Below are 115041 nucleotides of genomic sequence, written 5' to 3'. Positions count from 1 at the left end.
CCGGTAAAATCGGGTGACACATTGATCTCTAACAACAATGGTCCACGATTTGAGCGAACAAAATCAACGCCAGCAATGTTAACGCCGATGCTTCGTGTGGCACTTAAAATAATTTCTTTTTCTTGTTCTGTTAATGTCACTTCGGATGAATGAGCGCCAAGGGAGACATTAGCGCGAAAATCGGTATCCTGCGATTGTCGCTTCATGGCAGCTACAATTTTATCACCAACAACGAAAGCTCTTAGATCGGCACCAGCGGCTTCTTTTACAAACTCTTGAACAATAAAAGATGCACCCAGCAAACCAAATGTTTTAATGATGTTTTGTGCCTCTTTAATATCTCGCGCTAAAAAGACACCTGTACCTTCGGTGCTTTCAATAAGTTTAACCACTAACGGCAGTTTTAAATCGGAGATAATGGGTTCAAAATATTCACTGGAAAAAGCAATGCCAGTTGCAGGAAATGGTAACCCTTTATCCATAAGGTACTGTAAGCACTTTAACTTATCTCGTCCGAGCCTTAATGCCTCTGGCGATTCGCTGATGTAGGTGTGCAAACAGATGAACTGTTGCAAAATATTGATGCCGTAATCTGTAAAGCTGACATTAAGTCTTGGAATAATAGCGTCAAATTCTGATGAAATATTTTCGTTTTTAAAGTAGATGGTGGGTCGATCAGAAGAAAGCTCGACACTAATATAGCGTAAGTCCAGTAATCGGGCAGCATGCCCTTTGTTTTCTGCTTCGTTTAATAGACGTTGATCGTCCCGAATTTGGTTGGTGGTTAAAATTCCTATATTCATAAGTTATAAAGTGTTTTGTTGTGAAACTGTTTTAATCATTTGTATTAAGTGCAGTGACAGTTAAAGTGTAGCAGTGTTCGGCTTTTATTCTAGCGTAACGACAGGGTAACTGGAGAGTAATAACGCATTGAGTTTTTACGCATCGGTGTAAACGTGAGATCTTGCGTTCCGCAATGGCTTTGCTATTACTTGTTAAGGAAGCCTTGAACGCTGTCGATAATAAACGGAGGAACTATGTGCGGTCTGGCTGGTGAAATAACGTTTAAAGAGAAGCCTGATAGCGCTACTGTCAAGCGTATGTTAAATACTCTTTCAAGCAGAGGACCGGATGCTGAAGGGCTTTTTCTACAGGATAATATTTGTTTAGGCCACAGACGTTTAAAAATAATTGATCTCAGTAATCATGCCAGCCAGCCGATGATTGACTCATCATTAGGCCTAACCATTATATTTAATGGTTGTATTTATAACTATAAATTATTGAAAAAAACATTAACGGACGTTGGCTATCAGTTTTTTTCCAACAGTGATACGGAAGTGATTTTAAAATCCTATCATTACTGGAGAGAAGCTTGCGTTGAACAATTTAATGGCATGTTTTCATTTGTTATTGTCGAGCGGGATACTGGTGAAGTGTTTATCGCTCGGGATCGGCTGGGTATCAAGCCTTTATATTATTTTCATAATCATCAGCGATTTTGTTTTGCTTCCAGTTTGCCAGCATTATTAAACCACCCGGAAGTACCTACTGATATAGATCCTGTGTCGTTAAATCATTACTTTGGAATACGCGCGATTGTTCAGGACAGAACATTATTCAATGGCATTAAAAAACTGGCGCCGGGATGCTGGATAAAACTCTCCACTAATGGAGAGTTGAAGCACCATCGATACTGGCAATTGCAGCCAACTACCGAGTCGGAAAGGCATGATTTTAATCAGCGCCAGAAACAATTTAAGGACTTTTCCGAACAGCAGTGGATTGATGCATTACAAAAGGCGTTAATGGATAGCGCCAGACGAAGACTGGAAGCCGATGTGCCGGTGGGCGTATTGTTATCCGGGGGACTGGACTCTTCATTGATCGTAGCTCTACTGGATAAGTTGGGGCAAAAAAGTATTCATACCTTTTCCATTGGCTTTGAGCAGGTGGGTGAAGAAGAGGGTAATGAATTTCGTTACTCCGATATTATTGCGGATAAATTTAACACCCGCCATAACAAGATATTTGCCAAACACGATACCTTGCTTGAGTCGTTACCGGATTGTGTTTCTGCCATGTCAGAGCCTATGGTGTCCCATGACGTTATTGGTTTTTATTTGCTGTCGCAAAAAGTAAGTGAACACGTCAAAGTCGTACAAAGTGGTCAGGGCGCTGATGAAGTATTTGGCGGTTATCATTGGTACCCTCCGATGGTCGATGTTTCGCCGAAACAAGCGGCAGAAACCTATGCCGATGCGTATTTTTCCTATGATTTTAATGACTACAAAAAACTGGTGCAAAAGCAATGGAGCGATGAAGATCATTCTCTATTGTTAGTGGACAATTATTTTAAAAAAGGCTTTGCACAAAACCCTGACATTGGTGCGATCGATCATACTTTAATGATGGATACCGAAATAATGCTGGTGGATGATCCGGTAAAGCGCGTTGACAATATGACCATGGCTTTTGGTCTGGAAGCGCGTGTTCCTTTTCTTGATCATGAACTGGTTGAGCTGGCCAGTCATATTCCTTATCCATTAAAACTGAAAGATGGCGGAAAGTATTTATTAAAACAGGTCGCCCGCCGAATGATCCCCCATGAAGTCATTGATCGACCAAAAGGCTATTTTCCGGTACCTGCATTACGCAATATGCAAGGCCCGTACCTTGATATGGCAAAGCAGGTATTTAGTCAACAGGTAGCGAGAGAACGTGGTTTGTTTAATTTTGAAACCATTGAACAAATGTTGCAAACCCCCGGCGATTTTCGTGGGCCGTTTGGTTCAAAGTTATGGCAGGTAACACTGTTGGAGTTATGGTTACAGCAACAGCTGAATGTCCGTTGAAACCGAATGTCCTTTAAAGCCGTGTGTCGATCTAGTTAAGCGCACTAATCAATTGCTTAAGCTTGGCTCTATTTTGTGGTTCGCTGGCATCATGGGCGGCTAACGGTGACTCATGCATTGTTGCCTGTTGCATCGATTGTGCGACTAGCCAGGCAGATCGTGTGGGACAAATGGTGTCGTAACGGCCGTGCACAATATCCAGTGGAATATGGCTAATACTGTCGATATGTTTCAGTATAAAATTGTCTTCAGCCAAAAACGCCAGATTAGAAAAATAACGGGTTTCCAGAATCACCATGGGTAAACTTGTTTCAGGATCGGAAAACTGTTGTAACGTCGACTCGTCGGGTTGAATAAATGAATTGATCGCTTCCCATCTTGCCCATTGAGCAGCGTATTGCCGGCGTTGTTTAATGGAGCCATGAGTCACCAGTTGATGGTACTCCTCAATCACCGAGTCGAGATTGTTGATGGGTTCAATAAATCGCTGGTATTCTTCTGGAAATATCCAGTTGGCACCTTCGCGGTAAAACCAGTTTAATTCTGCAGAATTGCATAAAAAAATTCCCCAAAGAATCATACGCTCAACATGCTTCGGGTAATGGATCGCATAACTTAAGGCCAGTGTACTGCCCCAGCTACCGCCCAGCAGAATAAATTGTTGCACATTAAGTTGCTGCCGCAGCCGTTCGATATCCTTCAACAATGCATGGGTTGTGTTGGCGGTGAGAAGATCATCGGACAGACTTTTACCACAGCCTCGCTGATCGAGAAAAATAACCGGACGGGAACAGTCTTTGAGTAACTCATGATCGCTCTTCTGACAGGCCGCACCGGGACCTCCATGCAGAAAAAGAATCGGCGTGTCGCCATTCAATGTGCCTTGCAGATGGTAATAAACTTGGTGACCATCCTGTTCCGCTAGATGTGGCAAGAATCCCCCTTTGGCTTGAAAACTTAATTAAACTTTAGTTATCAAATTAGTTGAGGAATCGAATTTTTTCGAGTGGTATCAGGCAGGTAAGGCCACTTATCCTAAGGATTTATTCAGGATAATATTAGAAGGGGTAACGATGCTGGAATGAAGTTGTTGAAAATAAAAAGTATCGAAATTAATGGCCATCAGTTTTTTTTGGTTTCTGGCTCGGTGACTTCTTCTTCCGTTTCTGCAGAATCCTTTGTATTCGCATGGCCTGTATAAAAGTTTTCCTGCATGGATTTCCACATGCTCATATTCTGCTCGGCAATGTTCTGCATCATGGTCATTGGATTGGTACCCAGAAAGGTATTTAGCGGGCTCTTGAAACCGGCCTGTTGTTCCATAAACAATTTCATGGAATGTTCCAGGAAGCGACTCATCATGGCCTGCATGGAATCGCCGTAGAAACGGATAACGTTTTGCAGAATATCGGCGGTAAAAATTGGGCTTTCTTTGTCTTCCTGCTCCGAGATGATTTGCAACAGGGTGGCACGAGTTAAGTCATCGTTGGATTTTGCGTCCAGTACTTTAAAGGGAACGTAAGTTAACACCAGCTCTTTCACATCGTTCAATGTGATGTAGCTGCTAATGGCTGTGTCGTACAGCCGACGATTAGGGTACTTTTTTATAATACGTACATCTGACATGGCTCACTCATCCCAACAACATGTTACTTTTTAAGAATCGGGTCCTGCCGGTAGTCGCTGTTATGTCTGGTTGATTGCGTACTATGGCTTGTTATAATTTTTTGTACTCCTTGCAGTGTATCAGGATATGGTGTTCTGCACCATCCTCAGCGCCAAGTTGTACTCAGGCAGGAAATATCTTTCAAATTCAAAAGGTTAGGTCGCTCATTCAAGTGTTGAGATTGAGAGGGCGGCCTAACTGTACTTTAGTATTAGCGGTTCGCCCGGTTTTCTATTAAGTCGTCAACCACCGAAGGATCGGCAAGTGTTGAGGTATCTCCCAAGTTATCCAGTTCGTTCGATGCGATTTTTCGTAATATGCGGCGCATGATTTTACCGGAGCGGGTTTTCGGTAAACCGGGCGCCCACTGGATCACATCCGGTTTGGCTATCGCTCCTATTTCCTGACTGACCAGTTTGGTCAGGGTTTGTTTCAGCTCATCAGAGGGGGATTGACCGGACATTAATGTGACATAGGCATAAACGCCCTGACCTTTAATATCGTGGGGATAGCCAACCACGGCCGCTTCGGCAACATCTTCATGCAATACCAGTGCGCTTTCAATTTCGGCGGTGCCCAGCCTATGACCAGAAACATTCAAGACATCATCCATACGGCCGGTGATCCAGTAATAACCATCGGCATCCCGGCGGGCACCGTCTCCGCTGAAGTAATAGCCTTTGTATTGTGAAAAGTAGGTATCAATAAAGCGTTGGTGATCGCCATAAACGGTTCGCATTTGACCGGGCCAGGATTGTGACATGACTAGCGCACCTGAGGCTTCTCCTTCAAGTTCATTGCCATCGGCATCCATCAAAGCCGGTTTTATACCAAAAAAGGGCCGAGTAGCAGAGCCAGGCTTCAGGTCGGTGGCTCCGGGTAATGGGGTCAGTAAAATGCCGCCCGTTTCTGTTTGCCACCAGGTGTCAACAATAGGACATCGTTCGTCGCCAACGGTATGGTAATACCATTCCCAGGCTTCCGGATTAATGGGCTCTCCGACAGTACCTAATAGACGCAAACTACTGCGTGATGCCTGTTTAACAAATTGTTCGCCTTGTCCCATTAAGGCGCGAATCGCTGTTGGCGCGGTATAAAAGGTATTCACCTTATGTTTATCGATGACCTGCCAGAAGCGGCCAGCATCGGGATAAGTTGGTACACCTTCAAATACCAGTGTCGTGGCACCGTTCGCCAGTGGGCCGTAGAAAATATAGGAGTGCCCCGTGATCCAGCCTGCGTCGGCGGTACACCAGTAAACATCATTATCGTGATGATCAAATACGTATTTGTGCGTAATAGCAGCGTATAAAATGTAACCCCCGCAGGTATGAAGAACGCCCTTAGGTTTGCCAGTGGAGCCTGATGTATAAAGAATAAAGAGCGGATCTTCGGCATCCATTATTTCAACCGGACACTCGCTGGATAAAGTTGCTGCCTGCTGTTGATAATCGACATCGCGCTCAGGCGTCCAGTTTATTTTTGCATGGGTGTATTTAACGACAATCACGGTGTGAACATCGGGGCAGTGTTTTAACGCAGTATCGGTATTGTCTTTTAACGGGACTTTTTTGCCACCACGTAAACCTTCATCAGCGGTAATCACAACTTTACAGTCGGAATCGAGAATACGGCTTTTTAAAGATTCTGGTGAGAAGCCACCAAATACCACAGAATGAACCGCACCAATGCGGGCACAGGCCAACATGGCGTAACCCACTTCCGGGATCATCGGCATATAAATACACACACGATCGCCTTTTTTGACGCCACGGGCCTTTAACAGGTTGGCGAAGCGACATACTTTTTCATGTAATTCGCGGTAGGTGATAGATTCGCTAATCTCCGGGTCATCCCCTTCCCAGATTATGGCCGTTTTATCGGCATTATTTTCCAGATGTCGATCAACACAGTTGTAACAGACGTTGAGTTTGGCGCCGTTAAACCAGCTGATTTTTGCCTCTCTGTAATCAACATCCATTACAGATTGCCATTTCTGATCCCAATGGATGAGTTTTTCGGCCTGTTCCGCCCAGAACTGCTCCGGGTTGTCGATAGACGCCTGATACATTGTCTGATAGGTCTTATTATCTATCAGAGCCTGCGATTGAAACTCTGTTTTTACCGGGTAGGTTTTTACATCGGACATGATTGATTCTCTCCTGCTCTGCAATTCATCCATAATCAACGGCGACAAAGATGATTCAAGCTGATGTTTTGGTTGTTTTTTTAGTGGTTCCACCTGCCTATACCTTAATCGAAATTGCATAAGGCTTAAAGTGATTCAGTGGTTAGGATTTGTAACTTACTATGCCGATAATTGACAGCGCTGTCAATTATCGCTTGGCATTGCTAATAACCCCTTATCTTGAACAGTGTCGTTTTTTGTTAATAACACAGTGAGGAGGAGGATAACGCTATGAAGCGGATTGCTACACAACAACAAACCAGCGATATTGATATGACGCCTATGCTGGATATAGTCTTTATCATGCTGATCTTTTTTATTGTGATTAGAGCGTGTTTATCTTTGGTTCTTCGAGATGTTGAGAGCTAAAACTAAGCCAGTCGCGGCGTGAATTTTGAGGTTTAGTTATTCTAAATAAGAAATTCGCAACAAAGAATGGCTTAGTTTTAGCCTCAACCCTTCGGGCAGGGGTTATTTTATGGCACAACCGCGTTATCGGTCATTCAAATAGAATAACTATTCATCACTCCCTCTGTCTTGTTGTGCCATAAAATAAACGCCTGCATCGCAAAGAACCAAAGATAAACACGCTCTTACTCCTTTATAAAAGAATCCGGCGTGGATATGTCGCCATTAACCAAAAGCTCAAAACCTTCAGGAGAATCCAAGTCACTGGTGATACGAATTTCTACTGGCGACTTGGTAAGCTTGGATGGTAGAGACGTTGCCATTAGCGCCATTGCCGCTAATGTCCAAACTTGGCGCGTTAAAAACCCGGAGTCTTCGGTGGTTTTGCTGACGGATCCCGGTGCCAGCACCTCTTCGCTGGTTAAAGTTGCCGATGGTGTGCGTCAGGCGGGTGTTTTCGATATAAAAATATCGCCAATGCAATAAAATTACATTGTTTTTAAAGCTGTTATTTTAAGCGAAGCAAAAATGACGCTATAATGCGCGCTGAATTTTGATTGTATGATGTGGCCCGACAGGGTAGCGACTGAGGATGCTTAGCATGAATTCCTTTAAAAACAAATGGTTACTAATTTTTATGTCGGCTGTTTTAGCTCTAGGAACAGCCATTGCTGCGGATGAAAAAGAGCAGCAGGAGAACAGCAAGGGCTATAAAGCACTAAAAAGCAAAATGTTGTTCAGCAAGCAAAACATTGATAAGCGTACCAAACCGGTTGGCAATATCTATGTTGAAGGCGATGATGTTCCTGCGGCAGCTCCGCCTCCGGTAGCTGAATCAACTGGTCCTCGTGGTGGTGCTGATGTTTACACGGCTAACTGCAGTGCGTGTCATGCTTCAGGTGTTGGTGGTGCTCCCAAGCTTGGTGATGCAATCTGGAAAGAGCTAGCACAACAAGGTGTGGATACTTTAGTTCAGACCGTGATTAACGGAAAAGGCATTATGCCGCCAAAAGGTGGGTGTGCGTCTTGTTCCGATGATGAGTTAAAGCAAGCCGTTGAACATATGATGGCAAGTGCAAACTAAAGTATCGCCATCTACTGTTTCGTAAAAAAGCGCTCTTTGAGCGCTTTTTTTATGATTTCAGAAAATATGTTGTACGATTATTGGGATTTATTATGAAGATGGCTGGCGGTTATGGACGAGTTTATAACTTAGTTTTTACCGAGCTGTTAGCAAAGATTGATGAATCGACGAGTCGTTTTTGATATGGGAATTAAGTGATGAATAATTGTCTCAAGTATTCGCAATATTGAAACCTGATAAAAACCCGTTATGCTTAAAAGTGTCAACATTATCTATTAACATTCGTTTATACATAGAGATTGTGTCAATGAGGTGGCTATGAAAATATTAATATCAATATTAACGGTTCTGGTGTTGGTTGGCTGTGCGAGTCAATCGGTTGCTGATAAAAATGATCGCTACGCACAATTTATAGGTGACAACAATTTAAAGTCGACCGATCGTATTACAACGTTTCGATTTCACGGTTGGAGTGCACTCAACAGCGATTATCTGATTATTTCAACCAACTTTAAAAGTCCTTATTTAATTAAGTTAAAGTCGCCCTGCAATGATTTGAAGTTTAGCCAGACTATTTCGGTGAATAACACAGGTTCAAGTTTAAGCAGTAAGTTTGACTCGATTGATGTACCAGGCCCTATTAAACAGACTTGTTACATCGATGAAATCTATCCAATGACGGAAGAGCAGGCAAAGGCAATACGCTCACTTGAAAAGAGTTAGAATGTAGTTGGCTGTAAATGTAAAAAGCTGCGAATGTTAATTACATTCGCAGCTTTTTTTATTAGAAGTGCTGGTTATTCTGAACTCGATTAACCGTTAACCGGACTTAGCTTTTTGTGCTTCCCGTTGCGCGGCAATGCGTTCACGTTTACGCTTTTGTTTTTGCGCCAACATGGTAGCGGCTTCATTTCCTATGTGGGTTTCACCCCGCTTTTTGGCGAGTTGTATTTGCAGTTCTCTCTGAGCGTAACGTTCTTTTTGTTCTGGGGAGGTTTTATCAAAGCAGTGCGGACAACTGACGCCTTTTTCAAACAGTTCACTTTGTTTGTCTTGCTCGGTTATCGGTAAACGACAAGCATTACACTGATCATAACCGCCTTTTTCCAATTTATGATTAACGGTTACACGATCGTCAAATACAAAGCACTCACCTTGCCAGCGTGTTTGTTGCTCTGGCACTTGTTCAAGATACTTTAAGATCCCGCCTTTTAAATGGTAGACCTCATCAAACCCTTGCTGTTTTAAATAGGCGGTGGATTTTTCACAGCGGATCCCACCGGTACAAAACATGGCTACTTTTTTATGTTTTTCAGGATCAAGGTGCTCTTTTACGTATTGGGGAAATTCTCGAAAAGTTTCGGTGTGTGGGTTTACGGCGTTTTCAAAAGTTCCAACTTCCACTTCGTATTCGTTTCGAGTATCAATTAACAAAACTTCAGGATCACTGATTAAATCATTCCAGTCCTTTGCGTCAACATAGGTTCCCACTGTTTTCGCGGGATCGACGGTTTCGACTCCCATGGTGACGATTTCTTTTTTTAATTTTACTTTGGTGCGCTTAAAAGGGCTTATATCGGTATAAGATTCTTTAACTTCAATTGGATTAAGTCGGTCATCCAGTTGCAGCCAGTTGATAAAATTATCGATGCCTTCTCTTGAACTTGCGACGGTACCGTTAATGCCTTCATGGGCCAACAACAAAGTGCCAACAACATTATGCTTTAACATTTGATCGAGGATGGGTTGTTTTAAACGCTCAAAATCTTCCAGAGCAACAAATTTATAAAGTGCACAAACCACATACTGCATGGTGTTTTTCTCCTGCTTGCCGAATCGTAAGTCCGGTGCTTGGTTAATCTGTATTTTAAGGCGCGTATTATAGTTGATTAAATAATGTTCGCAATGGTTCGACTGTTATTTATCCCAAGCTCAGTTTGTCACTGATATTCTAAACCATGCCCAGTATTAACAACCATAAAGGTATGGTTAACATGGATAAGCTAGTGGTTATCAAAATGGCGGACGCCAGATACGGAGATGCTTCGGGATCTTGCGAGGCAAACATAAAGACATTGATACCTACCGGGGACGCTGACATCACAACGGCAATGGCGGTTTGTGTTGAACTTAATTCAAACCAGTAATGGCAACTGAACCAGATCATGGCTGGTAGCAGGAGCAGTTTAAAGCTACTGACCAATAGTGTCAGAGTAAACTGACCAGATACTTTATACCGAGCCAGTGTTGCACCCAATACCATAAGTGCGCATGGCAATGCAGCGTATTTTAAATAGGACATGGGTTTTATTAGCAGCTCAGGCAGTTCTAACGATAATAACTTTAAACTCAAGCCTGCGATTAAACTGATCACTATGGGACTGCGAGAGGTAATCCATAAACTGGTGGCAACCGATCGATACCAACGGCGATTACTGTTGTTCTGTGTGCTATCTGGCGCAGCGCAAAGTGTGGTTAAGGTAAACAAGAGTAAGCTATGGAACGACACAATAAAAAAAGCCGGTAATAATATTTGCTCACCAATTAAGCTCAATAAGATGGGAATACCAATAAGCACATTGTTGGAAAAAGTAGTGGCCAGACAAAGCAGTTCTGTCTTGGGGTATTGAGCTTTGAAAAAACGTCGAAAGAACAGATAACTGATAAAAAATAAACTAATAACAGGTAGGTAAAATGCCGCCAGTAAGTCAAATGAAAGTCCTGTAAGGCTGTCACTCTGGTAGATACTCAAAAATAACAGGCAGGGAATAAACACCACAAATGTCAGTTTCGATAAACCTTTAAACTGATCATCGGTGACAAAGTTTATTTTACCCAATGCAAAGCCCAGTGCGATGAGTATGAGTATTGGGCCTATTGCCAGAATAATCGTATTCATGAGTTTTATTTACCCCAAAAAAAACCCCGCAAGGCTAAGCCCGACGGGGTTATTTCAAACATTTGGAAAAGAATTATTTCTTTTCTTTACGTTCTTTAGCTTCTGCAATGACTTGCTCTGCAACAGCGTTAGGGCATGGTGCATAGTGAGCAAATTCCATTGAGAACTGACCACGGCCAGAAGTCATGGTACGTAAGTGACCGATATAACCGAACATTTCTGATAAAGGTACGTCACCTTTAATGCGAACGCCAGTTGGGCCTGCTTCCTGACCACTGATCATGCCTCGACGTCGGTTAAGATCACCGATAACATCACCAACGTGATCTTCTGGTGTAAATACGTCAACCTTCATGATTGGCTCAAGTAACTGAGGACCTGCTTTCGGGATAGACTGACGGAAAGCACCTTTAGCGGCAATTTCAAACGCAACCGCTGATGAGTCAACCGCGTGGTAAGAACCGTCAAACAAGGTTACTTTAACATCAAGTACCTGGTAACCGGCCAGAACACCTTCACCCATCATGCCTTTAAAGCCTTTTTCAATGGCTGGCCAGAATTCTTTCGGCACATTACCACCAACAACGGTAGATTCGAATTCGAAACCACTGTTTTGTTCGCCTGGCTCGATGATGTAATCGATTTTACCAAACTGACCTGAACCACCGGACTGTTTCTTGTGCGTGTAGCTGTCTTCGATGCGCTGAGTGATGGTTTCACGATAAGCTACCTGAGGTTTACCCACATCCAGTTCAACACCGTGAGTACGCTTCAAGATATCAACTTTGATATCAAGGTGAAGCTCACCCATACCTTTAAGAATAGTCTCACCAGAATCTTCATCGGTTTCAACCTGGAACGAAGGATCTTCGGCAATCATTTTGCCCAGTGCAACGCCCAGTTTTTCTGACGCAGTTTTATCACGTGGTGCAACAGCGATCGAGATAACAGGATCAGGGAATACCATCGGCTCTAGTGTACAAGGATGCGCTGGATCACAAAGTGTGTGACCGGTTTGAACATTTTTCATACCAACTATCGCAAGGATGTCACCGGCATGAGCCATGTCTAATTCAGTACGCTCATCCGCATGCATTTCTACCATACGGCCAACACGCTCGGTTTTTCCGGTAAAGCTGTTAAGAATCGTTGTGCCTTTCTTAAGAACACCAGAATAAATTCGGACAAAGGTAAGCGCGCCAAATCGGTCGTCCATTATTTTAAACGCTAACGCACGAAGAGGCTCTTCTTTAGAAACAATCGCGTGCTCACCGGTTTCGTTACCTTCTTCATCGGTTAATGGCTGTGGATCAACTTCCGTTGGAGACGGTAAGTAATCAACAACTGCGTCCAGTACATTTTGTACGCCTTTGTTTTTAAACGCCGAACCACAGAAAGTTGGGAAGAAAGTAAGATCACGGGTTCCTTTACGGATACAACGCTTGATATCTTCGATGCTTGGCTCTTCGCCTTCAAGGTATTTTTCCATTAAGTCATCGTCTTGCTCAACGGCTGTTTCGATAAGCATTTCGCGATATTCAGCGGCTTTATCAACCAGGTCCGCAGGGATGTCTGTAACTTCAAAGTTTTCTGGTAAACCTGTGTCGTCCCATATGTAAGCTTTTTGCTCAAGTACATCTACAACACCTGAAAAATCGTCTTCGATACCGATTGGCAGTGTCATGACCAGTGGGTTAGCGCCTAATACATCTTTTACCTGCTTAACAACACGGTAAAAATCAGCACCCATACGGTCTAATTTGTTTACGAAAATAATACGAGCAACTTCTGACTCATTGGCATATCGCCAGTTGGTTTCTGACTGAGGCTCAACACCACCAGAACCACAGAATACACCCACACCACCGTCAAGAACTTTCAATGAACGATATACTTCTACGGTGAAGTCAACGTGTCCAGGAGTATCGATGATGTTAAGACGGTGATCTTTCCAGAAACAGGTGGTCGCCGCAGACTGGATAGTAATACCACGCTCAGCTTCCTGTTCCATGAAATCCGTTGTGGATTCCCCGTCATGTACTTCACCGGTTTTGTGGATTTTTCCGGTCAGTTTCAATATACGCTCAGTAGTGGTGGTTTTACCCGCGTCTACGTGAGCGAAAATGCCTATGTTTCTGTAATGAGATAAATCAGCCATTGTTCTACTCTATAGTCGTTAAAAATTTTCGTTAAAATTATGTCGTCAAAAATAATTCTGAATTCGGGGCGCTTGTCGCGAAAGGCGCGCATTATACACTAGTTGAATAAGAATGTAGATTGTAATTTGCTTGAAAAGTGAACAAATTAAGAAATCCTTTGGAATCGACAGGGCTACCCTGCTACAAGAGTGCTTTAAGTTGCTTTTGAAAATATATAATAGTGATAATTATCAATAAGATAGTTATCTTCGTTATGAAATGTTCTATGATAAAGTGAAGGCGCGGATCAGAAGAAATAAATTGTAACTTTTTCAATGAGTAACCAATGAATTGATAGCGGTAAACTGAACTGTCGAAACAAGGCGTTTTTACTCTGGGCGTTGTGCACACCGACACCGGCTGCTCTTTATCCATTACCATTTTAAAATATTAACTTAAATGTTGGCTTTGAAGGTCCCTTCTAATCGCTTATAGCAAGAGGCCAGGCTAAATTAGATAACGTACAAGGACTCTCATTTTGCGATTAACACGAACCAGTTTGCAACATCCGGCAGTGGTTGCTGTATTAACAGTGTTGCTGGTATTGCTTGGCGTGATTTCAATCATTCGTTTACCCGCACAGCTTCTGCCAAACATACAAAAGCCAGTGATCACCATTATCAATGCCTGGCCCGGCGCCAGCCCAGCGGAAGTTGAATCTGAAATTACCGTTGAAGTCGAAGAGGTGTTACAGGGCACGCCCGGCATGACCGAACTGGTTGCCTGGAACTTATCTAATTTTGGTTTTATGCAGCTTGAGTTTTCCATCGAAACCGATATGACTCGTGCCATGATCGATGTGATCAGCCGGTTAAATCGGCTTAAACCGTTACCTGCCAACGCAGAAAAACCGCAAATTATGATGGGCGAATGGGGGGATGCCAACGATTCGCTGATTGAGTATTTTATTCAGCAATTACCCAATAGCCCCTACACCCGATTGGAAAACGCGGCTTACATTCGAGATGAAATAGTCCCTCAGCTGCAATCGCTCTACGGAGTGTCAAAAATAGAGTTTGATGATGGTGCTGGCGGCTTAGGAGAGCAGTTACAAATAGTCTTTGATCCCTACAAGGTAGCTGAGTTTGGTATTGATCTGGCCGAGGCGTCACAGCGCATCGGTCAGTCGGCGGATATTTCCGGTGGTTTTGTTGATGTTGGTCGACGTCAGTTTACGCTGCGTTATAAAGGGCGCTACGAAGCGGAACAATTAAACCAGCTTATTCTGGCCTGGCGAGAAGGTCAGCCACTGCGCCTGGGTGATGTGGCCAGGGTTCAAATATCGGCACCACGTGAAGACGGTTTTATTTACCAGAATGGTCATCCGGCTTTTCGATTGTCGGTTAAGAAAACCAACGACGCCAACGTGTTGAAATCCTTAGACACTATTAAACAAACAGTCACCGAACTGAACCAAAGTGTGCTTGCCGAGCGTGGCTTAAAAGCTCAGTTTTCGTTTGATCCAAGTCGTTACATCAAACGTTCCATGACATTGCTGGGTAGCAATTTGATCATTGGTATGTTGCTGGCCGTTGGTGTGCTGTGGTTATTTTTACGACAGTGGCGTGCAACCCTGCTTATTTCCATGGCTATCCCGGTGTCTCTTCTCACAACTTTTATCGTGCTTGGGCTTGCAGGCCGATCACTTAATGTGATTTCTCTGGCAGGTCTTGCATTTGCTACCGGCATGGTACTCGACGCGGCAATTGTTGTATTAGAGAACATTGTCCGGTTAAGAGAGAAAGGTGAGCAACCCATGTTCGCCAGTGAAAAAGGCTCTGAGCAGGTATGGGGCGCGCTATTGGCCTCTACGGCTACCACGGTGGCGATATTTATTCCCATTATGTTTCTGGAAGATACCGAAGGACAAATGTTTGCCGATCTGGCGCTAACTATCGCCATTGGTGTCAGCGTTTCTTTGTTGGTGGCAGTGACCCTGCTGCCAACCGGGGCGCGATTCTTGATGCGAGAGCTTCCTTCAATACCGGAGCAAAATGAAACGGTTTGGGAACGCGGCGCTAATCAGTTAATGAAATTAACCAACACCGGTGCGAAACGATGGTTCTGGATTTTGGGATTATCGCTGGGCTCAGTTACTCTTACTGTTGGGTTGTGGCCTAGTAGTAATTACTTACCACCCGTTAAACGTGACACCATTGATAGCTTTTTATTCTTTCCGCCCGGAACCAATATTCAAACCGCCAAAAAAGAAATTGCCGAAGTGATTGATGCGCGTATCCAGCCGTATATGGACGGCGAGAAATCGCCCGAAGTAAGGGATTATTTTTTCTGGTCATTTCCGGGGGGCAGTGGCGGCTGGCTGGCATTAAATGGCGCGGATGATATTGATTTGACGAAACTGCAGCAGGAAGTACAAACCAATATTATTAGCGGCATTCCGGATCTGTTCGGTTTTTCCATGCGGCGCAGTTTGTTTGGTGGCTTCAGTGACAGTAACAGTGTTGAGATGCGTTTAACCTCGTCGGATCTGGAGGCGGCAAAAAACGCAGCGATGCAGGGCATGGGCATGGTGATGTCACAAATACCGGGAGCGACAGCGAATCCAATGCCAGATCCTTTTGCGGAAGCAAGTGAGTTGCGTTTTAAACCAAACGATAAGCGACTGGCTGAAGTGGGGTGGACGCGTCAACAATTGGCCGCTGTAGTGATGTCCTTAGGACAGGGTGTTTGGCTGGGTGAATACTTTGATGGCAAGAAGCAGCTGGATATCTTTTTGAAATCAAAACGATTCGATTCGCCGCAACAAATGGCAGATATACCGGTCAAAACCCCTATGGGCGGCATAGTCCCTTTATCCGAGCTGACGACAATAGAGTCGGCTGTTGCGCCAAGTGCCATTGTCCGGTTTGACCGAAAACGAGGATACGGACTGGCCGTCAATCCCCCGGAGGGCATGTCGCTGGAAGATTTGATTAAACAACTGAAAGAGAAAATTGAGCCTGCATTAGTACAGTCGCTGCCGGAAGATGGTGCGGTTTATTACTCTGGCAGTGCAGAAGATTTGGAGCGTGCGGTTACCACACTTGGTAGCAACTTCATTATGGCCTTCGTGTTACTGGTGATGATCCTGGCGGCTTTGTTCCGCTCACTGAAAGATGCATTGATCATTGTGATTGCACTGCCTCTGGCCGCTGTCGGTGGTGTACTGGCCATTGCTATTATGAATGAAATTAATTTTCAACCTCTCGATTTACTGGGGATGATAGGGTTTATTATATTGCTGGGACTGGTGGTGAATAATGCGATTTTACTTGTGGCACAAACCCGTACTGCGCAACAGCGCGGCATGTCGGTTCACAAGGCGGTTCATCAGGCGCTTAAACTGCGGCTCAGACCCATTTTTATGAGTACCCTGACCAGCTTATTTGGCATGTTGCCATTACTATTGTTTCCCGGGGCGGGCAGTGAAATTTACCGCGGTATGGCGGCCGCGATAGTGGGCGGTATGAGTGTTTCGACAGTATTTACTCTTATTTTATTGCCTTGCTTGCTGCAATTGTTTGATGGGGCCAGTCATGCTGAAAATCCGGTACAGAGGGTGTGATGATCACTCGGATATTTGTTTAAGACTATCAGGTAATGCACCATTCGCTTTTACAACATGGTTTAATCGCAGCGCGCTAAACCATTGATACAACTTTGGAATTGATTATTTATGAAATCATCAGCACACCCTCGGTCATCGGCTGTTCGAGCTAGCTACAGCATTAAGTCAATCAAGTCGTCGTCAAAGGTTTTGGCAACCTTGTTTACACTAATGATTACTCCTGCAATGGTTAAGGCCCAAGAGCAGTCAATGCCGCCTGCACAAGTGAAAGTAGTCGCTCTGGAAAAGCGTCAGCTGGCCCCGGTATCGGAAGCAACCGGTAGCGTCATTAGTGATAAAAACAGCAAAATATCCACAGAAATTCAGGCCGCTGTGCAGTGGCTTGCGCCTGTGGGAAAAGCGGTGGCTGAGCAGGAAGTTATAGCAAAACTGGATCCTCGACTTTACGCCATTGCAGAGAAACAGGCTGAGGCGCAAGTGAAGCGTCTGAAAGCTGAATTGGCGTTTCAACAACAGGAACTAGAGCGATTAAAATCACTGATTGCTCGCGACAATGCTGCCAAGTCACTGTATCAGAAAGAGCAGGCCACCTTTAGAATGTTGCTGCAAGATTTAAAAAGTGCCGAGCTGCAACTGAGTAAAGCCAGTGGTGATCTGGCATTAACGGAAGTGAAAGCGCCTTTTGCAGGGGTTATCGTGAGTCGACTGGCACAGGTTGGTGAGTATCTGGGGGTTGGTATGCCACTGCTACAGCTGGTTGATCATAGCAATAAGGTGGTTACTATTGCGGCGCCAGTAAAGCTGTTGTCTTATTTAGCGGATGGCCTTGAGATTGAAGTGGCAGTGTACGGCGAAACAAAAAAGTTACCATTATTAACAAGGGTGCCTGTGGCTGATCCTGTCTCCAGAATGATGGAGTTGCGTCTTGATGCCAGTCATACTGATTGGCTTGTTGGTTCGCCCGCTACGGCAATGTTGCCAAAAGCAAAGCCGGAACTGTCAATCGCTGTCGATCGAGACACTCTGGTGATGAAAAATGGTCAGTGGGTGTTGTACCGGGTTACCAAGGAGAATACCGCCGAACAAATTACAGCGGATATTAAGAGCTGGTCTGGTCGATGGGCAATATTAAATAACCAACTTAATGAAGGCGATAAAGTGATTATTCGTGGTGCCGAGCGTCTTCAGCCCGGGCAATCAGTTGCGCCAGAAGCCTTTTAAGTTGCTAGTATTTGACTGCAAAAAGACAACACCGAAACAGAGTACGCAGCGTTATTCTGCCATTATCATTAATTATATTGAATTGGGTGTTGCTTAAACAAAGCACATTCCCTATAATAGCGCGCCCTCTTAGTAGGGACAGGGATGAAACGTCGATGAACACGCTGTCGCAAAGCGATAGACGCTTTAATCGATGCGCAACAGCCAAAAGCGCTGTTGCCGATGGAAAATCGAGCCTGATATGGGGTTCGAACTGGTAAAGCTGCCGTTTCTCAACAATAGGTTTGAGAGGGCGGTTTTTGACTTTTATAAATTGACTAATTGGAGTGTCTTTGCGATGGCAAAGCAGCGTATTCGAATTCGACTCAAAGCTTTCGACCACAAGTTGATTGATCAGTCTACTGCAGAAATCGTGAACACTGCGAAACGTACTGGTGCTCAGGTATGTGGACCGATTCCACTACCTACTCGAAAAGAGCGTTACACCATACTGATTTCTCCTCACGTGAATAAAGATGCACGTGACCAGTACGAAATTCGTACTCACAAACGACTGGTAGATATAGTAGAACCAACTGATAAAACCGTTGACGCATTAATGAAGCTTGATTTAGCTGCTGGTGTTGACGTTCAAATCAGCTTGTCATAACCGAAAGCCAGATATAACTGTATACCCGTTATAACTGAAAGAATCATGACTAGAGATGTTGGTTTAGCCAACATCATTTAGAGGGCCGTAACATGACAATCGGAATCGTAGGCCGCAAATGCGGAATGACCCGAGTTTTTACAGAAGGTGGAGAATCCATACCTGTAACTGTGATTGAAGTCGAAGCCAATCGCATTACTCAGGTTAAAACACAAGACTCAGATGGCTATATAGCTGTTCAGGTCACCACGGGAAGCCGAAAAGCATCGCGTGTAACAAAAGCAGCTGCTGGCCACTTTAAGAAAGCAGGCGTAGAAGCTGGACGTGGATTATGGGAATTCCGCGTAGAGTCTATTGAAGGTTTTGAGCTGGGCGGAGAAATCAAAGTTGATATCTTCGAAGAAGGCCAAAAAGTAGACGTTACCGGAACTTCAAAAGGTAAAGGCTATGCAGGTACCATCAAACGATGGAACTTCCGTGGTCAAGATGCTACTCACGGTAACTCGATCTCTCACCGTGTACCAGGATCCATTGGTCAGAACCAATCACCAGGGCGTGTTTTTAAAGGTAAAAAGATGTCAGGGCATATGGGTGCTGAGCAAGTGACAACACAAACACTAGAAGTGGTTCGTGTTGATGCAGATCGCAACATTATTTTAATCAAAGGTGCCGTACCTGGTGCCACTGGCGGCGACGTAGTTGTTCGTCCAGCAGTTAAGTTAGGCTAAGGGGAAGACGAATGGAAATTAATTTATCTGTTCCCGGCAATAACGCTAGTGGAGCTTTACAAGTTTCCGAAACTGCTTTTGGCCGCGAATTTAATGAAGCATTAGTTCATCAGGTTGTAGTCGCTTATATGGCAGCTACTCGTTCTGGTACTCGTGCTCAGAAAACTCGTAGTGAAGTAAGCGGTGGCGGTAAGAAACCTTGGCGTCAAAAAGGTACTGGCCGAGCGCGTGCTGGTACAATTCGTAGTCCTATTTGGCGTGCGGGTGGTGTTACCTTCGCAGCTAAGCCTCAGGACTACACGCAAAAAGTAAACAAGAAGATGTACCGCGGAGCAATGCAGGCCATCTTATCTGAGTTGGTTCGTCAAGAGCGCTTAGTGGTTGTTGAAGATTTTGCGGTATCTGCGCCAAAAACCAAAGAATTGGTTGGAAAGTTAAAAGAATTCGAACTGAAAGACGTACTTATCGTAACTGAAAACGTTGAAGAGAATTTATATCTTGCTTCTCGCAATGTCCATAAAGTGGATGTTCTGGATGCTCAAGGTGTGGATCCTGTCAGTCTGATTGCTTATGACAAAGTATTGATGACTGTGGCGGCAGTTAAGAAATTCGAGGAGATGCTGGGATGAACCAAGAACGTTTAGCAAAAGTGCTTTTGGCACCTCACATTTCTGAAAAAGCGACTATCAATGCCGAAAACGGTCAGTTCGTTTTTAAAGTTGCAAAAGATGCGAAGAAGCTGGAAATCAAAAAAGCTGTTGAAGCCATGTTTGAAGTAGAGGTTGAAACAGTTCGAACGCTTAACGTGAAGGGTAAAACCAAACGTGTTGGCGCGATGACTGGCCGTCGTAAGAATTGGAAAAAAGCCTACGTGTCTCTGAAAGAAGGTCAGGACATCGACTTTGTAGGCGCCGAATAAGCGAAGAGGTGAATTAAGATGGCTATTGTAAAAGCTAAACCAACTTCTGCAGGGCGTCGCTTTGTCGTTAAAGTGGTTAACCCTGATTTACACAAAGGCAAGCCACACGCCGCACTTCTGGATAAGAAGAGCAAGAAAGGTGGTCGTAACAACAACGGTCGTATTACTGTACGTCACATTGGTGGCGGACACCGTCAACACTACCGTTTAGTTGATTTTAAACGAAATAAAGATGGTATTCCGGCAACTGTTGAACGCCTGGAATACGATCCTAATCGCAGTGCAAACATCGCTCTGGTTCTTTATACCGATGGTGAGCGACGTTACATCATTGCACCTAAAGGCTTAAAAGCAGGTGATCAAGTCCAATCGGGTGATCACGCGCCTATTAAAGCCGGTAACACTTTACCAATGCGCAACATTCCTGTGGGTTCTGTTGTTCACTGTATCGAAATGAAGCCTGGTAAAGGCGCTCAAATCGCTCGCAGTGCTGGCACATACGCACAAATCGTTGCTCGTGGCACTTCATACGTAACATTACGTCTTCGCTCTGGCGAAACACGTCGTGTGTTAGGTGATTGTCGTGCAACCGTTGGTGAAGTTGGTAACGCCGAACATATGCTTCGTTCACTGGGTAAAGCCGGTGCACAACGGTGGCGTGGAGTTCGTCCTACTGTTCGAGGCGTTGCTATGAACCCAGTCGACCATCCACACGGTGGTGGTGAGGGACGTACCTCAGGTGGCCGTCATCCCGTATCTCCATGGGGTACGCCAACTAAGGGCAAGAAGACTCGTAGTAACAAACGTACCGACAGACTAATCGTCCGTCGTCGCAATAAGAAATAACAGAGGGTAGAACTGTGCCACGTTCACTTAAGAAAGGCCCATTTATCGACCTTCACTTAATGAAGAAAGTCGAAGCGGCTCTGGAATCAAATAGCAAGAAACCAATTAAGACTTGGTCTCGCCGCTCTATGGTTTCGCCAGAAATGGTCGGATTAACCATTGCGGTTCATAACGGTCGTCAGCATGTACCTGTTTTCGTTACAGAAGACATGGTAGGTCACAAGTTGGGTGAGTTTGCACCAACGCGTACCTACAAAGGTCATGTTGCTGATAAATCATCTAAGCGATAGGCGGAGGTCATCATGGAAACTCAAGCAGTTTTAAAGCATGCTCGCATCTCCCCTCAAAAAGCTCGTTTGGTCGCTGACCAAATTCGTGGTTTGCCTGTGGAAAGAGCATTACAACTTCTACAATTCAGCCCGAAAAAAGCAGCCGGTTTGATGAAGAAAATTTTGGAATCTGCCATTGCTAATGCTGAGCATAACGACGGTGCTGATATTGATGAATTAACAGTTTCAACCGTGTTCGTTGATGAAGGCCCAACACTTAAGCGTATTAAACCACGCGCCAAGGGTAGAGCTGATCGCATCTTTAAGCGTTCATGCCACATCACCGTCAAAGTCGCGGAAAAGTAGGAGATAGGTAATGGGTCAGAAAGTACATCCAACCGGCATCCGTTTAGGGATTGTGAAGCAACACAATGCAACTTGGTATGCTGAGCGTGGAGATTACGCCGACAACCTGGAAAGCGATATCGAAATTCGCAAATGGTTGAATAAAGAGCTGTCTTCGGCGTCTGTTTCTCGCATTGAAATTGAGCGACCAGCAAAAGCATTGCGCATCACTATTCATACGGCTCGACCAGGTATTGTTATTGGTAAAAAAGGTGAAGATATAGAGAAGCTTCGTAAGAAGTTATCAAATCTAACCGGTTTACCTACCCAGGTTAATATTGAGCAAGTGCGTAAACCAGAGTTAGACGGTCAGTTGGTTGCCGACAGCGTATCACAACAGCTAGAGCGTCGTGTTATGTTCCGTCGAGCAATGAAACGTGCGGTTCAAAACTCCATGCGTTTAGGTGCTGGTGGTATCAAAATTCAGGTTTCCGGCCGTTTAGGCGGAGCTGAAATTGCACGAACTGAATGGTATCGAGAAGGTCGAGTGCCTCTTCATACACTTCGTGCGAATATCGACTACGCAACATCCGAAGCTCACACTACTTACGGTGTAATTGGTGTGAAAGTATGGATCTTCAAGGGCGAAGTTTTAGGTGGTGAAGATCAGCAGACAGAAGCTGAAGCTCCGGCACCTAAAAAGAAAGGCCCCCGAGCTAAGAAGAAGTAGGGGTAGCGACCATGTTATTACCAAAAAGAACGAAGTTCCGAAAGGTTCAAAAAGGTCGCAACCGTGGTGTTGCGATCGCAGGCGGGAAAGTTAGCTTTGGTGAGTTCGGCTTAAAAGCCACTACTCGCGGACGCTTAACGTCTCGTCAAATCGAAGCAGCCCGTCGTGCTATGACTCGTCATATGAAACGTGCGGGTAAAGTATACATTAGAGTATTTCCAGACAAACCCATTACTCAGAAGCCTCTTGAAGTGCGAATGGGTAAAGGTAAAGGTAGTGTGGAATATTGGGTAGCCCAAATTCAACCCGGCCGTGTTTTGTACGAAGTTGAAGGGATATCCGAGGATCTGGCGCGTGAAGCATTCCAGTTAGCGGCTGCTAAGTTGCCAGTAAGAACCACCTTTGTAACTCGGACGGTAATGTAATGAATGCAAATGACTTACGTGAAAAAAGCGTTGATGAGCTGAATGCAGAGCTAATCGAGCTATCCAAAGAGCAGTTTAATCTGCGCATGCAGCACGCAACTGGTCAGTTGAATCAAACTCATCAACTGAAGCAAGTGCGCCGCAATATCGCGCGCGTGAAGACTGTACTTAACCAGAAGGCAGATTCGTAATGAGCGAGCAAGCAACTGTAAAGCGCACTCTTACTGGTAAAGTAGTGAGTGACAAGATGGATAAAACCATCACTGTGCTAATCGAGCGCTATGTAAAACATCCTTTATATGGGAAGTTTATGAAGCGTTCTACTAAGGTACATGCTCATGATGAGAACAATGAGTGCCAAATGGGTGATCGAGTGAGAGTGGCAGAAAGTCGTCCTATCTCAAAGTCGAAAACCTGGCAACTTGTTGAGATTGTCGAAAAAGCAAACTAATTAATGAAGTCTCAGCTAAATGCTGTGACTTGAGAATAATTTTAATGTATACTCCCGCGTCCTTTTTGCCGGACTATCGGTAATAAATGCGGGTTGAATGCGGAGATAACCGATGATCCAGATGCAATCTATGCTTGATGTTGCTGATAACAGTGGCGCTCGTCAAGTAATGTGTATAAAGGTCTTGGGAGGATCGCACCGACGTTACGCCAATATTGGTGACGTAATTAAGGTGAGCGTGAAAGAAGCGATTCCACGCGGAAAAGTTAAGAAAGGTGAAATTGTGAACGCAGTTGTCGTTCGTACCCGCAAGGGTGTTCGCCGTCCTGACGGTTCCATTATTCGTTTCGATGGTAATGCAGCGGTTCTTCTTAACACTAACTTGCAGCCGATTGGTACGCGTATTTTTGGACCAGTGACCCGTGAATTACGTGGTGACAAGTTCATGAAAATCGTATCACTGGCTCCTGAAGTTCTATAAAGGAGACTTGAGGCATGCGTAAGATCAAAAGCGGCGATGAAGTAATTGTCATCGCAGGCAAAAGTAAAGGTCAGCGAGGCAAAGTAACCAAGATTATGGCTGAAAACGATAAAGTTATCGTTGAAGGCGCAAATCTGGTGAAAAAGCATCAGCGCGCTAATCCACAAGCAGGTGTTGAAGGTGGTATCGTAGAAAAAGAAGCTCCGCTTCATATTTCTAACGTTGCAATCTTTAACTCGGCGACGGGTAAAGCTGATCGTGTTGGTATCAAGTCAGCAGAAGATGGAAAGAAAGAACGTATTTTCAAGTCTTCTGGTGAGAAGGTTGATATTTAATCTAACTTGGTGAATTAAAGATGGCGAAACTGCACGACTTATACAAAGACAATGTAGTTAAACAACTTCAAGAGAAGTTTGACTATAAATCTGTCATGCAAGTCCCACGCATTACAAAGATCACATTAAATATGGGTCTGGGTGAAGCGGTTGGTGACAAGAAAGTTATCGAACATGCAATGAGCGATATGACCGCAATCTCAGGCCAAAAGCCGGTAGTAACCCGTGCTCGAAAGTCTGTAGCAGGTTTTAAAATCCGTGAAGGATATCCCATTGGATGTAAAGTAACTTTGCGTGGCGAAAAAATGTGGGAATTTTTCGAGCGATTGATTTCTATTGCTGTTCCTCGTATTCGTGATTTCCGTGGCTTAAGCCCAAAATCATTCGACGGACGTGGTAATTACTCTCTAGGAATTAAAGAGCAAATCGTATTCCCTGAAATCGACTACGATAAAGTCGACAAGGTGCGTGGTTTAGATGTAACTATTACAACCACTGCGGAATCCAACGAAGAAGCTCGAGCGTTGTTAGACGCCTTTAACTTCCCAATTAAGAGTTAAGGACCGAGGTTATGGCTAAAGTATCAATGGTAGAGCGCGAGAAAAAACGCGCTCGCACTGTCGCGAAATATGCAAAAAAGCGCGCAGAATTGAAAGAAATTATCCGTGATCCCAAAACCAGCGATGATGAAAAGTGGGAAGCGCAGATGCAACTGCAAAAGTTGCCTCGTAATGCAAGCCCCGTTCGTCAACACAATCGTTGCCGAGTCACAGGACGTCCACATGGTTATTTACGTAAATTCGGTTTATGCCGAAACAAATTACGTGAGCATGCTATGAGCGGTGATGTTCCTGGCTTGGTTAAAGCTAGCTGGTAATCTTTGGGAGAACCGTCATGAGTTTACAAGATCCTATTGCCGATTTCTTGACCCGTTTACGTAACGGTCAAATGGCTGGCAAGAAATCAGTTTCCATGCCTTCTTCTAAGCAAAAAGTTAACGTGTGTAACGTGCTTAAAAATGAAGGTTATATTAATGACTACGCTGTATCTGAAGAAGAAGGTAACAAGCGCACTCTTTCTGTAGTATTACGTTACTACGAAGGACGCCCTGTTATCGACGAAATCAAACGCGTCAGTCGTCCGGGTTTACGCATTTATAAGAAGGTTGACGATTTACCGAAAGTTCTTGATGGCTTAGGTATTGCGATTGTGTCAACATCTAAAGGCGTAATGACCGATAGAGCTGCACGTGCTGCCGGTTTCGGCGGTGAAGTGATTTGCACCGTAAGTTAAGGAGTTGAATCATGTCACGAGTAGCTAATTATCCAGTTTCTATCCCTTCAGGTGTTAATATCACCCTGAGCGGACAAGAGATTACTGTTAAAGGCAGTAAAGGCGAGTTAAAAAGAACAGTACATGACGCTGTTGAAATAAAGCAGCAAGATGAAGTACTTACTTTTGCTCCACGTGAAGGCATTGCTGATGCACGAGCATTCGCAGGCACCATGCGTTCTTTAGTGAATAACATGGTTGTCGGCGTGAGTGATGGCTTCGAAAAGAAATTGCAACTGGTTGGTGTTGGATATCGAGCCCAGGCTAAAGGTAAAGTTTTAAGCTTGACGTTAGGTTTCTCTCATCCAGTCGATTACGAAGTACCTGAAGGTATCACTATTGAAACACCTTCAAATACAGATGTTATCGTTAAAGGTGCCGACAAGCAGTTAGTCGGTCAGGTTGCAGCCAACATTCGCGCATATCGTCCGCCAGAGCCATACAAAGGTAAAGGTGTTCGATACGTAGACGAGTATATTCGTCGTAAAGAAGCGAAGAAAAAGTAGGGCGTCGTCATGAGTAAGAAGCAAGCAAGAATTCGTCGCGCCGCTTCTGGGCGCTATCACATGAAAAATTTGGGTGTTAATCGTCTTGTGGTCAATCGTACCCCTCGACACATTTACGCTCAGGTTATTTCTGCTGAAAACGGTCGTGTATTAGCGTCAGCTTCCTCGGTTGAGAAAGCGGTTAAGAGCGAACTTAAAAGTACCGGTAATGTTGATAGCGCTACCAAAGTCGGTAACCTGGTTGCCGAGCGTGCATTAGAAGCAGGCGTATTGAACGTAGCATTTGATCGTTCCGGTTTTAAATACCATGGTCGAGTTAAAGCATTGGCGGATGCGGCTCGAGAGAAAGGTCTCCAGTTTTAAGGGTTGAATGATGGCTAGACAAGAAGTGAACAACACCGAAGGTCTGGTGGAAAAATTAGTCAACGTTAACCGTGTCGCTAAAGTGGTTAAAGGTGGTCGTATTTTCTCTTTCACCGCTTTAACTGTTGTCGGCGATGGTAAAGGTAAAGTTGGCTTTGGTCGCGGTAAGGCCCGCGAAGTTCCAGCAGCAATTCAAAAAGCGATGGAGCAAGCTCGTCGCAATATGGTTCAAGTAGAACTTAAAGATGGACACACATTACAGCATCCAATGAATGCTGTTCACGGTGCCTCTAAAGTTTTCATGCAGCCAGCATCTGAAGGTACCGGTATCATTGCCGGTGGTGCGATGCGCGCTGTATTTGAAGTACTTGGTGTGCAAAATGTATTGGCTAAGAGTAACGGTTCGACCAATCCTATTAATATCGTTCGTGCAACGATTAAAGGTTTGGCGAATATGGCGACTCCTGAGTCAGTGGCTGCCAAGCGTGGCAAAACTGTAGAAGATATTCTGGAGTAATTGTCATGGCGAATAAAACATTTAAAGTTACGCAAATACGTTCAAGTATCGGTCGACTTAAAAGCCATAAGGCTTGTCTGGCGGGTCTAGGGCTGCGAAAAATTGGGCACACTGTCGAAGTAATCGATACCCCAGAGAACCGTGGTATGGCTAATCAAGTCTACTACATGGTAAGCGTGGAGGACTAAAATGCGATTAAATACATTAAGCCCAGCCGAAGGATCGAAAAAAGATCGTAAGCGTGTTGGTCGAGGTATTGGTAGTACTTTAGGCAAAACGGCAGGTCGTGGTCATAAAGGTTTGAAATCACGTTCTGGCGGTAAAGTAAAAGCAGGTTTCGAAGGTGGTCAAATGCCTTTGAAACAGCGTTTGCCTAAATTTGGTTTCAAATCAAGAAAGTCATTAACAACTGCTGAAGTTCGCTTGTCTGAGCTGAATAAAGTAGAAGGTGAGATGATTGATTTGTTAAGCCTTAAGTCTGCCGGCATTATTAATAACAGAATTGAAAGTGTGAAAGTTATGCTTTCAGGTGAAGTTAATAAAGCCGTTACTGTTGCAGCCGGTGTGCGAGTATCAAAAGGCGCGAAAGCGGCTATTGAAACCGCAGGCGGTAAGGTAGAAAGCTAATGGCTAAAGGACCTGCATCAACAAATAACAGCGGAATGTCCGAGCTGAAACAACGTTTGTTGTTTTTGCTCGGTGCACTTATTGTTTTTCGTATCGGGTCTTTCGTGCCGGTTCCTGGCATTGATTCAACCGTGCTTCAGCAAATGTTGGATCAACAATCAGGAAACTTGTTAGCCATGTTTAACATGTTTTCTGGTGGAGCATTAGAACGTGCCAGTGTATTTGCATTAGGAATCATGCCTTATATCTCGGCATCGATCATAATTCAAATAATGGGATTTGTTGATGACCGCCTTAAGCAGTTGAAAAAAGAAGGTGAGTCTGGTCGCCAAAAGCTAAATCAGTACACGCGTTATTTAACATTAGCGTTAGCAACTGTACAGGCGATTGGCATCTCAATGAACCTACCCGCTATGTTACCTGGTATTGTGCCAAATCCGAATTTCGCATTCTATTTTGGTGCTGTTGTTTCATTGGTAACCGGGACAATGTTCTTAATGTGGTTAGGCGAGCAAATTAATGAGCGCGGTATCGGTAACGGTATTTCAATGCTTATATTTGCGGGTATTGTCGCAGGTCTTCCGGGAGCTATCGGCGGTACAGTCGAACAGGCGCGAACAGGCGAGTTGCATGTTCTTGCATTAATGGGAATTGCAGCGTTAATTATTGTTGTTACATTCTTTGTTGTATGGGTTGAGCGCGGTCAACGACGAATCGTTGTTAATTACGCCAAGCGTCAACAAGGACGAAAAGTATTTGCGGCACAAAGTAGCCACCTACCATTAAAGGTGAATATGGCGGGTGTTATTCCAGCTATTTTTGCGACTGCAATCATTATGTTTCCTGGCTCCATTATGCAATGGATCGGTCAAGGAAACGAAGACTTGGGTTGGTTGCGAGACATCACCGTACAATTGCAGCCTGGTAATCCCTTGTACATTATTCTCTACGCGATAGGCATTATATTTTTCTGCTTCTTTTATACTGCATTGACCATGAACCCTCGTGAGACAGCAGATAACCTGAAGAAGTCTGGTGCGTTCATTCCAGGTATTCGACCTGGTGAGCAAACCTCAAAATATATTGACAAGGTTATGACGCGGCTAACTCTGGCAGGTGCATTATATGTAACATTTGTATGTTTAATGCCAGAATTTCTAATCTTGTTCACCCAAGTGCCTTTCTACTTCGGTGGTACTTCATTGCTGATCATTGTTGTAGTTGTGATGGATTTTATGGCTCAAGTTCAAAGCCATTTAATGTCTCGTAATTATGATTCGGTATTGAAGAAGGCTAATTTTAAGAATTATGGCGCTGCTGGTCAGATTCGATAATTGAATCTATAACAGTCAGCGAGAGACTTTTGGAGTAGGTTATGAAAGTTCGTGCTTCGGTAAAAAAGATTTGCCGTAATTGCAAAGTCATTCGTCGCAACGGCGCGGTTCGAGTGATTTGTGTAGACCCACGACACAAGCAGCGTCAGGGTTAATTAGTAGATTAATATAAACAGGTTGAAATTTACCCGTTTAGCGGCTATCCTGTTGCGCCTTTTTGGCCAGGTAGCCAAAACAATAGAGTGGAGTTTGATTAAATGGCCCGTATAGCTGGCATTAACATTCCTGTACATAAGCATGCTGAAGTCGCATTGACTGCGATTTACGGTGTCGGCCGCCCTCGCGCTTTAGATATTTGTGAAGCAGCGGGAATCGAGCCTAGTGTAAAAATCAAAGATCTTGATGAAGGTCAGATCGAAAAGCTGCGAGCTGAAGTGGCGAAAGTAACTGTAGAAGGTGACTTACGTCGTGAAGTGAGTATGAACATTAAGCGTTTGATGGATCTTGGATGTTTCCGTGGTATTCGTCATCGTCGTGGTTTGCCAGTACGTGGTCAACGTACCAAAACCAATGCTCGTACTCGTAAAGGCCCTCGCAAGCCTATTAAGAATTAACGCTAGGATTTGAATTATGGCTAAAACACCTACAAAAACCCGTAAAAAGGTTAAAAAGCATGTAGTTGATGGCATGGCTCACGTCCATGCCTCATTTAATAACACCATTGTCACCGTCACCGATCGTCAGGGTAATGCTCTTGCATGGGCTACTGCCGGTGGATCGGGTTTCCGTGGTTCACGTAAAAGCACACCATTTGCGGCACAAGTTGCAGCGGATCGTGTTGCGACCATGGTAAAAGATATGGGTATGAAAAATATTGAAGTATTCGTAAAGGGTCCTGGACCTGGTCGCGAATCTGCCGTACGTGCTTTTGGCGCAGCGGGCTTCAAAATTACTAACATCACTGATGTTACCCCTATCCCGCACAATGGCTGTCGCCCGCCTAAAAAGCGACGCGTGTAATATAACGGAGACGAAAAATGGCTAAATATCGTGGTCCAAAGTTAAAACTTGCACGTCGCGAAGGCACAGATTTGATGCTGAAAAGCGGCGTTCGAGCAATCGAAAGCAAATGTAAGATCGATCAAACACCTGGTCAGCACGGCGCAAAGCGTCCTCGCTTATCCGATTACGGTGTTCAGTTACGGGAAAAGCAAAAAGTTCGTCGTATCTACGGTGTTCTTGAAAAGCAATTCCGTAATTACTATAAAAAAGCGGCTCGCCTATCTGGCGCAACTGGCGAAAACTTGCTTCAGCTATTAGAATCTCGTCTTGATAACGTTGTTTATCGTATGGGATTTGGAGCAACTCGTGCAGAAGCGCGTCAATTGGTCAGTCACAAATCATTAATGGTTAACGGTGTGGTGGTTAACATTCCATCTTACCAGGTGAAACCAGACGATGTTGTCACTATTCGTGAAAAGTCTAAAGGTCAAGCGCGCATTAAAGCGGCACTTGAGCTTTCTGCGCAACGTGATAAACCGACCTGGGTTGAAGTTGATGAAAAGAAAATGGAAGGTACCTTCAAAAGCGTTCCAGAACGCAGTGACCTACCATCTGAAATCAATGAAAACCTGATTGTGGAGCTGTACTCCAAGTAAAGCCTAATTCTTTAAAGAGGACAGGACTTGTATGGGCAATGTCAACGAATTTTTGACACCGCGACAAATTAAAGTTGAGCAAATAAACGAACATCGTGCAAAGGTTGTTTTAGAACCTTTTGAGCGTGGTTTCGGACACACTTTGGGCAACTCATTGCGTCGTATTTTGCTTTCGTCGATGCCAGGCGCAGCAGTGGTTGAAGTAGAAATGGACGGCGTTTTACATGAGTACACTACTATTGAAGGTGTGCAGGAAGACGTCATCGAAATTCTACTAAACCTTAAAGGTTTAGCGGTGAGCCTGGAAGATAAAGACGAAGCGATTTTAACACTGCAAAAAAGCGGAGAAGGTGATGTAACCGCCGCTGACATTGCAGGGTTATCAGGTGTTGAAATCATCAATCCTGAGCATAAAATTGCAACTCTGACAAAGAATGGCTCACTAGCAATGAATATTAAAGTTGCTAAAGGTCGTGGTTATGAAGCTGCAACAGCTCGTCAAACAGGGGACGAAGATGCTCCTATTGGCCGGCTACAAGTTGATGCTTCTTTTAGCCCGGTACGACGAGTCTCTTATGTGGTTGAAGCCGCTCGTGTTGAACAACGAACGAATTTAGATAAATTGGTTCTTGAAATCGAGACTAACGGTACTATCGACCCAGAGGAAGCCATTCGTCGCAGTGCAACTATATTGCAAGAACAGCTTGCTGCTTTCGTTGATTTAAAAGACGAAAAAGAATCAGAGCCAGAAAATCGTGAGCCAGAAATCGATCCTATCTTGTTACGTCCGGTCGATGACTTAGAGTTAACGGTTCGTTCTGCAAACTGTTTGAAAACTGAAAACATTCACTACATTGGTGATTTGATTCAGCGTACCGAAGTTGAGTTATTGAAAACACCTAATTTAGGTAAAAAATCACTCACTGAAATTAAAGACGTATTGGCTTCACGCGGATTGTCTTTAGGTATGCGTCTAGAAAACTGGCCTCCAGCTAGTTTGATGGATGACAAATAAGCTAAAGTAATTTTCGGATCGAAAGATTTGATTAAAAAATTCACCGGCAGCATTGCCGGTGAATTTGTATTAAATAATAGAAACTAAATAAGGGCAGTACTATAGCAGGCTGCTTATCTGTAAGAGGTATTTATCATGCGTCATCGTAAGAGTGGTCGTAAACTGAATCGAAACAGCTCTCATCGTCAAGCGATGTTTCGTAACATGTCAGTGTCTTTAATCAAGCATCAGGTCATTAAAACTACTTTGCCAAAAGCAAAAGAACTTCGACGTGTTGCTGAGCCATTAATCACTTTGGCTAAAACAGATTCTGTAGCGAATCGACGTTTAGCATTTTCTCGAACGCGTTCAAAAGAAGCCGTTGGTATTTTGTTTAATGAGCTTGGTCCTCGTTATCAAGATCGTCCAGGCGGCTACTTAAGAATTATTAAAGCGGGCTTCCGTACAGGCGATAATGCACCTATGGCGGTTGTAGAGCTTGTTGATCGTCCTGAGATCGAAGAAGACGATATCGTTGAAGAAGTGGATGAAACAGAAGAGTAATTATTCTGTTTTAAGTAACATAAAAAAACCGGCTTTTTGCCGGTTTTTTTATGTTTAGAAAATGGTTATTGAGGTTTTAAATGGGCTCGATAAGCTTAGCTGTTTTATGTAGCTTTATTTAATTGTAACAGCAGCTATTGTAAATTTTTAAGTCTTAAGTTTAATTCAGTTGCTCGGGAGCGATAGATTTTTGCTGACTCATGTTCAGGATCTATCTTTAGAATTTTATCCCATAGATGTATTGCTCTTTCCAAATCCTGATCCCGAAAATAAAGCACCGCTGTTCGATGAAAAGCCTCTGTAATAGAGTTGATGATAGTTTTTGCCAAAGCAGTTTGTTTCTGTTTAAGGCCTTTAGCCTTAATGATCAATTGATATGCACTGTCATAATCTTTTTGCAGTGTAGAAGCGTGACTTTGGGATAATAGTAGCCGATAGCTTATGGCTTTGATGGTGCGCTTTATAGCAGTGTTATAAGGGTTACTTGGGTGTATATAGGATGACAAAGTACTTTCTGCATTAACAAGTTGTTCTGGCGTAGTGAGACTTTCCATATACTGCTGTAAAGTGCGATTGATCAGTTGTCGGTTTTTCGCAGTATTTTGAAGAATTGGCGTACCTTGAAAAGCGAGTGTTAGTGCTGCCGTATGCTGATGACTATCAAGTAGTTTTTTTAACGTCTGTATTTTTTGTGTAATGGAGTTTGGTGCTGGATACTGCTTTGACTTGGGTATTCGAACTATTTGCCCGGCGTAAATGCTTGAAGGATTATTGATATTGTTATAACGAGAGAGCCCGTAAAATTCTAATGAATGCCCAAGATAACGTTTTGCCAAAAGAGCAAAGGACTCACCGGACTTTACTGTATAGTTAAAGTAATCAGAGCCGTATCGTTTAACTGGATCTTCAATGATTTGCGAGAGCAACCGTTTGGCCGTTTTATCGTCTGGATCGGTGCTGAGTAAATATAATAAGGACTGCTTTGCGGTTTTATCGTCGCCTTGTTCCAATAGAGCGATAGTGTCGCCGATTGAGCGCTTTGAAACCGTTGTTTTCGCGCTGGTAACCTCGGCTTCTGTGTGCGATGTCTTTAGTCCGCTACAACCCGCTAATAGTGTTAAAAACACCAAAATAAACAGCGAGTTAGGTCTCTTGTTGCCATTGGCAGCTTTTACAGGCATTTGGATGTTCCACTCCGCGGTGATCGCAGTTTTAATTATAGCGCAAATACAGTTTTGATAGATTATCGACACAGATTATTGCACATCGACTGATGTATTAAATCAATGATGGGCATTGTTTAACTGTGTTTCAAAACCCGCTGTTTCGTTCGGTTCCATTCACGTTCTTTCTGTGTTGCACGCTTGTCGTGCAGTTTTTTGCCTTTAGCTAACCCAATCTCGAGCTTGACCTTGTTATTTTTCCAGTAGAGCTTTAAGGCAACTATGGTATAGCCTTCTTTTTGTTGTGCACCAAATATTTTGCCAAGTTCACGGTTATGCAGCAATAACTTACGATAGCGGATAGGGTTAGGATTTATGTGAGTTGATGCGGTTTGTAACGGTGATATATGGCAGCTTAAAAGCCAGGCCTCTCCATCTTTTAGGAAAATATAGCCTTCCGTCAGGTTTGCTTTTCCGTCTCGAAGACTTTTTACTTCCCAGCCTTCGAGCACCAGCCCTGCTTCGAGCGTGTCTTCAATAAAATAGTCGTGACGCGCTTTTTTGTTTTGTGCAATAACGTTGCCGGGTACTTTTTTCTTTTTTGCCATAATCTCATCTCTTGTTTAGCGCTTTATTATACGGTGATGCAGATGAAGCTTAAAGTTATTCGTTGATGCATCTGCTGTATTATTGTTTGAGTGTTACAATAGGTGTTGTTAAGTTGTAATGATTGAGGATCTTTCAGTGTCACAGGTTGAAAAGTCAGCATTGGTACCTTTCTCTGTTGAGCAGATGTATGCTCTGGTTAATGATGTCGAGGCTTATCCTGAATATATAGATGGATGCAGTGGTTCTAAAATTATTGAATCATCAGAATCAAAAATGATAGCTTCACTTAATATTGAAAAAGCCGGTTTTTCCAGCTCTTTTACGACGGAAAACACCCTAAAATTAAACGAAGAAATCAACATGCGCCTGTTAGATGGGCCATTTGAATATTTATTAGGCATCTGGCGTTTTAAACGATTGGAGCAGAACGCTTGTCGTGTGACTTTTTCTCTGGATTTTAAGTTTAAAAACCGACTGATGGGAATGGCGTTTAGCAAGGCGTTTGAGACCATTACAGCAAATATGATGCAAGCGTTTATTGAGCAGGCAAAAAAGCAGTACGGATAATCATTATGAAAGTTGAAGTTGTTTATGCGTTACCTGAATCACAAATGCTTGTTCCGCTCGATGTGGCAGAAGGAACGACGGCTGAGCAGGCCATAAGGCTTTCGGGTATATTAACAGATTATCCTGAAATTGACCTGAACGACTGTAAAATAGGGATATTCAGTAAGTTGTGTGAACTCAATACTGAGTTAAGAGAACTTGATAGAGTAGAAATTTACCGGCCATTGTTGGTGGATCCTAAAGAAGTCAGGCGGAAAAAAGCGGAACAAAAAAGAGCTCAAAAGAAACTTTGATAAAGTATTAATGGCAAGGCTTAATATGCACGGCTAGCTTCTTACTTCATGGTAAGTCTAGTTCATTGACATATCACTCATGGTTTATTGAAAACTTTACGGATCAGTAAGCCACTGGTTGAAACGTACAATTGAAACTGAGCCGGTTGATTGGCCGAAATAAAACTGGCCGAGCCATATTCTGCATCGAGTAGGTAGCCAAAAGAATCATACTGTTTGCGTAATGAGACAAGATTTATCAATTGTTGATCGCCCAAATCGTACGCAGAGATCGGTTTGCGTCTGGCATCTGATAAATGGTGATAGCGTCCAGAGATGCGGCTCAGCTCATAATGAGTATGTAAACCTAATATATTCGCGATGGGCTTCCATTTGATGATATTGGCGTCTATTTGTATTTCATCGCCTTCAAGCACAAAATGAGACTGACGCCCATCTGTAAAGGTAAGCTGAGCCTGAAATGATTGCTCACTTATGGGACTGACCTGTATGGATGCCACAAGTTCTTCATGGGTCAAGCGGTTATAGCCGTGTATTCCGGTTAAAATGGTCATAGCAATCAGTGCAATAGGCAAAAATATTACTGCCAGCAATAATCGAAACCCTGATTTCACTAACCTCGCTTGTTTTAAGGCTTTTAGGGCAGTGATAAAGTAACTTAATCCTATTAAGCTAAATACAATAGCAATGGCAAACAGTATTTCTGTGCTGTAAGGTGCTGTAACTTCCATCGCAATTGCTCCAATAATGTAAGCGGTTGTATTTGTATACATTTAAGCCAGACTAAGGCTAGCGAAGTTTGTGGCATAGAGCAAACTCGGTCTACTATAGTGGCAGGCTATGTTAAAATTACGTTAAAAACGATGATGGATTTTCCGTGTTCAGGTTTATTTACTCTTTAATCTTTTTAATGGCATTGCCTATGGCGTTGCTAAACTTGTATATCAAAGGACGTCAGTATCCTGCCTATCGTAAACGCTGGAAAGAGCACTTTAGCCTGTTTAAAAGTCCCAGAGTAAATAAAACCATCTGGATACACGCGGTATCTGTTGGCGAGTCTCTGGTTGCTGTGCCCATTATCAAACGATTATTAAGTGAATACCCAGATTACGCCATTGTGGTGACCACCACCACACCAACAGGTGCCGAACGGATCCAGAGTCTACTGGGTGAGTCGATAATTCATTTGTATTCACCTTATGATTTACCCTGGGTGGTAAACCGCTTTATTGAGAAAATAAATCCCAAGCTAACCATAATTATGGAAACAGAGTTATGGCCTAACTTCATTCATTACAGTAAAAAACGAAAAGTGCCGGTTGTCGTAGTTAATGCTCGACTGTCAGCTCGTTCAGCTGATAATTACTCTCGCTTACCTATTCCAACCAATCGGCTGTTAATCAAGCCGATAACGCATTTAGCCTGTCAGAATAAAGGCGATGCAGAAAGATTCATCAAACTTGGTGCCCACGAAGATAAAGTGAGTGTAACTGGCAGTATTAAGTTCGATTTACGCCTGCCTGATAATCTCGATGCTAAAACGCAGGCGATTTTTAAACCCTGGCTTGATGCACGCCCATTCATCTGGGTTGCTGGAAGTACTCACGTTGGCGAAGATGAAATTGTATTAAGCGCTCATAGACTTATGCTGGATGCCGGCATTAACTCAAAGTTGATCATAGTGCCCCGACATCCCGAGCGATTTGATTCAGTTTCGGAGCTGATTGAACAAAGAGGTTTTAAGTTAGCAAAACGATCTGAGTCACAGTCTTTGTCCATGTCTGATGAAGTATTTTTATGCGATAGTATGGGTGAGTTAATGTACTGTTACCATGCATCTGATGTTGCCTTTGTCGGCGGCAGTTTAATTGAAAGAGGTGGGCATAATCCTTTGGAGCCTGCAGCATTGCGCAAGCCTGTTTTGTCCGGGAAAAATATTTTTAATTTTGATGATGTATTTAAAACCATGGTTGAATCAGGCGGTGCAAAACTGATCAATGAAGATAACTTACATCGTGTACTGATTGATTTGTCGAAAGATGAGACTCTGCGAAAAAAGATGGGAAAAGCCGGCGCAAACGTTGTCGAATCCAATCGGGGCGCTTTAAGCAAAACGATTAAGTTGCTGGATAAGTTTTTAACAAAATAGTGTTGTGTGTATCTTTGTCATCGATAGGGATTCGATGTTAATTTATCATATAAAAAAGGGCTTTTGAAAAGCCCTTTTTTATTGGTCTTGAATTCAGGTTTTATAACTTTAATTTTTAAGTAGTTGATCAACCTGCTTTAAGTCTTGAACAGATAAAGTACCCGCTGCTTGTTTTAATCTTAATGTATTTAAGATGTAATCATACCGGGCGCGCGCCAGATTTTGTTTCGCATTGTAGAGTGTACGAGTGGCGTTTAATACATCAACGATGGTTCGTGTGCCTACTTCAAAACCTGCTTGAGTTGCTTCAAGTGCCGCTTGACTTGAAACCGTTGATTGTTCCAATGCCTTAACTGAGCTTATGGATGCCTGAATGCCTAAAAACGCGCTTCGTGTTTGCCGGGCGGCTGCTCGATAAGCACTGTCCATGTTATGCACGGCTTGTTGAAACATGTGTTGCGCTTCTCTAACTTTAGATTGTGTTTCGCCACCAGAGTAAATAGGTACATTTAATGTTAGAGAGACACTGCTTCTTTCATTAATGGTTGTACGCTCAGTTGTTATGAAATTAGGATTCCCATCTGGACCAGGCTCAATAACTCCATTATCATCCACTTCAGCTTGTGTGGACGTACTGTCAGAATCGCTATCCGAGTATGAAGCCGATAAGTTAAGGAAAGGATAATGCCCTGCAAAATTAAGCTTGATGGTTTCCCGGGCAATATCTTTATCAATTTTTCGAGCGCTGAGATTTAAGTTTGATTGCTCTGCCTGAGTTAACCAGTCGTCAATGTTATTAGGTTGTGGTGACTTTAGTTTAAACTGTGTTTGCAAGGGATTTAAACTTTGGTAATAACGGTTGGATATCTCTCGCAATGCTTCGGATGCGTTATCAAGCGTATTTTGAGCTTGAATATTATTCGCAACCGCCTGATCGTAACGCGCCTGTGCTTCATGCACATCCGTAATAGCAATAAGTCCTACTTCAAACTTTTGATTGGTTTGCTCAAGCTCTTGTTTAATCGCTTTCATTTCTGCAGTAGAAAAGTCGACACCATCTTGAGCGGCAAGAACATTAAAGTAAGCTTCAGACACACGAAGAATTAAGTTCTGTTTCACCGATTCATGATCAACCCCTGCTTTGAGAGCTTGTTTTTTACGAATATCAAGCCCTGTCCATGCACGGTGATCATAGATTACCTGGCTCAAGGTTAATGATTTTGATGTACTGGTTGTATCGGTCGTTGCCGGTGGAAAGAAAATGTTTTGCTGACCTTCACTGTCTGAACGACTACGAGTAATGCTGCCCGATATTGTCGGTAACAGAGCAGAGAAGCTTTGATCAACTCTTTCTTCCGTTGCTTTTAACCCCATTTCACTGGCGAGTAATTGTGGATCTTGTTGTGTTGCTTGCTGATAGACCTCCAACAAACCCGTTTGTGAAAATGCTGGCTGCAAACTAGCTGATAAAATGATTCCGGTGGCCGCAAGCCATTTGTATTGCTTTTTCAAAATATATCTCCGTTTTGGGATCCCAATGAAAATAAGTCATTAAAGTCACAGATTGTTTGTCTCTATGACAGGTTTATCGGTATCAGTCACTATAATGCTCAATAACTTACCGGATATTTTGTCATAGAGTCTTGTCGAATTGTAAACGAATGTTGTTGTGTCCGTTTAGGCTGAATCGGTTAGAACACGAAGCTTTCTTTTGCGGATTCATTTATCAGGTTTGGCGTACTCATTTCAAACAGGCTTTGAATGCTGTATTTGCCTTTTGTTTGACAGGTATATAGCTTAGCGTATTGATTATTCAGTTTGCCTTCGACACAAAAAAGCCTGCCACCCGGATTAAGCAAATTGAGATAATCGTTGGGTGGGCTGCTAAGTGCTGCGGTAATGGATATTGCATCGTACAAGTTATTAGGTTGCCAATCTTGAGTAATATCGGCCACTTCGGTTTGAATGTTATGTAAGTTGAGGCTCTTAAAGCGTGTTTCAGCAGCTGTGATAAATTCTGGATAAATGTCGATAGTGAGTAATTCATTGACTTGTGAAGCAATAAGAGCTGAACAAAAGCCGCTACCGGTGCCAATTTCCAGAGCCTTGTCGCTGTGCTTAAGCGCCAGTGCCTGCAACATGCGAGCTTCTTCACGAGGAGTGAACATTTGCTGATTATGCGCCAGCTGGATATTCAGATCGGCAAACGCCAGGCTCTTTTGATCGTCCGGTACAAACACTTCTCTGGGAAGGCTACTCATTAAATCAAGAACATTGGCCTGGTGGATACCCCATGGCCTGATTTGTTGCTCAATCATATTAAAGCGTGCTTTTTCTTTATTCATTTTGGCACTCTTTGTTTTATCCGCACTTTAGAATTGAGTTAATAACACATCGATGGTGTGATCTAGCCCATTAATACGCTATTTGCAATCAGATTACTGGCTAGTCCATTATAGTCAAGGATATTAGCTTAAAAAACAACAATATCAGTGATGAAGACAAGCGATTCTGTCTCGCTTGTCGAATGGATTGGTTAGATTAATGAGTGAGAAGCGGTGAAATACGTCATAAAAGACAACAAATCAGTGTTTAAAGGTTTTTTCAAAGTGGATGCGCTGACCCTTGATTATGATTGTTTTGAGGGTGGGCAACTAAATAATGTAGTTCGAGAAGTATTTATGCGCGGCGAAGCGGTTGGCGTTTTATTGGTGGACATTCGCCGCCAGCAAATCATTCTGGTTGAGCAGTTTAGAGCGGGTGCTGCCGCTGCTAAAGCCGATAATCCATGGCTGCTGGAATTGGTGGCGGGTATTGTCGAACCCGATGAGTCGCCAGATGAAGTGGCCGTCAGGGAATCAGAGGAAGAAGCCGGCTGTGTGCCCGATAAGCTGATTCCTCTGTATGAATACTGGGTGAGTCCCGGTGGTTCTGATGAAAAGTTCTATTTATTTTGCGGTCTGGTTGATGCCGGTAAGGTTGCTGAATATGGCGGCCTTGCGGATGAGAACGAAGACATAAAAGTTCATATTTTATCGTTTCAACAGGCTTTCAGCTGGCTTGAACAGGGGCGTTTAAATAATGCTATGACAATTATTGGGGTGCAGTGGTTAATGTTAAATCAATCACAATTAAACCGCTACATATGAAAATATCGCCATCCTGAGGTGTTATTGCAGGGGTTTCATGCCTAAAATAGACTAGAGCGTGTTTATCTTTCCTTTATTGCTATTGCTTATAAGAGGCTTCTGGGCAAAACGCAGAGTAATACTGTCAGCCTTTTGATTAGCGCCATTTAGTCATTTTAAGTTAAATTGGTTGATGCATAAGGCAATAGTGGCAGTAATAATTGGAAGATCAATGCGAACAATAAACATTAAGCTTTTAATATTGGCGGGTGCATAGCGGTACCAAAATGAATGCAGTTAGACGAAAGTATGTTCCAGATTTAGCAGAGTTTATGGCTCAGTGTGAGCAAAACTACGCTTTGTTGTTGCGTCTTTTACGGGCGGCTGAGAAACAGCCCGTGGCGTCCGGAACGGGTGATTATCTCCAGCGTTTAATCAAAGCGAACAACGATGACAGCATTCGTCTGCCATTTTATTTGTCGATAGTGGATGAAGCTCGCTACACCACCACCTTAATTATTTCGGTTGAGCTTTCCAGCAGTGAGTGGGTGAGTCCGGTAAAACTTAAAGTGCGGTTATATCATGATGCCCAGTTGGCAGAGGTCATGGAGCCAAATCGAAATCATGCGCCGAAGCATCAGCATCCTTACCCGAAGCAAGTTAAGCATTATCCTGATGACAAGGTGCAACGTAATCAGTTGTTGTCACAATGTTTGTCTCAATGTTTTCAGCAAAATGTTGAAAAGGTTGCCATGCCAGTGATTATCGATTCAGGTGATTGCAGTGAATAATCCACAAGCCAGTGCCAGGCAGGGAATATAAATGGGGCAGGAATTAGCGTTGAGTAAGCAGATAAATACATTAAGTACTGACTGTGTTCGGATTATTCAGATCACAGACAGTCATATTTTTTCGGAAGACGAAGGTAAGCTGCTGGGGCTCAATACCCGTGTCAGTCTGGAAGCTGTGCTGGAACGCATTAATAAAGAAGAGTTTGCACCTGATATGGTATTGGTAACCGGAGACCTGTCACAAGACGCTTCAGAAAACTCTTACCAGTATCTGTATCAGAAATTACAAGAAATGGGTGTGCCCTGTTTCTGGATCCCGGGCAATCATGACAATCCTGAAGTGATGGCGAAAATACTCAAAGGTGGCAACGTATATCCTGAAAAACAACTGCTGTCGGGCAACTGGCAAATTGTGATGCTCGATTCGTCGGTCAAAGGAAAAGTTTATGGCAATATCAGTCAGCAGGATGTTGATTTGCTTGAGCGGGCGCAGCAGCAATACCCGGATAAACATCTTTTAGTGGTGATGCATCACCAACCGGTTCCTGTTGGCAGTGACTGGCTTGATAACCTGGGCATAAAAAATGCGCAGGTGCTTTTTGACAGTGTTCAAAATCATCAGGCTACACGATGTTTTTTATGGGGGCACGTTCATCAGGATTACTCAGGAGAACATCAAGGCGTTGCCTTGTTATCAACGCCTTCAACCTGTGTGCAATTTAAACCAGGCTCAAGTGATTTTTCTGCCGGAGAAGAAGCCCCCGGTTATCGTTATTTAACACTGCATAATAATGGCCAGATTGAATCGGTGGTTCACAGAATCCATGACATAGAATTTACAGTAGACTACACCATTAAGGGCTATTAATTACTTTTGTTAAACAAATTCTTTCCCTGGTGTTTTAAAAACAATCTTTACAGAAGCCCCATGGTAACTTGCTTACAGATTGAGCAACTCAATCAAAAAGCCACGCAATAACACTTGCCAAGCGTCATCGAAAACGCCAACATTAGCCTCCACAGTTTAATCAAATCATCAGAGTGTTTATGAGTCAGTACACCGCCGATTCCATCGAAGTGTTGAACGGTCTTGAGCCGGTCAAAAAACGCCCAGGTATGTATACCGATACGGTACGCCCAAATCATCTGGGTCAGGAAGTGATCGACAACAGTGTGGATGAAGCCCTGGCCGGGCATTGCAGTCAAATAATCGTGACCCTTGAAAAAGATGGCGCCATGTCGGTGTCGGATGATGGGCGAGGCATGCCTACCGATATACACCCGGAAGAGGGAATACCGGGCGTTGAGTTGATTTTGACCAAACTGCATGCGGGCGGAAAGTTTTCGAATAAAAGTTACCAGTTTTCTGGCGGACTGCACGGCGTAGGGATCAGTGTGGTGAATGCTTTGTCAAAGCGCGTTGAAGTTAAAGTGAAGCGTAATGGCCAAGAGCAAATGATGGCCTTTGAACACGGTGATAAAGTCAGTGATCTGGAAGTCATTGGTGAAGTTGGAAAGCGAAATACTGGCACCACCGTTACTTTCTGGCCTGATGCCCAGTACTTTGATTCTTCCAGATTTTCTGTGCCCCGTTTAAAGCATTTGCTCAAAGCAAAAGCAGTACTCTGTCCAGGGCTCAAAATGAAGCTTGTTGATCGCGTCAATAATGATGAGGTCGAGTGGTTTTATGAAAATGGTTTAACCGATTATGTGGCCGCTTCTGCAGATGGTTTTGAAACACTACCCGAAGAGCCATTCACGGGCAGTTTTAGCAGCCAGTCAGAAGCGGTTGACTGGGCATTACATTGGTTGCCTGAAGGCGGCGAAATCATTGCCGAGAGCTACGTTAACTTAATACCAACCGCATTAGGCGGCACCCACGTTAATGGCCTGAGAACAGGCTTACTTGAAGCCATGCGGGAGTTTTGTGAGTTTCGCAATCTGCTGCCACGAGGGGTTAAGTTGGCACCGGAAGATGTCTGGGACAAACTCAGCTACGTGCTATCGGTCAAATTAGAAGATCCCCAGTTTAGCGGGCAAACCAAAGAGCGACTGTCTTCCCGTCAGTGCGCCGCTTTCGTTTCCGGTATCGTTAAAGATGCGTTCAGTCTCTGGTTGAATCAACATTCTGACTTAGGCGATAAACTGGCCGAGTTAGCCATCAGCAATGCTCATAAACGGTTGCGGGCAGGCAAAAAAGTCGCACGTAAAAAAATCACCTCAGGACCTGCACTGCCGGGTAAACTGGCTGACTGTGTTGGCCAAGATCCGATGAATGCCGAATTGTTTCTGGTGGAAGGGGATTCTGCAGGAGGCAGTGCGAAACAAGCCCGGGATAAAGATTATCAGGCGATTATGCCGCTACGAGGGAAGATATTAAACACCTGGGAAGTGGATGCCCATGATATTTTGGCGTCTCAGGAAGTTCATGATATTTCGATTGCCATAGGGCTGGATCCCAATACCGATAATCTGGAAAAGCTACGTTACGGTAAAATATGCGTACTGGCGGACGCGGATTCTGATGGATTGCATATTGCGACACTGCTTTGTGCGTTGTTTGTAAAACATTTCAGACCTTTGGTGGACGCTGGTCATTTTTATATGGCGATGCCACCCTTGTACCGGGTGGATGTGGGCAAAGAAGTGTTTTATGCGCTGGATGAAGATGAGAAAAATGGCATTCTGGATCGTATAGAAGCCGAGAAAAAACGCGGTAAAGTTAATGTGCAACGCTTTAAAGGGTTGGGTGAAATGAACCCTGCGCAACTTCGAGAAACCACAATGGCTCGAGACACTCGTCGTCTGGTGCAGTTATCGATTGATGATATGCAATCAACCGAACAGATTATGGACATGTTGCTGGGTAAAAAGCGAGCCAGTGATCGAAAAATATGGCTTGAATCGAAAGGCAACTTGGCTGAAGTATAAGAAAGAGGTTTTCCACTGTTATGGATTTTAACTACGAAGGTGTTGAGCAGCAGTCGCTGGCGGAGTTTACCGAAAAAGCGTACTTAAATTACTCCATGTACGTAATTATGGATCGTGCATTGCCACACATTGGTGACGGATTAAAACCAGTTCAACGTCGTATTGTGTACGCCATGAGTGAACTGGGACTTAAAGCTTCTGCCAAATACAAAAAATCGGCGCGTACCGTGGGTGATGTGCTGGGTAAGTTTCATCCTCATGGTGACTCAGCCTGTTACGAAGCCATGGTATTAATGGCACAGCCATTTTCTTATCGTTATACGCTGGTTGATGGGCAGGGAAACTGGGGCTCACCTGATGATCCAAAATCGTTCGCCGCGATGCGTTATACCGAATCAAAACTGTCAAAGTATTCGGAAGTTTTACTCAGCGAATTAGGTCATGGCACGGTCGACTGGATCCCCAATTTTGATGGCACCATGAACGAGCCTAAAATTTTGCCCGCTCGTTTACCTAATTTATTATTAAACGGTACTACCGGTATCGCCGTTGGTATGGCTACCGATATTCCACCGCATAACTTACGCGAAGTCGCCGATGCCTGTGTGCACTTGTTAGATAATCCAAAAGCTTCCGTTGCCGATTTGCATCAATACATTAAGGGACCCGATTACCCAACGGATGCGGAAGTTATTACCCCAAAAGATGACTTGCTGAAAATTTATGAAACCGGACGTGGTAGTGTCAAAATGCGTGCGCGATATCATACCGAAGACGGTGAAATAGTTATTACTGCTCTACCACATCAAGTGTCCGGAAATAAAATTATGGAGCAGGTTGCTCAGCAAATGCAGGCCAAGAAATTACCCATGGTGTCTGATCTGCGTGATGAATCCGACCATGAAACTCCGACGCGGTTTGTGATCATTCCTCGCTCGAATCGCGTGGATACCGAATCATTAATGCGTCACTTGTTTGCGACAACGGATCTTGAGAAAAACTACCGCGTGAACATGAATGTGATAGGCATCGATCATAAACCCCAGGTTAAGCCGCTCAACCAATTCTTAAGTGAGTGGCTGGAGTTTCGAACCGAAACCACACGTCGTCGTTTGCAACACAGGCTGACCAAAGTAACCGATCGATTGCATTTATTGGAAGGTATGTTGATCGCTTTTCTCAATATTGATGAAGTGATCCACATTATTCGTACCGAAGATGAACCCAAGCAAGTTCTTATGCAACGCTTTGAACTGACAGAGGTTCAGGCCAATTACATTCTTGACACTAAATTGCGTCAATTGGCCCGTCTTGAAGAAATGAAAATTCGGAGTGATCAAGATGAGTTAAGCAAAGAACGGGATAAACTGGAACAAACGTTAGGATCAGCCCGTCGTCTGAAAACATTGGTTAAAAAAGAACTGATTGAAACAGCAAAAGAATTTGGCGATGACCGTCGTTCGCCCATTGTTGCGCGTGAAGAAGCAAAAGCCATGGATGAAACGGATCTGGTACCAACCGAGCCTGTGACCGTTGTGCTATCGGAAAAGGGGTGGGTTCGATGCGCTAAAGGTCACGATATTGATGCCGGTAAGTTGAATTACAAATCGGGCGACAGTTATTTGTCGAGCTCGGAAGGTAAAAGCAATCAGCAAGCGGTATTTTTCGACTCTAGCGGTCGAAGTTTTGCTTTACCGGCTCATTCATTGCCGTCTGCCAGGGGGCAGGGAGAACCGCTAACCGGGCGTTTTAATCCCATAGCCGGTTCTGTCTTTGTTGCAACCGCAATGGGTCAGGATAATGATTTGTTTTTAGTATCGTCAGATGCCGGTTATGGCTTTGTTGCAAAATTTGAAGATTTTGTCACGCGTAATAAAAACGGAAAAGCGCTGTTGAATTTACCAAAAGGCGCCAAAGTTATTGCACCCAAGCCCGTGACCAATTACGAGCAGGAACTGTGTGTATCCGTCACCAATGAGGGGCGTTTACTGGTGTTTCCATTAAGAGATCTGCCCTGTCTTTCTAAAGGCAAAGGTAACAAAATTATCAGCATTCCCTCGGCCCGTGTTTTATCACGAGAAGAATTTGTTATTGATGTGGCGGTGGTGTCTGAAAATGTAGAGTTGTTGGTTCACAGCGGTAAACGTCATCTGCGATTAAAAATGCGTGATCTGGAGCATTATCGTGGTGAACGAGGCCGCCGAGGCAATAAGCTGCCACGCGGTTTTCAGAAGGTTGATCTGCTTGAGGTTGATGAAAAAAGTTAAACCTGCGAGGGAACTGGGAAGTAACAAAAAATTTAGCTATGAATCCTAAGGCGAGTAATGACTCGCCTTCATTTCTGTAGTTTTCTATATAGTTTGTTAGATACTTAATGGCTAAGTATTTGTTTCAGGAAAATATTTAGTCACCAGACTGTTGGCAAAACGCTCTAGTAAACTTTGAGTGTCTTCATTTATGGTAAGTGTTTTATCCGTATTGTTTTCGATAACAATATTATTTGAAAAAATACTGTCATTTTGCTCGGACAAAGGCATATTTTTCGCTGCTGACCTGGCAATCCAAATAGCATGTTTTAATCGTCTGAACTGACTGAGTAGCGATGTTAAGTGCCCATTCTCTGCTTTTATAATACCTGCATCGGTCTGGTATAACGTTACTTGTGTGTTGTCTAGCAATGCATTAAATGATAACCCGAGTTGTTTTCTTTTATTTAATGCTTTATTTAAATTCAACAGTAAATAGACTAGCTTGATAACGTCATCGGACTTATTGCTGGAGGCTGTCAGAAGTGTTTGATCGCGATCTGTGCAGTAAAAGTTCAATGATAAGTACGCCGCTATATCACTTAGCATATGCTGTGCGGTATCCGTGACAGCAATTAATTGAGTATTCGAGCGGTTATGATCTGACTGTATTATTCTGACAATCATAATATAACCTTGGTGCACTATATTTTTTAGTTGAGTCGTATTGCGATCTGATGTCACGTTTTTAAAGTGTACATCATTGTTTGAGGCACGATTGTGTTTTAACTGTAATGCTGTTTGGTGTAAGTTGCTCAGCTCGACTTCTGACTTATCTAAAGGTGACTGGGGCTGAGTATTTTGGTGCTCCAATAGCATCGATTTTATTTTATTGTGCCGGTGCCATAAAATCAGTGCGCTTAAAAGACTGATGATCAAAAAGGCAGCAAGAGTGAATAGTGACAGTGTGTAACTGGCTTTACGAATATCTGATTCTATCAACCCTCTGTTTAGCGTAACCTGTACCCAGCCAACGTCGCTGCCTTCCCAATTAATGGTTGCCATATAAAGCGTATTGTCTGTTTGATAGCTGGGAAAATAGGCTATTACCCAGTCAGTCCAGTTTTTATCAATGGGATCAGAAAGCGTCTGAGTTTGATTCTGTCTTTGTACGACTTCGGCGGTTGTCTGTTGTAAATCGTCTTGCTGTAAACCATCGTCGGAAGGATTTTCTTCATCTAGGTTGGTAGTATTGCTGCTTAATGTAGTTTTCTGGTTAGTTGGCTGCGTTTTTGTCTGAACAAGAAGAGTGCCATCAACACGATGAATAGCGACCTGCTCAACAAATTCTTTTTGATTTATTCTCTTTATCAGTGCGTTTAAATAGACTTCGTCTTCGGCTATAACCGCTTCGGCACTGGCAAATGCGGTAACTTCTGCCAGTTGGTGGCCAAGCTCGTCAGTTCGCTGATTTAACAAAAAGTCCATTTGCCAGCTAAGCCAAATCCATGCCGCTACAAATATGGTAGCAATAAGACCATTGATGGTCAGGATTGATTTTGTAAGGCTAAGCCCAGTAGAGCTCTGCTTGGTTGGCTTGTCAGATTGTATCCTGATCGTAGAGTTGGGCATCACAAAATCCACTGAATTAAATATAACTGATTGGATTATGCAGATTTCCACTGTATAGGGCAATGGCCCTGCTTCGGTGTTAAAATTAACTGGCGATGGTAGACTTTCCACTAAACTAACTTCTGGCAGCAGGCTTGATGACTGAGAGCAGACATAACAAATACTTTAAGCAAGTTAACATGCGTTTTGATGAGCAGCCAAATGACTCTGAAAGGATGGTCAGTTCTGCAGATACGGCGCTAAAAATGATTGGAAATCATGCGTTAACGGTTCAGATTTGGCCGGTTGCTGATGAGAGTGAGTTCTGGAAACAACATTCATCAATACAGGATGTTTTATTGGCGGCGAGTGTTCATGAGTTTTATCAATTCTATGATGAGCAGCAAATTAGACTTATTTTTAACAACGGTAATGACTCCGATGTAATTGAGTCAATCCGACATTTATTATCTAACAGTGATTTAAATTATGCGATCCGACAACAGAAGTCTGTGCTGGTAAAGCCCCGTTTACTGGTTTTTGATATGGACTCAACTTTGATCCAGATGGAATGTATTGATGAGTTGGCAAGACGATGTGGGTTTTATCAGCAAGTGGCAGAAATAACCGAGCTTGCGATGCAAGGAAAACTGGATTTTAGTCAAAGTTTAAAGCAGCGCGTTGCACTATTGAAAGATTTGCCGTTAACGGAAGTTACTGCGTTAGCGTCTTCATTGCCCGTGACGTCGGGTGTTACTGATGTGGTTGCCTGGGCAAAGCAGAATAATGCAAAAATAGCGGTGGTCTCAGGTGGATTTATCCCTTTTGTAGAGGCTTTAAAGTCTCAACTGCAGCTTGATTATGCGTTTGCCAATGAGTTGGAAAAGTCGGGCAGTCATTTAACAGGAAAACTTGTCGGCGATATTGTTGATGGCGAACAAAAAAGAAATATTTTACTGTCGCTTCAAGATCAGCTTGGATTAACGCAGGATGAAGTGTGGGCTATTGGCGATGGCGCTAATGATCTGGCAATGATGTCGAGTGCCGGTTTAGGGGTTGCATTTGATGCAAAACCAGCGGTAAAAAAACGGGCTTCAGCGGCAATCGTGAAGCCCGATATGAGTGAATTACTTAAACTGTTAAACGCGGAATAAATTTCTTTTCTACAAGCCAATTAAAACTCACTGGAAGAAAAGTCAAAACTCAAGTCTGTCATTGGCGCTTGCAAATAGAGACCCTGAATATAACCGACACCTAATGGCCATAAGGCAGCAAGACTAGCGGCATCTTCGACATTCGGTGTAATGGTTTGAACATCACGTTGATGAGCTTCATTACAAATTTGTGTGATGTTTGAAATGGCATCACCACCTTCCGACAATTGAGCGGTGATGTCACCGTTGCTGATGGCAAACTGAGGCAGCAGTTGATCCATTAAAGCAAAGTGTTCATTACTGTTATCAATCTGACTGATCGCAAGCTGTACTTTGAGCTTTCGTAAAGTTTTGCACAGCACTATCACTCGTTTTAAATAGGTCAGTGCATCATTTGCTCTAACACTAATAATAAGTGAAGACGAAGGCATTTTTGTCGATTTAAAAATATCATTAATGTAGTTGGCAAAGCTCTCATCGGTGAGTGCAGATGCTGACAGATTTATTACCAGAGAAGCTTTGCTGCCGGATTTATGCAATTGTTTAAGGGATTGCATAATCACCCAACGATCAAGCTTGGCGGCAAGTCCGGACTCTTCGGCTACCGGCAAAATTTCTGATGTGGAAATGTCGCCTTCGTCGGTTTCCATTTTTAGTTGTGACTGATATATGGCTCGCTCGTCGCCGTGTAATTTAACAATCGGTTGAAACAGCAGTTTTAGTTTTTCATTCTCGATGGCATCGTGGATCTTCTCGATCATTTCGCTGTTTTCTGAGTGCGCACTGTCAACCATTTTATTGAACACTTTGGCGTTATCGCCATTTTTCGATTGAGCACGCAGACAGGCTGCATGAGCATGTGAAATCAGCTCTCTGGCATTATTCGCCTGATCACCCGCCGGTGTAATACCTATACTAAAGGTGAGCTTCTGTGTTTTACCTTCAATTTCAAATAAGTGATCTTTTACTTTGGCACAGAGGTTTTCGGCGAAGGTTTTGGCTTTATCTGGTGCATCTTCATCAACCAGCATCATAAAGGACTCATTGCCGTATCGTGCCAGCAAAGTGTCATCGTCACAGTGCTCCGTTAACCAATTGGCAACACCTGTTATTATGTCGTCTGTACCAGTAATACCAAATTCTTTTTCGATAACTGCGTATTGATCCAGCTCAACAAACATTAAATGGCGACGTTGTCCGGACTCTGAACTGGTTGAGATAAACTCATCGAGTTTCTCTTGAAAGTAGCTTTGGTTGTATAAGCCAGTGAGAACATCTTGCGCGCTCAACTCTTTAACTTTTGCTTCAAGCTCAGCACTATCAGAAGTTGTTTTAATCAGTAACTGAGTACAGGCTTCATTATCATAAGTTGCATTAGATAAGGTTAACATGGACTCAAAACTCGACATGTCGGCGGTAACACCTTTACAGGCAAAGTTATTATTGGAAGGATTTTTGGCGTAGTGTCTTAAGAATTCTTTAAAATCGCCGTGACATTCTGAGCTGATCATGTCCATGACTGGCATGCAGAGTAGTTCATCGGGATCTTCAAAACCAAACAATTCAACATAAGCCTGATTGGCATAAATGTGCATGCCGTCGTGAATGTAGGCAATGGCATCTTGTGAACTATCCAGCAGCAGGCTGCAGCGCTTTTCCGTTTCAGTCAGTTGTAATTCTGCTTTTTTTCGCTGTTTGCGCTGATCCAGATTTTCCAGCTCACGCTTGGCCAGCAAATACATACGCTCCTGGCTCTTAAATGGCACAGCGTCTTTAATGCCTACTTTTAAAGCGGATATGAGATCATCCTGATTGTCTTCGTCGGTGATCAAAATAACGGGCACATCGCGGCTGTATTCATTAATCAGCTCAATCACACGGGTGGCGTTGAGGCCTTTAACTTCAGCTCGGGTTAAACAAAGATCCCAGGATTGACGTGAAAGATGTTCTCGCAGGTCGTCTTCTTTTATCACTTGAGTGGCACGAACCGCGTAGCCGTGATTTCTCAAAGTCGTGATCATGGTTTCAGCATCATTCGATGAGGGTTCAAGTAACAGCAGATGAACGGGTTTTATATCGTTAGCCATTCAGTCTCAAATTTCCTTTAAGTCTTGAGTTGTTGTTTAAGCGACGTACTCGTAGTTTTAAACGACCAAAATTAGCAATTGGATAGTCATGGTAACGAAATAAATACTTGTCTATCAAACAATTGCCTTACAAGATTGTAGCTGAGATCGGGCCAGTTAGAAACCACTGAACCTATGAAATATACGAAGGAACAGGGTCATTTTGTGCGTTAGTACCGTTTCTTAAGGTTTGTGCTAAGGGTATTGAATAATGCTCTTTTGACTAGATGAGATCCCAGACATTATCGAAGCCATCTTCTTTTGGGTTATCTCCCTGGCTATCTGATGATGTGTTGGATGGGCCGTTTACGCGTTCAAAGTAAAACTGCCGATATCCCTGTGACGATGACACCAGTTTTGTCAGTTGTGCGTCAAAGGATTCATCACCATCGACAATGGTTATTTTTTGTTGGGCATTGAAAACTGCTGGGTTGGTAATGATTGTCGCGGGCTGTCCAATGCCTTTAAGCTCTGGCAAGAGTAAAGCGTTTTGAAATTCTTTGCCGTTGGTTTTGCCATGCTTGAGTTGTGAGTGTACCGGCTTAGCGCCTGGTGCAATCAATTGTACGCCAAGTAATACTCCCGGATGCTTTTTACTGCGTTTAATCCAACGAATAACACCAATATGCCAGTTTTGATCGCCCTGTTCATCGGTTTCAACAAGGCCTATCACTTCACCTGCTTGTGTGTTCTGAGGTGGATTTTCGCCCAGATCGATGCAGTAACCTCCCGGACTAATATTAATGATTTCTGCGTAATCAAACTCGTAATGGGGCTGGCTGGCTTCGCCTGAAGGATTAAATTGTTTACTGTAATCAATTTCCTGAGTATCTGGCATGGCGCCTTTCGGCCGATAAAGCTTTGCCCAGATATCTTCGTCAGAAGTAGCATTAATATAACTTTGATTGCCAAAATTACTTAGCATATCGGCGGTCGAGTTATCGTCAACCAGTGTTGCATTTTGAAGGCTGCCTTCGTATTGATCCAGCGATTCAACGTAGTCTTCGATTTCTTCGCCTATTAGCAGTTGATGAGTGGCACTTAAACCAATACTGACACTTATATGGCCATTACAAGGTGTCCGGGCAAAGTGCCGTGAAGAAAGATGCGCCCAGCTTTTTAATAAATGCCGTATCAGTCTGGCGGACAATCCACCTATGGCCATTTCATCACGGGTACTGCCGCGTTTTTGCTTAAGACTTTTCTGTAACTCGGTGACGATTTGATCCAGATTCAATGACAAGGTGTACTGGCTGGGTCTGATTTTAATCAATGCCTGATGGGTGGGAGGCAGTGCTAGATTCAGATCGACCACGTAACGATTATCGAAACGGCTCGATTGCTCAAGTTTACAAAAGGGTACATAAACCTGAAGTCCACTGTATACGGTTTCAATTTCTTGCTGTCTTAGTTGGTAAGGGTTGGCAATAGACAGCAAACAAATTTTTTGGAAAGCATCGTTGATGGTGAATTCAGTTTTACTGTTCTGGATAACACAAGGTTTATCAATCAGTTTTTGAGTGATTGAAAAGCGATAAATGGTATTTATTTCACTCCAAAGCCGGGCTGGCACATCGGTATAGACCTGATAGCACCGGACCACAGTCAATGAGAGATAGTCTAAAGATAGATACAAGGAAGTATGCAACATGGTTTTGTTGAGCAAACTTGGATTGGCAGCCTGATGCTCAATAATGGTTTTAAATCCAATCGCCATCTCAGTGTGAATGGCCTGGACTAATGCCGCGATCTTTTTTTGTTTATCCGACAGGTTCAGAGTGTGGCCGGTAAAGTGTTTTGACAATGACTTTAAAACCATCTGGATGGATGGCTGCAAGGCCGTTAAGATTTTAAATCGGTCTTCATCACTTAGATGGGATTTATTGCAGTCGAGCAGCATTTGATAAAGCCGACGCGATGAGTCGCTAATATTAGCAATGGGCAAACTTTCGAGCCATTTGCTGATGTATCGAGGTGTCAGTTTGGCTACCAGAGTTGGTTTTACCTGCTCTGGAGCCCTGATCGTGAGCCCTAAATCCCCTTGGATCATACGTCTTCAATCCCTGAACATGTATTGGAATGGTTCGTTTTTATTATTGAATACATTGGTGTCTTAAGCCGCTCATTTTACAGCCTCTTTCAAAGAGTGCAATCTCGTCTAGTCATTTTTAAATCGATATATAATCAATAGCCTAAAACGGCCAAAAAGTCACGAAATCAAGCTGATATAAGGATATAGATGGTTTGTGAGTGCTTACAATAGGAGGCGTTTGTTCGCAATTATTGGAAAAGTCAGTGAAATTTAGCTGCGCTGAACAAAGCTTTGCTTAACAATTGCTGGAATAAACGGGCGTTTTTGAGTGCTCGCCAGGGATCTCTCGTACCAGTTTTGGTATCAGATAGCCGGACAGTCGGGCTAACATTTGCTGGTATAACTGTTCAGCGGCTTCAAGTGCTGTATCGAAGTGTGCTGTGTCGGCAACTTTATCCAAAAGATGTAAATAATAGGGCTGAATATGATGAGCAAAAAGTGTTTCACTGAGCGCACAAAGAGCATCACTGTTGTCATTCACCCCTTTCAATAATACCGACTGGTTAAACTGTCGAATTCCGGCTTGATGGCATTTTTGAGCCGCTTCAGCAACCTGACTGTCTATTTCGTTCGGGTGATTGATGTGCCAAACCAGTATCCATTGCAACGGCGATTGTGAGGCTGTTTCAAGCAATTCATCGGTAATGCGCAGTGGGATGACCAGCGGCAGGCGGCTATGGATGCGCAGTCGTTTTATCTGCGGTAATTGAGCTAACTTATCGCTCAGACGCTTTAGTCGGTTATCACTCATAAGCAGTGGTTCTCCACCACTAAGAATTACTTCGTCAATTTCCGGGTTTTTGGCAATGTAATCCAGCCATTTATCCCAAACTGACTCGCTATAGGATTGTTCCTGATAATTAAAGTGGCGTCGAAAACAATAGCGACAATTGATGGCACAGCTGGCTGCACTGATAGTAAGTACTCGCGTACCGTATTTGTGCAATAATCCCGGTATTGGATTGCTATCCGCTTCTTCCAGAGGGTCACTGGTGTAACCGGGAGTTGGCCGAAATTCTTCATCGGCCGGCCAGATTTGCTTAAACAATGGGTCATCTGGGTTGCCGGGTTCCATCCGATCCACATAAGGCTGAGGCACGCGCAGTGGGAATAGTTGTTCCGCTTGTCCGTTGCCAACCTGCTCGGGTTTAAGTGCCAGTTGCTGAAGCAATGCCGCAGGTGATGTAATCGCAGAAGCCAGTTGCTTTTTCCAGTCCATACTGTGACAAACGGGGGGTGAACAGGGTATTATTGCGCCTTTCATAAATGACCAGTTGATATTGATTTAACCGAGGTGCTTGATGGCGTCCTATTCTACCAATGAATTTCGTAATGGCCTAAAAATAATGCAAGATAATGAGCCCTGCATTATTGTCGAGAATGAATTTGTTCGACCAGGCAAGGGGCAGGCTTTTGCGCGTGCAAAATTAAAGTATTTACTGACCGGTCGTATGGTTGAGCGAACCTTTAAATCGGGCGAATCTGTTGAAGCCGCAGATGTTATGGATCAGGATATGGAGTATCTGTATACCGATGGTGAGTTCTGGCACTTTATGGATCCGGCTTCATTTGAACAGGTTGCGGCTGATGCAAAAGCCGTCGGCGATAATGCTCAATGGCTTATCGAGCAAGATACTTGCATGGTGACTACCTGGAATGGCAACCCAATTGTGATTACGCCACCGATTCAGGTGACTCTGGAAGTAACGGATACGGATCCGGGTTTAAAAGGCGATACCTCCGGTGGTGGCAATAAGCCTGCGACCTGTAACACAGGCGCCGTGGTGAATGTACCTTTGTTTGTCCAGATTGGCGAAAAGATTAAAGTCGATACACGTACCGGAACTTATGCCGGACGGGCCAAGTAGTTGATATCGCTAATGTTGCACTGGTAATGCAAAAAAGGCAGCTTGGCTGCCTTTTTTTCTGCCTTAGCAAAAGTGGTAAAGTTTTTGACGACTCAATAACCGGGAACCAATAGCATGACCCATTGGCAGCCAACAGCCTCGATTAATACATTGCGTCAGCGAGCCGATACCTTGAAACAGGTGCGCACGTTTTTTCAACAGCGTCAGGTGATGGAAGTGGATACTCCCGCTTTGATGCCGCATACCGTGACGGATCCTTATATGACGGCTCTGTCAGTAGATGTATTGCAGCAAAAAATGTATCTGCAAACATCGCCCGAGTATGCCATGAAGCGACTATTAGCCGCAGGCAGTGGCGATATTTATCAATTAGCTAAAAATTATCGGGCGGATGAACAGGGTCGTAAGCATCAGCCGGAATTCACTTTGCTGGAGTGGTATCGACTGGGCTGGGATCATCATCAGTTGATGGATGAAGTCTACGAGCTGGTTTCGGAGATCACCGGGATAACGAAGCGAACCAACATCACCTATCAGCAGGCATTTATCGATCACCTTTCGCTGGATCCTACTGTGATAACAGGTGAAGTACTTAGCGAGCGGGCAGAGCAGTTGCTCGGTGAGTTACCCGATAATATGTTGAGAGAGGATTATTTGAGTCTGTTGTTTGCTGAAAAAATAGAACCTATTATTGCTGAGCAACGTATAACCTTTGTGTATGACTTTCCGGCCAGTCAATCGTCGCTCGCCAGGCTTTTGTCCGACAAAACCGTTGCCGGACGATTTGAATGTTATTGCAATGGTCTGGAACTCGCCAATGGCTTTTGGGAGCTGACCGATGCCAAAGAGCAGATGCAGCGTTTTCAACATGATCAAACCGTACGGCAGACATTAGATCGACCCAGTGTTGACATAGATCAGGCGTTTATCGCTGCTTTGGAGCACGGATTACCTGACTGCAGCGGTGTTGCGTTAGGTTTCGACCGGTTACTTATGTTGGCCTTAAACAAAAGCGATATTCGGGATGTCTTGCCATTTGCCCGATAAAGTCGTCACAATAACCTCACGGATTACTAAACAAATAGTCACCCTCACAAGGAGATTAACATGTCTCAAACCATAAAAAGATTAATGCACGGCTTGCTGATGTTAACCGCAGTTGGCCAAGTTTTGTTTGTACCCGCTATTGCCGCCGATAAAGCAACAAGCAAATATCAGGTGGAAACCATTATTGATGATTTAAATGTGCCCTGGAGTATGGTGCAGTTGTCGGACAGTATTTTTTTAGTGACTGAGCGATCCGGTCAAATGTATCGGATTGATGTTAAAACCGGTCAGCGTAAAGAGGTGTCTGGATTACCCAAAATTACCAGCCGTAATCAAGGCGGACTACTCGATATTGAATTGCATCCGGATTATAACAACAATGGCTGGATTTATTTTTCATTCGCAAGTCCGGAAGGGGAAGGTCGGGGCGATAATACGGCTATTGTCCGGGCCAAGTTGAAGGATCATCAACTGGTGGAAAAACAGGTTGTTTATAAAGCGACGCCAAATTCTACTCGCAGCCATCATTACGGCAGCCGAATAGAGTTTGATCGGCAAGGGTATTTATTTTTCTCAATTGGTGATCGCGGCAATCGTTCAACCAATCCTCAAAACTTAAGTCTTGATGGTGGAAAAATCTATCGATTGCACGACGATGGAGAAGTGCCAAAAGACAATCCTTTTTTATCCGGCGATAAGCCAGCGATTTATTCTTACGGTCACCGAAATCCCCAAGGTATGGCATTACATCCAGAAACCGGTGATATCTGGATCCACGAACATGGCCCTAAAGGCGGCGATGAAATTAATATCGTAAAACGTGGCCGCAATTACGGCTGGCCGGTGATCAGCTATGGCGTGAACTACGATGGCAGTGCTTTTACCGAGCTAACAAAAAAACAAGGTATGGAACAACCTGAACATTATTGGGTGCCATCAATAGCGCCATCGGGTATGACATTCGTCACCAGTGATAAGTATCCTGATTGGCAAGGGCATTTATTAGTTGGTTCACTTAAGTTTGGTTATCTTGTTCTTGTAAAAATTAATGATGATAATCAGGTTTACGATCAGGAAGTTTTATTCGAAGGGATAGGCCGTGTTCGAAATGTGCAGCAGCTGAATGACGGCTATATTTATGTTGCAGTTGATGGCCAGGGCGTTAAAAAGCTAAAGCCATTATAGGAAATGTAAATTAGAAATTTAAAACTAGAACTTTAAAGTTAGAACGCGGATAAAGCTACCTTGAAGGGCTCAAGGTAGCTTTTTTATTACTTAATGATAACCTTCATAGTGTGCAGTTGCACTAACTGATGAAAATGAGTTGTTAGATAAATCAAGAACATCAGCAGTTAAATTAATACTTTGATACTGATAAATTGGCAGGGAGCATGATTTTGAGTTTTGGCTGCAACGAGAGTCTGACCAGTACACTCGAAAGTTTGAAGGCCCACCTTCAATTTGAAAGTACGCTGTTGTGCTACGAGCATGACCTACCGAAAAGCAGCGACCATAACCCCAATTATCCCATGCAGGAGTGTCAACAAGACATTTCATGGTGGCGCTGCCTGATGTGGCTTTATTCGCGCCCTGCATTTCTGGAATAGGCGTTGGCTCTTTTGCCAGTAAAGCTGTAGAACTCGCGACTGAAAATAATGCAGCTAATAATACTTTTCTATTCATTTTATCTTCTCCATAGTTAATTTTTTATGCTTTGGCCGAAGCGACTCTATCCTACGTATGTTTGTTAGTTAATTTGAATAAAAACTTCATCTCAAATTGTTAAAAATTTGAATTGGAGATTTTTTTAAACGCATAAATATTTCAAAAAATTATATATAAAATAAAATAATGAAGCCGTAGAGTATTAGTAGGCTTATGACTGAATTGGTTAATAAAAATATTCGTGGTAGTGAAAAGTACTTAAAGTAAATAGTCGTATTATGAGGTTTGATTTTTGAAGTTGAGCCGAGGAATAACCAGTCTTATGTCTATTAATATAAAACTGGTTATTTAAAAAATGTAAGAAAGAATATCGTTGGAAGTTTATTTTGACTTAACCAGTGCCTGACCCATTAAAGTCTCCGCTTCTGGTTTAATGCTGTTATCCCATTCGTAATTACCTTTTGGTAAAACCAAAATAACGGTTGAGCCGAGTCTAAAGCGACCAACCTCATCGCCCTTACTTAATGAAACTTCACCTTCGGGGTATGAGGTGCTGGCAACTTCTTGGCGGGAAGGGGGAGTGACGACACCCGACCAGGTCATTTCCATACTGCCGACAATGGTGGCGCCAACGGCAACATAAGCTACCGGACCAATGGCCGTATCAAACATGGCGACAACACGTTCATTTCGAGCAAATAATCGCGGTACGGTTCGGGCGGTTAATGGGTTCACGCTGAATAACTTTCCGGGCACATGAAGCATTTGCGTCAATTTGCCATCAAGCGGCATATGATAGCGATGATAATGACTTGGCGATAGGTAGATGGTGCAAAAGGAGCCGCCTTCAAAGGGTTTGGCCAAGTCATCATGATCGCCCAGTAACTCTTTTACCGTGTAATCGTGACCTTTGGCCTGAATAATCCGACCATCGGTTATCGAGCCAAACTGGCTAATCACCCCATCTACGGGGCAGGCAAGGGTATCTGTGTCTGAACAAATGGGGCGGGTTTCCGGACGGATAGCGCGAGTAAAAAAATCGTTAAACGTGTCATATTGATTTAAATCAGGTTCAACGGCTGTCGACATATCGACTTTGTAGTGGCTGGCAAAGGTTTTGATCACCGCAGGCGTCAGCTTTGGGATGGATTTATCTGCCAGTTTTCCGGCTAATATCGATAGCCCATGTTGCGGTATTAAATATTGTGGAATGGTTTTCAGGTGATCGAGAAAGCTCATAATTTATATCTGTGTGTTATCAAGTTGTGCGAATTTTAACGCAGACCCTGTTGGATCACCATGCTTTTAGGGCATCAATTGAGTACCTTGTGAAGTACACTATAATCAAATAAAGGCAAAGTTCTTATGGCGTTTTTATGCTTATTGATAATCTGGCTTAGTCTGAATAACTCATCTAATTACACAGGTATTAACTATGAATATGGACTATAAAGCAGTTATTGAATTTTGGTTTGAAACCATTAAACCTGCACAATGGTGGAAAAAAGATGCCGAGTTTGATCGAGTTATTACCGAGCAGTTTGGTCATTGGCATACGGCTGCTGGACTCGCTGAACTTGTCCATTGGCGAAAGCACCCGGAAGGACGACTGGCCGAAATCATTGTGCTGGATCAATTCTCGCGAAATATTTATCGTGATCAACCTAAATCATTTGCATTTGATGGTATGGCGTTGGTGTTGAGCCAACAGGCTATTGATAACGGTGACGATAAAAAGCTGGATCAGCAAAAGCGACTGTTTATGTATATGCCTTATATGCACAGTGAATCTAAAGTGATCCATCAACAGGCGGTGGTTTTATTTCAACGTCTTGGCTTAGAGGGTAACTTGGAGTTTGAGTTAAAACATAAGGCGATTATTGATCGATTTGGTCGTTACCCACATCGAAATACAATTTTAGGTCGTCAATCGACGGAGCAAGAAATTGAATTTCTGCAACAACCGGATTCGTCATTTTAAACCGAGCTTTCAATATTCAGATTGCTCTGGTCTGTTTATATCCCTTGGTTTCAAATATTAAGTGCAATTTAAATAGAATAAAAAAAGCCCTGAAACGTTTAACGTTATCAGGGCTGGAGTACTATCATGAAAGTTGGATTTATTTATTCAAAGTTTATCGTAGCTGTTTGATCGGCTTCTACCGTTACTGGTAATTCAGCGATAAAAACAAGGTCATCGTCGGTTTCTGGATCATCCAGATCTGCCTGACAGGTTAGTGCCAGCGTATAATCTCCGGGTAAAATAAAACCAAGTGAATAAGCCAGGTTACTGTTGTTTTCGAGTTTAACGGTTGCGGTTGTTTGTGGCGGATTAGCACTGCCAATATCATCCACCGCTAGCTCAGAAGTATCATACAGATAAACCGCGTTGACTTCGCCACAAGTTTCCCCTGCTACTAGATTAGCAGCAACAGTGCCTTCTATATGACCCACCTGAGTGTTATCCACAATTCGAAGTACCGGCCGTAAGAAATAATCATCACTGGCATTTCCCGGTTGATGAATTGACTGTCTAAGATCGAAGTCGATGGTAAAGTCGGCTTCGCCATTGGCCGGTGCGGTAAAACCGTTATTTAACTTTAAACCCGTCTGTGAGCCACTGGGAATATACAAGGAGTACATGGCACCAGTATCAAATTCAATAAATGAATCCATGGCTTGTTGTTGTGCATTTACTTTTAAACGGATCCAATTGTACTCGCCGGGCTCAATTGCAACATCATTAAAAAGTTGCAGTGAGTTACTGCCCTGATAGTCAAGCAAGTTAACCGATTGGATTTCAGACAAATCAATTTCAAAACTGTTACCATCTTTCGGTTTTAATTCAATGCCTTCAAACTGAACCATGACTCTTGTTGCACCATCAATGGGGGCATCTTTAACGGCAATTGACAGGTAGCTGGTGTCGTTACTGCTATTATCACAGCCGGATATAACGAAGGCACTGGTTAGTAATATGGACGCTAATACGCGCTTTTTAGCATTGGTTATCATAAATTCTCCTAACATGGTTGATGATCTGATATCTATTATAAGGTGGCAAAAAGGTCAAAGTTAGAATTGAGTCACAGGTTGAATAGTTTTATGTAGCCTTAAGCAAAGGCTGTTAATGCTGCTTCGTGATAAGCATACAAGTTCATCTGAATTTGCTAAGCTGTTGTTTGAAAATATAGGCCTCTTAAAGTGGGTTTCCAGTCAGGAGTTATAATCCAGACACTGAATATAGTCGTATAATCTATAAGCTCTATCATTAACCGTAGATGACATTTTAATGAATATGACTTACATATTTACAAAGTTGATATAAATAATAAAATTTAAGGTGAAATATGAAATATAGTTTTTTGTTCCTTATATTATTGATGAGCTTTTCGATTGATGGAAAAGTATTTAAAGGCAGCTTAACACTCAATGACAATATTAAAGCGGATGTTGCCGTCGCTTATTTTGAGCACGAAGATTACAATAAGGTTCCAATAAAGGTCGATCAGCTTCGCCGTATTTTTTTACAGGCTCTTTATGTGTCTCAACCGGGCGCCGATGTGACATTAGCCAATTCTGATCGTACCCGGCATAATATTTTTATTAATGACCTGGAGTTAGGACTGAAATTAAATACAGGGATTATGCGGCGTAATCAAAGCAAGCAGTTTCCAATCGATTGGAAGGCCGGTTATATCGTTCGTCTTGGCTGCTTTTTGCACTCAACCATGATTTCCTACCTTGCCAATATCCCAAGTAATTATTATGACGCCATGGTGTTTGATAATAATCATCCTATTACGCCTTTTATTGTTGAACCGGTTGATTATGCGTTTGATATTCAGGTGCCCGATGATTTTAAAGCACGAGTTTTATCGTTGATATTGCCTTATAAAAATGTCGATCCAATTGTTCTCGATAAACAAGTTCCGGCAACCTATAACCTGGAGTCTGAAGGACGGGTGATTGGAAAATTATCGATACTTGGTATCGCTGATGACCCGGTTAAGGACGAAAGGCCAGAAATATTAAAAAACAAACAACTGGATGATAATTCTAAAGCTAAGGAAAACAGTGGCACTGATAAGTCGGTTAATAAAAGCCAGCAAGGTTAAGTGTTATTGTTAATGTTTTATATAAGCTAAAAAGGTGTCACGGTTTTGTATGACACCTTTTTAATACCTGTCTTATAAACTCTTGTAAAAGCCTGTTTAATTACTCTTCAATGATATCCTTATGCATAGGTGCAAGCTTAACCAGTAACTGATTTTGCATACGGAAGGGAACATTGTTTTGATCCATGGATATTCTTAATGCTTCCACAAGCGCATTAAAATGTTGACGACCTATATTTAGTCCAACGTGCGAACTTTTCATATCAACACCTGTGTACTCGCAGGGTCCATTGAGTTGATCGCAAAACTGGTCGGTTAACTGTTGCTTGATGTACTCGTTATCGGTTTCTGCAAAAAACGTTTTAATTCTGGGATCTTTTAAAATAACCACAAACATATCATCGACGATTTTTTTTATGCCGGCTTTTTCACCAAACGCTTTATAAGCCGCAAGATCAACTTGAGTTGACTGATCTGCCTGAGTGGATTGAGAGCCGCCCGTTGAACACGCTGCGATAGAAAATAGAGCAAGTACTAAAAATAAATTTCTCATAATAACCTCTTTGTCTGAACGGTACACTGATGCGCACTGTTAGTCATACTTGAATGGATTGAATTAAAAGTTAACGGTTAATGCAGCGTAATAACCCGTTTGATTGCTTTCCTGTGCAACATCACCAATATCAACATAAGCAATGGCTATGCTGATATGCTTGGCGGGTGTGTAGAGTAAAAACATATCTTTCCAGTCGTCCTGTTTTGCAAAAGACAAATTATCTGGGTTCTGTTTGTATTCCATTCCTACAGCCAGGTTATCGTTTAATAATAAAGCGGCAAAACCTTCAGCTAACCATTCTTTATCGGCTTGTTGATCGCCGCCAAATCCTAAAATTCCGTTTTGATTGGCGCGAGTGTGTCGTGCAGTGAAATTGACAAGTAAAGGTATATCCAGAAACAATTTGGTGGCGGATAGATAAGTTTCGGTGTCTTTATAATCTTGAGCACCAATAGCACCAAGTACCGTTCTATTGTCACTTTCTTTTTGATTGGCACCTATGGATACCTGAGGCATCCAGGAGTCCTGATCCAGAATCGCGTCGCCGAACAGTCGAACTTTTAGGCCCACCACATCATGTTTAAAGGTATAGCCTTCGCCTAATCCAAAGTTTGGACCAATCTGCTCCATATCAAATTCATTTTTTGAAGCGGATAGTTCCACTCGATTAAATAAACCAAAACCAATAGATTTTGTTGTTAGAGAATAGTCATTAACATCCACCAACGAGTAATTGGCGTAACCGCCTACCTGGCCATCGGTACCATAACCACCAATCAGCGCCGATGTGGTAATGCCACCACCGCCTGCGCCATCAAGGTTTGGGATGCCGCCAGTTAATAGTAATTTACCACTGCCAAATAATTGGGTAGGGGGTGGTTCGGGTGCCATCATGGTGCTGTCATCCTGCGCAAATGCCGCAAAAGATAACTGTGAGATTAAGCACAGCTGGAGAATGGATTTTATTCGTTTCATTGGTGTACTCCTTCGGTTTTTCGTTTTATACGATAAAAACCCCAAGTTAGAGCTTTTAAATGAGAACTGGAACACAGGTAGTACCAGTATCCCAGAAAATAGCTAAAGAAAATCAGGTAAAGAATTGAAATAGTTAATAAATTAACGATAAACACGCTCTAAGGATAGAGTAAGATTATAGATTTTCCAGCCGCAGAAAATTGAAAAGTGACGGATACGTTTAAGCTGAAAGGGCTATTTTTTGGTAATTTTTCAGGCGTTGCTTCGAGATAGTTCCTTGCTCCGCAGCGCGAATCAGGGCACAGCCTTTCTCATTTTGATGTTGGCAGTTGCGAAATTTACAGTCTCCCTGCAGAGGTTGCAGTTCGATAAAACCCTGTATGATCAGTTCTGGCTCTATATGAGACAGTCCAAATTCTCGAACCCCCGGTGAGTCAATGATAAAGCCGGAGTCCGGCAGAAAATACAGTCGGGAAGCAGTGGTTGTATGCGTGCCGAGCCGTGAGTTTTCGGATACCTGCCCCGTCAATGCCGTGACATCGGGCAGCAACTGATTGATAAGTGACGACTTACCAACCCCCGACTGGCCAACAAAAATATTTTCTTTGCCAGCCATCTGCTGTTTTAATGCCTCAATGCCTTGTCCGGTTTTACAACTGGATGAAAATACCTGATAACCCAGTTGCTGGTACAAGCTAATTTGCTGGTCGAAAAAAGCCTGCTTTTCCGGATCCAGCAAATCGGTTTTATTCAGCATAATATGGGTGGTGATCCCGGCCAGTTCACAGGCTACCAGATAACGGTCGAGGATTAACGATGAGTAATCGGGAAAGGGCGCGACCATCACAAATATTTGATCGACGTTGGCTACGATTGTTTTAACACCGGCGTAGGGGGTTGGCCTGGTGAGTTCTGATGTTCTAGGTTCAATTGCTTCTATAACCCCTTGCGACTGCTCATTCAGGCGAAACAAAACCTTGTCGCCACTGACACAGCTGCCAAGGTTTTGCCTGAGATAAATGCGATAAACGGTTTTATTGTCGTCGGCCACGTCCGCCTGTTCACCAAAACGGCTGATCACCACACCGTTTTGCAGTGGCCCCAGATGATCGTTATCAAAACTTGGCGCAGCCGAGCGTTGCTTCAGTTTGTTTTGTTTACTGCTGGCAACGCGGCGTTTTTGCTGCAGCGAAAGTTTTTGCCGTTTGGCCACGAAGGGTGATTACTCTTTTTCTTGCAGCTTAGGCCCAAAACTGCCCACATCAAGCAAAGCCTGTACTTTTGCGGCGCAGATAAAATCGTTAATGGTTAAGCGGTTGCCGGAATCGTGGGTCGTAAAGGAAACCAGACAACGGCCGTAATTCACTTCCATATCCGGGTGATGGGCTTCCTTGTTGGCAATCCAGGCGATGGCGTTAACAAAATTCATGGTGTGGTAGTAGTTTTTAAACAAAAACTCACGCTGAATTTGAGTACCATCTTGATTGACTTGCCACTCGGGAAGATCGGCCGAAAGCTGTTTTATCTTATCCATCTCCAGTGGGGCTTTACCTTGCTCATCGTATTTGCATTGTAGACTGGTTAGATCGGTCATTGTGTTCCTGCCTTTTTCGTTTATGCTTTAAAATAAACAATGGATTTAAATGTTTATGATTTTAAGCGATCATAACGGAAATACCCAAAAAACAACACACTTGCGAATGTAAGCGCTGGTACAGCAGTAATCGCAGGTAAATCTTTCAATGGGAGTAAGTATGGTCAACGAGCAAAATTTAATCTGGATCGATCTGGAAATGACCGGATTGTTACCCGAGCAGGATCGCATCATCGAAATCGCCACCATAGTAACGGACAAAGAGTTGAATATCCTTGCGGAGGGACCTGTGTTGGCGATCCATCAATCCAATCAGGTGCTCGATGCCATGGATGAATGGAACACGGAACATCATGGTAAGTCGGGGCTGACTCAACGAGTTAAAGACAGTTCTGTCAGTGAAACGGATGCCGAACTGCAAACCATCGAATTTCTTGAGCAATGGGTGCCGAAAGGAAAATCGCCCATGTGCGGTAATTCCATCTGTCAGGATCGGCGATTTCTGGCAAACCATATGAAAGCGCTCGAAGCCTATTTTCATTACCGTCATATAGATGTCAGTACGGTAAAAGAATTGACCCGTCGCTGGCAGCCTGAGGCGTTAAATGGTTTCACTAAAAAAGGCGCGCACCTGGCGCTGGATGATATTCGTGAGTCGATCGAAGAATTAAAGTTTTATCGCGAGAAAGTGTTTAAGATATAGCTATGGTTTAAAGATATAACCATGGTTTAAACAAGCGGTTAATCGAAACAATTAAGGATTATGCATGGGGGATCCCAATCGACTCTACACCGCCGAGCAAATAAAGCAGCTTGAGCAGTTCTACGCCCGTTTTCATGATGGCGCTACCTACCCGTTAATGGAACGTGCGGGTGCGGTTGTTTATAACGAAATGCGCGACGGTTGGCCGGAGCTGCGTAAAATATTAGTGGTGTGTGGTAAAGGCAATAATGGTGGTGATGGTTTTGTGGTTGCCCGCCTTGCTGCCATGGCAGGGTTAACCGTAACTGTCGCGTTAATGCCCGGCGCCGACTCGCCAAAAGACGATGCCGAGCGGGCATTCTTGCGATTAAAAACCACCGGTGTTGTGCCTGTTGACTGGCACGAGTCCTTGCTGCAGGAACATGAGTTGGTGGTCGATGCGCTGTTGGGGACGGGCGTTAAAGGCGAGGTTCGTGAGCACTATGCCAATGCCATCCATGCCATTGCGCGATCACATAAACCGGTAATTTCCGTGGATGTACCTAGTGGTTTAAATGCCGACACCGGCGCTATTGGTGGTTGTGCAATTCATGCCGACGTCACCGTTACTTTTATTGGTTTAAAACGAGGTTTGTTCACCGGCCTTGCGGCGGATTATTGCGGCCGAATAGTTCTAAACGATCTGAAATGCGGCAAAGGGGTTTTCTCACTGGTGAAGTCGGGATGTCAGCGTTATCACTATCACGATGGTGAACGACTGCTGGCGCCAAGGCGTAAAACCGCCCATAAAGGTTTTAATGGTCATACTCTGGTCATTGGTGGTGTGCCCGGTTTCGCCGGTGCCGCACGAATGTGCGCCGAGGCGGCGGCCAGAACAGGTTCGGGGCTGGTATCTCTGCTTACCCATCCGCAGCACGCCGATGTTATCGGTTTGCAGTGTCCAGAAATCATGTGCCACTCGGCGTCGGATAATGCCTCCAAAGAAGGGCTGCATTATTTACTCGATTCCGCCAATGTTATTGCCATAGGTCCTGGGCTTGGTCGATTTAAATGGGGCCGAAATCTGGTAGCGGTGATCGAAGATTTTGTTCAGTCCTCCAAGGCAAAGAGCGATCTGGTGACGATATGGGACGCTGATGCGCTTAATATACTTGCTGATCGACCGGTAAAAATGGCCCGTCGGATCATTACGCCGCATCCTGGTGAAGCGGCCAGACTGCTTGGCGAATCTGTGTCACAGGTGCAGTCGGATCGATTTGCCAGCTGTCAGAAGTTAATTGATCGATACGATGGTGTTTGCTTGCTAAAAGGGCCGGGAACGCTTATTGGCGAAGGCAGTCAGATGAATATTGTTAATGCCGGTAATCCGGGCATGGCCAGTGGCGGCATGGGCGATATTTTAACCGGTATTATCGCCGGACTGGTGGCGCAGGGCATTTCACCCTTTGATGCGGCCCGTCTTGGCGCTGCCATTCATGGTGAAGCGGCAGAGCTGGCAGTGACACAAACCGAACAAAGAATGGAGAGAGGCTTGTTAGCCACCGATCTTTTCCCTTATATTCGCCAACTGGTTAATCCATAGGTGTTTTACAGGTGTTAAACAAGTCATTTCATTTAGCAAACGCTGAACAAACTGAACAACTGGGCGCAGCTCTCGGCAGTGCCTTGCAAAGTCGTGGTCTGGTGTTTCTGGTGGGCGAGCTGGGTGCCGGAAAAACAACACTGGTACGAGGCTTACTGCGTCATATGGGGTTTACCGGCAGCACCAAAAGCCCTACCTACACGCTGGTTGAACCCTATGAGTTCGATGAGCATAAAGTTTACCACTTCGATCTCTATCGTCTGGCCGATCCCGAAGAGCTGGAATACATAGGTATTGATGAATATTTAACCGAAGCATCGGCACTGTCGTTAATCGAATGGCCAGAAAAGGGTGGTAACTGGTTGCCTGAGCCACACATTCGGGTGGAATTAAGTTATGATAAGGATCAGCGACAAGCCACCATCATCAGTCAGCATCAAGCATTGCTTGAAAAAGTTTCGGTAGCGTTTGAACAGTAAATTTATATCGGTAAATTAATACCGGTAAATCAATACAGGTACAACAGAATCGGTACAACAGAACCTAATGGTTTTACGACGGTCTTAGAATCGGGCTGTTTTAACGTTGAGTGGTTGCCGGTTTTGTCCTTGAGAATGTTATAAACAGTTTATAAAAAAGCGGTTAATAAAAATAACTATACAAAAAAGCAGCGTGAAAGGTGGTCGGTATTAATATTAAAATAATCCGATCTTATTCAATACCATAAAACAGCAGTCGGTTATGGGATATAAAACAGTAAAACTATTTCTATTTACCCTGATAGGGTTAACGCTACTATCCTGGGTTGGTCAGGCAAATGCCGCTAAAATTAAGAGTATGCGATTCTGGCAATCGCCCGATTCCACTCGTGTGGTGCTCGATCTTTCGGAGCCCGCAAAACACAGTATCTTTACTTTAAGCGATCCTCACCGAATGGTGATTGATTTAGCGAAATCCAATTTAAATTTTGATCCCGCCGATCTGGAAATTAAATCCGACATAGTTAAACGCGTTAGAACCAGCGAAAAAGATGACTCGGTTCGTGTGGTACTCGACTTAAAAAAGAAAGCCAAATTTAATTCTTTCACATTGACGCCGTTTCAAAATTACGGGCATCGGTTGGTGGTTGATTTAACCAATGAATCGAAACAGGATGAACCGGTTAAACATAAAACACAGCCGTCCTCAGGTAAACGGGATATTGTTGTGGCGATAGATGCTGGACACGGTGGTGAAGATCCTGGTGCTATTGGCCGTAAAGGCACGCGCGAAAAAGACATCGCTTTAAAAGTCGCCAAGCAACTGGCCGGCATGGTGGATAAAGAGCCCGGAATGAAATCGGTATTAATCCGAAAAGGGGATTATTTTGTCAGTCTGGTTAAACGTACTCAAATAGCCCGTCAGCATCAGGCGGACATTTTTATTTCGTTCCATGCCGATGGTTTTCATGACCATCGGGCAAAAGGGGCGTCGGTGTGGGTGGTATCGCCAAAAGGCGCACAATCCGAAATGGGTCGTTGGCTTGAGCAACGGGAAAATGAGTCGGATTTGCTCGGTGGCGTTGAAAGCTTAAGTAATAAAGATCCGTTATTGGCACAGGTATTACTCGATCTGTCGACCACCTATTCGGTCAGTGCCAGTCTCGATGCCGCCAGCGAAGTACATCGTTACCTCAGTCGTTCGGTTCCCAAAATGCATAAAAAGCGCGTTGAGCGTGCGGGCTTTGTGGTGTTAAAGATGCCGGATATTCCCGCGATGCTGGTGGAGATGGCTTTTATTTCAAACCCGTCGGAAGAATCCTTACTCAATACTTACAAACACAGACGCACATTGGCGACTTCGGTATTTCAGGGGCTGAAAAGTTATTTTAAACAAAACCCGCCCGATGGCACCCGTTACGCTGCAGTAAACCCTTCCCATTATGTTATTCGAGGGGGCGATACTCTGTCGGAGATCGCCAGTCGCTTTAATGTTTCTTTGAGTAAGTTGCGCAAAACCAACAACATTAACGGCGATAAAATACGCGTCGGACAACGCTTACAAATTCCTCGCTAATTATGGATCGGATCCATTCATTAGACACTCAGCTGACCAATCAGATTGCTGCAGGTGAGGTGGTTGAGCGCCCGGCTTCGGTGGTTAAGGAGCTGGTTGAAAATTGCATAGATGCTGGCGCCAGACGAGTGGAAGTGGATATTGAACGCGGCGGTGCCCGGCTAATTCGCATTCTTGACGATGGCCGCGGCATTCACAAAGATGATCTGGCACTAGCCTTAACCCGTCATGCCACCAGTAAAATTAAAAGTTTTAATGATCTCTGTGCGGTAAAAAGTTTAGGTTTTCGCGGTGAAGCACTTGCCAGTATCGCGTCTGTGTCACGGTTATTATTGCGCAGTCGTCAGGCGGATGCCGAGTTAGGTTGGCAGGCAGTGGCCGAAGGGCGCGATATGGCTGTTAAAGTCACACCAGCCGCTGCCGTTACCGGAACCTGTATTGAAGTGCGGGATTTATTTTATAACACGCCGGCCAGACGAAAATTTTTGCGCACAGAAAAAACCGAATTCACGCACATTGAAGATACGGTTAAACGTGAAGCCCTGGCTAATCCGGAAGTGGCCTTTGTATTAAAGCACAATGGTAAAATCATTAAGCGTTATCCGGCCGCAAAATCGTTTGAGCATTTGCAGGAAAAGTTAAAGCTGGTGTGTGGTCGAGGCTTCAGTCAGCAGGCGTTATATTTTCACAGTGATCTGGACGAACTCAGCATTAAGGGCTGGTTGGGCAGTCCGCAACATCATCGTAGTGAATCCGACAATCAGTTTATTTTTATTAATGGTCGGCCAGTAAAAGATCGGCTGTTAAGTCACGCCATTCGCCAAAGTTACACCGGCAGAATTCCGCAAGGGCGGTTTGCTTCTTATGCCATTTATATACAATGTCCGGCGAATGAAGTGGATGTCAATGTGCATCCAACCAAACACGAAGTGCGTTTTCGAAATCCACGACAGATCCATGACTTTCTGGTGAAGTTGATTGAAGAATGTTTGTCGGGATCAACCAGTATGCTGGATAACACTTCGATGAACTCGACAACGTCATTCGAACAGCAGTCGGCGCAGAGCGGCAGCCAGTCTTATTCTGACGGGCAAGCTCAGTCTGATTCAGGGCAGTCTAATTCAGGAAAGACCTATTCAGGACAAGCTTTCTCAAGACAGGTTTATGCTCATTCAAAAGACGGTTATTCCGCAAGTGAAAATTGTCAGCGCATTGCCGAGCAGCACAATGCTTATCAGCAAATGTCATCGGTTTCTGAGCAGTCTAGTGTCAATAAAAATAGCCAGTCGTTCAATTTAAATCAGACCTTATGGAAACAGCGTTATTGGGTGTTACCCGAATCAGAAACCATATCCATTGTTGATGCCTGGTCTTGGTATCTTAACTGGATGGCATCACGCTGGCTTTTAAATTGCCAGAGTAAACCCTTGTTAATTCCGCAAATGTTAACCGTTAAGCACAGTGAGGATTTTGAAAATCCGGCATTATTTGATGTCTTTAAACAAGCGGGTATCGAGTTGACGCCAGCGGGCGCAACTCAGGTGATGGTGCGGCAGTTACCTCTGTTAATGGCAGATGCTTCAACCACCGAACAAGCGTTTCCATTACCCGCGAATCATTGGCTAACAGCCTTGCAAAGCTTATTGCAGCAGCGACTGCCATTTTCTGAAAAACAGATGCCGTCTAACGCATCGGTTCAAACATCCCCTACGCCGAACACCCATTCTGCTGCTGATGAATCGGCAGCGACCAGCACTGAGGTTGAACATCGGGCAAATCAGTTAAAACAGCAAATACTGAAGCACTTGCAGTCCCTCGATAATACAGAGACGCCCTCAAGAGATGATCGCCAATGGTTGCAGAATTGGGTGCAGCATCAGGTTGCCGAAGGCGCCGACTGGCGACCTTTTGCTTTTTCAATCAGTGAGTCGTCATTATTGTCGAAGCTGGGGCAGGTGCATTAATGCAACATGCCGATAAACCGGTTATCTGTGTTATGGGGCCAACCGCTTCCGGTAAAACCAGTTTGGCGATTGAATTATGTGAACGATTAAACGGTGAGATCATCAGCGTTGATTCGGCTTTAATTTACCGCGGCATGGATATAGGCACCGCCAAGCCAAGCGATGATGAGCAACAACAGGCGAAACATCATCTGATTGATATTTGCGATCCTTCACAATCTTACTCGGCGGCACAATTTCGTAATGATGCATTGGCGTTAATCGAACAAATTTATCAGGCGGGCAAGTGGCCAATATTGGCAGGCGGCACCATGTTGTATTTTAAAACATTGATTCAGGGGATCGCCGAATTGCCCGCCACCGATGACAATGTTCGTGAACAGGTCTGTCAGGTGTTACATGACAAAGGCAGTGAGCATTTGCACCAATGGCTCACCGAAGTGGATCCCGAATCTGCCAAACGATTGCACCCCAATGATCCACAGCGATTATCCCGTGCTCTGGAAGTGTTTTTGATCAGCGGTAAACCTTTGTCACATTTTCATCAACAACAATCATTGAACCGATTTCCTTACGCCTTGTCTCAATTTGCCATAGCCCCAGAAGATCGAGCGGTGTTGCACCAACGAATTGAGCAACGGTTTGATGCCATGTTGCAACAAGGTTTTGAGCAAGAAGTAAAAGCGCTTTATCAGCGCGGTGATTTAACGACCGATATGCCGTCGATTCGATGCGTCGGTTATCGCCAGATGTGGGCTTATTTAGCGGGCGAATGTTCTCTGGATGAAGCCCGGTTTCGTGGCATCGTTGCAACGAGGCAACTGGCGAAACGGCAGTTTACCTGGCTAAGAAGTTGGAGTGATTTGACCTGGCTTGATTCGTTAGCACAAAATAATGCGCAACGAGTATTGAAAATACTGGGTAATATCTCCATATAGCAGTTTCGTAAAGGCATGCTACACTATTTAAGAGAGTGCAGTGTGCTGATTGATTAAAGAGTTTTCAAGCGCCTGATTTTTCGCTCTTTTTTTGCCAAATTTTTGGGCTTTTTTATGTCTGCAAGCACCCTGACCATAAATAATCAGGGACATTGAATAAATAATAACATTACAAGGAGAATTACCATGCCAAAAGGGCAATCTCTACAAGACCCTTTCTTAAATGCTTTACGCAGAGAACGCGTTCCAGTCGCGATTTATCTGGTAAATGGCATTAAGTTACAGGGACAGGTTGAGTCATTTGATCAATTCGTTGTGTTGTTAAAAAACACCGTTAGCCAAATGGTTTATAAGCACGCTATTTCTACGATTGTCCCAACGCGCAATGTTCGTTTGCCGCACACTGGTGAAAACGGCAACAGTGAAGACGACTTCGGTAATAACGAGTAATTTCTTTATTAAAGATTGGCAAGGTAATACTGGTGCAATGCGCTAGCATTGCCTTGTCGTTTAGTGTCACAATCCATCCATTCAAAACCACCACAGGTAATTCCTTTTAGTGTTTGATAGATATCAAGGCGGTGAGCGTGCAGTTCTGGTTCATGTCGATTTTCCCGATCAAAACAGTCAGGAAGACTTAACCGAATTTGTTGATCTCACAACTTCCGCTGGCATCGAAATTTTGTCGATCGTGACCACCAGTCGATCATCACCCCAGCCGAAATATTTTGTCGGTACCGGTAAAATTGATGAAGTGGCGCAAATAGTGGCGGATGAAAAAGCCGATGTGGTGCTGTTTAATCATTCTCTGTCGCCGTCTCAGGAACGTAATATTGAGCAACTGGCCAAGTGCCGGGTGGTGGATCGAACCGGATTAATCCTTGATATTTTTGCCCAGCGAGCTTTTACCCACGAGGGTAAGCTGCAGGTCGAACTGGCGCAGTTACAGCACCTTTCAACCCGACTGGTTCGCGGTTGGACTCACCTTGAGCGACAAAAAGGCGGTATTGGATTACGTGGACCGGGTGAAACACAGCTGGAATCGGATCGTCGATTACTACGGGATCGCATTAAAACCATTCAGAAGCGATTGCAAAAAGTTGAAAAGCAGCGCGAACAGGGGCGTCGTTCTCGCAAACGCGCCAACATTCCAACCGTATCGCTGGTGGGTTACACCAATGCCGGTAAGTCGACCTTATTTAACCGGCTGACCGAAGCCGGCGTACTGGCCGAAGATAAATTGTTTGCCACCTTGGATCCCACGCACCGAAAAATTGCCCTGAACGATCATCAGTCGATTATTATGGCCGATACGGTTGGTTTTATCCGTCATCTACCCCATGATCTGGTGGCTGCGTTCAAGGCGACTTTGCAGGAAAGCCGCGAAGCGGACATTTTGTTACACGTTATTGATGCATCGGATGAGCGCAGAGAAGATAATAAAGAGCAGGTGTACTTGGTGCTGAATGAGATTGAAGCAACCGATGGCACAATTGTTGAGGTCTACAACAAGTCTGATAAAGTAGAAGGCTTGGGTGCCCGTGCCGAAAAAGATCCGGAAACCGGCCGGTATCGGGTGTATTGCTCGGCCGTCACTGGCGATGGGCTAAAGCCGTTGCTTGAAACCATAGCTTCCCTGTTATCGCTGGAGTGGAAGCAAACCCGATTATTACTCGATGGTTCACAAATGGCTCTACGCGGACAGCTTTATGATTTAAGCTGTGTTGAGCACGAAGATATCACCGAGCAGGGCGAGTTTGTACTGGATATCAAGCTACCGCTGTCAGACTGGAAACGATTAGCACGAAAGAACCAGATTGATTTAGAAGCGATGGAGCAGGCAAAAGATTGATTCTTGCCGCCTCCATCCTTACAATTTTCAACAGTTTTACAACTTAAACTAATACTGGAGAACGATATGACCTGGAATTCACCGGGCGGTAATAAAGATCCTTGGGGCGATCGCAAAAAGCAGGACGGACCCCCAGACATTGATGAAATGGTTAAAAACCTCTGGAAAAAAGTATCCGGCGGTAACGGTGGTGGGTCATCGAGCAGTGGCAGTGCCAAGCCTTTTGTTATTATCGGCTTAATTGTGCTGGTGTTGTTTTGGGGCTTTAAAGGCCTTTACACCATCAATGAGCAGGAGCGCGGTGTTGTGCTTCACTTTGGTGAGTTTAAAGAAATTGTTGGCTCGGGTTTAACCTGGGTGCCTTACGGCATCGAAAAAGTGCTTAAAGTGAACGTCAACAAATTACAGGAAAAGCGCGTTCAGGGCGTTATGCTGACCAAAGATTTGAATATCATCGATGTTGAAATTGGTATTCAGTACCGTGTTGATAATCCGCAAGAGTATCTGTTTGAGTTATCAACCCCCGATACCACTTTGCAGCAAGCCGCCGAAAGTGCTTTACGCCAGGTGGTGGGTGACAGTCAGGTAGACGCGCTACTAACCACGGAAAAAGAACGTATTCGTATTGAGCTGCAACAGGAGCTGGTAAAAATTCTTGATGTGTACAAAGCCGGCTTAAAAGTTGAGCAGGTTACGCTTGAAAAAGCCGCGCCCCCTAAAGCACTAAACGATGCTTTTGAAGATGTGAACAGAGCAGAGCAAGACGCCAAGCGTGAAATTCAAAACGCAGAAGCCTATCGCAATAAAGAAATTCCTTACGCTCGTGCCAACGCTGAAGAAATGCGACAAAAAGCTGAAGCTTACAAAGCAAAAGTTACCGCACAGGCGAATGGTGAAGTGTCGCGATTCCAACAGCTGTTGCCACAGTATGAAGCCGCACCAAGGGTTACTCGTGATCGACTTTATATTGATGCCATCGAGCAGATATTAAGCAGCTCAACCAAAGTGATGGTTGACGTAGAGGGTGGTAATAACATGATGTACCTGCCGCTTGATCAACTGATGAAAAAGCAGAAGGAGAATAACTAATGCAAGGTAAAGGTTTTTGGATTGGCATATTAGCCCTTGTTGTTCTGCTTGCCGGTATTAACTCGGTGTATGTGATTGATGAATCGCAACGCGCTCTAAAGCTTCGCTTTGGTAAAGTGCTGCGAAATGCAGAAGACAATACACCTGTGGTTTATGCACCGGGCATCCATTTTAAATGGCCTATGGCAGATTCCATCATTCGTATTGATGCACGTGTGCAGTCGATGGACGGTGATCCGGACGTGTTCACCACATCAAATAAACAGTTTCTTGATGTGGACACCTACGTTCAATGGCGCGTTGATGATTTCTCTCAGTTTTACTTACGTACCAATGGTCAGTTCCGTCAGGCGGAATCATTCCTGGAACGTCTTGTGGACAATGGTTTGCGTGATCAGTTTGGTCAGCGAACGTTACAGGAGTCAATTTCTGAGCAACGTGAAGAATTGATGAATGAAATTCGTGAAGACGTGAATGAACGTGTACCCGAGTACGGCATTGAAGTGGTTGATATTCGAGTTAAGAAGGTTAACTACACTTCAAAAGTTGTTACTCAGGTGTACGAGCAAATTAAGTCGGAGCGTAAAGCAACCGCCATTGATATCCGCTCACAAGGCCAGAAAGAAGCGAATATTTTACGGGCAAAAACCGATGCCGATGTGCAGCGTATTCTGGCAGAAGCTGATGAGTACGCCCGTACCACTCGCGGTAAAGCCGATGCAGAAGTGGCAAAAACATACGCCAACACTTACAACAAAAACCCAGAGTTCTATGCGTTTTTGCGCAGCCTCGACGCGTATAAAGCATCGTTTAACAGTAAAGACGATGTGTTGGTGATTAAACCGGACAGTGAGTTTTTCAAGTATTTGAAAAACAGCAACAAACAATAATTGCTTTCCGGTAACCGGTTGTACTCAACTTATGATTGCAGCCATTGATAAAAAAACCCGATGTTTTGCATCGGGTTTTTTTATGGCAGCGGTTTACGCTTAGATTCAACTTCAACGAATTGGAAAATGTCTATGCAAGATTTATACGTGGCACTGGCGCTGGTTTTAGTGATTGAAGGCATTATGCCGTTTGTCAGTCCAGAAAAATGGCGCGTCACCGTGATCATGATTGCCCAGCAATCGGATAAGGTCATCCGCATGATAGGGCTAGGCGCCATGTTGCTCGGACTGCTATTGGTTACCCTGTTACGCAGTGGTAGCGCTACCTAAGTCTGATGTTAATGGAATCATTCGGCCGGGATTGCATCGCCGAAGAATTCTCATGTTGTACAACCAATCTATGCAAGTGATTGTTTCGTTTAGCTTTAGCAATAAAAACGCTTATCAGACGAGTTTCTCTGGGGGATCAGCATTGTGAATGACGGTCAATAGAGGTAAAATTCGCCGTTTGGTTTTCCGCTTCGGCAACGAAGCCGTTTAAGAAATGGCATAAATCACGTTATGGCTAAGAATGTTGTTGTATTAGGCACCCAATGGGGTGATGAAGGTAAAGGCAAGGTCGTTGATCTGCTAACCGATCGTGTGTCGGGTGTTGTGCGCTACCAAGGTGGTCATAACGCAGGTCATACGCTGGTGATCGACGGTGAAAAAACCGTATTGCATCTGATCCCATCTGGCGTACTGCGCGAAGGCGTTATGTGTTACATCGGCAATGGTGTTGTGCTGTCTCCCGAAGCGTTAATGGAAGAAATCCATATGCTGGAAGCGCGTAATGTTCCCGTGCGTGATCGATTGCGCATCAGCGCGGCATGTACCTTAATTCTGCCTTACCACATTAAGCTGGATCAGGCGCGTGAAGCCGCCAAAGTTGGCGATAAGAAAATTGGTACCACCGGTCGTGGTATTGGTCCGGCCTACGAAGATAAAGTGGCACGCCGCGGACTTCGTGTGGACGACCTGTTCTATCCCGAGCGATTAAAAGAAAAGCTCGAAGAAGTGCTGGAATACCACAACTTTGTGCTGGAAAACTACTTTAAAACCGACAAGCTCGATGTTGAAACCTTGTATCAACAATGTTTGGACTGGGCAAAAGAGATTAAGCCTCTAGTAACCGATGTGCCAGAGCGTTTACACGAAGAGCGCGCCAAGAATCACTCGTTGTTGTTTGAAGGTGCACAGGGAACGCTGCTGGATATCGACCACGGAACTTTCCCGTTTGTAACCTCATCCAATACCACCGCAGGTGGCACAGCAACCGGCAGTGGTTTTGGACCGCTGTATCTGGATTATGTGCTTGGTATCACCAAAGCTTACACCACACGTGTTGGTGGCGGACCATTCCCTACCGAGTTGCACGACGACATTGGTAAGCGACTGGCTGAAAAAGGCCATGAGTTTGGTGCAACCACTGGCAGACCACGACGTTGTGGCTGGCTCGACGCTGTGGCATTACGACGTGCGGTACAAATCAACAGTGTCTCCGGTTTGTGTTTAACCAAACTTGATGTGCTGGATGGTTTGGAAACCGTTAAAATTTGCACCAGCTACACCTGCCCCGAAAACGGAGAAGTAAAAGTGACTCCCGTTGGCGCAGAAGGTTTTGCGAAAATGAAGCCTAACTATATTGAGCTTGATGGCTGGAACGACAATACCTTTGGTGTGCAGTCTTACGATGAATTACCCCAGGCCGCCAAAACCTTTATTGCAAAAATAGAAGAAGTGGTTGGCGTGCCGGTGCATATTATTTCAACCGGGCCGGATCGCAAAGAAACCATAATTTTGCAAAATCCATTTGAATAATATTTTTCGAATAAATTCTATAAATTAGAATTAAGCGTTAATAAAAAAGGCCGAGTACTCGGCCTTTTTTATTGAGCGACAGTTGTCGTTTATAAATTTTCTTAACCTGCGCTCAAATAAGTTTTAATACCTTTCTATTGCTGGGGCGGGTAAGCCGTATCCAGATAAGGTCTTAGTGGTTCAAGCGGTGTGGTTTGTACCGTGCCGAACTCATCTTCATAGCGAATTTGAAAATTATGTTCTTCTAATCCATCTGGGTGAGTAAATGTATCAATGTCGATGCCGACAGCATTATAACGGTGGTATTCTTCTGGTGTAAAAGGCGCTGGCAAATAAAGAGTACGTTCACCATTACCTAACCAGTTGGTTTCTACCTTAAAGCCCTGTCCTTGATAGCTGGACTGAGCACGTTTAAATAAACGTAAAATCAATCGTTCGTTATCTACAGTGACAGCATTGGTGTCAGCCAAACGATTTGGCGAAACATCTTCAAGAATTCCATTAGCGTCCAATATTTGATAACCAAAACTCATTTCTGGATGATTGATATTGCTTTGATGTTCAACAATAAACAAACGAACATTAATTTGTGACTGTGGTGTTATGGGTTGCGGAGCATCTACTTCAATTGCCACTTGTTTGTAAACCCAAGCACCGTTCACAACACCGCGATAAGTACCCGAACTGTTTAATGTTAAATTATTAACGATTAAATCTGTGGCATTAGGAAAAGCTAATTGCAGGCGAGTAATTTTCATCTCAGGATCAAAGTCAGAGTTTTCGGCACGAACAACAATTTTTTCCAATCCATTTAAATCAAGGCCAGGATATACGGTGGTTGCTGTGTGGCTCGGTGCAAATACTTCATAATTAAAAACGTCGGCTTGAGCCAAAGTGCTGCAAGCGGATACGATGAATATCGCGCTAGTTTTTACCCATTTATTCATAAATATTCTCCTTAGGTTAATGTTTGTCCAATGGCATCAAGCCAAAGGCGATGGGATCATACGTTAAAGGAAAAATTGTTTTCAATAAAAACAATATCTCGTAAAGAGGTTCTTATGAACTCTTGATTGTTATCATTAATGTATTTGTCATGAGAGGGTGTTAGCTATAGAAGGAAAGTTATTCCAGATAACAACTAATTGCACACGGTAAGACAGATTGTCGTAAGTATTCGATCTGCAGGCAGTCGCTTGCGCTTAATAAAAAATCATGGCATTTTACCTGTATGAATTAAAGAGCTTAGGCATAGGAAGTGATTTAGAAAAGTACTCGACTGTTACTGGTATAAAGTAAGCTTTGTAGTAAGTAGTATTGTCAAAAAGTCGAATAAGTTATGTGCCTTCTCTTCTGTTATGGGTGGCATTCTATACTTATATTAACCAGAATGGTAAAATATAATCCTAACGCTTCATCGACTTCATTACCCTATCAAACATATTATCACTTGTATTTATCTCTTTATTTCTCATCGGAGTAAATGGATCTTTAAGTTTCATTAAATATTCTTTAGTAGAAACGCTGTCCATGAATGCTTCGTCAATTACTGGCCTTACAGCTTGTTCTAATTCTAATTGAAACTCGAGATGTTCTTCTTTAGTTAATAATACGCTAATTAGCACCTGAATTTCGTAACGTATATCAGTAGGGTCGGATATTATTATATCAACTGGGAATGATAACTCCTGATAAGAAGGACTTTTCTTCAAAAACGCTCTTAACTTCGTCAATCGCATTCGTGTCTTATGGCTACTGGTGAAAGTGAATTCACTGAGCTTGCTTCCATAATGATAAGAATCCAAAAGCTTCCTAATTAAGTTTTGATCGAACTGAGTAGTTCGTACCTTTGAGGAAAAAGTACTCTGTTCATATTGTGCAAAATTTAAGTAATAAGATAGCGACAAAGTAAACTCAATCAGTATCTTTTCAGTGTATCTTTCCTGCTCTGATTCAGAAAGGTCTAATGGCATAGCTCCATTATCAAGTTCATCAAGAAACGCATCGTCGAAGATGGCTTCTAACACACCTTCAGAATGGATATTTGAATAATAGACATACGCAATACTTCTATAGCAAACGTCATGTTTTGTTACGAATGCATTAATAATTGAGGATTGTTTTAATGCCTTAATTAATATATCTATGCAGACCGAGAGGTTTCTTCGAAACATCCCACATAAGAGCGATAGTAATCCCACGTGATCAGGGACGTTATTTAAAGACTCGCTTACTATACAGTCTAATTTTGTACTTTTTTTTGATGACCCATTAAGTGAAGTGAGATATTTTCTTGCGATCCTCACGCCATTTTTCTTAAACTCCAGAACTTCCTTTAGAAAGCTTTCAAATTCCACGGTTTCACTGATTTCAAATGTGACATCTTGGTAAGTGAGTCCTTTGTAATTGTATTTTAGACCGTTATTTAGGAGGTTATGAACATAGTATCTCTCAACAAATAAATCATACAAATCCCTGATTTCGTTGCCAAGATCCATACCTGCCTCAGTGAACAACTCTGATAAAGCTTGGTACACCTTTTTATCTGCAGAGATTACAAATCTAGACGGCTCCATATTCGCTATCGAAATTTTCCGCTTTCGGGGAGAATATGCCTTTTTTCTTGAATTAGAATCCATAACGAATTAATTTATCCTGGAATATGCCCTAAGTAGCTGTTTTCTATGGTAATTATAATATGATAAATATCATTAAAAGCATTCTAACACAGTACAATGGAATTCCTGCAAAGCTTCTGGTGTATCACATGGAAATTGCAGTGCGTTCATTATTAACAAATTTGATGGAGGATGCTTTATGTCACTAAAGAGTTTTTTGGATCTGGGTGGTGAAGTCTTTGATAGCATTTTTGACGGTAAAATTACTAATCTGCTTGATCTTACAGAGCGCGGTCAAAAGCAGCAAGGCTATACCGATGAAAGCGGATACTGGACTGAGCGAGGTTATCAACGTGCTACCTCTGACGATCTAGATCTAATTTCTGGCATTTTGGACGATTAACTTATAGGAGGGAGACTTATGTCAACATGCACTTCATGTGATGGGGATGGTTGTACTGATTGCGAAGGAACAGGTGATGATCGAGGAGTCGATATCTACGCTGAAGATGAAGACTTTTATGAGGATGACTATTATGACGATGACACAGATGACGATTGATTCTGCTTCCACACTATAGTTTAGCGTTTAAATCTTTCCCCTCTGTACTTTGGTAAATCTATAGTACAGAGGGTAGTTTTGACAGTTTCTTATAAGTTAAGTTGGATCTTCTTTGTTCTATTCGGTGTCTTATTGGCATCACAAGGGTTATCGCAGCTTTTGGAAATGACACTTCTTGTCCTTTTCAATTGCCGTATAAAATCCTTTGATGCGCTAATAGATTTTTAAATGAGTTCATATATCAATACTCTAAGTTGTTACGGTGGACCACTTAGATAACCATGCCAATTAATTTGTGTGTAAAGTCGCTAAATTCTATGGGTCTAGCCGTGCTCGCTCATCTTTAGTAAAAAAGATATCCAGGAAAAATCCTAACTGTCGATGGGATGTGGGCTCTGTTGCTTCAATCACCTTCTTCTTCCAGCCTCGTTTTGGCTCAATCTGGTTTACTAAAGTCCTGATAGGCTCGATTCGGGAGGGAAAAAGATAAGGCAGGTAAGGGGTCAAGCCTATTGTATGCTCCTTAGTGAGTGCAAATGGTTTGGCTTTTTTGCTGTTGAGACAGCAAGCGAAGTAAACGCTTTATTGAAGGAAAATAACAGGACAGCCTGATCTTCCCCACTAAATCCTGAATCTCAGTTCGAGTCTGACACATCGGGCAACTCAGTGGTAATAGGTTGTTTGTTCTAAATCGATGAGTGTTTCGCGAGCCCACGTCATAACCGATAATCTTTATCGAGTGTTTGTCCAGAGTAAACTATATCAATGGGTGTGAAAATAACCCTAGGAATGATAATTGTTATTTTTGCCTACGTCATTAATATGATTTACTTGCATAAGGTTAGTTCACTTCGCTGTCCAAAGTGTAGAAAGCCTGTAATGACGAAAGCAGACTTTCCTGATGAAAGTCTTATTGGAATGAAATCGTATGAAAAATGCTACTTTTGTAGGCATGCACTTGAAAAGTAACTCTACTCATTCGTTTTAATTAAAAGCTATAAATAGTTTCTAAAGTCTTTTTCGATAGGTAAATAAATATGACAAACAAAACGCTGTTATTAATTTTGGCTGATGCTATTTTAATTCTACATGTATTGGTTGTCTGCTTTGTTGTACTTGGGCTTGTAGCTATTTACATTGGATGCTTTGTTAAATGGCAGTGGGTAAGAAACAGATTTTTTCGAATAATGCACTTGCTGGTGATTGGGTTTGTGGTTGTTCAGTCGTGGTTTGGTGCCATTTGTCCATTAACCATTTGGGAGATGGCGCTTAGAGAAGCCGCCAGCTCCAACACTTATTCCGGTTCTTTTATTCAACACTGGTTTCAAAGGCTGCTTTATTACAATGCCCCAGAATGGGTGTTTATAGTGGTATATACTGTTTTTGGTAGTCTGGTTTTGGCAAGCTGGTTTATTGTACCGCCGAAAAAAGAGTAAAGTAATCTCTTTTAATATATAAGAAAAATGTTTTGGTATAAGATTTAATTGGCTGTAACTTCCAGACGTGGAACTATGTTTATGAAAATAACCCTAGAAATATTTATTAATAAAATGGTACTTAGTGGGGAGCCGGGCAGTATTTCTGTTACACCTGAAAAGCCATTTTCAACATCCCGGTTGTTGGTGGGCGATTTTGACGTGGCGGAACAATGTTTAAACAATGCGGCTGATAAACTTGGGATTAAGGGGCTATTTAAATCAAAGCCAAGTGTGGTTGTAAAGCCACGTGAGTTAATTGATGGCGGTATTTCTCCAGTAGAACAGCGTGTTTTTAGAGAGCTTGCTTTCTCCATTAACGCCAGACAAGTTGAGGTTGTTGTTTAGCGTTTTTATTTAGATGTACTGATCTCTTTATGGGGTCTTGCAAATTATGCGGACTTGCAAAATTTTTGTCCGATTAATTTTATTTATTTTAAAAACACTTCCTGATTATCGATTAGCCTTGGTTTTCCCAGCCACGCGGCTGCAGCAATAAGTAGTTGTTTATCATTTTTTATGGCTGGCTCCAGATCATCGGTTCGAACAATGCTAAAGTAATCCACTTTAAAACCATCGTTTTCGAGTTGTTGCTTGGCGTGTCGAATAAGACCTGAAAAATTAGTGTCGCCGGCTTCAATTTGTTTTTGTGTGGCAATTATAATGGCTCGTAAATGGGCGGCTTTATCTTTTTCGGTTGATGATAAATATCCGTTGCGCGAACTCATGGCCAGGCCATTTTTCTCTCGCATTATGTCGCCGCCAACAATTTCAATGGGTAAGCTAAGGTCCTCAGTCATACGACGGATAACCATCAACTGTTGGAAATCTTTTTTACCAAAAATAGCGACATTTGGCTGAATGATATTAAATAAAATATTCACCACGGTGGTCACGCCAGTAAAATGCCCGGGTCGGCTGGCGCCACAAAGTTTATTGGTGAGACTGTCTATTACTTTAACGGTAGTGTGATGTTCTTTGCCCCTAGGATAAATCGTCTCATTCGTGGGTAAAAATAAAAAGTCGACGCCTTCATTGGTTAATTGCTGAGAATCCTTTTCCAGTGTACGAGGGTAGGCGCTGTAATCTTCATTCGGCCCAAACTGCAGTGGATTAACGTAAATACTAACAACCACAATATCCGCCTGTTGCTTCGCCTGATGCACCAGAGTTAAATGCCCTTCATGCAAATTACCCATGGTTGGTACAAAAGCAATGCGTTTGCCTTGCTGTTTTAGCGCGCGTAATTGTTGTTGTGCGTCCGTTTTATTGTTAAGTATTTGCATTTTATTTGGCTGGTATAAGTTAGTTACTTCTTTGATGTTAATACTGTAATAGGTGGTTTAAATCACTATTGTATTTATTGTTTAATCAAAGCTGTGTTCGGCGGTTGGGAATTTACGCTGCTTCACCTGCTCGGCGTATAACGATAAAGCCTCCAGCACATCACCCTGTGTTTCCTGCAAAAAGTTTTTCACAAACTTGGGTTTAAAGTCGACATTTAATCCGAGCATATCGTGCAATACCAGAACCTGAGCATCGCAATCTGCGCCTGCGCCTATGCCAATGGTAGGAATGCTCAGTTGCTGGGTCACTTTTTTCGCCAGTGCTGCAGGGACACATTCCATCACTAATAGACTCGCGCCGGCCTGTTCCAGCGCTTTGGCATCGTTGATCAGTTTTTCTGCGGCTGCATCGGTGCGCCCTTGTACTTTAAAGCCGCCTAAGGCATCAACCGACTGGGGCGTTAAACCCAGATGCGCACAAACGGGAATGCCGCGCTCGGATAATCCTTTAATGGTTTGTTTTAACCAGTCACCGCCTTCAAGCTTGACCATATTGGCGCCACTTTGCATCAGTAATGCTGCGTTGTGATAGGTTTGCTCTTCTGTAGCGTAACTCATGTAAGGCATGTCGGCGATCACCAGTGTTTTCTGGCTACCGCGTTTTACGCATTGCAGGTGGTAGCAGATATCATCCATGGTGACGGGTACGGTGGATTCTTGCCCCTGGATAACATTGCCCAGTGAATCACCTACTAAAATCACATCGATACCGGCTTTTTCTATTAACGCCGCAAAGGTTGCATCGTATGCAGTGAGCACAGCAAAGGGCTGTTGTTGCTGTTTTAAAGTTTGTAATGTGTGCAGCGTAATTTTTTTCATAATAAGTTCAGACCATTAATGCGTTAATACTGTTTGAAAAACGTTTAACGTTTTGTTTCCGGATTTTTTACTTGCTGTCTGTCGGTTCTTTTGATTGCTTTAGGTTATTTTAAAAACAATCGTTAACCGTTTTAAAGTACGGCTGGTTTTGGATTAAAGTAGTGTCGTCCGCTGCTGGTTTCTTCAATGCGCTCTAACAATTGTTGGTAATCGGTATGGCTTTCGACCAGATCGATGCCTGAAGCATTTACAATAAGCAGTGGTGAGCCCTGATAGTAATGGAAGAATTCCATATAGGCTTCGGAAATTTTTTGCAGATACTCTTTTGAAATTGGAAATTCGTATTGATGGGCGCGTTTGCGAATGCGATCGAGCAGAACATCCACCGGAGCCTGTAAATAGATCACCAGATCAGGCTGTGGTGTATCGATGGTTAAATTATCGTACACCTGCTGATATAAACTCATTTCGTCGGTATCGAGCGTCACTTGGGCAAACAGTTTGTCTTTATCCATCAAAAAGTCCGACACATAAGTGGAGATAAACATATCACTCTGTCGTAACTCTTTGAGTTGTTGCGCCCGTTGAAAAAGAAAAAATAATTGCGTTGGCAATGCGCCGCTTTTCGGATCTTGATAAAAGCGCGGTAAAAAAGGATTTTGCTCCGCGCCTTCAAGCAGTAACTCTGCCTGATAGTATTCTGCGAGTTTTCGCGCTAAGGTTGTTTTTCCTACCCCTATGGGGCCTTCGATGGCGATAAACTTTTTATTGCTGATATCGTTCTGGTTTGTCACGTTAACTTCTCGATTCCTGCTGAGCTGATGGCTGCTACACACGCTGATAAAGATTCGCCATCGGGTAATACCAGATCAGGCGCAATTTCTTGCAGCGGTAACAACACAAAGTTACGTTGTTTCATACCGTAGTGTGGCACTTTCAATTGTGGCAGGTCAACGGATTTATCGCCGTACAGCAGCAAGTCGAGATCCAGAGTTCTTGGCCCCCAACGCTCACCTTTGCGTACCCGCCCGTGATGATTCTCTATGGATTGCAGTGCACTCAGCAGCGCAAGAGGCGCAAGGTCTGTTGCCAGTTCTGCGACGGCATTGATGTAGTCATTTTGATCTTGTGGTCCCATGGGGGCCGAGCGGTAGAGGGATGATTGAGCGACGAGTTGGCAATGTTCCAGCGCATTCAGAGCGCCAAACGCCTGCTTAACCTGCTCTACAGGATTGGCCAAATTACTGCCGAGACCAATGTACGCCACTGTGCTCAAACGGTGCCTCCAACAATCAGGTGGGTTTGTTTTGTGGCCGGTTTTTGGCAGAGGGGCGCCGCCGGTTATTACGTCGTTTGCGGAAAGGTTTTTTCGACTTTAACGCTTCGGTCATGCTGCGTTGACCTTCACCGGAGGCTTCCTGAAAACGGGTCCACCAGCTGGCAACGGGATTCAGTTGCTCATCGGCATTGGCGCGCAGGACCAGAAAGTCGTAGGCGGCTCGAAACTTGGGGTGTTCAAGCAATTTAAACGACTTGTGATTGCGGTTTTCAAGCCGCGATTGCATCGACCAGATATCTCGCATCACCAGGGCAAAACGTTTGGGGATGGAAATGTACTGCGCCTGCTCGGTAATCACCTGACCCATGGCTTTGTGCATGGCGTCGTTATAGCTCATGCCCTGCTGTTGCAGTTCCTGTTGTCGATCAAGCAGTGGTTGCCACAAAAACACCGCGTAGAGGAAAGCTGGCGTAACCGGTTTATCCTGACGGGTTCGCTGGTCGGTACTGTCGAGAGCTGCGTTGATAAAGGTGAGCAATTGGTCATCGGTTGACTGCTTCAATGCCTTATCGGTGGCAGGCAGTAAATAGGGCAACAACTGATAATTCATCAATTGCGCAAAAGTGTCTTTGGCGTGACCGGCAAGCAGTAGCTTATGGCTTTCGTCCCACAATCGTGCGGCCGACACATGGCTCATTAAGCTGGCGTGCTTGCTGATGGGTTTAGCGGTCTGAGATTCGATAGTGAGCCCCAATTTGGTGGCCAGTCGAACCGCGCGCAGCATTCGTACCGGATCTTCTTTGTAACGCGTCAGCGGATCACCAATCAGACGCAGCTGGCGTTTTTTTAAATCGGCCAGTCCGCCGGTAAAATCTCTTACGGTAAAGTCATCACTGGAGTAATACAGGGCATTGACGGTAAAGTCGCGGCGGATGGCGTCATCTTCCAGCGAGCCGTAAACATTATCCCTTAATAACATGCCAGAAGCGTGTTGCTTGCCTTCATCGCTGGGGGCTGAGTGATTGGCGCGAAAGGTGGCCACTTCAATCACTTCGCGGCCAAATAAAATATGCGCCAGACGGAATCGGCGACCGATAAGGCGACAGTTCCGAAACAGCTTTTTAATTTCTTCCGGGGTTGCACTGGTAGCAATATCAAAATCTTTTGGGTGTAAACCGAGCAAAATATCGCGCACACCGCCACCCACCAGAAAGGCTTCGAAATTGGCACGGTGCAACCGGTTCAGTACCTTCAGTGCATTGGTGCTGATGTCTTTGCGAGACACGCAATGATCGCCACGTTCCAGCACAATAGGTTGTGCATTGCCCGCCGCATCATTTTTAGAAAACCATTTTTTCCAGATTTTATTGATCATTGTTGTACGCATCGTTTTATCAAGCAGCGGATCATACCAGTAACCGTGAGTATTGGAAGAGCATGAGGCGGCTATTGGTGGTAATTTGCACAGTGTTGACTGTACTGAACCGGTAATAAATGCAGTTTATGGTAAAAATGCTGGTTAATTAGACGTTAATGGCGGGTGTTTTTGGGATAGCCGAACGCTGCCAGTGATCTATTGCCCAGCGCAGCATTTGCTCGCAAGAGTCTGTTTTTAATTCAGCGGGAGGTTTTTGACCCAGAAAACACAATGCCTGAAACAACTGATCCTGAGCTTGTCCGGGCAGGATCGCCGGTGCGTAATTTTGCTTGCTGAGTTTGTCGCCGTTTTGATTAACTGCCAGTGGAATGTGCTGGTATTCCGGAGGGGTATGATTAAACAACTGAAACAGGCGCAACTGTTTTGGCGTTGAATCGAGCAGATCGGCACCGCGTACCACACAACTGATGCCTTGATCGATATCGTCGCAGACCACTGCGAGTTGATAGGCAAACAGGCCATCCCTTCGACGAATAATAAAATCTTCGCGTTGTTTGTCTGGCGATTCCTGTAAAGCCCCCATAATGGGATCAGCAAAGTCAGACGGATGATCCGACTGCTTCACCCGAATGGCACTGTCATTGGTGATGGGCCACTGTTGATCGCGGCAAACATTGAGATAAACACCGCCCGATTGTCGAATTTGTTTTCGGGTGCAGCGGCAGCCGTAGATCAACTGTTGCTGTTGTAATTGCTGGATGGCGGACTGATATCGGGCGCTGCGATCACTTTGGTAGATTACATCGCCATCCCAGTGCAGTTTGAAAGCTTCAAGGGTATGCAGGATATCGCTGGCGGCACCGGGTACTTCACGAGGGGGATCGAGATCTTCAATACGAACTAACCAACGACCCTGATGTGCTTTCGCGTCAACAAAACTGGCGACGGCGGCGACCAGAGAGCCAAAATGCAATCGGCCTGTTGGAGAGGGGGCGAAACGACCGATATAAGGTAAGTTCGATGGAGCGGAAGGCTGCGGGTTACTGTTCATTAAGTGAAAGGGTGCCGAAACACCCTTTTAGAATTACTTGCCCAGCTGTTTTTCTTTGATTTCAGCCAGCGTTTTGCAATCGATGCAAAGGTTTGCGGTGGGACGTGCTTCAAGACGGCGAACGCCAATCTCAACGCCACAGGATTCACAATAACCGTATTCTTCGTCATCAATTTCCTGAATGGAGCCTTTGATCTTTTTCAGCAGTTTACGCTCGCGATCACGGGTTCGAAGTTCCAGACTGAACTCTTCTTCCTGGCTGGCACGATCAACCGGATCTGGGAAGTTGGCCGCTTCGTCTTTCATATGGGTAACCGTGCGATCAACCTCTTCCATTAACTGTTTCTTCCAGGTTTCGAGGATATTACGAAAATGAGCGCGTTGATCCGCGTTCATGTACTCTTCACCTTTTTTCTCTTTATAAGGTGCTATCCCCAAATTACCCAGGGTTGTTGAAGTCGCTGCTTTTTCTGATTTTCGAGCCATTGACCGCTCCCAGCCTCATTCTTATGTTAATACGTCATTGTTGACGGGTGACCGCAGTTACAACCAAATTAAAGTCACTCGTGAATAACCATAGCCGCGGATCTATATCATAATTATAGTGCGGCAAACAGGCATTATGGGGATAAATTCCCGAAGTTCAAGTTTTATTGTTCGCTTGCTGAATTGTTGTACATTAGTGCACAAAAATAGCGTTTAATTGGTGAATTAACGCGCAAAGCCTTGTGGAAGCGCTCGTTTGAATAAATCAGTTAGCCTGGGCTTATTACCAATTTTTATGAAAAGTCATAGGTTATAGTGGTCAGACAATATAACTATAGGTCATATTTTTCTAACATACGATTTCGAAACGTAAGCCTTTCGAGTCATAAGTTTTTCGAATAATAGACTTTTAAATCGCCTAAGCTTTAACGAAGCGTCAGTTTTTGCGTTAAACGTATTTCTTGTGGGGTGATGTCGGTGCCGTAAGCCAACACTTCAACCCCCGCCTTGATGGCGTCGTCCAATAACTCGGCGTAGGCCGGATCAATATGACGGGCGGCGGCAACACTGGTTATGCCGGTATGTTGAACGCAGAACAGCAATACGGCACGGGCCTGTTGGCTTTGCGCCAGAGCCATCAGCTCTCGCAAATGCTTTTGTCCTCGGGTGGTTTGGGCATCAGGGAAGTAACCCAGTCCGTCGTCTTCTTTCAGAGTGACACTCTTTACTTCGATATAAACCGGTAATTCGCTCGTTTCGAGCAAGAAGTCGATTCGACTGTTTTCATCGCCGTATTTCACTTCGCGGCGCAGAGATTCAAAATCAGCCAGCTCCTTGATGACGCCCTGACGAATGGCGTCTTCCACCAGTTGATTCGCCAGGTGGGTGTTAATACCAATGCGCTCACCGTCAGTATTTTCAGCGATAACCCAGGTGTGAGGGTATTTGCGTTTCGGGTTATTCGAGTCTTGCAGGTACACTTGCCAGCCCGGCTCCCAGCAGGCTTTCATCGATCCGGTATTGGGGCAGTGAACCGTCAGTTCGGTACCGTCATCCAGAGTGACATCGGCGAGAAAACGTTTGTAGCGTTTGATCAGTCGAGCCGGTGTAAGTGGTGGCGTAAATTGCATAGTGAACGTCGTTTAACCTGATTGAAAAGCCCGACAGTGTAGGTGGAAGGCATGATTAGATCAAAAAAAGTAACTATAGGTCAAAATAGTTAGATCAAAAAAAGTAACTTTAGGTCAAAACAGTTAGAGCAAAAAAGTAATCTTAGAGCAAAAGTTTCGATAAAAAAGCAGTGCCAGGTAAAAAAGGTCATCAACCAAAAAACAGTCGTATCAGGTTAAAAGGCAGATCTCATCATCAATAATGGTGATGTCCAGTGCTGACAGGTGTTGACCTTTACAGGGACCCAATACGCATTTGCCGTTTGTCGGATTAAACTGAGCGCCGTGAACGGTGCAAAGAATATGGTATTCATCCAGCGCGATAATACGTTCACCATTCATGTTCAGGTGTGCATTGGCGTGTGGACAACGGTTACTATAGGCGTAAACATTATCGTTTTGTCGCACCAGCAGTATATCGTCGTGATCGTCGAGTGATATGATCCGACCTTTGCGCGGATCCACATCGGAGACGGCGCAGAGTTTTCGTAGATCCTTGCGCATAGAGTCAGGCATAAGTGTGCGAAGAGTTATTATTGTTCGTCGACTGCATAAGGGTATATTAGTTGATAAGTGTCATAATTACTGCCGGAATTTTATTTTTTGCTCTGGTTATTTACTGGCTGGTGTTTTATCTCAAACAGGAACAATGGCTGTTTCCGGTTCAGCGTCTTGCCAAAGTGAGTAAAGAGCCTTTGGCGCAATTTCAGTCTTCTTCTGATAGGGCGCTATCAAGTATCCAGTCGCATTGGCTAAAGCAGGATTTTGGCAACACGGAATTGTGGTTTTTACCGGCACTGAATAAGTCGGAACTTGAAGAAAAGGATACCGAATCAAACAGTCCAGAAGCAATCGCTCCAGTAGAAAACGATTCAGATAAAACCAATCCCAAAAGCGCCGAGCCTGCACCCACCATTATCATAGGCCACGGCCAACTGGGTGTGATCGATAGCTGGGCAGAACGATTATCAGCATTGCGCGAACAAGGGTTTAACTGCCTGTTGGTGGAGTTTCCCGGCTATGGGCGAAGCGCCGGTCAGCCCACTGCCGCCAGTTTAAAGCAAACATTTTGCGCCGCCTACGACTGGGTCGTGGTAAAGCCGGAAGTGGATCCATCGCAAATCATCGGATTGGGCCGCTCCATGGGCGGCGGCATTATCATGATGCTGGCAGACAACCGGCCGTTGTGTCAGATTTGGCTGTTTTCGACCTTTACCAGCCTGACGCCATTTTTTACCCGACGGGGCATACCGGGGTTTTTATTAAAAGATCGTTTCGATAATTTAAAACGGTTGGCCAGTAAAACGGTTCCGAGTTTGATATTGCATGGCAGTGCCGATGATGTGATCCCGGTAAGCCACGGCAAGGCTCTGGCAAAAGTCGCCCAGCAGGGGCGGTTGATTCTGGAGCCGGGCGATCACAACAATTGCCCAGAAAACTGGCGTGAATTTTCGCTGCGGATCGCCGAATATTATGCTTCAAACCGTTAATCTTGCGATAAATAGAGCTTGCGGCGAATTTGCATCGTTCAGCTTTGTCGGGCTTTGATGTAAAATACCCCCATGGTGCGTTTCAATTAAGATGAAACAATCCTTCTTTTTAATTTGTGCTGGGATCCCTGATGTCACTGATTGATGCTGCAAAAGCAAAACTGCCCACCGCCTGGGGGGAGTTTGAAATACACGCTCTGGAAGATGAAGAGACGCAAAAAGAACATGTGGCGTTGACCATGGGTGATTTAACTGGTGACGAACCGGTGCTGGTACGGATACATTCTGAATGCTTAACCGGCGATGCCTTATTCAGCATGCGATGTGACTGCGGTCCACAGCTGGAAGCTGCACTACAAAAGATCGCTGAAGCCGGTCGTGGTGTGCTGCTGTATTTGCGTCAGGAAGGTCGTGGCATAGGTCTGGTGAATAAAATTCGTGCTTATGCATTGCAGGATCAGGGCATGGATACGGTTGAAGCAAATGAAAAGCTGGGCTTTGCTGCCGATGCCCGCGATTTTTCTTTGGCCGGAAAAACTCTGCAGGCGTTAAACGTCAAAACCATCAAGTTGATGACCAACAACCCGCGCAAAGTGGCTTCCATAGAGTCGGCCGGTATCACGGTTGAAGAGCGAGTGCCCATGCAATACGGCAAAAATCCACACAACGAAAAATATCTGTCCACCAAGCATGGCAAGCTGGGGCATCTCTTTTAAATCCTTCTTTTTGCCCTTTCTTATAACCCATTGATGTCGTAATCCTGGGTGCTTGTTTATCGAGGGTAATATCTCAGCCACAGCGGATATCACGCTATTTTTGTTGGTGATTAGGCTTTTAATTGTCCTGCCGCTTTTGCTTGTAATGCTCTCCGGCATCCCTCAATATATTAATCATAACTATATTAATCAAAACTATATTAATCATTACGTCAATGAAACACTCAATCGTTCGCCCTTTTTGGCAACCGGGCTTGAAAAAACCGTATTTGATAGAATCTTAAGCATAAGTCTCAATAGTGTTGAACTTAAAATTAATTTCGAAAATTTAAACAAGAATATCTAAACAAGAATATTTAACCAAGAAAGGAGCCCTCATGGCTGAAGCATTAATTGTTAAACTCGCTGATCAACCTGCCAGCGGTGTTTGGAATGAAAAATCTAATCTGTCATTTGATGGCAATACCGCCACCATTCATCTCGCCAAATTTTTAAACACAGAACAAATCCAGTCTGCCAGTCGACAATTATTATCGCTGGGTTTTCAGGCGTTTGAGCTGGAAGGCGACACCTGGGATTTAGAGAATCAATTTGCGTTTGCTCAGGGTGTGTTTTCTCCCAAGTTCGTGCCAGAGGTTAAATATCGCGCCATGTCGGATGAGGACGATAAAGAGTTAAAAGCCTTAATCAAAACCAGTTATTGGACACGAACGCAGGTCAACAGAACGCCAGAAGACATGTCACCACAAGTTTTGGCACAGGACGCCGCTGATTTTGTGGCGTCTTTTGCTCCCGACAATGTCAGCTTTAGAATGGTAACCGGTGAAGAACTGGAGCAGGAAGGTCTGGTCGGGATCCACGGCGTCGGGCGCGGCAGTGTACGACCACCAGTATTGCTGGAGCTGGACTTTCAGCCAGACGGCTGGGGCGATGCAGCGCCTTTTGCGGCCTTGGTCGGCAAAGGGATTACGTTTGACAGCGGTGGCTACAGCTTGAAAGCCAGTGAATCCATGTTGCATATGAAAGCCGACATGGGTGGCGCGGCAACGGTTGCCGGAGCCCTGGCACTGGCGATCAGTCGTGGATTAAACAAACGGGTTAAGTTGTACCTGTGTTGTGCGGAAAATCTGGTCAGTGGCCACGCTTACAAATTGGGCGATATTTTAACCTACAAAAATGGTGTTTCCGTAGAAATACTGAATACCGATGCAGAAGGGCGTCTGGTACTGGCCGATGGTTTAATTTTGGCCAGTGAGACAGGTGCCGAGCTGATTATTGATGCCGCAACTTTGACCGGTGCCGCAGTAACCGCACTCGGTGATCACTATAATGCGGTCTTCAGTTTTGACAAACAGTTGACGCAGGATATTTTGACCCATTCGGAGCAGGAAAGTGAGCATCACTGGCCGCTTCCGCTTGAGCCATTTCATGCGACCTCTACGCCGTCTCATTACGCCGATACGGCTAATAGCCGACCGGTTAAAGGTGGCGGCCCTGCAGGCGCCAGCAATGCGGCAGGTTTCTTATCGCGATTTGTCAGTAAAGGGCGTCACTGGGCGCATCTTGACCTGGCTGCCTGTTCAAATGGTTCGGAAACGGGTTACTTGTCAGCCGGTGGCACTGGTAAAGGTATTCGTACCATTGCACGTACCTTGTTGGAACGTTCGTAATAAAGGTCGTAATAAACTGAAGCACTCTAAGACTGTTATAAACGGAGCTGCCTGGGTGTTCGGTTAGCTGGTTGTTCGGTTAGTACGTCCGGTTAATACACCAATTGTAATAACAATGGACGATCAATATTATATTTAAAATCGTGCCATTAATGATTGCTACAAATAAACCTCCGCAGAACAGCGGAGGTTTTTGTTATGTTTTTTAAGAAGGTTGTTTTAAATAACATCTAGGCTTAAACAGGTGCGATGATTTCCAGGCGCGATGATTTCAAAAAATTCAGCCGGATTAATCAGGAACAACGGCTCGTCTTATCATTAAGACACATGGAAATTTAAACATTTACACTATAAATACATTTAAGGAAGTTTTATGAAAAAGCTAGTTATCGGTATTGTTATTTTAGTACTGGTTTATGTGGGACTGTTGTTTTTTGTTAAGAGCAGCTCAAAAGATGTGGTCGCCAATGAAGTGGCACAACTTAATAATAATCCACAAATATCCGCCAGTGTTGAGAGTGAAAGCTCAGGACTTTTTTCATCCACTGCGGTAATCAATGTAAACTCCGCTGCTGACGCCACACCAATATTAAAAATTAAACAGACCCAGTCTTATGGCCCTGTTTTATTCACCGAAGAAGGCATCAAGTTAGGCTGGTACTTTATTAATGCCGATCTAATTCCTAGCGAAGAACTGAAGCAAGAAATTCCAAATACGATTGATGCTAATGATTTATTCGACATTCATTTTATTTCAGGTTTTGCCGGTTCGGTGCAGGGCGATGTGTATTTTAAAGGCCTGGATTTTTCCGATAATGATGTACAGGTTAATATTTCTGCCGGTGAAATGCATGTGGATACGGATGTCACTTTTGAGCATCTGGTTGGTAACGCCGCATGGCCAGGTATGACGGTGACCGGTAAAAATGAAGACGGTTTTACAATGAACAGTGTAAAGCTGGATTTTGATCAAACACTGATTTCTGGCAACTTGATGGAAGGCAACGCCATCTATACGGGTGAAGGCACTTATTCAGTCGGTGATATTGTATTTAAACAGGCGAATAACTTTTTTAAAATGGAAAACTTTTCAGTAAAAGGCGTCGCCGATATTGAAAATGAAACATCCATGAACATGGCAATTGAAATGAAAACCGATCTGGTAAATGTTGCCGGTGAAAAGTTTACTGATTCAAAATTGAATATGTATTTTAATGGCATGGATCTCGATGTATTGAAAAAAATGGGTGAAATAAGCCAGGAAATGCAGCAGGCCGCAATGCAGGGACAAGATGTTTCTGCCTACAATATGCAGCTGATGAATACCATGATGCAGTTGGCGCAAAAAGGCCCTCGTATTCAAATGAAAGATACTCAGTTGATTACGGAAGACGGTATGATCAAAGCTGACATGGATATTCAAGTGGATCAACAAAAGATGGATCCGAATAATCCTATGGCAATTATGATGGCCTTGAACGCAGCGTTCAACGCAGAAGCACCTGAAGCATTTTTTGCTAAAAAAGGCATGAGCCCTATGATCGATCAGTGGGCACAAATGAACTTTTTAGTGAAAGAAGGCGATACGCTTAAGGTAAATGCAACTTACTCGGATGGTGCCGCGTTATTAAATGGCCAGCCCATGCAAGGAATGCCCGGCATGTAATTGTAATGTCATATACTTTTTAACTTTCTATTCACCGTTGTGACATTAAAAAGTTAAAAAGAAACAATAAAAAACCGATGGTTATTGATCATCGGTTTTTTTATATGAAAAGGAATTTACCCAATAGAATATTAAGTGTTTTGACGGCCAAGCAGCTGCTCTTTGATACTGGGTTTGTAAAGCGGCCATTGTTCAACCACTTCATAATGCACGCCGGACTTAATTGAAATGGACTCCATCAATGATAAGTGATGGATAGTGGTGGTTATATTGGCGTTTTCGGCAAGGGTTAATGGTGGCTCGGCATCCCGTGCCAGAGTAATATGGGGATGAAAGCGTTTTTTTGCGCGTTTAATAAAATCCAGAGGTTTAAGTTGACTGGTTAAATATTGCACCAGCTGATCAATGGGTGCGGACTCATCTTGATCCACTTCTGCAAACAGGATATTTTGTTTTGGAAAGTAACCGGTAGTGCCTATATTTATAGTAAATGGTTTTATATTTGGTATGTCAATGGCGTCAATAATATCAAATACCTGATGATTATTAACATTACCTAAAAACTGTAATGTTAAATGATAGTTTTCTGTGGCCACTGGTCGGCCATTCATCGCAAGTGTAGCGCACCATCGAGCAATTGCTTGTTTAATATCGTCCTGAAAATCCAATGCGAAAAATAGTCGGTGTTGACCTTTATTGCTTAATTTCACTTTACTCACCTCCTATTAATGACAGGGCTTTTGTTAAATGTGAGACCTGTTTTGTTTCGGTTTAAACCTGAAGCAAAACGAACTGTGATACTATCAAACTTTCCGGTTATTGATACAGTCTTCAACGATTAAGTGGTATGGCAGAGATTACAAGCGGTTCCAAACTGGCGCTTCTAAAAAAAATGACAATACGGCTCATTCTAGTTGGGCTGGTGTGGTTATTGGCATTGGTCGTTTACAGTGATGCTGAAATTTCTAATAAGTTTGCAACCAATCGCTGGTTGGTTCCGGCAAAAGTATACGCCCGCTCAAAGTCATTACTGGAAGGCGAAGCAACAACGCTGAATCAGTTTACCTCGGAGTTGAAAAAATTAAATTATCGGCAATCAATAAAAGCTACGCAACCGGGTGAGTATGAACAGTACGGTGCAGACTTTATTCTATACCTTCGAGGATTTCAGTTTGGCGATGGCTTTGTTCCGGCTCGTAAAGTTAGCGTCCGTATTAACAATCAAGTCATTGTTAAAGCACAGTTGATTTCAGATATTAATGTCGCCAATCCACTTCGACTGGAGCCTGTTTTTATTGGTCGGGTGAATCCTTTGGTTAGTGAAGACCGAGAACTGGTTACTTTGGAAAAAGTTCCCGCTACCCTGGTTGATGCGTTATTGGTTTCTGAAGATCGTGAATTTTTTCAGCACATGGGCATATCACTGAAAGGTATTGTTCGTGCGTTTCAAAAAAACATCAGCGATGGAAAAATCACTCAGGGTGGCAGTACCATCACTCAACAATTGGTAAAGAATTATTTTCTAACCAATCAACGTACCTTATGGCGTAAGGCAAGAGAAGCCATTATGGCGTTAACGTTGGAGTGGCGTTATTCAAAAGATGAAATTTTACAGGCCTATATTAACGAAGTGTATCTCGGCCAGGAGGGAGCCCGCGCCATACACGGCTTTGGCAAAGCCAGTCGATTTTATTTCGATCGTGATATCAGTCAGCTCAATCACTCGCAAATAGCCACTTTGGTTGCACTGGTTCGAGGCCCTTCTTATTACGATCCAAGACGCTACCCGGAACGGACTTTAAAAAGACGCAACTTAATTCTTGAGCAGCTCCACGCATTTGGCAAAATTTCCGATAATGACTGGCAACTGGCGCAGCAAAAATCGTTACAGGTAATCCCACAAGGACAAGCGAATCGTAGCACCATGCCAGCGGCCATGGGCATGGTTACGCGGCAGTTAAAACAACATTATTCGTTGGAACAACTGAATCACGATGATCTGTCGGTGTTTACATCGATTAATCCATTTGTACAGCAAGCTGCAGAACAGGCGTTATCGCAACGAATTGACTGGATTACCAAACACTACCCCTCGGTTCCGGATGATTTACAAGGGGCGCTGGTAGTCAGTGATCGTTTTAATGGTGATGTGCTTGCGGTGGTTGGTGATCGCGATCCATCGTTTAGCGGGTTTAATCGGGCAATTCATGCTTACCGACAAACGGGGTCAGTGATAAAACCATTTGTTTATCTGGCGGCACTGGAACGAGCGTCCCAATACTCTTTGGTCACGACCTTACAAGATAAGGCATTCAGTTTAACCGCAACCGACGGTTCTTTGTGGCAACCGAAAAATTACGATAAACAACAACACGGTGATGTGACTTTAACACAGGCCATGGTTAACTCTTATAATTTGTCCACGGCACGACTGGCGTTGTCGGTCGGGGTTGAAAATATAGTCAGTAACTTTTATCGATTTGGTTTCAGCCGGGATTTGCATGCCTTTCCATCTTTAGCATTAGGCGCGCAGGAAATGTCGCCGTTTGAAGTGCTTTCTTTGTATCAGGTTCTGGCCTCTGGCGGACTTAAAGTGGAATCCAGTATTATTTCCAGTGTAGTGGACTCAACCGGGCAATTGCTTGATCGTTACCCAATTACTGCAGAACAGGTAGTAACACGGGAAAGTGTATTTTTAACCAATAAATTATTGCAAGCGGCGGTAAGTGAAGGAACCGGCAAACAAATTCATCAACGACTGCCTGATTTAAATTTGGCCGGTAAAACCGGCACCACCGATGATCTAAAAGACAGCTGGTTCGCCGGTTTTAGTGAAAATTATCTGGCGGTTGCCTGGTTAGGAATGGACAACAATAATCCGATGCATTTAACTGGCGCAACAGGTGCGTTGCAGGTTTGGGGCGACTTAATCGAGCAGGTTGAAACTCAACCTGTGGTAATGCGCCAACCAGAAGGGATTGTTTACGCTAAATCCGGTTGGTTTTCGGAATGCATGCCTTTTGTCGCCGGATATTTGCCAGAAGATTATGAGCTTTGTGATTGATAATCGTAGCCGTAAATGTGATTAAAAAATAAACATTAGGCTTGATTTTGCTTGAATGTTTTCACAGAAAAGAACAAACAATGACCATTTTTTTAATGTGAGATGTGTTTTCGTTGCAAATCATTTTTAGGACGATTACATTCGAGTTATCGGTTTCTAATGGATTTGATCAATGGAACATTTTCAACTCGACAAAACACTGGAACAAGATTGTTATTTTGTGACTGAGCTGTCCTTCAGTCGATTGTTGTTGATGAATGACCAGCAATACCCCTGGCTAATATTGGTGCCTCGTGTTGAGAGTGCGCAAGAGTTGTATGAGTTAACCTTTGAGCAGCAACAGGCACTTTGGACAGAAATTGCCGACACCAGTAAATTATTGAAGCAATTATTTTCACCGATTAAGTTAAACATTGGTGCACTTGGCAATATTGTGCGGCAATTGCACGTTCACATTATCGCCCGATTCGAACAGGATAATGCATGGCCTGGGCCAGTATGGGGTGCGCACAAACCTGTTACTTATTCGGAAACCGATGCGAGTGCATTGATTGAAAAAATCAAACAAGCACTTAACTGATCGCATTAATCTTTTTATTGTTTAAATTGTTTATATCAATGGTTGTATCAACATTTATATCAGCACATAAATTAATATCCGCTCCTAGATCAATACTCGCTCTTAAATTAAAACCTGCTCTTAAATTAAAACCCACACTTAAATTAAAACCCACACTTAAATCAATACCCGATAGGCACTAACTACCAGTCGGTAGTCCGGATCTTGTACTGACATATCAAACGGATAACAGGTGATCAGACTGATCCGACTTTCTGTTGTGTGAAGGTTGGGCATACTGGTTGTAGCATCGACCACTTCTATGGAGTCAATCACAAAATCGATTTGATGGCCCTGTGTATTTTCAATGCGCAGGCGATCATTTATGGATAATGTTTTTAATATGGAGAAGTGGGTGTCTCTATGAGCGGCAATTAAACTATTACCCTGGTCGCCGGGTGTTACCGTACCTGCTACCCAGCCGGGAGCAAACGCAAGGCTTTCACCACTGGCTTGATCCAGAACAATAAAAGATTCAAGCGCAAGAAATGAATGAGGATTCGAAGGACTGTTTTTCAGTAAGGTTAACTTAAACACCGGCCATGTATCTGCCCATGGCCAGGGTTTATGATTTTGTGCATTATTTCGGGTTTCTTGCCACGCATTGTTCAGTAAGATCTGAGCGACAGTGGCTTTGCTTTTATAGTATATCGGCGTTAATAAATAATAACTCGATACACAGACCAGAAAAATAAAAAATAAGGTTATCAATTTTTTCATAATAGTTGAAATTAAAATGGTTAACTTAATGCTTTCGGCCAATAAAAAACAACGCGGTTAAACTGAGCAACAATAATAACAGCGCATTGATAGGTGTCAGTGTGAGAGCAATGGCCGTATTGGGGTAGGCCAGCGCTTGAGAACTGCCTTTTGGTCGCATGGATGCAATGCGTTTCTGTTTTAATGATTCGGCAATTCGGCTAGGCGTTTTATCAATCGCAACCAAACTGGTAAAACGGCTGACCAATTGATGCTCTAATGCCGTATCAATAATTGTTGTTTTGTCCTTGTCATTGACACGGCCATGATAGGAATGATTCATAATGGAGGCAATTTTTTCTCTTGCCCATAACTTGGCGATTCCCGGCTGTTGTTGGTGAGAATTTAAAGGCAACTGCGTTTGCCAAAGCTGATCAGCAAGTTGGCCATTAATGGTGACCTGACCTTTTGGATTACTCAGTTTTGCTTTAATCCACAGTGGTTCGCCAACAAAAAGATCGGGGATAGGGTTGGGCCACATTTCGACCTGCGTATGAGATGGCCAGTTGATGGTAATATTTGAAACAACAGGACTTTGTATTTTTTCAAATAAGGCGGATATTTTTTGTGACGCCTGCCCGGCATCGGCGATATGAGTAAAGCTACCTCTGCCAAACTGAGCTGCCCGTTTCATAAAAAACGAATTTGGCGCTGAGCCTATGCCAATGGTAAACAGTCGAGAGTTTCCTAACTGGCTTTTGATCAGTTTGAACAGTTGGGCTTCGTTACTGATGGCACCGTCGGTTAAAAATATAACCTGACGCACTCGATTAGTATCTGTTTGATTGTCGAGCGCTGTTTCCATAGCGTGATACATTTCGGTGCCGCCATCGGCGTTGAATTGGTGAATAAAGTTTTTGGCCTGACGCAAATGCGATTCATTAAAGGGCTGTGCCGATTTAAATAATGAGCGAGTACTGTTATCAAATTCAATCAGATTGAAATGATCCTCGGGCTGCAAAGTGTTTAATCCTGCCAGTAGAGCAGCCTTTGCCTGACGAATCGATTCGCCCGCCATAGATCCTGAAGTATCAATCACAAAAATAACTTCTCTTGCATGCTGTTGTTGGTTCATCGCCATTTTAGGTGGCATAACCATCAAGCTGAGATAGGTTTCATTGTTAATGGTTTCGCTAAAGGCAGCCGCTCGTGGTAGCTCGCCTTGCAATGGTTTCCAGTTCAAAACAAAATCCCGATCAGCTTTGTAATTTAAGTGATCCAGTGTAATGCTGTGCTGCTTGAGAGATTGTTGCTTATGAATAATGTGATGCGAAGGGCTCGATAATGATTGCAGCGGAATGCCGCTATTGAGTGTGACCTGAATACTGACATTATTCGAGGACTGATGACTTTGATTATCCAGTGCAATGGTTGTTGAATCTAGGGGATTTAATTGAAAACCTCGTTGAAAATCGGTAAAGGTCTCGATTAACTTGCTGCTCGGTGAATAGCGAGGGGTAATGGTCATGGGAAATCGAATACCCAGTGTACCCGTATCGCTGAACAGTAAGTCTTGCTGATACTCAATGGTGACAACAATGGTTTCATAAGGCGCTATATTGGCAACCGAGTTACTAAATATATTAGGACGATGCTGTTGCAACAGTGTGGCTTTCTTGCCTGATTTTTTTGCCATGTTGTAAAGCTTTTTTGCCTGTTTCTTTTCTTTGATTTCACCTTCGATAAGCGTATCGCCAATGACCATTGATAAGTAGTCTACCGATGATTTTTCAGGCAGTGGAAACTGATATATTCCTTCAACCCAGTCTGGCGTATCATTTTTAAAGGTTTGTGCAACTCTGACTCTGGCAGTTAGGCCTGAAATGGTCATGGTTACATCAGTATCGAGAATGGGCGCCTGTTCATGACTTGCGTCATTCTTATGTAAAATAAATTCACCTGCACTTGGCTCGTCCATATGTGGGTTAGCCGCATAACTCAGGTTGACTAAATTAAGGCAAACAGAAGCGAACAGGTATTTAATGAGCTTAATGGAAGTTATCGGTTTTATTAATACAGTAAAAATTCGCAAAGAACGAAAACTCAAAAAAATTATAGATAGGATGACAGAGTTAAAACTCTTAAAAGCGTTAGCTGTCGATAGTTTCATTTTATGCAACCCGGTTTGTGAGAAAGTTACTCTCTATTTAAACCGGAAACTCTGTTATACCTCGGGCGCAATTATGACGAATTATGGCAATTAAGTTTATTCATATATCTTGATTCATATTGTTGTTTGTTGATAAATCAATATTGAGGTTACGAGTGATTATTACGTGAATTACAAAACATGAAGTAAGTGGCATGAAATGGTTGGAAAGCGCTGGTTGGAAACACTGGTTTGAAAAAAAATTGAGTTGAAAAAGCCGGTTGGAATGCATTGAGTAGCAAGTAATATTCCAGCGTTCGTGTTGTGATCGTGTAGAAATATAGTGTAGAAATACAGTGCTGTAATATCGTGTGAAAAAAAAGGCTGGTAAATATTCTAAAAGGAAATTTTTTTATAACCGCTTGGATAGTGAAATTAAGTCTAAATAAAAAGCACAGGAAGCCTCTGCTGAAACCTCAATTTGTAATAGCTCAGCTATACTAACAAGAATGCATTAATCGCTTGTACTCCTAACGGATAGCGCTTAATGAAAATAATTAAAGCTTACCAAAGGCTTCGTCAAACTTCTTTTCAAGGTAGTTAAAATGCAGTGGTTTTTTACCGCTTTTGGCACGAGACTCGCCAAGTTTTGATTTCTGATGTTCGATAGCCGTTAGAAATTCTTCCAGAGAACCTTCTTCTACTTTATAGCCTTCTGATCGATGAGCAAACATAACAACTCCTTCTGTGTTCGTTTTGTTGCATAAAATAAGTGTAGAAGAGAGAGATCGATAGAAATACCGTCGATGGCTTATTATTTTGTGAGATATTTGCCATTAAATGGGGTTGTATGACCATGTTAATCTTTTTTATATCAAAAATGGTATTTTCAATAATACCCACTAAAATCTATAGTTATTAAAGCGTGTTGACCTTTCGAATATCGATTCTGCTGGATATCAAACTTACGCCAGCACCCTAAAAGAATTATTTAAGGTGGCATTCTAAGAAAGCAATACAAACTTTATATACTGAAAGGGATACAAGTTTGGTTATAGGACAGTGGTTTAACCCATTAAAAGCATTATTGGACAATATTACAGCCGGGATTCTGGTTGTTAATGACACTGGCGGTATTGATTATATTAATACCGAAGCCAGTAAAGTGCTTGAGATTGATTCCGCTTTACCTGATCAAATGACGCTAAAGCCACCTCGGTTTATGCTTATGGATGAACAGGAAGAGGTGACAAGTTCGCTTTGGCAGCAAGTTGAGCAATGTTTCCAGCATAAGACCAGTCAGCATTACGCAACTATTGGGCTATCGGTACCAGGTCAGCGCTACCCAAGGTGGGTGGTCATGAATATTAATTTATTGGCGTTTGATTCGAGTCATGCTCAGATGATCCCTGAACTAAATATCGATGAGACAGCGAAACGGGTGATTCTTTCGATTACTGACTTGAGTGCACTAAAGAATAGAGAACGTCAAATGGCATTGCACGCAGAAGTTTTTTCTGCGGCGGGTGAGGCAGCAGCCATTACCGATCATCGGTTGAATGTTCTGGATATTAACAAGGCCTATTCGGATATTACCCTGTACGAAAAACAGGAAGTACTGCACAAAAAAATTGAGTTATATAAGTTAATTCGACAGGATAGAGAGATTTATCGGGCACTGCGTGAACAATTAATGGAGCGAGGGTTTTGGCAGGGTGAGTTATGGAGTGTGAAAAAAAACGGCGAGCGCCACCCAATATTACTCACCGTTTCTAAAGTTGAACAAAAAACTACTCAGGTCAGTCACTTTGTGTTTGTGTTCTCGGATATTACCGAGTTGAAACTGGCCAGAGAACGTCTGGATTTTCTTGCCTATCATGATCAACTGACCTATTTGCCAAATAGAAGTATGTCGCAGCTTCGATTTCAACACAGTACTCAGCGAGCCTCACGGGACGGTTCCAAAGTGGGTATGCTATTTATTGATCTGGACGACTTTAAAATCATTAATGATTCATTAGGTCACAGCAAGGGCGATTATTTGCTGAAGCAATTTTCAATTCGTTTGAAACAACTGGTTCGAAAACAGGATACCGTTGCTCGTTTAGGCGGGGATGAGTTTCTGGTGATCCTTGAAGATATTGAAAGTGAAGCTCAGTTGGCTCGGGTATGTGAAAAAATACTGCAATCTCTGGAAATGCCATTTCAACTCGGGAAATTTGAGCGATTTATTAATGCCAGCATTGGCGTTGCCATGTACCCAGATGATGGTGAAAGTTTTGATGAGCTATTAAAAAATTCCGATGCCGCCATGTATTCATCAAAACATAAAGCGCAACATGGTTTTCAGTTTTATAACGCAGCAATTACCGAAAAAGTGCATCGTCGTTCACAATTAGAAAATGATCTAAGAAAAGTACTCGCAAAAAAACAATTGCAATTATTTTATCAGCCTCAGGTTTATCTTGAGAGTGGTCAGGTAAGTGGCGCTGAAGCTTTATTGCGCTGGAATCATCCTTCAAAAGAATTTGTCTCGCCAGAGGAGTTTATCCCTGTTCTTGAGTCAACCGGTTTAATTGTGTCGGTGGGGCGCTGGGTTGCCAGACAAGCCTTGATGCAATTGAAACAGTGGCGGGAACAGGGGCTGAATCTGCCCAGAATTGCCATTAATGTTTCGGCAATCCAGTTACAAAAAGACGACTTGAGTTCGTTTTTAATAGAAACATTAAAGGAGCTGGACTTAACCCCGGCGGATCTTGAAATTGAAATCACCGAGTCGGTGTTTATTGATAATGATGTAATACCCAAGGTGTTACAGGAAATGCATGACTTTGGATTTTATCTGGCACTGGATGACTTTGGTACCGGCTATTCATCGTTAAGTTATTTAACACGATTGCCGTTTAATAAAATAAAACTGGATCGGACCTTTGTAAATGATGTGCAAACCAAAGCGTCTTCCGAAGCCATGGCCAAATCGTTAATTGCACTGGCAAAAACCTTGGGTTTTGAAGTGATTGCGGAGGGGGTTGAAGACAGTCAACAGTATGCTTTTTTGAATGATCAGGGCTGCGATGAAGCGCAGGGCTACTTTATTGGTAGGCCCGTTGCTTCTGAACAGTTTATTGAGCAGATAGAGCAGTTTTATAAACTAAATGAATCGAAATCGTTTAAAAGTAATCAGGCCGGTTAACTTCGATTTTCGATCTGATTACTGGACTTGATTTGTTTTCGCTTAAGGTGAAAAAGTTATAACTCGATGTGGCAGCAATATGAAAAGAATACAATTTAAATGGATAGTCGATATTTTAAAAATATGAATTCAAAAAACAGATTAACATCTACTTTTATTTAATTACATCTGTTTCGCCTTTTCAGGCGACCTTCTTTTTCAAGAGCCAAAAAGAAGGCAAAAGGCCCTGCGTTCCATCAATTAAGCCCTTCGGGTTCCTCAAAATCACTCATACCTGTCAACACACCGTTATTGACAGCCTTCCATGGCTGACAATAACTTCCACTGGCGTCCATGCCAGTGGCTGTGTGCGGAATGAATGATTTTGAGCTTAATTGAGTCACTCTAAAACCAGAAAAACCAACTATGATAAAGCTATATGGTCTGTTTGCCTAAAGTTCTTTTCATTGTCAGAGTAAGATCAAGTTTAAATTTTTACACTAAAGGCTTAGGCTCATGTTTGTTAATGGCTTGTCGAATACTGTCACTGACCGCTGTTTTTTGTTGTGTTTTATAGTCCACCATAACTATACGAGCTTTGCCATAAGTGGTAATGGTTTGTTGTGACTCACTAAAAATGGCGTATTCCTGAATAAAGTCCTGTTCACCCATTTCCACGGTACGACAACCAATTTTTAAGGTGTCCGGATAAGTGACCGGACGCCGGTAGCGACATTCGGTTGATGCCAGTATTGGACCAATCTGCTTGCTCTTCATTTCATCCATTATTTTTGTTTCGGCCATATAGGCGATTCGCGCGCTTTCAAAATAACGAAAATACATCACATTGTTGACGTGTTGAAACGCATCCATATCACCCCAGTGAATGGGTAGCTCGATGATAACGGGATAAGCCTTTTCAAATTCTTCAAGCGTCATGATCTTTCGTACCTTTTGATTTAAACAGTTGAGAGACAGGTATTTTAAATTGTGTCATTAAAATACCAATAAATAAAATAGCAATGCCGAATAGTTTATTCAGACTGAGTACGTCATTGGTGATGGGAATTGCCAGTACAGCAACAAATACAACGCCAGTAGACGCCAGCACACTGGCTTCATAACTGCGCAAGGTTTGCAGGACTTTATTAAACACAATCAGCGTTAACCCCAGCGCAATAATACCATTGGCAATAATAATCAGAGAGTCGCCAAAAGAAAAGTTAAGTGAGTCAAGATCGGTCATTAATCCGTAACTCACAATAGGTAAACCACCAATCCAGATGGCGAGCGTGGATAACATAACAGCCGACATGGCCTGACGATGAAACACCATAAAGCGGCGAATAAGATTGTTGGTGAGCGCCAGAAAAAATACCCCGATAGCCACCAGCAAAATACCCGACATTTGCTCGGGTTTTGGAATGTGTTCGAAAAATACGGTTAAGCCCGAGAGCGCAATTAATGCGCCGAATATTTGTATTAAAAAGGGTTTTTCACCCAGCAGCACAATGCTGAGAAACATGGTAATCAATCCAACAAAGTTAACCAGATAAGCGTGCGTGGTAACTGGTAGAGCTTCTAAACCTGCCAGAAATAAAAACCGTACCATGGTGAAGTTGGCAAAACCTATGGCGGCAGCGTAAAGCCATTGAGTCATTGTCAGGTGTTTGGGCCAGGACTCGCGTCGCCAGAAAAACGTGTAAAGGGTTAAAAACACCATACACACGGCTATTTGTAACCAGTTGAAGGTAAACGCATTCACCCGGTCGAGCGTGACTTTTGCCAGAACCGTGACCAATGCAGCCAGGAAAATGGTGGTCACCAATAAAAGCGCGGCTTTGGCGTGTGAATTCATAGGATGAGTGCTTGATTACAAAAGCTCAGCTTACCGGATCAAACCGAATATTGAAAACGTCCTGAAACAAATTTCCCTGAAAAATCCTGTGGTTAGATAGTGCATCATAACTCAAATGATAATTATTCTTATTTGGTATTGCAAATAGTAATGATTATCATTAAGATCGCATCGAATTCGAATGACAAACTCTCTGAAGCCGGAATATTGCCTTGTTGATGTCGTCTGCAAGCTTACTGGTTTCGGTTACAACCTTTTGTTTTTATATTTATTAATGGGTCGAACAATGAAATTAAATCAAGTATCCAGCTCCATAAGATGGGGATTATTAGGTGGATTAATGGCCAGCGCATCATTGATATCCGCACCCTTGATGGCTGAGCAAGCGTCACAGGGTAAAGCCGGTCAGTCCGTTAGTGGTGAGTCTTCTGGTACATCTTCTGTGAGAAGCTCTTCTGAGAGTGCCTTTCCCGGAAATAATGCAGAAGCCAACGACAATAAGATAACGGTCGTTTCTAAACGGGGAACCATTGCCTATGTCAGTGCATCTGGCACCAAAGACGATACCCCCATTGTAGAAACGCCGATTTCAGTATCGGTATTAACCGAACAGCGAATTCAGGATCTTGGCGCAGAAACCATTCAGGATGCTCTGGGTTATGTGGCCGGTGTTTACAATGGGCCATTTGGCGTGGATACCCGTGGCGACTGGTCGATGATCCGTGGTGCTTCGCCGGTACAATATCTCGACGGAATGAAAGTACTCTACGGTTACTACAATAATGTTCGGCCAAATCCTTATTCACTTGGTCAGATCGAAGTATTAAAAGGTCCCGCCTCCGTGTTGTATGGGCAGGGCACCATTGGCGGTATTGTTAATCTGGTGAGTAAGCGTCCGCAAGCTCAGTCTGAGGCAGAAGTGTGGGGACAATTGGGTAACTACAATCGCCGTCAACTGGCGTTTGATGTTACGGATGCTGCCAATGGCGATGCCTCTGTATTGTATCGATTATCGGGAATGTTTCGTGACAGTGAGACGCAAACCGATTTTGTCAACGACGACAGTTATTTTCTGGCTCCGGCGCTAACCTTTTATCTGGGTGAATCCACCGAGTGGACATTGCTGGCAAACGCGCAGAAAAATGAGTCGGGTTCCAGTACCCAGTTTTTACCTCATGTGGGCACTATTTTCCCAACCGAGTTTGGTCAAATTCCATCGAACCGATTTGTCAGTGAGCCAGGGTTTGATCGTTACGACACCGAGCAAACGGCGATAACATCCATTGTTGATCACGATTTGAATGGTGACTGGAGTGTGCATTGGTCGGCACGATACATGGACAGTCAGGCGGAGTATCGCACCATGTACCCTTATCGTTTTAATGCAACCGGCTCACCGTTTGATTTACTCGATGATAATCGAACCATTGTTCGTTCGATTTATATGGCGGACAAAGAAGCGGAATCATTAACTTCTGATCTCCGATTGCACGGCCACTTTGAAACCGGCAGTGTCACCCATAATTTTGTTCTGGGTTTTGATTATCAGCAGGCGGATCTGTCGGATGCAACATTATTCGGTTATGAAGCAGGGGGGCCTTTGGATGTGTATGCTCCGGTTTATGGCAGCATTGATTTGTCTACCGAGCCTGACTTTACCAGTGCATCTGCCGCTACTCAGCAACAGTCGGGTATTTATCTGCAAAACCAGATGCGCTTTAACGATGATTTAATTGTGTCTCTGGGGTTACGATCCGATAAGGCGAAAACCGGCGAGTATCAAAATCCGCAAAACGATTATTCAGAAACCACCAAACGTCTTGGTGTGTTGTATCGCTTCGACAATGGTATGCATCCTTACATTAGTTACTCAGAGTCGTTTGATTTAATTGCCGGCATTGATGCCAGTGGCAATCTGTTAAAACCGAAAATGGGTGAGCAAAAAGAAATTGGTTTAAAGTACCAGCCACAAGGTACGGCGCATTTAATTACTTTTTCTGCTTTCGACACGGTAGAAAAAAATCGTACAGTTAATGTGATTGTGAACGGTCAGCCTTCTATTGCTCAAATTGGTGAAGCCACTGTAAAAGGTACCGAGCTCGAAGCGCAGTTGGAGTGGGACACAGTCGATGTGTACGCCAGCTTTACCAACATCAGTGAAGCAAAAGATGAAACCAATACCAACATAAATTCTGTTCCAGAAAATATGTTGTCAGTATGGGGAACCTACCGACCTAATACATTTTGGCAGGGCTTTAAAATCGGTGGCGGTGTACGTTACGTCGGCGAAAGTCATTTTACGACGCTACAAAACGGTGTTGCCACACCCGTAACCACCGATACCTACACACTGTTTGATCTGTTACTGGGGTATGAGCTGGGTAACTTTGATGTCAGTTTAAATGTGGATAACGTAACGGATAAAACCGTCATCACAACCTGTCTGGATCGCGGTGATTGTTTCTATGGTCAACGGCGAACCATTACGGCGAATGTTCGTTATTCGTTTTAGGTAAGCGATGATAATTATTTCTTTTGAATACAACACTTAAAATGCAATACAAAAAGTACCGGGTTATCCGGTACTTTTTTGGCGTTTAATGACTTAATTTTAAGGCTTTAAAATGACGACCATTCTGCTTCCCATATTTTTCAATCTGTTGACTATTTTAGCGCTTTGGCAAACATGGCGAACCCGTCAGAATAAAACGGCTAAACGAATTGGCAGTGGTTTGCTTTTAATAGCAAGCGGTGTTTTATGGCAGCAGAGTTATGGCGCTGAGTTTGGACTAACATTTTTAGCGATCACATCAGCATTAATGGCGATGATGCTTATTGGCATTACTTCTGAAAAATTTAAGCAAAACAATCGCAATAAAGCTGAGTCATTACAAACTGAAGCTGAAATGAAAAAGACACTCAAGGCAAAACACAGTAACCAGTTTAAGCCCCGACAGGTGACCTTTCAAGCATGGCCCATTTACGCTCGCCGTGTAGGGACGTTTTTGGTTGCCGGCCCCGTAACTTTTGTATTCAGTACCGTGATTTGTTTGTTGTTAGTGATGGCGTTACCCGGAGAGCTGGCGAACACCTTGGTTATTGCGGCATTTATGCTACCAATAATGTGGTCTCTTGGCGCTTGCTGGATACTGTCGCAACCAAAACGTATCAGACCATCTATGATTATGGCGGGAGTCAGTATGGTGGGCAGTATGATACTGATAATGATACCGACAGTGCCATAGATCTGGCAAAAGCAGATAAAAAAGTTATTAAAAACGTTTATAACAAATCGATTAAACAACATTCTGTTCATTAAATATTTTCAGTAAAAACATAGGAATCATCACAATGGATAAGTCAAACAACAGCTGGGTAAAACGCTCACTGGCCAGCCATTCCTGGCTTGGTCTATTCGTTGCTGCGGTTATGTTTTTGATCTGTTTAACCGGTTCCTTTGTTGTGTTGTTTGAAGAATTCGAACGATGGGAACAGCCCAATGTAGAAGAGTATTTGAATTATTCGCCAGAGCAAATTGAAACTGCAGTGGATGAGTTTTTGTTACGGGTTGAGCAGGTTCCAAAATCCTTGTATGTGGTATTACCAACCAAAGAAGTTCCCAGAATACACATTGCCGGAGATGGACAGGAATGGTTTGTTAACCGTGATGGTCGTTTAAGTGATGCACCGGTTGAAGGCTGGACTCATTTTTTAAAAGAAATGCATATTAATCTTCACTTACCACAAACCTTTGGCATCATTGTGGTTGGCATTTTTGGGGCAATGTTATGTGGATTAATTGTAAGCGGCATTATTGCCCATCCAAGAATTTTTAAAGATGCCTTTATCTGGCGCCGTAATAAAAGCGAACGGCTGAATCAGGTGGACTTGCACAACCGTCTCAGTGTTTGGGGCACACCTTTTTATTTAATGATTGGCTTAACCGGAGCCTTTATTGGTTTGGTCAGTATTTTTATTGCCGCCTCAGCCGGAGTGTTCTTTAATAATGATCGCGATGCCGTGGTTAATGCTGTTTATGGCGCAGAACCGAAAGTTAATCAATCACAACAGACAATCAACTACAGCAAAGCGTTTGAAAACTTACAGCAATACGCGCCCAACGCCACACCAATTTATCTGGTGATTCAGAACAAGGGCACCGACCATCAGTTTCTCGAAGTTGCTGCAACCTTGCCCGGCCGATTTATTTATTCGGAGCTGTATCAATTACGCTCTAATGGAGAGGTAATTTCTCATCAGGGCATGTCCGATGGTGCCGCTGGCAGACAGGTGGCGTATTCAGTTTATCGTTTACACTTTGGCCATTTTGCGGGTTTTCCGGTTAAAGTGTTATACGTTGCCTTGGGACTTTGTTTAACGGTTATTTGTGCCAGTGGCGTTAATATCTGGCTCAGTCGTCGAAAACATCAAAATTTTATTAATGATTTATGGGTCGCTATGGTGTGGGGCAGTCCATTAGCTTTGGCCAGCTCAATGTTTTCCATCTTCACCAGCGTTCCTGCTCTGGCAGTGTTTTTAGTCACGCTGACTTTAACGGCGATAACCGCATTAATGATTAAAAATGCCATCACCAGCAAACGAATGTTTCAATTAACCACGGGTATGGTTTTGCTGATAGTAGCATTATTGCATTGGCAAACCTTTGGCTTTAATCATCCATTACCCGTTGTGCATGGCATTAATGTCACATTGGTTCTCGTTGGATTGTTTTTGTTGTGGCAAGCCCGGCTATCGTTTAAAACCAGTAAAGCGGAATTGGTAGAAGTTAGATCTGAGGGTTGAACTAAAAGCTTTGTATAAACTGTGATTTCAGTAAAAAGTTTCACTATTGAATGAAAAATTAGTTATAAGATTGGATCACAATTTATTTCACAAAACTTTTTTCATTTATAGCATCCCAGGCAGATATAGCGTTCTCTGCAATATCCAGTAACTCAGCTGGCTTTGCCCCGTCTCTGGCTTGAATTGACATCCCTTGCTGAACGGTTAAATAAAATTTTGCAACGGACTTCCAATGAGAAATTGGCTTATCTGATTCGAGTTCAGATATTGTCTTTGTTTCTTCGAATCGTTTTATAAGTACTCTTTCATTATTGGCTCGCAGTTTTTTTAGCTTTTGATACACAGATGGACTGCTTGAGCTGGATATAGCCGAAGCCATAATAATTAAGCAACCTTTTGGTTGATTCGGTCGAGTGAATTCTTCTGCGCTTTTATGCAAGAGCTCCGTAACAACCTCTATCGGATATGATGCAGATTGAACTGCAGACCAGATGCGTGAACCATCATTTCTACAATATAAATCTACTGCTTTTAGAAAAAGCGCTTCTTTTGATCCATAAGCTGCGTAAATGCTGGTTGCATTTAGCTTCATCGTTTTAATTAGGCTTGACATTGGTGTGTTTTCATAGCCCTGTGACCAAAACTCAAGCATTGCTTTTTTCAAAGCATCATCACTGTTGAAAGTTCGGGGGCGACCTCTTTTGGCCATCACCTCTCTCCTGTACTTTGTTCCGTTTTTAATCTGTAACAATCGTAACATAATTATAGACATTTAAGAATCCGTCATGCTAACCTTAATAATGTAACGATCGTTACGTTAATAAGGTTGCTCTAGGAGAAGCATTATGAATACATTGAAAGGTAAAGTAGCACTGATTACAGGTGGAAGCAGGGGAATGGGTGCTGCTATAGCTAAGCGTTTCGCGATAGAGGGCGCCGATGTGGCATTTACTTATTTGAACTCAAGGGTCGCGTCTCAGGAAGTTGAGGCTGAAATTAGAAATACTGGCTCAAGTGTTCTGGCGATAAAAGCTGACAATGCAAGTGTTGAATCCATTCAAAAAGCTGTAGATAAGGTTGTAACGGAGTTCGGAAGGATTGATATTTTGGTAAACAATGCAGGCCTTTTCGAAGTTTCAACCTTTGAGGAGATTAAGTTAGAACAGTTTCAAAAGAATCTGAATGTTAATGTGCAAGCAGTCTTTATGGCATCTCAGTTTGCATCGAAACATATGAAAGAAGGCGGGCGCATTATCTCTATCGGCAGTAATCTTGCCGAGTATACTAAGATGCAGGGGCTTACCCTATATAGCCTTACTAAATCTGCGTTAATCGGTTTCACAAAAGGCTTGGCACGAGATTTAGGTCCTCGCGGCATTACTGTAAATATTGTACATCCAGGCTCAACAAATACTGATATGAATCCAGCTGATGGTGAGTTTTCAGACGCACAACGAAGTGTAATGTGTATTCCCAAATATTCTGAACCTAAAGATATAGCGGCGCTGGTGACCTGGATTGCTGGTGATGAAAGTCGAAGTATAACGGGCACAGGGTTTACCATTGATGGTGGAGCTAATGCCTGAAGGAAAGATGACTTCTTGGTACTTAACAATCTTGGCATTTTGTGGATTTGTTAGTGTCACGACTGAGTTCTCGGTTGTGGGTTTAGTCCCCGCATTGGCAAAAGGAATGAAAATTCCTTTTGCTCAGGCAGGTAACTTGATGGGGTGGTTTGCAATTTCAGCCGCCCTTGCGGGTCCATTTGTTACTCAGTTATTTAGTCAAGGTAATCGGTGGACGCTTGTTACTCGTGGAACACTTATATTCGTTGCGGGTAACTTTTTGATTGCACTATACGCATCCTACACTGTAGCTGTTGTCGTTAGGATCATTCAGGGCTGTCTTCTTCCTGCCATTATTGCCAATGTAATGGTTTCTGCAGAGCAGCTTGTACCGTCTGACAAGTCGGCTTGGGCCATATCGCGTGCAAACATGGGAGTCGCTATTGCTACTGTAATTGGGATTCCTCTTCTTAATTTTTTATCGGATACATTTAATTGGCGATTGGCATTCACGTTTATCGCTGGTATGGGATTTCTGGCGGCGGTGCTTTTAATGTCTTTTACTCCACAGCGCCATGTCATACATAATAGGACGAAAGAGAACTTTTATTGTTTGATACAGAATTACTTTTTTTTGGTGCATTTATTAACAACTACGCTCATCTTCACTGGAATGTTTACCGGGTATACCTATCTACTGCCAATTTTGGATAAGAGTTTTGCAGGGAAGGATACTACTTTGCTGTTACTGTATTTTGGTGTGTCAGGACTGTTGGGTAGTTGGGTAGTCGGCTATGTGTCAAAACATCAGTTGCTTTTAACAGCAATTGTCTTATCCATCAGTCTTGCTGTTGCTATGGGGTTAATGACTGCTGCTAATCATGTGACAGTAGTGTCACTGTATTTGGTCGTAATAGTTTGGGGGGCTGTGCATACAACCCTATTTACAGTGACATTGTCTCGTTCGCTTGAGGTGGGTAGAGAAAGCCCTGAATCAGCAGTGGCTTTCAATCTTTCTGCATGCAATGTCGGTATTGCAGCCGGTTCTTGGTTGGGTGGTTATACAGTAAATTATCTGGGCGTTGAAAAACTACCTGTTATCGGTACCGCAGTCGTGTTGTTAGGGGTATTGCTAATGCTCAATGGTCAGAAATTTCATGACAGAAAAGGGCTACAGATGTGAAGGCATAGTTAATGTGAAAATAAGTTTTAAGATGACAGCAAGATATGAAGAATAAAAAATTTATAAAGAGATAAGAGATTTATAAACGTATATTAATGGTAACTAAAAATCACAGTTAGTAATTGATTGCAAAAGTATGGCTTCTCGTCACTAAAAATGAGCAAAAATATGTAAAAAACACAGATAAATTCGACACAAATTCAGCCGGACGTTTAAGCTTCGGTTTAAAACCTTACTTCCTGTAAGTGTTATCTCCTTTGTATATCCCAAAATAATTCCATTCATTGATAACCTCCATCTCATTTTTAAATGATAATGATTATTATTACGATTTGCATTGTAATGAGAATGAATATCATTTACATTGTGCGCTCATGGGTTACGGCAAACCGACGAAGCGTTTGTTGTGTTGAATTTTATTGTCATTA

Annotated in this window: 120 protein-coding genes (1 of these 120 only partly in view); 77 read left to right on the top strand and 43 right to left on the bottom strand. The window is 43.5% G+C overall.

Annotated elements, in window-relative coordinates; all coding sequences use genetic code 11:
• Positions 1 to 803, bottom strand: the 5' portion of a protein-coding gene (locus C8D97_RS08540) for an ATP-grasp domain-containing protein (protein WP_109763344.1). It extends 154 nt beyond the left edge of the window; only the first 803 of its 957 coding nucleotides appear in the window; its start codon is at positions 801 to 803; its stop codon lies beyond the left edge, outside the window.
• Positions 804 to 1037: 234 nt separating this feature from the next.
• Between C8D97_RS08540 and C8D97_RS08535 the strand changes: the two genes are divergently transcribed.
• Positions 1038 to 2855, top strand: coding sequence for an N-acetylglutaminylglutamine amidotransferase (locus C8D97_RS08535; protein ID WP_109763343.1), 1818 nt, complete (start codon positions 1038 to 1040; stop codon positions 2853 to 2855).
• 31 nt (positions 2856 to 2886) lie between these two features.
• Here C8D97_RS08535 and pip read toward each other — a convergent pair whose 3' ends face one another.
• From pip to acs, 3 genes are all read right to left on the bottom strand, one after another.
• Positions 2887 to 3789, bottom strand: a complete 903-nt coding sequence (gene pip / locus C8D97_RS08530; RefSeq protein ID WP_109763342.1) for a prolyl aminopeptidase — start codon at positions 3787 to 3789, stop codon at positions 2887 to 2889.
• Positions 3790 to 3977: 188 nt separating this feature from the next.
• Entirely contained in the window at positions 3978 to 4481 is a 504-nt protein-coding gene (phaR, locus tag C8D97_RS08525; protein WP_109763341.1) for a polyhydroxyalkanoate synthesis repressor PhaR, read from the bottom strand.
• Positions 4482 to 4732: 251 nt separating this feature from the next.
• Positions 4733 to 6670: an acetate--CoA ligase gene (gene acs, locus C8D97_RS08520; protein ID WP_109763340.1), complete on the bottom strand. Its 1938-nt coding sequence runs from the start codon at positions 6668 to 6670 to the stop codon at positions 4733 to 4735.
• Positions 6671 to 6940: 270 nt separating this feature from the next.
• Between acs and C8D97_RS08515 the strand changes: the two genes are divergently transcribed.
• The 4 genes from C8D97_RS08515 to C8D97_RS08500 all read left to right on the top strand — a co-directional run bounded on the left by C8D97_RS08515 (position 6941) and on the right by C8D97_RS08500 (position 8924).
• Positions 6941 to 7078: an ExbD/TolR family protein gene (locus tag C8D97_RS08515; protein ID WP_109763339.1), complete on the top strand. Its 138-nt coding sequence runs from the start codon at positions 6941 to 6943 to the stop codon at positions 7076 to 7078.
• Positions 7079 to 7312: 234 nt separating this feature from the next.
• Positions 7313 to 7603, top strand: a complete 291-nt coding sequence (locus C8D97_RS08510; RefSeq protein WP_342587787.1) for an ExbD/TolR family protein — start codon at positions 7313 to 7315, stop codon at positions 7601 to 7603.
• Positions 7604 to 7718: 115 nt separating this feature from the next.
• Complete coding sequence (locus C8D97_RS08505; RefSeq protein ID WP_170115194.1) at positions 7719 to 8201, top strand: c-type cytochrome; 483 nt, start codon at positions 7719 to 7721, stop codon at positions 8199 to 8201.
• A gap of 318 nt (positions 8202 to 8519) precedes the next feature.
• Positions 8520 to 8924 (top strand): DUF6491 family protein, encoded by a 405-nt coding sequence (locus tag C8D97_RS08500; protein ID WP_109763336.1) that lies wholly within the window; start codon positions 8520 to 8522, stop codon positions 8922 to 8924.
• A gap of 96 nt (positions 8925 to 9020) precedes the next feature.
• Here the strand turns inward: C8D97_RS08500 and trhO are convergent, their stop codons facing one another.
• The 3 genes from trhO to fusA form a co-directional block, all read right to left on the bottom strand.
• Positions 9021 to 10013, bottom strand: coding sequence for an oxygen-dependent tRNA uridine(34) hydroxylase TrhO (gene trhO, locus C8D97_RS08495; RefSeq protein WP_109763335.1), 993 nt, complete (start codon positions 10011 to 10013; stop codon positions 9021 to 9023).
• A 139-nt stretch (positions 10014 to 10152) separates the two neighbouring features.
• Positions 10153 to 11100: an AEC family transporter gene (locus tag C8D97_RS08490; RefSeq protein ID WP_109763334.1), complete on the bottom strand. Its 948-nt coding sequence runs from the start codon at positions 11098 to 11100 to the stop codon at positions 10153 to 10155.
• Positions 11101 to 11173: 73 nt separating this feature from the next.
• On the bottom strand, positions 11174 to 13258 hold the full coding sequence (fusA, locus tag C8D97_RS08485; protein ID WP_109763333.1) for an elongation factor G: 2085 nt from the start codon (positions 13256 to 13258) through the stop codon (positions 11174 to 11176).
• A 518-nt stretch (positions 13259 to 13776) separates the two neighbouring features.
• Here fusA and C8D97_RS08480 point away from each other — a divergent pair.
• The 30 genes from C8D97_RS08480 to rplQ all read left to right on the top strand — a co-directional run bounded on the left by C8D97_RS08480 (position 13777) and on the right by rplQ (position 32160).
• Complete coding sequence (locus C8D97_RS08480; protein WP_109763332.1) at positions 13777 to 16863, top strand: efflux RND transporter permease subunit; 3087 nt, start codon at positions 13777 to 13779, stop codon at positions 16861 to 16863.
• Between the two features lie 111 nt (positions 16864 to 16974).
• The gene (locus C8D97_RS08475) at positions 16975 to 18087 is read left to right on the top strand and encodes an efflux RND transporter periplasmic adaptor subunit (protein ID WP_109763331.1); all 1113 of its coding nucleotides are present in this window, start codon (positions 16975 to 16977) and stop codon (positions 18085 to 18087) included.
• 337 nt (positions 18088 to 18424) lie between these two features.
• On the top strand, positions 18425 to 18736 hold the full coding sequence (rpsJ, locus tag C8D97_RS08470) for a 30S ribosomal protein S10 (RefSeq protein ID WP_109763379.1): 312 nt from the start codon (positions 18425 to 18427) through the stop codon (positions 18734 to 18736).
• A 92-nt stretch (positions 18737 to 18828) separates the two neighbouring features.
• Positions 18829 to 19464 carry a 50S ribosomal protein L3 gene (gene rplC, locus C8D97_RS08465; protein ID WP_109763330.1) on the top strand — a complete coding sequence of 212 codons (636 nt, stop codon included), beginning with the start codon at positions 18829 to 18831 and terminating at the stop codon, positions 19462 to 19464.
• An 11-nt stretch (positions 19465 to 19475) separates the two neighbouring features.
• On the top strand, positions 19476 to 20093 hold the full coding sequence (gene rplD / locus C8D97_RS08460; RefSeq protein WP_109763329.1) for a 50S ribosomal protein L4: 618 nt from the start codon (positions 19476 to 19478) through the stop codon (positions 20091 to 20093).
• Positions 20090 to 20383 (top strand): 50S ribosomal protein L23, encoded by a 294-nt coding sequence (gene rplW / locus C8D97_RS08455; protein WP_109763328.1) that lies wholly within the window; start codon positions 20090 to 20092, stop codon positions 20381 to 20383. Before rplD ends, rplW begins: the two co-directional genes overlap by 4 nt.
• An 18-nt stretch (positions 20384 to 20401) precedes the next feature.
• Positions 20402 to 21229: a 50S ribosomal protein L2 gene (gene rplB / locus C8D97_RS08450; RefSeq protein ID WP_109763327.1), complete on the top strand. Its 828-nt coding sequence runs from the start codon at positions 20402 to 20404 to the stop codon at positions 21227 to 21229.
• 14 nt (positions 21230 to 21243) lie between these two features.
• On the top strand, positions 21244 to 21519 hold the full coding sequence (gene rpsS / locus C8D97_RS08445; protein ID WP_109763326.1) for a 30S ribosomal protein S19: 276 nt from the start codon (positions 21244 to 21246) through the stop codon (positions 21517 to 21519).
• Positions 21520 to 21531: 12 nt separating this feature from the next.
• Positions 21532 to 21864, top strand: coding sequence for a 50S ribosomal protein L22 (gene rplV, locus C8D97_RS08440; protein ID WP_109763325.1), 333 nt, complete (start codon positions 21532 to 21534; stop codon positions 21862 to 21864).
• Positions 21865 to 21874: 10 nt separating this feature from the next.
• The gene (gene rpsC / locus C8D97_RS08435; protein WP_109763324.1) at positions 21875 to 22573 is read left to right on the top strand and encodes a 30S ribosomal protein S3; all 699 of its coding nucleotides are present in this window, start codon (positions 21875 to 21877) and stop codon (positions 22571 to 22573) included.
• 11 nt (positions 22574 to 22584) lie between these two features.
• A complete protein-coding gene (gene rplP / locus C8D97_RS08430; protein ID WP_109763323.1) occupies positions 22585 to 22998 on the top strand; it encodes a 50S ribosomal protein L16 in 414 nt (137 codons plus the stop codon).
• Positions 22998 to 23189 (top strand): 50S ribosomal protein L29, encoded by a 192-nt coding sequence (rpmC, locus tag C8D97_RS08425; RefSeq protein WP_109763322.1) that lies wholly within the window; start codon positions 22998 to 23000, stop codon positions 23187 to 23189. The genes rplP and rpmC overlap by 1 nt, the downstream gene beginning before the upstream one ends.
• Positions 23189 to 23449 carry a 30S ribosomal protein S17 gene (gene rpsQ, locus C8D97_RS08420; RefSeq protein WP_109763321.1) on the top strand — a complete coding sequence of 87 codons (261 nt, stop codon included), beginning with the start codon at positions 23189 to 23191 and terminating at the stop codon, positions 23447 to 23449. The genes rpmC and rpsQ overlap by 1 nt, the downstream gene beginning before the upstream one ends.
• Positions 23450 to 23561: 112 nt before the next feature.
• Entirely contained in the window at positions 23562 to 23930 is a 369-nt protein-coding gene (gene rplN, locus C8D97_RS08415) for a 50S ribosomal protein L14 (RefSeq protein ID WP_109763320.1), read from the top strand.
• 14 nt (positions 23931 to 23944) lie between these two features.
• The gene (gene rplX, locus C8D97_RS08410; protein ID WP_109763319.1) at positions 23945 to 24265 is read left to right on the top strand and encodes a 50S ribosomal protein L24; all 321 of its coding nucleotides are present in this window, start codon (positions 23945 to 23947) and stop codon (positions 24263 to 24265) included.
• A gap of 20 nt (positions 24266 to 24285) precedes the next feature.
• Complete coding sequence (gene rplE, locus C8D97_RS08405; RefSeq protein WP_109763318.1) at positions 24286 to 24825, top strand: 50S ribosomal protein L5; 540 nt, start codon at positions 24286 to 24288, stop codon at positions 24823 to 24825.
• 11 nt (positions 24826 to 24836) lie between these two features.
• On the top strand, positions 24837 to 25142 hold the full coding sequence (gene rpsN / locus C8D97_RS08400) for a 30S ribosomal protein S14 (protein ID WP_109763317.1): 306 nt from the start codon (positions 24837 to 24839) through the stop codon (positions 25140 to 25142).
• A gap of 17 nt (positions 25143 to 25159) precedes the next feature.
• Positions 25160 to 25558 (top strand): 30S ribosomal protein S8, encoded by a 399-nt coding sequence (gene rpsH, locus C8D97_RS08395; protein WP_109763316.1) that lies wholly within the window; start codon positions 25160 to 25162, stop codon positions 25556 to 25558.
• A gap of 11 nt (positions 25559 to 25569) precedes the next feature.
• Positions 25570 to 26103 (top strand): 50S ribosomal protein L6, encoded by a 534-nt coding sequence (rplF, locus tag C8D97_RS08390; protein ID WP_109763315.1) that lies wholly within the window; start codon positions 25570 to 25572, stop codon positions 26101 to 26103.
• A 9-nt stretch (positions 26104 to 26112) separates the two neighbouring features.
• A complete protein-coding gene (gene rplR, locus C8D97_RS08385; protein WP_109763314.1) occupies positions 26113 to 26466 on the top strand; it encodes a 50S ribosomal protein L18 in 354 nt (117 codons plus the stop codon).
• Positions 26467 to 26476: 10 nt separating this feature from the next.
• Entirely contained in the window at positions 26477 to 26983 is a 507-nt protein-coding gene (gene rpsE / locus C8D97_RS08380) for a 30S ribosomal protein S5 (RefSeq protein WP_109763313.1), read from the top strand.
• 5 nt (positions 26984 to 26988) lie between these two features.
• Positions 26989 to 27171, top strand: coding sequence for a 50S ribosomal protein L30 (gene rpmD, locus C8D97_RS08375; protein ID WP_109763312.1), 183 nt, complete (start codon positions 26989 to 26991; stop codon positions 27169 to 27171).
• A gap of 1 nt (position 27172) precedes the next feature.
• Positions 27173 to 27610, top strand: coding sequence for a 50S ribosomal protein L15 (rplO, locus tag C8D97_RS08370; RefSeq protein ID WP_109763311.1), 438 nt, complete (start codon positions 27173 to 27175; stop codon positions 27608 to 27610).
• Complete coding sequence (gene secY, locus C8D97_RS08365; RefSeq protein WP_109763310.1) at positions 27610 to 28944, top strand: preprotein translocase subunit SecY; 1335 nt, start codon at positions 27610 to 27612, stop codon at positions 28942 to 28944. Before rplO ends, secY begins: the two co-directional genes overlap by 1 nt.
• A gap of 41 nt (positions 28945 to 28985) precedes the next feature.
• The gene (gene rpmJ, locus C8D97_RS08360; protein ID WP_109763309.1) at positions 28986 to 29099 is read left to right on the top strand and encodes a 50S ribosomal protein L36; all 114 of its coding nucleotides are present in this window, start codon (positions 28986 to 28988) and stop codon (positions 29097 to 29099) included.
• A gap of 102 nt (positions 29100 to 29201) precedes the next feature.
• Positions 29202 to 29558 carry a 30S ribosomal protein S13 gene (gene rpsM / locus C8D97_RS08355; protein ID WP_109763308.1) on the top strand — a complete coding sequence of 119 codons (357 nt, stop codon included), beginning with the start codon at positions 29202 to 29204 and terminating at the stop codon, positions 29556 to 29558.
• A gap of 16 nt (positions 29559 to 29574) precedes the next feature.
• Positions 29575 to 29964: a 30S ribosomal protein S11 gene (gene rpsK / locus C8D97_RS08350; protein ID WP_109763307.1), complete on the top strand. Its 390-nt coding sequence runs from the start codon at positions 29575 to 29577 to the stop codon at positions 29962 to 29964.
• A gap of 17 nt (positions 29965 to 29981) precedes the next feature.
• Positions 29982 to 30602, top strand: coding sequence for a 30S ribosomal protein S4 (gene rpsD, locus C8D97_RS08345; RefSeq protein ID WP_109763306.1), 621 nt, complete (start codon positions 29982 to 29984; stop codon positions 30600 to 30602).
• Positions 30603 to 30633: 31 nt separating this feature from the next.
• Positions 30634 to 31617 (top strand): DNA-directed RNA polymerase subunit alpha, encoded by a 984-nt coding sequence (locus tag C8D97_RS08340; protein ID WP_109763305.1) that lies wholly within the window; start codon positions 30634 to 30636, stop codon positions 31615 to 31617.
• A 135-nt stretch (positions 31618 to 31752) separates the two neighbouring features.
• Positions 31753 to 32160: a 50S ribosomal protein L17 gene (gene rplQ / locus C8D97_RS08335; protein ID WP_109763304.1), complete on the top strand. Its 408-nt coding sequence runs from the start codon at positions 31753 to 31755 to the stop codon at positions 32158 to 32160.
• 134 nt (positions 32161 to 32294) lie between these two features.
• Here rplQ and C8D97_RS08330 read toward each other — a convergent pair whose 3' ends face one another.
• Positions 32295 to 33341 carry a LysM peptidoglycan-binding domain-containing protein gene (locus C8D97_RS08330; protein WP_109763303.1) on the bottom strand — a complete coding sequence of 349 codons (1047 nt, stop codon included), beginning with the start codon at positions 33339 to 33341 and terminating at the stop codon, positions 32295 to 32297.
• A 119-nt stretch (positions 33342 to 33460) separates the two neighbouring features.
• Positions 33461 to 33931 (bottom strand): SsrA-binding protein SmpB, encoded by a 471-nt coding sequence (gene smpB / locus C8D97_RS08325; RefSeq protein WP_109763302.1) that lies wholly within the window; start codon positions 33929 to 33931, stop codon positions 33461 to 33463.
• Between the two features lie 136 nt (positions 33932 to 34067).
• On the opposite strand from smpB, the gene C8D97_RS08320 reads away from it, so the two are divergent.
• Together C8D97_RS08320 and C8D97_RS08315 are read left to right on the top strand one after the other, a co-directional pair.
• Positions 34068 to 34499, top strand: a complete 432-nt coding sequence (locus tag C8D97_RS08320) for a type II toxin-antitoxin system RatA family toxin (RefSeq protein WP_109763378.1) — start codon at positions 34068 to 34070, stop codon at positions 34497 to 34499.
• Positions 34500 to 34504: 5 nt separating this feature from the next.
• Entirely contained in the window at positions 34505 to 34792 is a 288-nt protein-coding gene (locus tag C8D97_RS08315; protein WP_109763301.1) for an RnfH family protein, read from the top strand.
• A 77-nt stretch (positions 34793 to 34869) separates the two neighbouring features.
• On the opposite strand, the gene C8D97_RS08310 is transcribed toward C8D97_RS08315, so the two are convergent.
• Complete coding sequence (locus C8D97_RS08310) at positions 34870 to 35523, bottom strand: hypothetical protein (RefSeq protein ID WP_109763300.1); 654 nt, start codon at positions 35521 to 35523, stop codon at positions 34870 to 34872.
• A 146-nt stretch (positions 35524 to 35669) separates the two neighbouring features.
• On the opposite strand from C8D97_RS08310, the gene waaA reads away from it, so the two are divergent.
• Positions 35670 to 36941 (top strand): lipid IV(A) 3-deoxy-D-manno-octulosonic acid transferase, encoded by a 1272-nt coding sequence (gene waaA / locus C8D97_RS08305; RefSeq protein ID WP_109763299.1) that lies wholly within the window; start codon positions 35670 to 35672, stop codon positions 36939 to 36941.
• Positions 36942 to 37049: 108 nt separating this feature from the next.
• Here the strand turns inward: waaA and C8D97_RS08300 are convergent, their stop codons facing one another.
• Both C8D97_RS08300 and C8D97_RS08295 read right to left on the bottom strand, forming a co-directional pair.
• Positions 37050 to 38453, bottom strand: a complete 1404-nt coding sequence (locus C8D97_RS08300; protein ID WP_170115193.1) for a TolC family outer membrane protein — start codon at positions 38451 to 38453, stop codon at positions 37050 to 37052.
• Between the two features lie 179 nt (positions 38454 to 38632).
• Positions 38633 to 39286: a protein-L-isoaspartate O-methyltransferase family protein gene (locus C8D97_RS08295; protein WP_109763297.1), complete on the bottom strand. Its 654-nt coding sequence runs from the start codon at positions 39284 to 39286 to the stop codon at positions 38633 to 38635.
• A gap of 213 nt (positions 39287 to 39499) precedes the next feature.
• Here C8D97_RS08295 and C8D97_RS08290 point away from each other — a divergent pair, with 213 nt between their 5' ends.
• The 5 genes from C8D97_RS08290 (at position 39500) to parC (ending at position 46058) form a co-directional block, all read left to right on the top strand.
• Positions 39500 to 40090, top strand: a complete 591-nt coding sequence (locus C8D97_RS08290; protein WP_109763296.1) for an NUDIX domain-containing protein — start codon at positions 39500 to 39502, stop codon at positions 40088 to 40090.
• A gap of 266 nt (positions 40091 to 40356) precedes the next feature.
• On the top strand, positions 40357 to 40860 hold the full coding sequence (locus C8D97_RS08285) for a DUF1249 domain-containing protein (RefSeq protein WP_109763295.1): 504 nt from the start codon (positions 40357 to 40359) through the stop codon (positions 40858 to 40860).
• 31 nt (positions 40861 to 40891) lie between these two features.
• Entirely contained in the window at positions 40892 to 41728 is an 837-nt protein-coding gene (cpdA, locus tag C8D97_RS08280; protein ID WP_109763294.1) for a 3',5'-cyclic-AMP phosphodiesterase, read from the top strand.
• A 179-nt stretch (positions 41729 to 41907) separates the two neighbouring features.
• Complete coding sequence (gene parE / locus C8D97_RS08275) at positions 41908 to 43791, top strand: DNA topoisomerase IV subunit B (RefSeq protein WP_109763293.1); 1884 nt, start codon at positions 41908 to 41910, stop codon at positions 43789 to 43791.
• 20 nt (positions 43792 to 43811) lie between these two features.
• The gene (parC, locus tag C8D97_RS08270) at positions 43812 to 46058 is read left to right on the top strand and encodes a DNA topoisomerase IV subunit A (RefSeq protein ID WP_109763292.1); all 2247 of its coding nucleotides are present in this window, start codon (positions 43812 to 43814) and stop codon (positions 46056 to 46058) included.
• A gap of 111 nt (positions 46059 to 46169) precedes the next feature.
• Here the strand turns inward: parC and C8D97_RS08265 are convergent, their stop codons facing one another.
• Positions 46170 to 47525 (bottom strand): hypothetical protein, encoded by a 1356-nt coding sequence (locus tag C8D97_RS08265; protein ID WP_146196123.1) that lies wholly within the window; start codon positions 47523 to 47525, stop codon positions 46170 to 46172.
• Positions 47526 to 47806: 281 nt separating this feature from the next.
• Between C8D97_RS08265 and serB the strand changes: the two genes are divergently transcribed.
• Positions 47807 to 48802: a phosphoserine phosphatase SerB gene (gene serB, locus C8D97_RS08260; protein ID WP_109763290.1), complete on the top strand. Its 996-nt coding sequence runs from the start codon at positions 47807 to 47809 to the stop codon at positions 48800 to 48802.
• Between the two features lie 20 nt (positions 48803 to 48822).
• Here the strand turns inward: serB and C8D97_RS08255 are convergent, their stop codons facing one another.
• The 3 genes from C8D97_RS08255 to epmB all read right to left on the bottom strand — a co-directional run bounded on the left by C8D97_RS08255 (position 48823) and on the right by epmB (position 54284).
• Positions 48823 to 50889 (bottom strand): EAL domain-containing response regulator, encoded by a 2067-nt coding sequence (locus tag C8D97_RS08255; protein ID WP_109763289.1) that lies wholly within the window; start codon positions 50887 to 50889, stop codon positions 48823 to 48825.
• Between the two features lie 262 nt (positions 50890 to 51151).
• Complete coding sequence (locus C8D97_RS08250) at positions 51152 to 52978, bottom strand: hypothetical protein (RefSeq protein WP_109763288.1); 1827 nt, start codon at positions 52976 to 52978, stop codon at positions 51152 to 51154.
• Positions 52979 to 53255: 277 nt separating this feature from the next.
• A complete protein-coding gene (gene epmB, locus C8D97_RS08245) occupies positions 53256 to 54284 on the bottom strand; it encodes an EF-P beta-lysylation protein EpmB (protein WP_210204893.1) in 1029 nt (342 codons plus the stop codon).
• A gap of 37 nt (positions 54285 to 54321) precedes the next feature.
• Between epmB and efp the strand changes: the two genes are divergently transcribed.
• The 3 genes from efp to C8D97_RS08230 all read left to right on the top strand — a co-directional run bounded on the left by efp (position 54322) and on the right by C8D97_RS08230 (position 57120).
• Positions 54322 to 54888 carry an elongation factor P gene (efp, locus tag C8D97_RS08240; protein ID WP_109763286.1) on the top strand — a complete coding sequence of 189 codons (567 nt, stop codon included), beginning with the start codon at positions 54322 to 54324 and terminating at the stop codon, positions 54886 to 54888.
• Positions 54889 to 55002: 114 nt separating this feature from the next.
• Positions 55003 to 55935 carry an EF-P lysine aminoacylase EpmA gene (gene epmA, locus C8D97_RS08235; RefSeq protein ID WP_109763285.1) on the top strand — a complete coding sequence of 311 codons (933 nt, stop codon included), beginning with the start codon at positions 55003 to 55005 and terminating at the stop codon, positions 55933 to 55935.
• Between the two features lie 60 nt (positions 55936 to 55995).
• Complete coding sequence (locus tag C8D97_RS08230) at positions 55996 to 57120, top strand: PQQ-dependent sugar dehydrogenase (RefSeq protein ID WP_109763284.1); 1125 nt, start codon at positions 55996 to 55998, stop codon at positions 57118 to 57120.
• 90 nt (positions 57121 to 57210) lie between these two features.
• Here C8D97_RS08230 and C8D97_RS08225 read toward each other — a convergent pair whose 3' ends face one another.
• Positions 57211 to 57618, bottom strand: a complete 408-nt coding sequence (locus tag C8D97_RS08225) for a hypothetical protein (protein ID WP_109763283.1) — start codon at positions 57616 to 57618, stop codon at positions 57211 to 57213.
• Positions 57619 to 57981: 363 nt separating this feature from the next.
• Entirely contained in the window at positions 57982 to 58839 is an 858-nt protein-coding gene (asd, locus tag C8D97_RS08220; RefSeq protein ID WP_109763282.1) for an archaetidylserine decarboxylase, read from the bottom strand.
• 196 nt (positions 58840 to 59035) lie between these two features.
• Here asd and C8D97_RS08215 point away from each other — a divergent pair, with 196 nt between their 5' ends.
• Complete coding sequence (locus C8D97_RS08215; protein ID WP_210204892.1) at positions 59036 to 59581, top strand: DUF924 family protein; 546 nt, start codon at positions 59036 to 59038, stop codon at positions 59579 to 59581.
• 143 nt (positions 59582 to 59724) lie between these two features.
• Here C8D97_RS08215 and C8D97_RS08210 read toward each other — a convergent pair whose 3' ends face one another.
• Positions 59725 to 60615: a DUF4382 domain-containing protein gene (locus tag C8D97_RS08210; RefSeq protein ID WP_170115192.1), complete on the bottom strand. Its 891-nt coding sequence runs from the start codon at positions 60613 to 60615 to the stop codon at positions 59725 to 59727.
• Positions 60616 to 60950: 335 nt separating this feature from the next.
• Here C8D97_RS08210 and C8D97_RS08205 point away from each other — a divergent pair, with 335 nt between their 5' ends.
• Positions 60951 to 61718: a cupredoxin domain-containing protein gene (locus C8D97_RS08205; RefSeq protein WP_109763280.1), complete on the top strand. Its 768-nt coding sequence runs from the start codon at positions 60951 to 60953 to the stop codon at positions 61716 to 61718.
• A 100-nt stretch (positions 61719 to 61818) separates the two neighbouring features.
• Here the strand turns inward: C8D97_RS08205 and C8D97_RS08200 are convergent, their stop codons facing one another.
• The 4 genes from C8D97_RS08200 to C8D97_RS08185 all read right to left on the bottom strand — a co-directional run bounded on the left by C8D97_RS08200 (position 61819) and on the right by C8D97_RS08185 (position 64843).
• Positions 61819 to 62271 (bottom strand): group I truncated hemoglobin, encoded by a 453-nt coding sequence (locus tag C8D97_RS08200; protein ID WP_109763279.1) that lies wholly within the window; start codon positions 62269 to 62271, stop codon positions 61819 to 61821.
• A gap of 63 nt (positions 62272 to 62334) precedes the next feature.
• Positions 62335 to 63249, bottom strand: a complete 915-nt coding sequence (locus tag C8D97_RS08195; protein ID WP_109763278.1) for a DUF3034 family protein — start codon at positions 63247 to 63249, stop codon at positions 62335 to 62337.
• Between the two features lie 220 nt (positions 63250 to 63469).
• Positions 63470 to 64462 (bottom strand): small ribosomal subunit biogenesis GTPase RsgA, encoded by a 993-nt coding sequence (rsgA, locus tag C8D97_RS08190; protein WP_109763277.1) that lies wholly within the window; start codon positions 64460 to 64462, stop codon positions 63470 to 63472.
• 9 nt (positions 64463 to 64471) lie between these two features.
• On the bottom strand, positions 64472 to 64843 hold the full coding sequence (locus C8D97_RS08185) for a 4a-hydroxytetrahydrobiopterin dehydratase (RefSeq protein WP_109763276.1): 372 nt from the start codon (positions 64841 to 64843) through the stop codon (positions 64472 to 64474).
• 160 nt (positions 64844 to 65003) lie between these two features.
• Here C8D97_RS08185 and orn point away from each other — a divergent pair, with 160 nt between their 5' ends.
• The 12 genes from orn to C8D97_RS08125 all read left to right on the top strand — a co-directional run bounded on the left by orn (position 65004) and on the right by C8D97_RS08125 (position 77776).
• Complete coding sequence (orn, locus tag C8D97_RS08180; RefSeq protein WP_109763275.1) at positions 65004 to 65546, top strand: oligoribonuclease; 543 nt, start codon at positions 65004 to 65006, stop codon at positions 65544 to 65546.
• A gap of 64 nt (positions 65547 to 65610) precedes the next feature.
• Positions 65611 to 67128, top strand: coding sequence for an NAD(P)H-hydrate dehydratase (locus tag C8D97_RS08175; RefSeq protein ID WP_109763274.1), 1518 nt, complete (start codon positions 65611 to 65613; stop codon positions 67126 to 67128).
• A gap of 11 nt (positions 67129 to 67139) precedes the next feature.
• Positions 67140 to 67607 carry a tRNA (adenosine(37)-N6)-threonylcarbamoyltransferase complex ATPase subunit type 1 TsaE gene (gene tsaE, locus C8D97_RS08170; protein ID WP_109763273.1) on the top strand — a complete coding sequence of 156 codons (468 nt, stop codon included), beginning with the start codon at positions 67140 to 67142 and terminating at the stop codon, positions 67605 to 67607.
• A 262-nt stretch (positions 67608 to 67869) separates the two neighbouring features.
• The gene (locus C8D97_RS08165) at positions 67870 to 69183 is read left to right on the top strand and encodes an N-acetylmuramoyl-L-alanine amidase (RefSeq protein ID WP_109763272.1); all 1314 of its coding nucleotides are present in this window, start codon (positions 67870 to 67872) and stop codon (positions 69181 to 69183) included.
• A gap of 2 nt (positions 69184 to 69185) precedes the next feature.
• Complete coding sequence (mutL, locus tag C8D97_RS08160; protein WP_109763271.1) at positions 69186 to 71147, top strand: DNA mismatch repair endonuclease MutL; 1962 nt, start codon at positions 69186 to 69188, stop codon at positions 71145 to 71147.
• Complete coding sequence (gene miaA, locus C8D97_RS08155; protein WP_109763270.1) at positions 71147 to 72085, top strand: tRNA (adenosine(37)-N6)-dimethylallyltransferase MiaA; 939 nt, start codon at positions 71147 to 71149, stop codon at positions 72083 to 72085. The genes mutL and miaA overlap by 1 nt, the downstream gene beginning before the upstream one ends.
• Before the next feature lie 186 nt (positions 72086 to 72271).
• Positions 72272 to 72535: an RNA chaperone Hfq gene (gene hfq / locus C8D97_RS08150; RefSeq protein WP_109763269.1), complete on the top strand. Its 264-nt coding sequence runs from the start codon at positions 72272 to 72274 to the stop codon at positions 72533 to 72535.
• Positions 72536 to 72644: 109 nt separating this feature from the next.
• Positions 72645 to 73937, top strand: coding sequence for a ribosome rescue GTPase HflX (hflX, locus tag C8D97_RS08145; RefSeq protein ID WP_109763268.1), 1293 nt, complete (start codon positions 72645 to 72647; stop codon positions 73935 to 73937).
• Between the two features lie 66 nt (positions 73938 to 74003).
• A complete protein-coding gene (gene hflK / locus C8D97_RS08140; protein ID WP_109763267.1) occupies positions 74004 to 75026 on the top strand; it encodes an FtsH protease activity modulator HflK in 1023 nt (340 codons plus the stop codon).
• A complete protein-coding gene (gene hflC, locus C8D97_RS08135; RefSeq protein WP_109763266.1) occupies positions 75026 to 75916 on the top strand; it encodes a protease modulator HflC in 891 nt (296 codons plus the stop codon). The genes hflK and hflC overlap by 1 nt, the downstream gene beginning before the upstream one ends.
• A gap of 132 nt (positions 75917 to 76048) precedes the next feature.
• On the top strand, positions 76049 to 76246 hold the full coding sequence (locus C8D97_RS08130) for a DUF2065 domain-containing protein (protein WP_210204891.1): 198 nt from the start codon (positions 76049 to 76051) through the stop codon (positions 76244 to 76246).
• Positions 76247 to 76477: 231 nt separating this feature from the next.
• Entirely contained in the window at positions 76478 to 77776 is a 1299-nt protein-coding gene (locus C8D97_RS08125; RefSeq protein ID WP_109763265.1) for an adenylosuccinate synthase, read from the top strand.
• A gap of 134 nt (positions 77777 to 77910) precedes the next feature.
• Here C8D97_RS08125 and C8D97_RS08120 read toward each other — a convergent pair whose 3' ends face one another.
• On the bottom strand, positions 77911 to 78723 hold the full coding sequence (locus C8D97_RS08120) for a hypothetical protein (RefSeq protein WP_109763264.1): 813 nt from the start codon (positions 78721 to 78723) through the stop codon (positions 77911 to 77913).
• Between the two features lie 459 nt (positions 78724 to 79182).
• Positions 79183 to 80415 (bottom strand): hypothetical protein, encoded by a 1233-nt coding sequence (locus C8D97_RS08115; RefSeq protein ID WP_109763263.1) that lies wholly within the window; start codon positions 80413 to 80415, stop codon positions 79183 to 79185.
• Between the two features lie 178 nt (positions 80416 to 80593).
• On the opposite strand from C8D97_RS08115, the gene C8D97_RS08110 reads away from it, so the two are divergent.
• The 4 genes from C8D97_RS08110 (at position 80594) to C8D97_RS08100 (ending at position 82779) form a co-directional block, all read left to right on the top strand.
• Positions 80594 to 80797 carry a hypothetical protein gene (locus C8D97_RS08110; protein ID WP_109763262.1) on the top strand — a complete coding sequence of 68 codons (204 nt, stop codon included), beginning with the start codon at positions 80594 to 80596 and terminating at the stop codon, positions 80795 to 80797.
• A gap of 18 nt (positions 80798 to 80815) precedes the next feature.
• A complete protein-coding gene (locus C8D97_RS18155) occupies positions 80816 to 80956 on the top strand; it encodes a hypothetical protein (protein ID WP_170115191.1) in 141 nt (46 codons plus the stop codon).
• 1037 nt (positions 80957 to 81993) lie between these two features.
• Positions 81994 to 82392, top strand: coding sequence for a DUF2784 domain-containing protein (locus tag C8D97_RS08105; RefSeq protein ID WP_109763261.1), 399 nt, complete (start codon positions 81994 to 81996; stop codon positions 82390 to 82392).
• A gap of 81 nt (positions 82393 to 82473) precedes the next feature.
• Positions 82474 to 82779 (top strand): hypothetical protein, encoded by a 306-nt coding sequence (locus C8D97_RS08100; RefSeq protein WP_109763260.1) that lies wholly within the window; start codon positions 82474 to 82476, stop codon positions 82777 to 82779.
• Between the two features lie 83 nt (positions 82780 to 82862).
• Here the strand turns inward: C8D97_RS08100 and panC are convergent, their stop codons facing one another.
• The 9 genes from panC to C8D97_RS08055 form a co-directional block, all read right to left on the bottom strand.
• The gene (gene panC, locus C8D97_RS08095) at positions 82863 to 83717 is read right to left on the bottom strand and encodes a pantoate--beta-alanine ligase (RefSeq protein WP_109763259.1); all 855 of its coding nucleotides are present in this window, start codon (positions 83715 to 83717) and stop codon (positions 82863 to 82865) included.
• An 81-nt stretch (positions 83718 to 83798) separates the two neighbouring features.
• Positions 83799 to 84596 carry a 3-methyl-2-oxobutanoate hydroxymethyltransferase gene (gene panB, locus C8D97_RS08090; protein ID WP_109763258.1) on the bottom strand — a complete coding sequence of 266 codons (798 nt, stop codon included), beginning with the start codon at positions 84594 to 84596 and terminating at the stop codon, positions 83799 to 83801.
• Positions 84597 to 84727: 131 nt separating this feature from the next.
• The gene (locus C8D97_RS08085) at positions 84728 to 85390 is read right to left on the bottom strand and encodes a deoxynucleoside kinase (protein ID WP_245411417.1); all 663 of its coding nucleotides are present in this window, start codon (positions 85388 to 85390) and stop codon (positions 84728 to 84730) included.
• Complete coding sequence (gene folK / locus C8D97_RS08080) at positions 85387 to 85863, bottom strand: 2-amino-4-hydroxy-6-hydroxymethyldihydropteridine diphosphokinase (protein ID WP_109763375.1); 477 nt, start codon at positions 85861 to 85863, stop codon at positions 85387 to 85389. The genes C8D97_RS08085 and folK overlap by 4 nt, the downstream gene beginning before the upstream one ends.
• A gap of 25 nt (positions 85864 to 85888) precedes the next feature.
• A complete protein-coding gene (gene pcnB, locus C8D97_RS08075; protein WP_170115190.1) occupies positions 85889 to 87262 on the bottom strand; it encodes a polynucleotide adenylyltransferase PcnB in 1374 nt (457 codons plus the stop codon).
• Positions 87263 to 87398: 136 nt separating this feature from the next.
• Positions 87399 to 88304, bottom strand: a complete 906-nt coding sequence (gluQRS, locus tag C8D97_RS08070; protein ID WP_109763256.1) for a tRNA glutamyl-Q(34) synthetase GluQRS — start codon at positions 88302 to 88304, stop codon at positions 87399 to 87401.
• Positions 88305 to 88337: 33 nt separating this feature from the next.
• Positions 88338 to 88790 (bottom strand): RNA polymerase-binding protein DksA, encoded by a 453-nt coding sequence (dksA, locus tag C8D97_RS08065; protein ID WP_109763255.1) that lies wholly within the window; start codon positions 88788 to 88790, stop codon positions 88338 to 88340.
• 425 nt (positions 88791 to 89215) lie between these two features.
• Entirely contained in the window at positions 89216 to 89920 is a 705-nt protein-coding gene (sfsA, locus tag C8D97_RS08060; RefSeq protein WP_109763254.1) for a DNA/RNA nuclease SfsA, read from the bottom strand.
• A 210-nt stretch (positions 89921 to 90130) separates the two neighbouring features.
• Complete coding sequence (locus C8D97_RS08055) at positions 90131 to 90475, bottom strand: Rieske (2Fe-2S) protein (protein ID WP_109763253.1); 345 nt, start codon at positions 90473 to 90475, stop codon at positions 90131 to 90133.
• Positions 90476 to 90525: 50 nt separating this feature from the next.
• On the opposite strand from C8D97_RS08055, the gene C8D97_RS08050 reads away from it, so the two are divergent.
• From C8D97_RS08050 to C8D97_RS08030, 4 genes are all read left to right on the top strand, one after another.
• The gene (locus tag C8D97_RS08050; protein WP_109763252.1) at positions 90526 to 91449 is read left to right on the top strand and encodes an alpha/beta hydrolase; all 924 of its coding nucleotides are present in this window, start codon (positions 90526 to 90528) and stop codon (positions 91447 to 91449) included.
• Positions 91450 to 91580: 131 nt separating this feature from the next.
• Complete coding sequence (gene ribA / locus C8D97_RS08045) at positions 91581 to 92165, top strand: GTP cyclohydrolase II (protein WP_109763251.1); 585 nt, start codon at positions 91581 to 91583, stop codon at positions 92163 to 92165.
• 377 nt (positions 92166 to 92542) lie between these two features.
• Entirely contained in the window at positions 92543 to 93835 is a 1293-nt protein-coding gene (pepB, locus tag C8D97_RS08035) for an aminopeptidase PepB (protein ID WP_109763249.1), read from the top strand.
• A gap of 373 nt (positions 93836 to 94208) precedes the next feature.
• Positions 94209 to 95501 carry a DUF945 family protein gene (locus C8D97_RS08030; RefSeq protein WP_109763248.1) on the top strand — a complete coding sequence of 431 codons (1293 nt, stop codon included), beginning with the start codon at positions 94209 to 94211 and terminating at the stop codon, positions 95499 to 95501.
• 131 nt (positions 95502 to 95632) lie between these two features.
• On the opposite strand, the gene thpR is transcribed toward C8D97_RS08030, so the two are convergent.
• Positions 95633 to 96211: an RNA 2',3'-cyclic phosphodiesterase gene (thpR, locus tag C8D97_RS08025; RefSeq protein WP_170115189.1), complete on the bottom strand. Its 579-nt coding sequence runs from the start codon at positions 96209 to 96211 to the stop codon at positions 95633 to 95635.
• A 137-nt stretch (positions 96212 to 96348) separates the two neighbouring features.
• On the opposite strand from thpR, the gene mrcB reads away from it, so the two are divergent.
• Together mrcB and C8D97_RS08015 are read left to right on the top strand one after the other, a co-directional pair.
• Entirely contained in the window at positions 96349 to 98565 is a 2217-nt protein-coding gene (gene mrcB / locus C8D97_RS08020) for a penicillin-binding protein 1B (RefSeq protein WP_109763246.1), read from the top strand.
• Positions 98566 to 98737: 172 nt separating this feature from the next.
• Entirely contained in the window at positions 98738 to 99145 is a 408-nt protein-coding gene (locus tag C8D97_RS08015) for an HIT domain-containing protein (RefSeq protein ID WP_109763245.1), read from the top strand.
• On the opposite strand, the gene C8D97_RS18150 is transcribed toward C8D97_RS08015, so the two are convergent.
• The 4 genes from C8D97_RS18150 to C8D97_RS18145 form a co-directional block, all read right to left on the bottom strand.
• Positions 99138 to 99299, bottom strand: coding sequence for a hypothetical protein (locus tag C8D97_RS18150; protein WP_170115188.1), 162 nt, complete (start codon positions 99297 to 99299; stop codon positions 99138 to 99140). The genes C8D97_RS08015 and C8D97_RS18150 overlap by 8 nt on opposite strands.
• A 2-nt stretch (positions 99300 to 99301) precedes the next feature.
• A complete protein-coding gene (locus C8D97_RS08010) occupies positions 99302 to 99904 on the bottom strand; it encodes a class GN sortase (protein WP_146196122.1) in 603 nt (200 codons plus the stop codon).
• A gap of 25 nt (positions 99905 to 99929) precedes the next feature.
• A complete protein-coding gene (locus C8D97_RS08005; protein WP_170115187.1) occupies positions 99930 to 101861 on the bottom strand; it encodes a marine proteobacterial sortase target protein in 1932 nt (643 codons plus the stop codon).
• A 728-nt stretch (positions 101862 to 102589) separates the two neighbouring features.
• Positions 102590 to 102766, bottom strand: coding sequence for a hypothetical protein (locus C8D97_RS18145; RefSeq protein ID WP_170115186.1), 177 nt, complete (start codon positions 102764 to 102766; stop codon positions 102590 to 102592).
• Positions 102767 to 103080: 314 nt separating this feature from the next.
• Here C8D97_RS18145 and C8D97_RS08000 point away from each other — a divergent pair, with 314 nt between their 5' ends.
• On the top strand, positions 103081 to 105225 hold the full coding sequence (locus C8D97_RS08000) for a sensor domain-containing protein (protein ID WP_109763242.1): 2145 nt from the start codon (positions 103081 to 103083) through the stop codon (positions 105223 to 105225).
• 236 nt (positions 105226 to 105461) lie between these two features.
• Here the strand turns inward: C8D97_RS08000 and C8D97_RS18140 are convergent, their stop codons facing one another.
• The 3 genes from C8D97_RS18140 to C8D97_RS07990 form a co-directional block, all read right to left on the bottom strand.
• Positions 105462 to 105608, bottom strand: a complete 147-nt coding sequence (locus tag C8D97_RS18140) for a hypothetical protein (RefSeq protein WP_170115185.1) — start codon at positions 105606 to 105608, stop codon at positions 105462 to 105464.
• Between the two features lie 91 nt (positions 105609 to 105699).
• Positions 105700 to 106143: an acyl-CoA thioesterase gene (locus C8D97_RS07995; protein WP_109763241.1), complete on the bottom strand. Its 444-nt coding sequence runs from the start codon at positions 106141 to 106143 to the stop codon at positions 105700 to 105702.
• Complete coding sequence (locus C8D97_RS07990) at positions 106133 to 107062, bottom strand: DMT family transporter (RefSeq protein ID WP_109763240.1); 930 nt, start codon at positions 107060 to 107062, stop codon at positions 106133 to 106135. The genes C8D97_RS07995 and C8D97_RS07990 overlap by 11 nt, the downstream gene beginning before the upstream one ends.
• Positions 107063 to 107348: 286 nt before the next feature.
• Here C8D97_RS07990 and C8D97_RS07985 point away from each other — a divergent pair, with 286 nt between their 5' ends.
• The 3 genes from C8D97_RS07985 (at position 107349) to C8D97_RS07975 (ending at position 111865) form a co-directional block, all read left to right on the top strand.
• Entirely contained in the window at positions 107349 to 109574 is a 2226-nt protein-coding gene (locus C8D97_RS07985) for a TonB-dependent siderophore receptor (RefSeq protein ID WP_210204889.1), read from the top strand.
• 112 nt (positions 109575 to 109686) lie between these two features.
• A complete protein-coding gene (locus C8D97_RS07980; RefSeq protein WP_109763239.1) occupies positions 109687 to 110307 on the top strand; it encodes a hypothetical protein in 621 nt (206 codons plus the stop codon).
• A gap of 106 nt (positions 110308 to 110413) precedes the next feature.
• Positions 110414 to 111865 (top strand): PepSY-associated TM helix domain-containing protein, encoded by a 1452-nt coding sequence (locus C8D97_RS07975; protein WP_109763238.1) that lies wholly within the window; start codon positions 110414 to 110416, stop codon positions 111863 to 111865.
• An 82-nt stretch (positions 111866 to 111947) separates the two neighbouring features.
• Here the strand turns inward: C8D97_RS07975 and C8D97_RS07970 are convergent, their stop codons facing one another.
• Positions 111948 to 112637, bottom strand: a complete 690-nt coding sequence (locus C8D97_RS07970; RefSeq protein ID WP_109763237.1) for a TetR/AcrR family transcriptional regulator — start codon at positions 112635 to 112637, stop codon at positions 111948 to 111950.
• Positions 112638 to 112710: 73 nt separating this feature from the next.
• On the opposite strand from C8D97_RS07970, the gene C8D97_RS07965 reads away from it, so the two are divergent.
• Positions 112711 to 113451: an SDR family NAD(P)-dependent oxidoreductase gene (locus tag C8D97_RS07965; RefSeq protein WP_109763236.1), complete on the top strand. Its 741-nt coding sequence runs from the start codon at positions 112711 to 112713 to the stop codon at positions 113449 to 113451.
• A complete protein-coding gene (locus C8D97_RS07960; RefSeq protein WP_170115184.1) occupies positions 113444 to 114613 on the top strand; it encodes an MFS transporter in 1170 nt (389 codons plus the stop codon). Before C8D97_RS07965 ends, C8D97_RS07960 begins: the two co-directional genes overlap by 8 nt.
• Positions 114614 to 115041 lie beyond the last annotated feature (428 nt).

This window comes from Pleionea mediterranea, assembly GCF_003148745.1.
GTDB classification, from domain to species: domain Bacteria; phylum Pseudomonadota; class Gammaproteobacteria; order Enterobacterales; family Kangiellaceae; genus Pleionea; species Pleionea mediterranea.
The sequence above is the reverse complement of the archived record's forward strand: the minus strand, read 5'-3'. Positions and strand labels throughout refer to the sequence as shown.

Excerpts from the sequence above, each read along its gene's own strand:
- C8D97_RS08535 (WP_109763343.1), top strand. The coding sequence starts at position 1,038 with ATGTGCGGTCTGGCTGGTGAAATAACGTTTAAAGAGAAGCCTGATAGC.
- phaR (WP_109763341.1), bottom strand. The coding sequence starts at position 4,481 with ATGTCAGATGTACGTATTATAAAAAAGTACCCTAATCGTCGGCTGTAC.
- acs (WP_109763340.1), bottom strand. The coding sequence starts at position 6,670 with ATGTCCGATGTAAAAACCTACCCGGTAAAAACAGAGTTTCAATCGCAG.
- C8D97_RS08515 (WP_109763339.1), top strand. The coding sequence starts at position 6,941 with ATGAAGCGGATTGCTACACAACAACAAACCAGCGATATTGATATGACG.
- C8D97_RS08505 (WP_170115194.1), top strand. The coding sequence starts at position 7,719 with ATGAATTCCTTTAAAAACAAATGGTTACTAATTTTTATGTCGGCTGTT.
- C8D97_RS08500 (WP_109763336.1), top strand. The coding sequence starts at position 8,520 with ATGAAAATATTAATATCAATATTAACGGTTCTGGTGTTGGTTGGCTGT.
- trhO (WP_109763335.1), bottom strand. The coding sequence starts at position 10,013 with ATGCAGTATGTGGTTTGTGCACTTTATAAATTTGTTGCTCTGGAAGAT.
- C8D97_RS08490 (WP_109763334.1), bottom strand. The coding sequence starts at position 11,100 with ATGAATACGATTATTCTGGCAATAGGCCCAATACTCATACTCATCGCA.
- fusA (WP_109763333.1), bottom strand. The coding sequence starts at position 13,258 with ATGGCTGATTTATCTCATTACAGAAACATAGGCATTTTCGCTCACGTA.
- C8D97_RS08475 (WP_109763331.1), top strand. The coding sequence starts at position 16,975 with ATGAAATCATCAGCACACCCTCGGTCATCGGCTGTTCGAGCTAGCTAC.
- rpsJ (WP_109763379.1), top strand. The coding sequence starts at position 18,425 with ATGGCAAAGCAGCGTATTCGAATTCGACTCAAAGCTTTCGACCACAAG.
- rplC (WP_109763330.1), top strand. The coding sequence starts at position 18,829 with ATGACAATCGGAATCGTAGGCCGCAAATGCGGAATGACCCGAGTTTTT.
- rplD (WP_109763329.1), top strand. The coding sequence starts at position 19,476 with ATGGAAATTAATTTATCTGTTCCCGGCAATAACGCTAGTGGAGCTTTA.
- rplW (WP_109763328.1), top strand. The coding sequence starts at position 20,090 with ATGAACCAAGAACGTTTAGCAAAAGTGCTTTTGGCACCTCACATTTCT.
- rplB (WP_109763327.1), top strand. The coding sequence starts at position 20,402 with ATGGCTATTGTAAAAGCTAAACCAACTTCTGCAGGGCGTCGCTTTGTC.
- rplV (WP_109763325.1), top strand. The coding sequence starts at position 21,532 with ATGGAAACTCAAGCAGTTTTAAAGCATGCTCGCATCTCCCCTCAAAAA.
- rpsC (WP_109763324.1), top strand. The coding sequence starts at position 21,875 with ATGGGTCAGAAAGTACATCCAACCGGCATCCGTTTAGGGATTGTGAAG.
- rplP (WP_109763323.1), top strand. The coding sequence starts at position 22,585 with ATGTTATTACCAAAAAGAACGAAGTTCCGAAAGGTTCAAAAAGGTCGC.
- rpmC (WP_109763322.1), top strand. The coding sequence starts at position 22,998 with ATGAATGCAAATGACTTACGTGAAAAAAGCGTTGATGAGCTGAATGCA.
- rpsQ (WP_109763321.1), top strand. The coding sequence starts at position 23,189 with ATGAGCGAGCAAGCAACTGTAAAGCGCACTCTTACTGGTAAAGTAGTG.
- rplN (WP_109763320.1), top strand. The coding sequence starts at position 23,562 with ATGATCCAGATGCAATCTATGCTTGATGTTGCTGATAACAGTGGCGCT.
- rplX (WP_109763319.1), top strand. The coding sequence starts at position 23,945 with ATGCGTAAGATCAAAAGCGGCGATGAAGTAATTGTCATCGCAGGCAAA.
- rplE (WP_109763318.1), top strand. The coding sequence starts at position 24,286 with ATGGCGAAACTGCACGACTTATACAAAGACAATGTAGTTAAACAACTT.
- rpsN (WP_109763317.1), top strand. The coding sequence starts at position 24,837 with ATGGCTAAAGTATCAATGGTAGAGCGCGAGAAAAAACGCGCTCGCACT.
- rpsH (WP_109763316.1), top strand. The coding sequence starts at position 25,160 with ATGAGTTTACAAGATCCTATTGCCGATTTCTTGACCCGTTTACGTAAC.
- rplF (WP_109763315.1), top strand. The coding sequence starts at position 25,570 with ATGTCACGAGTAGCTAATTATCCAGTTTCTATCCCTTCAGGTGTTAAT.
- rplR (WP_109763314.1), top strand. The coding sequence starts at position 26,113 with ATGAGTAAGAAGCAAGCAAGAATTCGTCGCGCCGCTTCTGGGCGCTAT.
- rpsE (WP_109763313.1), top strand. The coding sequence starts at position 26,477 with ATGGCTAGACAAGAAGTGAACAACACCGAAGGTCTGGTGGAAAAATTA.
- rpmD (WP_109763312.1), top strand. The coding sequence starts at position 26,989 with ATGGCGAATAAAACATTTAAAGTTACGCAAATACGTTCAAGTATCGGT.
- rplO (WP_109763311.1), top strand. The coding sequence starts at position 27,173 with ATGCGATTAAATACATTAAGCCCAGCCGAAGGATCGAAAAAAGATCGT.
- secY (WP_109763310.1), top strand. The coding sequence starts at position 27,610 with ATGGCTAAAGGACCTGCATCAACAAATAACAGCGGAATGTCCGAGCTG.
- rpmJ (WP_109763309.1), top strand. The coding sequence starts at position 28,986 with ATGAAAGTTCGTGCTTCGGTAAAAAAGATTTGCCGTAATTGCAAAGTC.
- rpsM (WP_109763308.1), top strand. The coding sequence starts at position 29,202 with ATGGCCCGTATAGCTGGCATTAACATTCCTGTACATAAGCATGCTGAA.
- rpsK (WP_109763307.1), top strand. The coding sequence starts at position 29,575 with ATGGCTAAAACACCTACAAAAACCCGTAAAAAGGTTAAAAAGCATGTA.
- rpsD (WP_109763306.1), top strand. The coding sequence starts at position 29,982 with ATGGCTAAATATCGTGGTCCAAAGTTAAAACTTGCACGTCGCGAAGGC.
- C8D97_RS08340 (WP_109763305.1), top strand. The coding sequence starts at position 30,634 with ATGGGCAATGTCAACGAATTTTTGACACCGCGACAAATTAAAGTTGAG.
- rplQ (WP_109763304.1), top strand. The coding sequence starts at position 31,753 with ATGCGTCATCGTAAGAGTGGTCGTAAACTGAATCGAAACAGCTCTCAT.
- C8D97_RS08330 (WP_109763303.1), bottom strand. The coding sequence starts at position 33,341 with ATGCCTGTAAAAGCTGCCAATGGCAACAAGAGACCTAACTCGCTGTTT.
- smpB (WP_109763302.1), bottom strand. The coding sequence starts at position 33,931 with ATGGCAAAAAAGAAAAAAGTACCCGGCAACGTTATTGCACAAAACAAA.
- C8D97_RS08315 (WP_109763301.1), top strand. The coding sequence starts at position 34,505 with ATGAAAGTTGAAGTTGTTTATGCGTTACCTGAATCACAAATGCTTGTT.
- C8D97_RS08310 (WP_109763300.1), bottom strand. The coding sequence starts at position 35,523 with ATGGAAGTTACAGCACCTTACAGCACAGAAATACTGTTTGCCATTGCT.
- C8D97_RS08295 (WP_109763297.1), bottom strand. The coding sequence starts at position 39,286 with ATGAATAAAGAAAAAGCACGCTTTAATATGATTGAGCAACAAATCAGG.
- C8D97_RS08285 (WP_109763295.1), top strand. The coding sequence starts at position 40,357 with ATGAATGCAGTTAGACGAAAGTATGTTCCAGATTTAGCAGAGTTTATG.
- cpdA (WP_109763294.1), top strand. The coding sequence starts at position 40,892 with ATGGGGCAGGAATTAGCGTTGAGTAAGCAGATAAATACATTAAGTACT.
- parE (WP_109763293.1), top strand. The coding sequence starts at position 41,908 with ATGAGTCAGTACACCGCCGATTCCATCGAAGTGTTGAACGGTCTTGAG.
- parC (WP_109763292.1), top strand. The coding sequence starts at position 43,812 with ATGGATTTTAACTACGAAGGTGTTGAGCAGCAGTCGCTGGCGGAGTTT.
- C8D97_RS08265 (WP_146196123.1), bottom strand. The coding sequence starts at position 47,525 with ATGGACTTTTTGTTAAATCAGCGAACTGACGAGCTTGGCCACCAACTG.
- serB (WP_109763290.1), top strand. The coding sequence starts at position 47,807 with ATGACTGAGAGCAGACATAACAAATACTTTAAGCAAGTTAACATGCGT.
- C8D97_RS08255 (WP_109763289.1), bottom strand. The coding sequence starts at position 50,889 with ATGGCTAACGATATAAAACCCGTTCATCTGCTGTTACTTGAACCCTCA.
- C8D97_RS08250 (WP_109763288.1), bottom strand. The coding sequence starts at position 52,978 with ATGATCCAAGGGGATTTAGGGCTCACGATCAGGGCTCCAGAGCAGGTA.
- epmB (WP_210204893.1), bottom strand. The coding sequence starts at position 54,284 with ATGAAAGGCGCAATAATACCCTGTTCACCCCCCGTTTGTCACAGTATG.
- efp (WP_109763286.1), top strand. The coding sequence starts at position 54,322 with ATGGCGTCCTATTCTACCAATGAATTTCGTAATGGCCTAAAAATAATG.
- epmA (WP_109763285.1), top strand. The coding sequence starts at position 55,003 with ATGACCCATTGGCAGCCAACAGCCTCGATTAATACATTGCGTCAGCGA.
- C8D97_RS08230 (WP_109763284.1), top strand. The coding sequence starts at position 55,996 with ATGTCTCAAACCATAAAAAGATTAATGCACGGCTTGCTGATGTTAACC.
- C8D97_RS08225 (WP_109763283.1), bottom strand. The coding sequence starts at position 57,618 with ATGAATAGAAAAGTATTATTAGCTGCATTATTTTCAGTCGCGAGTTCT.
- asd (WP_109763282.1), bottom strand. The coding sequence starts at position 58,839 with ATGAGCTTTCTCGATCACCTGAAAACCATTCCACAATATTTAATACCG.
- C8D97_RS08215 (WP_210204892.1), top strand. The coding sequence starts at position 59,036 with ATGAATATGGACTATAAAGCAGTTATTGAATTTTGGTTTGAAACCATT.
- C8D97_RS08210 (WP_170115192.1), bottom strand. The coding sequence starts at position 60,615 with ATGATAACCAATGCTAAAAAGCGCGTATTAGCGTCCATATTACTAACC.
- C8D97_RS08205 (WP_109763280.1), top strand. The coding sequence starts at position 60,951 with ATGAAATATAGTTTTTTGTTCCTTATATTATTGATGAGCTTTTCGATT.
- C8D97_RS08200 (WP_109763279.1), bottom strand. The coding sequence starts at position 62,271 with ATGAGAAATTTATTTTTAGTACTTGCTCTATTTTCTATCGCAGCGTGT.
- C8D97_RS08195 (WP_109763278.1), bottom strand. The coding sequence starts at position 63,249 with ATGAAACGAATAAAATCCATTCTCCAGCTGTGCTTAATCTCACAGTTA.
- C8D97_RS08185 (WP_109763276.1), bottom strand. The coding sequence starts at position 64,843 with ATGACCGATCTAACCAGTCTACAATGCAAATACGATGAGCAAGGTAAA.
- orn (WP_109763275.1), top strand. The coding sequence starts at position 65,004 with ATGGTCAACGAGCAAAATTTAATCTGGATCGATCTGGAAATGACCGGA.
- C8D97_RS08175 (WP_109763274.1), top strand. The coding sequence starts at position 65,611 with ATGGGGGATCCCAATCGACTCTACACCGCCGAGCAAATAAAGCAGCTT.
- C8D97_RS08165 (WP_109763272.1), top strand. The coding sequence starts at position 67,870 with ATGGGATATAAAACAGTAAAACTATTTCTATTTACCCTGATAGGGTTA.
- mutL (WP_109763271.1), top strand. The coding sequence starts at position 69,186 with ATGGATCGGATCCATTCATTAGACACTCAGCTGACCAATCAGATTGCT.
- miaA (WP_109763270.1), top strand. The coding sequence starts at position 71,147 with ATGCAACATGCCGATAAACCGGTTATCTGTGTTATGGGGCCAACCGCT.
- hfq (WP_109763269.1), top strand. The coding sequence starts at position 72,272 with ATGCCAAAAGGGCAATCTCTACAAGACCCTTTCTTAAATGCTTTACGC.
- hflK (WP_109763267.1), top strand. The coding sequence starts at position 74,004 with ATGACCTGGAATTCACCGGGCGGTAATAAAGATCCTTGGGGCGATCGC.
- hflC (WP_109763266.1), top strand. The coding sequence starts at position 75,026 with ATGCAAGGTAAAGGTTTTTGGATTGGCATATTAGCCCTTGTTGTTCTG.
- C8D97_RS08130 (WP_210204891.1), top strand. The coding sequence starts at position 76,049 with ATGCAAGATTTATACGTGGCACTGGCGCTGGTTTTAGTGATTGAAGGC.
- C8D97_RS08125 (WP_109763265.1), top strand. The coding sequence starts at position 76,478 with ATGGCTAAGAATGTTGTTGTATTAGGCACCCAATGGGGTGATGAAGGT.
- C8D97_RS08120 (WP_109763264.1), bottom strand. The coding sequence starts at position 78,723 with ATGAATAAATGGGTAAAAACTAGCGCGATATTCATCGTATCCGCTTGC.
- C8D97_RS08115 (WP_109763263.1), bottom strand. The coding sequence starts at position 80,415 with ATGGATTCTAATTCAAGAAAAAAGGCATATTCTCCCCGAAAGCGGAAA.
- C8D97_RS08110 (WP_109763262.1), top strand. The coding sequence starts at position 80,594 with ATGTCACTAAAGAGTTTTTTGGATCTGGGTGGTGAAGTCTTTGATAGC.
- C8D97_RS18155 (WP_170115191.1), top strand. The coding sequence starts at position 80,816 with ATGTCAACATGCACTTCATGTGATGGGGATGGTTGTACTGATTGCGAA.
- C8D97_RS08105 (WP_109763261.1), top strand. The coding sequence starts at position 81,994 with ATGACAAACAAAACGCTGTTATTAATTTTGGCTGATGCTATTTTAATT.
- C8D97_RS08100 (WP_109763260.1), top strand. The coding sequence starts at position 82,474 with ATGAAAATAACCCTAGAAATATTTATTAATAAAATGGTACTTAGTGGG.
- panC (WP_109763259.1), bottom strand. The coding sequence starts at position 83,717 with ATGCAAATACTTAACAATAAAACGGACGCACAACAACAATTACGCGCG.
- panB (WP_109763258.1), bottom strand. The coding sequence starts at position 84,596 with ATGAAAAAAATTACGCTGCACACATTACAAACTTTAAAACAGCAACAA.
- pcnB (WP_170115190.1), bottom strand. The coding sequence starts at position 87,262 with ATGCGTACAACAATGATCAATAAAATCTGGAAAAAATGGTTTTCTAAA.
- gluQRS (WP_109763256.1), bottom strand. The coding sequence starts at position 88,304 with ATGAACAGTAACCCGCAGCCTTCCGCTCCATCGAACTTACCTTATATC.
- dksA (WP_109763255.1), bottom strand. The coding sequence starts at position 88,790 with ATGGCTCGAAAATCAGAAAAAGCAGCGACTTCAACAACCCTGGGTAAT.
- sfsA (WP_109763254.1), bottom strand. The coding sequence starts at position 89,920 with ATGCAATTTACGCCACCACTTACACCGGCTCGACTGATCAAACGCTAC.
- C8D97_RS08055 (WP_109763253.1), bottom strand. The coding sequence starts at position 90,475 with ATGCCTGACTCTATGCGCAAGGATCTACGAAAACTCTGCGCCGTCTCC.
- ribA (WP_109763251.1), top strand. The coding sequence starts at position 91,581 with ATGTCACTGATTGATGCTGCAAAAGCAAAACTGCCCACCGCCTGGGGG.
- pepB (WP_109763249.1), top strand. The coding sequence starts at position 92,543 with ATGGCTGAAGCATTAATTGTTAAACTCGCTGATCAACCTGCCAGCGGT.
- C8D97_RS08030 (WP_109763248.1), top strand. The coding sequence starts at position 94,209 with ATGAAAAAGCTAGTTATCGGTATTGTTATTTTAGTACTGGTTTATGTG.
- mrcB (WP_109763246.1), top strand. The coding sequence starts at position 96,349 with ATGGCAGAGATTACAAGCGGTTCCAAACTGGCGCTTCTAAAAAAAATG.
- C8D97_RS08015 (WP_109763245.1), top strand. The coding sequence starts at position 98,738 with ATGGAACATTTTCAACTCGACAAAACACTGGAACAAGATTGTTATTTT.
- C8D97_RS08010 (WP_146196122.1), bottom strand. The coding sequence starts at position 99,904 with ATGAAAAAATTGATAACCTTATTTTTTATTTTTCTGGTCTGTGTATCG.
- C8D97_RS08005 (WP_170115187.1), bottom strand. The coding sequence starts at position 101,861 with ATGGACGAGCCAAGTGCAGGTGAATTTATTTTACATAAGAATGACGCA.
- C8D97_RS18145 (WP_170115186.1), bottom strand. The coding sequence starts at position 102,766 with ATGTTTGCTCATCGATCAGAAGGCTATAAAGTAGAAGAAGGTTCTCTG.
- C8D97_RS07995 (WP_109763241.1), bottom strand. The coding sequence starts at position 106,143 with ATGACGCTTGAAGAATTTGAAAAGGCTTATCCCGTTATCATCGAGCTA.
- C8D97_RS07990 (WP_109763240.1), bottom strand. The coding sequence starts at position 107,062 with ATGAATTCACACGCCAAAGCCGCGCTTTTATTGGTGACCACCATTTTC.
- C8D97_RS07985 (WP_210204889.1), top strand. The coding sequence starts at position 107,349 with ATGAAATTAAATCAAGTATCCAGCTCCATAAGATGGGGATTATTAGGT.
- C8D97_RS07980 (WP_109763239.1), top strand. The coding sequence starts at position 109,687 with ATGACGACCATTCTGCTTCCCATATTTTTCAATCTGTTGACTATTTTA.
- C8D97_RS07975 (WP_109763238.1), top strand. The coding sequence starts at position 110,414 with ATGGATAAGTCAAACAACAGCTGGGTAAAACGCTCACTGGCCAGCCAT.
- C8D97_RS07970 (WP_109763237.1), bottom strand. The coding sequence starts at position 112,637 with ATGTCTATAATTATGTTACGATTGTTACAGATTAAAAACGGAACAAAG.
- C8D97_RS07965 (WP_109763236.1), top strand. The coding sequence starts at position 112,711 with ATGAATACATTGAAAGGTAAAGTAGCACTGATTACAGGTGGAAGCAGG.
- C8D97_RS07960 (WP_170115184.1), top strand. The coding sequence starts at position 113,444 with ATGCCTGAAGGAAAGATGACTTCTTGGTACTTAACAATCTTGGCATTT.